This window comes from Pseudomonas sp. PI1, from assembly GCF_000812405.1.
Taxonomy (GTDB): Bacteria; Pseudomonadota; Gammaproteobacteria; order Pseudomonadales; family Pseudomonadaceae; genus Pseudomonas; species Pseudomonas citronellolis.
On sequence record NZ_JWMC01000068.1, the window covers coordinates 57,122 to 150,615 of the forward strand.

General features: G+C 68.4%; 69 protein-coding genes and 1 riboswitch (1 of these 70 cut by a window edge). Of the genes, 30 read left to right on the plus strand and 39 right to left on the minus strand.

Translation table 11 applies throughout. From position 1 onward, the window contains the following. The 4 genes from rhdA to RN02_RS22245 form a co-directional block, all read left to right on the plus strand. A protein-coding gene (rhdA, locus tag RN02_RS22230; RefSeq protein WP_043316885.1) for a thiosulfate sulfurtransferase crosses the window boundary here: on the plus strand, positions 1 to 812 show its 3' portion. It extends 4 nt beyond the left edge of the window; the window shows 812 of its 816 coding nt (coding positions 5–816); its start codon lies off the left edge, out of view; the stop codon is at positions 810 to 812. 3 nt (positions 813 to 815) lie between these two features. Continuing rightward, positions 816 to 1,685 carry an archaetidylserine decarboxylase gene (asd, locus tag RN02_RS22235; protein WP_043316887.1) on the plus strand — a complete coding sequence of 290 codons (870 nt, stop codon included), beginning with the start codon at positions 816 to 818 and terminating at the stop codon, positions 1,683 to 1,685. Positions 1,686 to 1,869: 184 nt separating this feature from the next. Next, the gene (locus tag RN02_RS22240; RefSeq protein WP_043316891.1) at positions 1,870 to 3,678 is read left to right on the plus strand and encodes a hypothetical protein; all 1,809 of its coding nucleotides are present in this window, start codon (positions 1,870 to 1,872) and stop codon (positions 3,676 to 3,678) included. Positions 3,679 to 3,740: 62 nt separating this feature from the next. Then, complete coding sequence (locus tag RN02_RS22245; RefSeq protein ID WP_043316892.1) at positions 3,741 to 5,813, plus strand: EAL domain-containing response regulator; 2,073 nt, start codon at positions 3,741 to 3,743, stop codon at positions 5,811 to 5,813. Positions 5,814 to 6,625: 812 nt separating this feature from the next. Here the strand turns inward: RN02_RS22245 and serB are convergent. Further along, a complete protein-coding gene (gene serB / locus RN02_RS22250; RefSeq protein WP_009613510.1) occupies positions 6,626 to 7,846 on the minus strand; it encodes a phosphoserine phosphatase SerB in 1,221 nt (406 codons plus the stop codon). A 188-nt stretch (positions 7,847 to 8,034) separates the two neighbouring features. Here serB and RN02_RS22255 point away from each other — a divergent pair, with 188 nt between their 5' ends. Then, positions 8,035 to 9,609 carry an AhpA/YtjB family protein gene (locus RN02_RS22255; RefSeq protein WP_043316896.1) on the plus strand — a complete coding sequence of 525 codons (1,575 nt, stop codon included), beginning with the start codon at positions 8,035 to 8,037 and terminating at the stop codon, positions 9,607 to 9,609. 61 nt (positions 9,610 to 9,670) lie between these two features. On the opposite strand, the gene RN02_RS22260 is transcribed toward RN02_RS22255, so the two are convergent. From RN02_RS22260 to RN02_RS22305, 10 genes are all read right to left on the minus strand, one after another. Continuing rightward, complete coding sequence (locus tag RN02_RS22260; RefSeq protein WP_082033860.1) at positions 9,671 to 11,305, minus strand: ArnT family glycosyltransferase; 1,635 nt, start codon at positions 11,303 to 11,305, stop codon at positions 9,671 to 9,673. A 141-nt stretch (positions 11,306 to 11,446) separates the two neighbouring features. Then, positions 11,447 to 12,160: a PqiC family protein gene (locus tag RN02_RS22265; protein ID WP_043316897.1), complete on the minus strand. Its 714-nt coding sequence runs from the start codon at positions 12,158 to 12,160 to the stop codon at positions 11,447 to 11,449. A 155-nt stretch (positions 12,161 to 12,315) separates the two neighbouring features. Next, a complete protein-coding gene (gene parC, locus RN02_RS22270) occupies positions 12,316 to 14,580 on the minus strand; it encodes a DNA topoisomerase IV subunit A (protein WP_009613518.1) in 2,265 nt (754 codons plus the stop codon). 7 nt (positions 14,581 to 14,587) lie between these two features. Then, the gene (locus RN02_RS22275) at positions 14,588 to 15,112 is read right to left on the minus strand and encodes a retropepsin-like aspartic protease family protein (protein ID WP_043316900.1); all 525 of its coding nucleotides are present in this window, start codon (positions 15,110 to 15,112) and stop codon (positions 14,588 to 14,590) included. After that, on the minus strand, positions 15,109 to 16,119 hold the full coding sequence (locus tag RN02_RS22280; protein ID WP_043316903.1) for an esterase-like activity of phytase family protein: 1,011 nt from the start codon (positions 16,117 to 16,119) through the stop codon (positions 15,109 to 15,111). The genes RN02_RS22275 and RN02_RS22280 overlap by 4 nt, the downstream gene beginning before the upstream one ends. Then, positions 16,119 to 18,017, minus strand: coding sequence for a DNA topoisomerase IV subunit B (gene parE / locus RN02_RS22285; protein ID WP_043316906.1), 1,899 nt, complete (start codon positions 18,015 to 18,017; stop codon positions 16,119 to 16,121). Before parE ends, RN02_RS22280 begins: the two co-directional genes overlap by 1 nt. Before the next feature lie 11 nt (positions 18,018 to 18,028). Next, on the minus strand, positions 18,029 to 18,634 hold the full coding sequence (locus RN02_RS22290; protein WP_009613526.1) for a YqiA/YcfP family alpha/beta fold hydrolase: 606 nt from the start codon (positions 18,632 to 18,634) through the stop codon (positions 18,029 to 18,031). A gap of 48 nt (positions 18,635 to 18,682) precedes the next feature. Next, the gene (gene cpdA / locus RN02_RS22295; protein ID WP_043316908.1) at positions 18,683 to 19,495 is read right to left on the minus strand and encodes a 3',5'-cyclic-AMP phosphodiesterase; all 813 of its coding nucleotides are present in this window, start codon (positions 19,493 to 19,495) and stop codon (positions 18,683 to 18,685) included. Between the two features lie 156 nt (positions 19,496 to 19,651). After that, positions 19,652 to 20,110 (minus strand): DUF1249 domain-containing protein, encoded by a 459-nt coding sequence (locus RN02_RS22300; protein ID WP_009613530.1) that lies wholly within the window; start codon positions 20,108 to 20,110, stop codon positions 19,652 to 19,654. Then, a complete protein-coding gene (locus RN02_RS22305) occupies positions 20,101 to 20,718 on the minus strand; it encodes an NUDIX domain-containing protein (RefSeq protein ID WP_009613531.1) in 618 nt (205 codons plus the stop codon). Before RN02_RS22305 ends, RN02_RS22300 begins: the two co-directional genes overlap by 10 nt. A gap of 193 nt (positions 20,719 to 20,911) precedes the next feature. Between RN02_RS22305 and RN02_RS22310 the strand changes: the two genes are divergently transcribed. After that, positions 20,912 to 21,667 carry an RsiV family protein gene (locus RN02_RS22310; protein ID WP_043316910.1) on the plus strand — a complete coding sequence of 252 codons (756 nt, stop codon included), beginning with the start codon at positions 20,912 to 20,914 and terminating at the stop codon, positions 21,665 to 21,667. Between the two features lie 775 nt (positions 21,668 to 22,442). Here the strand turns inward: RN02_RS22310 and cytX are convergent. Then, positions 22,443 to 23,720 carry a putative hydroxymethylpyrimidine transporter CytX gene (gene cytX, locus RN02_RS22315; protein WP_043316912.1) on the minus strand — a complete coding sequence of 426 codons (1,278 nt, stop codon included), beginning with the start codon at positions 23,718 to 23,720 and terminating at the stop codon, positions 22,443 to 22,445. 129 nt (positions 23,721 to 23,849) lie between these two features. Continuing rightward, positions 23,850 to 25,730, minus strand: coding sequence for a phosphomethylpyrimidine synthase ThiC (gene thiC / locus RN02_RS22320; protein WP_043316914.1), 1,881 nt, complete (start codon positions 25,728 to 25,730; stop codon positions 23,850 to 23,852). 112 nt (positions 25,731 to 25,842) lie between these two features. Beyond that, a riboswitch (TPP riboswitch) is annotated at positions 25,843 to 25,950 on the minus strand. A 182-nt stretch (positions 25,951 to 26,132) separates the two neighbouring features. On the opposite strand from thiC, the gene RN02_RS22325 reads away from it, so the two are divergent. Then, the gene (locus tag RN02_RS22325) at positions 26,133 to 27,593 is read left to right on the plus strand and encodes a TolC family outer membrane protein (RefSeq protein WP_043268550.1); all 1,461 of its coding nucleotides are present in this window, start codon (positions 26,133 to 26,135) and stop codon (positions 27,591 to 27,593) included. Positions 27,594 to 28,136: 543 nt separating this feature from the next. Here the strand turns inward: RN02_RS22325 and RN02_RS22330 are convergent. Next, positions 28,137 to 28,922 carry a class II aldolase/adducin family protein gene (locus RN02_RS22330; RefSeq protein WP_052267797.1) on the minus strand — a complete coding sequence of 262 codons (786 nt, stop codon included), beginning with the start codon at positions 28,920 to 28,922 and terminating at the stop codon, positions 28,137 to 28,139. Positions 28,923 to 29,011: 89 nt separating this feature from the next. Beyond that, a complete protein-coding gene (locus RN02_RS22335; protein ID WP_043316916.1) occupies positions 29,012 to 30,055 on the minus strand; it encodes an ABC transporter substrate-binding protein in 1,044 nt (347 codons plus the stop codon). A 337-nt stretch (positions 30,056 to 30,392) separates the two neighbouring features. Between RN02_RS22335 and RN02_RS22340 the strand changes: the two genes are divergently transcribed. From RN02_RS22340 to RN02_RS22350, 3 genes are all read left to right on the plus strand, one after another. Further along, positions 30,393 to 30,743 (plus strand): cupin domain-containing protein, encoded by a 351-nt coding sequence (locus tag RN02_RS22340; RefSeq protein WP_009613539.1) that lies wholly within the window; start codon positions 30,393 to 30,395, stop codon positions 30,741 to 30,743. A 34-nt stretch (positions 30,744 to 30,777) separates the two neighbouring features. Then, complete coding sequence (locus RN02_RS22345; RefSeq protein ID WP_043316918.1) at positions 30,778 to 32,730, plus strand: oxidoreductase; 1,953 nt, start codon at positions 30,778 to 30,780, stop codon at positions 32,728 to 32,730. 240 nt (positions 32,731 to 32,970) lie between these two features. Next, on the plus strand, positions 32,971 to 33,564 hold the full coding sequence (locus tag RN02_RS22350) for a helix-turn-helix domain-containing protein (protein WP_009613541.1): 594 nt from the start codon (positions 32,971 to 32,973) through the stop codon (positions 33,562 to 33,564). 322 nt (positions 33,565 to 33,886) lie between these two features. On the opposite strand, the gene waaA is transcribed toward RN02_RS22350, so the two are convergent. Together waaA and RN02_RS22360 are read right to left on the minus strand one after the other, a co-directional pair. Next, a complete protein-coding gene (gene waaA, locus RN02_RS22355; protein WP_043268544.1) occupies positions 33,887 to 35,155 on the minus strand; it encodes a lipid IV(A) 3-deoxy-D-manno-octulosonic acid transferase in 1,269 nt (422 codons plus the stop codon). A gap of 188 nt (positions 35,156 to 35,343) precedes the next feature. Then, on the minus strand, positions 35,344 to 36,222 hold the full coding sequence (locus RN02_RS22360) for a LysR family transcriptional regulator (protein ID WP_043316921.1): 879 nt from the start codon (positions 36,220 to 36,222) through the stop codon (positions 35,344 to 35,346). A 112-nt stretch (positions 36,223 to 36,334) separates the two neighbouring features. Here RN02_RS22360 and RN02_RS22365 point away from each other — a divergent pair, with 112 nt between their 5' ends. The 4 genes from RN02_RS22365 (at position 36,335) to RN02_RS22380 (ending at position 39,917) form a co-directional block, all read left to right on the plus strand. Beyond that, complete coding sequence (locus tag RN02_RS22365; RefSeq protein ID WP_009613544.1) at positions 36,335 to 36,667, plus strand: DMT family transporter; 333 nt, start codon at positions 36,335 to 36,337, stop codon at positions 36,665 to 36,667. Positions 36,668 to 36,722: 55 nt separating this feature from the next. Beyond that, entirely contained in the window at positions 36,723 to 37,898 is a 1,176-nt protein-coding gene (locus RN02_RS22370; RefSeq protein ID WP_043316924.1) for an NAD(P)/FAD-dependent oxidoreductase, read from the plus strand. Continuing rightward, complete coding sequence (locus RN02_RS22375; protein WP_043316926.1) at positions 37,895 to 38,698, plus strand: aldo/keto reductase; 804 nt, start codon at positions 37,895 to 37,897, stop codon at positions 38,696 to 38,698. The genes RN02_RS22370 and RN02_RS22375 overlap by 4 nt, the downstream gene beginning before the upstream one ends. Positions 38,699 to 39,005: 307 nt before the next feature. Then, a complete protein-coding gene (locus RN02_RS22380) occupies positions 39,006 to 39,917 on the plus strand; it encodes a hypothetical protein (RefSeq protein WP_043316929.1) in 912 nt (303 codons plus the stop codon). A 187-nt stretch (positions 39,918 to 40,104) separates the two neighbouring features. Here the strand turns inward: RN02_RS22380 and RN02_RS22385 are convergent, their stop codons facing one another. The 6 genes from RN02_RS22385 to msbA form a co-directional block, all read right to left on the minus strand. After that, entirely contained in the window at positions 40,105 to 41,313 is a 1,209-nt protein-coding gene (locus RN02_RS22385) for an acyl-CoA dehydrogenase family protein (protein ID WP_043316932.1), read from the minus strand. 11 nt (positions 41,314 to 41,324) lie between these two features. Then, positions 41,325 to 42,608 carry an acyl-CoA dehydrogenase family protein gene (locus RN02_RS22390; protein WP_043316935.1) on the minus strand — a complete coding sequence of 428 codons (1,284 nt, stop codon included), beginning with the start codon at positions 42,606 to 42,608 and terminating at the stop codon, positions 41,325 to 41,327. Positions 42,609 to 42,880: 272 nt separating this feature from the next. Then, entirely contained in the window at positions 42,881 to 44,305 is a 1,425-nt protein-coding gene (hldE, locus tag RN02_RS22395; protein WP_043316937.1) for a bifunctional D-glycero-beta-D-manno-heptose-7-phosphate kinase/D-glycero-beta-D-manno-heptose 1-phosphate adenylyltransferase HldE, read from the minus strand. Between the two features lie 75 nt (positions 44,306 to 44,380). After that, positions 44,381 to 45,796, minus strand: a complete 1,416-nt coding sequence (locus RN02_RS22400) for a PIG-L deacetylase family protein (RefSeq protein ID WP_043316939.1) — start codon at positions 45,794 to 45,796, stop codon at positions 44,381 to 44,383. Positions 45,797 to 45,918: 122 nt separating this feature from the next. Further along, positions 45,919 to 46,815 carry a GNAT family N-acetyltransferase gene (locus tag RN02_RS22405; protein WP_043317016.1) on the minus strand — a complete coding sequence of 299 codons (897 nt, stop codon included), beginning with the start codon at positions 46,813 to 46,815 and terminating at the stop codon, positions 45,919 to 45,921. 6 nt (positions 46,816 to 46,821) lie between these two features. Beyond that, positions 46,822 to 48,642, minus strand: coding sequence for a lipid A export permease/ATP-binding protein MsbA (gene msbA, locus RN02_RS22410; RefSeq protein WP_043316941.1), 1,821 nt, complete (start codon positions 48,640 to 48,642; stop codon positions 46,822 to 46,824). Between the two features lie 99 nt (positions 48,643 to 48,741). Here msbA and RN02_RS22415 point away from each other — a divergent pair, with 99 nt between their 5' ends. Continuing rightward, positions 48,742 to 49,386 (plus strand): lipopolysaccharide kinase InaA family protein, encoded by a 645-nt coding sequence (locus RN02_RS22415; RefSeq protein ID WP_043316943.1) that lies wholly within the window; start codon positions 48,742 to 48,744, stop codon positions 49,384 to 49,386. 26 nt (positions 49,387 to 49,412) lie between these two features. After that, entirely contained in the window at positions 49,413 to 50,615 is a 1,203-nt protein-coding gene (locus RN02_RS22420; RefSeq protein ID WP_043316945.1) for an O-antigen ligase family protein, read from the plus strand. Here RN02_RS22420 and RN02_RS22425 read toward each other — a convergent pair. The 13 genes from RN02_RS22425 to glnE all read right to left on the minus strand — a co-directional run bounded on the left by RN02_RS22425 (position 50,584) and on the right by glnE (position 66,712). Continuing rightward, positions 50,584 to 51,483 (minus strand): glycosyltransferase family 2 protein, encoded by a 900-nt coding sequence (locus tag RN02_RS22425; RefSeq protein WP_043316946.1) that lies wholly within the window; start codon positions 51,481 to 51,483, stop codon positions 50,584 to 50,586. The genes RN02_RS22420 and RN02_RS22425 overlap by 32 nt on opposite strands. Positions 51,484 to 51,567: 84 nt before the next feature. Beyond that, positions 51,568 to 52,521 carry a glycosyltransferase family protein gene (locus tag RN02_RS22430; RefSeq protein WP_043316948.1) on the minus strand — a complete coding sequence of 318 codons (954 nt, stop codon included), beginning with the start codon at positions 52,519 to 52,521 and terminating at the stop codon, positions 51,568 to 51,570. Between the two features lie 25 nt (positions 52,522 to 52,546). Further along, the gene (locus RN02_RS22435; protein ID WP_043316950.1) at positions 52,547 to 53,683 is read right to left on the minus strand and encodes a glycosyltransferase; all 1,137 of its coding nucleotides are present in this window, start codon (positions 53,681 to 53,683) and stop codon (positions 52,547 to 52,549) included. Continuing rightward, a complete protein-coding gene (locus RN02_RS22440; RefSeq protein ID WP_043316953.1) occupies positions 53,667 to 55,424 on the minus strand; it encodes a carbamoyltransferase family protein in 1,758 nt (585 codons plus the stop codon). The genes RN02_RS22435 and RN02_RS22440 overlap by 17 nt, the downstream gene beginning before the upstream one ends. Positions 55,425 to 55,638: 214 nt before the next feature. After that, positions 55,639 to 57,123 (minus strand): lipopolysaccharide kinase InaA family protein, encoded by a 1,485-nt coding sequence (locus RN02_RS22445; RefSeq protein ID WP_043316955.1) that lies wholly within the window; start codon positions 57,121 to 57,123, stop codon positions 55,639 to 55,641. Then, complete coding sequence (locus RN02_RS22450) at positions 57,120 to 57,875, minus strand: lipopolysaccharide kinase InaA family protein (protein ID WP_043316957.1); 756 nt, start codon at positions 57,873 to 57,875, stop codon at positions 57,120 to 57,122. Before RN02_RS22450 ends, RN02_RS22445 begins: the two co-directional genes overlap by 4 nt. Continuing rightward, the gene (locus RN02_RS22455) at positions 57,872 to 58,606 is read right to left on the minus strand and encodes a lipopolysaccharide kinase InaA family protein (RefSeq protein WP_043316960.1); all 735 of its coding nucleotides are present in this window, start codon (positions 58,604 to 58,606) and stop codon (positions 57,872 to 57,874) included. The genes RN02_RS22450 and RN02_RS22455 overlap by 4 nt, the downstream gene beginning before the upstream one ends. Further along, a complete protein-coding gene (rfaP, locus tag RN02_RS22460) occupies positions 58,606 to 59,412 on the minus strand; it encodes a lipopolysaccharide core heptose(I) kinase RfaP (RefSeq protein ID WP_043316963.1) in 807 nt (268 codons plus the stop codon). Before rfaP ends, RN02_RS22455 begins: the two co-directional genes overlap by 1 nt. Before the next feature lie 48 nt (positions 59,413 to 59,460). Continuing rightward, positions 59,461 to 60,582 carry a glycosyltransferase family 4 protein gene (locus tag RN02_RS22465; protein ID WP_043316965.1) on the minus strand — a complete coding sequence of 374 codons (1,122 nt, stop codon included), beginning with the start codon at positions 60,580 to 60,582 and terminating at the stop codon, positions 59,461 to 59,463. Further along, entirely contained in the window at positions 60,579 to 61,646 is a 1,068-nt protein-coding gene (waaC, locus tag RN02_RS22470; protein WP_043316968.1) for a lipopolysaccharide heptosyltransferase I, read from the minus strand. Before waaC ends, RN02_RS22465 begins: the two co-directional genes overlap by 4 nt. Continuing rightward, positions 61,643 to 62,677, minus strand: coding sequence for a lipopolysaccharide heptosyltransferase II (waaF, locus tag RN02_RS22475; protein ID WP_043316971.1), 1,035 nt, complete (start codon positions 62,675 to 62,677; stop codon positions 61,643 to 61,645). The genes waaC and waaF overlap by 4 nt, the downstream gene beginning before the upstream one ends. Positions 62,678 to 62,757: 80 nt before the next feature. Further along, positions 62,758 to 63,681 carry a branched-chain-amino-acid transaminase gene (gene ilvE, locus RN02_RS22480; RefSeq protein WP_043316973.1) on the minus strand — a complete coding sequence of 308 codons (924 nt, stop codon included), beginning with the start codon at positions 63,679 to 63,681 and terminating at the stop codon, positions 62,758 to 62,760. An 82-nt stretch (positions 63,682 to 63,763) separates the two neighbouring features. Further along, on the minus strand, positions 63,764 to 66,712 hold the full coding sequence (gene glnE / locus RN02_RS22485) for a bifunctional [glutamate--ammonia ligase]-adenylyl-L-tyrosine phosphorylase/[glutamate--ammonia-ligase] adenylyltransferase (protein ID WP_043316975.1): 2,949 nt from the start codon (positions 66,710 to 66,712) through the stop codon (positions 63,764 to 63,766). Between the two features lie 243 nt (positions 66,713 to 66,955). On the opposite strand from glnE, the gene aceE reads away from it, so the two are divergent. From aceE to msrA, 4 genes are all read left to right on the plus strand, one after another. After that, entirely contained in the window at positions 66,956 to 69,604 is a 2,649-nt protein-coding gene (gene aceE / locus RN02_RS22490) for a pyruvate dehydrogenase (acetyl-transferring), homodimeric type (RefSeq protein WP_043316977.1), read from the plus strand. 11 nt (positions 69,605 to 69,615) lie between these two features. Then, a complete protein-coding gene (aceF, locus tag RN02_RS22495; protein WP_043316980.1) occupies positions 69,616 to 71,256 on the plus strand; it encodes a dihydrolipoyllysine-residue acetyltransferase in 1,641 nt (546 codons plus the stop codon). 299 nt (positions 71,257 to 71,555) lie between these two features. Then, positions 71,556 to 74,243, plus strand: coding sequence for a putative bifunctional diguanylate cyclase/phosphodiesterase (locus RN02_RS22500; RefSeq protein ID WP_043316982.1), 2,688 nt, complete (start codon positions 71,556 to 71,558; stop codon positions 74,241 to 74,243). Between the two features lie 82 nt (positions 74,244 to 74,325). Next, positions 74,326 to 74,973, plus strand: a complete 648-nt coding sequence (gene msrA / locus RN02_RS22505; protein WP_009613596.1) for a peptide-methionine (S)-S-oxide reductase MsrA — start codon at positions 74,326 to 74,328, stop codon at positions 74,971 to 74,973. A 218-nt stretch (positions 74,974 to 75,191) separates the two neighbouring features. Here the strand turns inward: msrA and RN02_RS22510 are convergent, their stop codons facing one another. Then, positions 75,192 to 76,040, minus strand: coding sequence for a 23S rRNA (adenine(2030)-N(6))-methyltransferase RlmJ (locus RN02_RS22510; RefSeq protein ID WP_043316984.1), 849 nt, complete (start codon positions 76,038 to 76,040; stop codon positions 75,192 to 75,194). A 133-nt stretch (positions 76,041 to 76,173) separates the two neighbouring features. Here RN02_RS22510 and RN02_RS22515 point away from each other — a divergent pair, with 133 nt between their 5' ends. From RN02_RS22515 to RN02_RS22550, 8 genes are all read left to right on the plus strand, one after another. Further along, positions 76,174 to 77,991, plus strand: a complete 1,818-nt coding sequence (locus tag RN02_RS22515) for an acyl-CoA dehydrogenase (protein WP_043316986.1) — start codon at positions 76,174 to 76,176, stop codon at positions 77,989 to 77,991. 418 nt (positions 77,992 to 78,409) lie between these two features. Then, positions 78,410 to 80,152, plus strand: a complete 1,743-nt coding sequence (locus RN02_RS22520; RefSeq protein WP_009613606.1) for a potassium/proton antiporter — start codon at positions 78,410 to 78,412, stop codon at positions 80,150 to 80,152. A 132-nt stretch (positions 80,153 to 80,284) separates the two neighbouring features. After that, on the plus strand, positions 80,285 to 83,653 hold the full coding sequence (gene mscK, locus RN02_RS22525) for a mechanosensitive channel MscK (RefSeq protein WP_043316987.1): 3,369 nt from the start codon (positions 80,285 to 80,287) through the stop codon (positions 83,651 to 83,653). A 63-nt stretch (positions 83,654 to 83,716) separates the two neighbouring features. Beyond that, positions 83,717 to 85,177: a protein adenylyltransferase SelO gene (gene selO / locus RN02_RS22530; RefSeq protein ID WP_043317019.1), complete on the plus strand. Its 1,461-nt coding sequence runs from the start codon at positions 83,717 to 83,719 to the stop codon at positions 85,175 to 85,177. Between the two features lie 123 nt (positions 85,178 to 85,300). Then, positions 85,301 to 86,578, plus strand: a complete 1,278-nt coding sequence (locus RN02_RS22535; RefSeq protein ID WP_043316990.1) for a bifunctional O-acetylhomoserine aminocarboxypropyltransferase/cysteine synthase — start codon at positions 85,301 to 85,303, stop codon at positions 86,576 to 86,578. A 52-nt stretch (positions 86,579 to 86,630) separates the two neighbouring features. Next, entirely contained in the window at positions 86,631 to 87,065 is a 435-nt protein-coding gene (gene trxC / locus RN02_RS22540; protein WP_043316992.1) for a thioredoxin TrxC, read from the plus strand. Positions 87,066 to 87,169: 104 nt separating this feature from the next. Continuing rightward, positions 87,170 to 87,613, plus strand: a complete 444-nt coding sequence (locus RN02_RS22545) for a PaaI family thioesterase (RefSeq protein WP_009613620.1) — start codon at positions 87,170 to 87,172, stop codon at positions 87,611 to 87,613. Positions 87,614 to 87,689: 76 nt separating this feature from the next. Continuing rightward, positions 87,690 to 88,499 (plus strand): universal stress protein, encoded by an 810-nt coding sequence (locus tag RN02_RS22550; protein ID WP_043316994.1) that lies wholly within the window; start codon positions 87,690 to 87,692, stop codon positions 88,497 to 88,499. Positions 88,500 to 88,524: 25 nt separating this feature from the next. Here the strand turns inward: RN02_RS22550 and RN02_RS22555 are convergent, their stop codons facing one another. Together RN02_RS22555 and RN02_RS22560 are read right to left on the minus strand one after the other, a co-directional pair. Continuing rightward, positions 88,525 to 89,292, minus strand: a complete 768-nt coding sequence (locus tag RN02_RS22555; protein WP_009613622.1) for a ParA family protein — start codon at positions 89,290 to 89,292, stop codon at positions 88,525 to 88,527. An 89-nt stretch (positions 89,293 to 89,381) separates the two neighbouring features. Beyond that, positions 89,382 to 90,275, minus strand: a complete 894-nt coding sequence (locus tag RN02_RS22560; protein WP_043316996.1) for a LysR family transcriptional regulator — start codon at positions 90,273 to 90,275, stop codon at positions 89,382 to 89,384. Between the two features lie 183 nt (positions 90,276 to 90,458). Between RN02_RS22560 and RN02_RS22565 the strand changes: the two genes are divergently transcribed. Together RN02_RS22565 and gabP are read left to right on the plus strand one after the other, a co-directional pair. After that, positions 90,459 to 91,781: an MFS transporter gene (locus tag RN02_RS22565; RefSeq protein ID WP_009613624.1), complete on the plus strand. Its 1,323-nt coding sequence runs from the start codon at positions 90,459 to 90,461 to the stop codon at positions 91,779 to 91,781. Between the two features lie 262 nt (positions 91,782 to 92,043). Then, positions 92,044 to 93,441, plus strand: coding sequence for a GABA permease (gene gabP, locus RN02_RS22570; protein WP_043316999.1), 1,398 nt, complete (start codon positions 92,044 to 92,046; stop codon positions 93,439 to 93,441). The last annotated feature ends 53 nt before the right edge of the window (positions 93,442 to 93,494 follow it).

Below are 93,494 nucleotides of genomic sequence, written 5' to 3' on the forward strand. Positions count from 1 at the left end.
CCGCCTTTTCCGACCTGCCCCTGGTGATAGAACCGGCCGAGCTGGCCGCCCGCCTCGACGCTCCCGAACTGATCCTGGTCGACCTGACCAGCCCGGCGCGCTACGCCGAGGGCCACCTGCCCGGCGCCCGCTTCGTCGCCCCCGCGCGCACCCAGTGGGGCCAGCCGCCAGCGCCCGGCCTGCTGCCGGCCAAGGCCGACCTGGAAGCGCTGTTCGGCGAACTGGGGCACAACCCGGACGCCGTCTACGTGGTGTACGACGACGAAGGCGGCGGCTGGGCCGGGCGCTTCATCTGGCTGCTGGACGTCATCGGCCACCAGCGTTACCACTACCTGGACGGCGGCCTGCACGCCTGGCTGGCCGAGGGCCGCGAGCTGAGCCAGGCGGTTCCGGCGCCGGCCGGCGGCCCGTTGCCGCTGACGCTGCACGACGAACCCACCGCCACCCGCGAATACCTGCAGAGCCGCCTGGGCGCCGCCGACCTGGCCGTCTGGGACGCGCGCAACCCCAGCGAATACAGCGGCCAGAAGGTGCTGGCGGCCAAGGGCGGGCACATCCCCGGCGCGGTCAACTTCGAGTGGACCGCCGGCATGGACGCGGCCCGCGCCCTGCGCATCCGCACCGACATGGCGCAAATCCTTCGCGACCTGGGCATCACCCCGGACAAGGAAGTGATCACCCACTGCCAGACCCACCACCGTTCCGGCTTCACCTACCTGGTGGCCAAGGCCCTCGGCTACCCGCGGGTCAAGGGCTACGCCGGCTCCTGGTCGGAATGGGGCAACCACCCCGACACCCCCGTAGAGGTTTAAGGAATGTCGTTCAAAGATCGTCTGTTCATCCTCGGCCAGTACCTGCTGCCGCATCACCTGCTGTCGCGCCTGATCGGCTGCGCGGCCGAATGCCGCGCTGCCTGGTTCAAGAACCGCCTGATCGGCTGGTTCGCCCGCCGCTACCAGGTCGACATGCGCGAGGCGCTGGTGGAAGACCTGCAGGCCTACGAGCACTTCAACGCCTTCTTCACCCGCGCCCTGAAGGACGGCGCGCGGCCGCTGGACGAAACGCCCGGCGGCGTGCTCTGCCCGGCCGACGGCGCCATCAGCCAGCTCGGCCCGATCGAGCACGGCCGTATCTTCCAGGCCAAGGGCCACAGCTTCAGCCTGACCGCGCTGCTGGGCGGCGACGCCGAGCGCGCCGCGCCCTTCATGGGCGGCAGCTTCGCCACCGTCTACCTCTCGCCCAAGGACTACCACCGCGTGCACATGCCGCTGGCCGGCACCCTGCGCGAGATGGTCTACGTGCCCGGCCGGCTGTTCTCGGTGAACCAGCTCACCGCCGAGCAGGTGCCGGAGCTGTTCGCCCGCAACGAGCGGGTGGTCTGCCTGTTCGACACCGAACGCGGGCCCATGGCCGTGGTGCTGGTCGGCGCGATGATCGTCGCCTCGGTGGAAACCGTGTGGGCCGGCCTGGTCACGCCGCCGAAGCGCGAGCTGAAGGCCTTCGCCTACGACGAAGCGGCCCGCCAGCCCATCCACGTGGAAAAAGGCGCGGAACTGGGACGCTTCAAACTGGGCTCCACCGCCATCGTGCTGTTCGGCCCCGAGCAGGTCGCCTGGGCCGAACAACTGGCCGCCGGCAGCCCGGTGCGCATGGGCCAGTTGCTGGGCAACGCCCGCCAGGCGTGAGCCGGCGCAGGCCGGGCAGCCTGTATCCGGCCTGTTACCCGAAAGCCAACGGCAGGCCCGCTCCCCAACCAGGGAACGGGCTGCCTTCTCAGGTGGATACTGCTAGAGTTTGGAAAAAACCGGCGCCCAAGACCGGCACAACGGTCCAGCGAACGGCCCAGATCGTGGAGCACCTCATCCGACCATGGACAATACGAGTCCCCAGCAATTGCTGCGCGTTCCCACCCCGACGCAGGAAAGCCTGAGCTTCTGCAACGTCACTGCGCGCGACATCAAATACTGGCTGGACCACCTGCCCAAGGCCAACCTCGGCGAGACCGCGCGCCAGCTCTACCAGGGCCTGATCGAGCTGAACCAGCTGAAGCTCCCGGTGGAGGCCCGCCTGCAGTTGCTGGAGCTGTTCCGCCCGGAAGTCCAGTCGGTCTGCCACAACCTCGAACGCCACTTCCTCAACCACTCCATCGTTCTCGACGAGCGCCCGCGCAAGGTCGCCAACCTCTGCCAGGCCCTGCAGAACCACCTGGCCGTCGGCTACAAGCTGGTGGTGGTGCGCGAGGCGCCGCGCTTCACCCGCGAACGCGCGCAAATCCTCACCCTCGCCCTGCAACGGGCGATCCGCAGCCTGTGCGGCCCGCTGATCCGCGCCCAGCAGCTCTACTGCCCGGTGCCGGAAAGCCTGTGGCTGGAGCTGCACCAGCTCTACCAACTGGCGCGCAGCAAGGGCGTGCAGGCCCTGGCGGTCCGCGACGACCTGGCCAAGCAGGGCAACACCCTGACCGTGGAGCAGGCCTACCTGGTGGCCCTGCTGCTGGGCTGCGCCCGCTGCAACCAGATGCGCCAGGCCGGCATCGCCCAATTGGCCGATGCCCTGGAGGCCTGGGGTTCATTGGTGCGCCTGCAGGAAGCCGACCTGCCGTCCAGCCTGTTCGTGGTCGCCCCGCAGGTGGACGGCCCGCCGCGCTACCGCTCGCTATACAAGGCCGGCGACCTGCACAACGGCCTGGGCATGGACCCGCAGCGCCTGGTGGCGGCGATCAAGGAGTACATGAACGCCCCCGCCGAGCAACGCGACAAGCTGCCACTCAAGGGGGGCGAGCGCATCAGCGTCGACCTGCTGCAGCACCTGGCCAGCGCCTGGGGCGACATCGCCGAGCGCAGCTTCCAGCGCACCTCCGGCCAGGGCCAGCTGACCCTCTGCATCGGCATGAGCGCGCTGCACTACTACCTGTCCGGCCGGCGCCCGTTCGCCGACCTGCTCAAGCTGCCCGAACCGGTGCAGGCGACCTTCCAGGCGGAAGTGAACGACGCCTGGGCCAATGCCTTCGACGCGCAGAAGGTCACCGACTGGCAACCGGGCATGCCGCTGGAGGAAATCGAATACCAGCCGCTGCGGACGGCGGAGCAAGGCTCGGCCGACGCCGCCGAATCGGCGACCTGCGACGAGTACCCGGTCTTCGCCCTGCCCATCGTCAACCACAGCCCAGGCGGCTATTGCCTGACCTGGCCGAAGGAAATCCCCAGCCAGCTGCAGGCCGGCGAGCTGCTCGGCATCCAGGACGCGCCGGGCCAGGGCTGGAGCATCGCGGTGGTGCGCTGGATCCGCCAGGTCCGCGGCGGCGGCACGCAGATGGGCATCGAGCTGATCGCCCCCATCGCCCAGCCCTGCGGCCTGCAACTGCTGCGCAAGTCGGAGCAGAGCAGCCACTACCTGCGCGCCCTGCTGCTGCCGGAGATCGCCGCCATCTCGCGGCCGGCGACGCTGATCTCGCCGCGGCTGCCGTTCCAGGAAGGCAGCCGCGTGCAGATCAACCTGCACGGCGAGGAACGCCGCGCCACCCTGACGCGCAAGCTCACCGCCACCGGCAGTTTCAGCCAGTTCGAATACAGTACCCAGGAGCGTCCGAAGGGCGCCGACGATAAGCCCGTCACAGGAGCGAACGGCCACACGGGGCACGGGGAGGAAGACTTTGACTCACTCTGGAAGTCGCTGTAGATTCGGCCGCACTCCATTCGTCGCCTCCTGGCTGCCGTCCGGCGCGCCATAAGCAGCTCTTCATGGCCAATGAAAAGAAAACCGTCCGCCTGCTGATCCTGGAAGACTCGCAGAACGAGGCCGAACGTCTGGTCAGCCTGTTCCGCAACGCCGGGCGTGCGACCCGCGTCCACCGCGTGACCTCCAGCGAAGACCTCGGCGAAGCCTTGCAACAGACCTGGGACCTGCTGATCGCCGCCCCGCAAAGCAGTGCGCTGGCGCCGGAGGAGGCCCTGGCCAGCCTGCGCCGCCAGGCCAAGGACATCCCCTTCATCCAGTTGGTCGAAGGCAACGATTCCGACAGCATCACCGAGGCCCTGGCCCTCGGCGCCCAGGACGCCCTGCCCCAGGGCGAGGACGAGCGCCTGGTGCTGGTGGCCAACCGCGAACTTACCGCCCTGGAGGAACGCCGCGCCCGGCGCACCGCCGAGGTCGCCCTGCGCGAGGCGGAAAAACGCTGCCAGCTGCTGCTGGACAGCTCGGTGGACGCCATCACCTACGTCCACGACGGCATGCACATCTACGCCAACCGCGCCTACGTCGCGATGTTCGGCTACGAGGACGCCGAGGAACTGGAAGGCCTGCCGATGATCGACCTGATCGCCGCCGCCGACCAGGCCACCTTCAAGGACTTCCTCAAGGGCTACCAGCACGGCGAGGGCGACAACGAACTGCTGTGCGACGGCGTGCGCGTCGACGGCCAGAGGTTCCGCGCGCGCATGGGCTTCTCGCCGGCCACCTACGACGGCGAACCGTGCATCCAGGTGGTGATCCGCGCCGAGCAGGACAACAGCGAACTGCAGGAGAAGCTGCGCGAGGTCAGCAGCCAGGACCTGGTCACCGGCCTGTTCAACCGCGCCCACTTCCTCGACCTGATGGATGCCGCCGTGGAGCGCGCCGTCACCGCCGGCCAGCCGGCCACCCTCGCCTACCTGCTGCTCGACCGCGCGCAGCACCTGCAGCTGAGCCTGGGCATCGCCAGCATCGACCTGCTGCTGGCCGACCTCGCCCACCTGCTGCGCGAGCACTTCCCCGAGAGCGTGCAGCTGGCCCGCTTCAGCGACGACGCCTTCAGCGTGCTGCTCGACGGCCAGACGCCGGAACAGAGCAAGGCCCTGTTCGCCAGCCTGCTGAAGAAAGTCGAGGGCCACCTGTTCGACATCCACGGGCGCACCGCCCAGGTCACCCTGTCGATCGGCTGCGCCGGGCTCGACGAAAAGACCAGTCGCGCCCAGGACGTCATCGACCGCGCCCATCGCTGCGCCGACGAAATCGCCCAGGCCGAGGGCAACGGCATCAAGCTCTACGACCCGGCCGACGAACTGGCCGCCGCCGCCAGCCGCGGCGACCTACTGGCGATCATCCAGCAGGCGCTGGAGAAAAATGCCTTCCGCCTGCTGTTCCAGCCGATCATCAGCCTGCGCGGCGACAGCCACGAGCTGTACGAAGTACTGCTGCGCCTGCTCAACCCGCAGGGCGAGGAAGTGCCCGCCGCCGACTTCTTCGGCGCGGCCAAGGCCGGCGGCCTGGCCGAGCGCATCGACCGCTGGGTGCTGCTCAACTCCATCAAGCTGCTCGCCGAGCACCGCGCCAAGGGCCACAACACCAAGCTCTTCGTGCACCTGTCCGGCCCCAGCCTGCAGGACGCCGGGCTGCTGCCCTGGCTGGCGGTGGCGCTGAAGGCCGCGCGCCTGCCGGCCGACTCGCTGATCCTGCAGGTCAGCGAAACCGACGCCGTGGCCCACCTCAAGCAGGCCAAGGCGCTGAGCCAGGGCCTGGCCGAGCTGCACTGCCAGGTCGCCCTCGGCCAGTTCGGCTGCGCGCTGAACCCGTTCAACACGCTCAAGCACATGAACGTCGACTTCGTGAAGATCGACGGCTCCTACGTGCAGGACCTCAGCCGTCCGGAGAACCAGGAAAACCTGCGCACCCTGATGGCCAGCCTGCACGCCCAGGCCAAGCTGACCATAGTGCCCATGGTGGAGAGCGCCACGGCCCTGGCCACCCTCTGGCAGGCCGGCGCCAACTACATCCAGGGCCGCTACCTGCAGGGCCCGAGCCAGGCGATGGATTACGACTTCTCTTCGGAGGAGTGATCCGCTCCCGTGCCTTCCGGCAAACGTAGGATGGGTTGAGCGAAGCGATACCCATCACCACGGCCGCATGGGTTTCGTAAACTCAACCCATCCTACGAAAGGCACATCGGCGCACGGATTCATTTGTAGGAGCGGGCCCTGCCCGCAAATCGCGCGCAGGGCGCGCTCCTACAGGTCGACACCGAGCTCCGTGATGGGCCTCCGCAGGGCGTATAACCGTTCGCGGTTATCCGCCGATACTCCTGTGCCTTCCGACAAACGCAGGATGGGTTGAGCGAAGCGATACCCATCACCACGGCCGCATGGGTTTCGTAAACTCAACCCATCCTACGAAAGACACATCGGCGCACAGATTCATTGGTAGGAAGCGGGCCCTGCCCGCGAATCGCGCGCAGGGCGCGCTCCTACAGGTCGACACCGAGCTCCGTGGCGGGGCTCGGTGGGCGCATAACCGTTCGCGGTTATCCGCCGATACTCCTGTGCCTTCCGGCAAACGTAGGATGGGTTGAGCGAAGCGATACCCATCACCACGGCCGCATGGGTTTCGTAAACTCAACCCATCCTACGAAAGGCACATCGGCGCACAGATTCATTTGTAGGAGCGGGCCCTGCCCGCGAATCGCGCGCAGGGCGCGCTCCTACAAGTCGACACCAAGCTCCGTGGCGGGTGATCGGTAGGGCGCATAGCCGTTCGCGGTTATCCGCCGATACACCAACAGCCGGAAGCGGCGGACACCGCCATGGGCACGGCATTTCCCGTAGGAGCGGATTCATCCGCGATCCGGCCGACAGGCCGGTATTCCCACACCGCCTCAGCGCCCGTCCACGCCCTCGCGGTCGCGGAAGCCCAGCAGGTAGAGGATGCCGTCCAGGCCCAGGGTGGAGATAGCCTGCTTGGCCGACTGCTTGACCAGCGGCTTGGCGCGGAAGGCCACGCCCAGGCCGGCCAGGCCGAGCATCGGCAGGTCGTTGGCGCCGTCGCCCACGGCGATGGTCTGCTCCAGTTGCAGGCCTTCCTTCGCCGCCAGTTCGCGCAGCAGGTCGGCCTTGCGCTGGGCGTCGACGATCGGCTCGATGGCCACGCCGGTGACCTTGCCGTCGACGATCTCCAGTTCGTTGGCGAAGACGTAGTCGATGCCCAGCTTCGCCTGCAGCTGGCGGGCGAAATAGGTGAAGCCGCCGGAGAGGATGGCGGTCTTGTAGCCCAGGCGCTTGAGCTCGGCGAACAGCGTCTCGGCGCCCTCGGTCAGGCGCAGCGAGGCGCCGATTTCCTCGAGCACGTCCTCGGACAGGCCCTTGAGCAGCGCCAGGCGCTCCTTGAAGCTGGCGCGGAAGTCCAGCTCGCCGCGCATCGCCCGCTCGGTGATTTCCGACACCTGCTCGCCGACGCCGGCGGCCTTGGCCAGCTCGTCGATGACCTCGGCCTCGATCAGCGTCGAGTCCATGTCGAACACCGCCAGGCGGCGGTTGCGGCGGTACAGCGAGTCGCGCTGGAAGGCGATGTCGACGTTCAGCTCCTGGGCCACGCTGAGGAACTCGGCGCGCAGGGCCACCGGGTCGGCCGGCTCGCCGCGCACGGAGAACTCGATGCAGCCCTTGCCGCGCTCGGCCGGCATGTCCAACGGCATGCGCCCGGACAGGCGGTCGATGTGGTCGATGTTCAGCCCGTACTTGGCGGTGATCGAGCTGACCCGCTGCAACTGCTCGGCGGTCACCCGGCGCGTCAGCAGGGTGACGATCTGGCGTGGCTTGCCCTGGCCGCCGACCCATTGTTGGTAGTCGGCCTCGGAAACGGGGGTGAAGCGCACCTGCTGGTCGAGCTCGTAGGCGGTGAAGAGCACGTCCTTGAGGACCGCGGAGGCCCGCTCGGTGTCGGGAATCTCCACCAGGATGCCGAAGGACAGGGTGTCGTGGATCACCGCCTGGCCGATGTCGAGGATGTTCACCCCGCCCTGGGCCAGCACGCCGGTGATGGCGGCGGTGAGGCCGGGGCGGTCTTCCCCGGTGATGTTGATCAGGACGATTTCGCGCAAGGCGCAGTCTCCGCCATGGAAAAAGCGCACATTCTAGCGCCTTTCTCGGCCGCCGCCTCGCCCGCCGGCGGCACAACCGCCGATCGGATCGTCCGTGCCGGCCGGATCACGGACGGACCGGCGCTTTGCCCGCTTCCGGGGCGCCGTTATACTGCCGGGACTGTCCTTCATAGAAGACCGAGCCCGCTGTGACCCGGCCCACGTCCGTCAAGCCCGATAATTTCTTCCTGTTGCTGTACCACGCCCTGCGCCAGCGCCGGGTGCCCATCGCCCTGCGCATCGCCATCCACAGCCTGGTGCTGGTGGCGGCGGCGCTGCTGATCTACGCCTGGGTGATGGGCATGCAGTTCAAGCAGGCCATGCACCAGCAGGCCGACGCCGTGGGCCAGAGCCTGACCACCCAGACCGCGGCCTCGGCCACCGAGCTGCTGGTGTCCAACGACATCCTCAGCCTCAACGTGCTGCTGGGCAACCTGACCAAGAACCCGCTGGTGGCCCACGCCGCCATCTACAGCGCCGACGGCCGCACCCTGGCCGAGGCCGGCTCGCGGCCCAAGCAGGGCCTGCTGGGCGACAGCGAGGGCGTCTACTCGACGCAGATCACCTTCCAGGAGGTCATGGCCGGCCAGTTGCGCATCAGCCTGGACATGGAGCAGTTCCAGCAGCCGATGATGGTCAGCCTGCAGAGCATGGGCCTGATCAGCCTGATCCTGCTGCTGCTCACCCTGACCCTCAGCCTGCGCCTGGGCCGCCACATCTCCACCCCGCTGCTGCAGCTGCGCGTGTGGCTGCGCGACCCGGACGACCCCGCCCCCGGCGCCGGCCTGCAGAACGAGATCGGCGACCTGGCCCGCCAGCTCCAGGCACGCCTGGTGCCGGAGAAGCCGCCAGCCCCCGAGCCCGCTCCCGCGCCGCGCAAGCCCGCGCCCAAGGCGGCCGCGCCGACCCTGGCGAAAGCCGCGGAGAAGCCGGCCAGGCCCGTCGCCGACGACATCGCCAGCGAGCCGGAGGACGAACGCGAACCCCGCCTCGACCTGCCGCGCGACGAGCACGAGTTCGACGAGAACATCTTCGCCGAGGACGAACTGCACGACGAAACGCCCGTGGCCGCTGAGGCGTTCGCCGAGGACTTCTCCGAAGAAGCCGCCGAAATCGCCGAAGAGCCCGAGGAAGAACCCGAGCCACAGCTGCCCAACCCCTGCGCCGTGCTGGCCGTGCAACTGGGCAACCAGGAACAGCTGCGGCGCCTGCCGCGCAGCCGCCTGGTGGACCTGCTGGAGCGCTACCGCGACTGCCTGGAGCAGGCCGCACGGCTGTACAAGGGCCAGCTGTTCACCCTCAGCGACGGCGGCAGCCTGATCCTCTTCCACGCCCGCGACGACGACGACTACCTCACCCACGCCCTGTGCTGCGGCGAGCTGATGCGCGCCCTCGGCCACGCCCTGCAGATCGAGGTGGTGGACAGCGGCATTACCCTGCAACTGCAACTGGGCCTGACCCAGGGCGACGAGCTGGCGGAACTGGCCCAGGCCGAGCTGCTGCAGGAGGGCGCCGTGCAGAACGCCCTGAACCTCAGCCAGCACAGCCGCAACCTGCTGCTGATCGAGCGCGCCATTGCCGAGGACGAGCAGGTGCGCCAGCGCGCCCGCGTCCGCGCCATCGCCAACCCGGCCGAGGCCAGTTGCGTGGAATGGCTGAAGGAACCCTACCCGTCGATGCTGGAACGTCAGCTCACCCGCATGCGCGCCCTGCGCACGTCCTGACCGCGCTGCCGGCCGCACGACGGGCGGCCGGTCTCCTTCTGCAACCTGCTATCGAGCAACCTCAGGGCAGGTACAGCAGCACGTGGGGCTCATGGTCGAAGTCGGCGGTCACCAACGGCCTCAGGCCGGCCAGGACCGCCGGCTGCACAGCGCGCAGGCGCGCCACCGACATCACCAGGTAGAGCGGGCCCCGCAGGCCCTGCAACTGGCTGTCCTGATCGATGAAGCGCGGCAGCAGGTCGTGGTCGAGGTTGACCAGATACTTGATCGCCTTGGCGTCCTTGCCCAGCCCGACGAAAGCCACCGGCGCCGGCCTGGCGGCCATGGCCGCGTCGGCAGCCAGGCTGAAGGCGCGCGTGTCGTACAGCCCGCGCTCCAGGGGCTCGAAGGCGAGAATATAGGCCGCCCACAGCGCCAGCACGGCGCAACCGGCCAGCCCCGGAGCCCGCAGCCGCGGATGGCGCAGCGCCCACAGGGCCGAGCCCTGCAGGAGCAGCGACAGCGCCAGGGTGGCGCACAGGGCGAGCCGATAGCCCTGCAACGCTCCGGCCAGACGCCACCAGGCGAATGCCAGCGTCAGCGCCAGCAGCCCGGGTAGGAGCAACCAGACGCCCTGCATCACCCAGCGCAACGCCGAAGCCAGGCGGCTGCCGGTCACGTGAAAGGGATAGGCGGCGATTATCGCCATGTAGGGCCCCGCCGCCAGGATGTAGCGGGCCTTCTTCGCCTGCGGTACGGAAAGCCCGAGCATCACCAGCAACGCCGCCAGAACGCAGGCCCAGAGCAGTATCCGCGTGCCCTCCGCCTCTCCCCTTCCGCGCGCGCCGGGCAGCAGCAACAGCACCGGCAGCGCCAGGGGGAACGCCAGGGCGTAATTGCCGGGCGCACTGAGGAAGTAATAGAACGGCGAACTGGCCCCGGCGCTGCCGTCGATGCGACCGATGACCTGCATCTGCAGCACCTCCCGGACGAAACCGGGGCCGCCGCTCAGCTCGGCGGCGCCCAGCAGGGCCAGGCAGCAGAACACCAGCAGGGCCGCGGCGAACGGCCCGAAGACCAGCAGCCGGCGCCAGTCCCGCGCCGCCAGCCAGCAGGCGCAGACCGTTGCAGCGGGAATCACCAGGCCCAGCGGGCCACGGACCAGGAAACCGCCCAGCAGCAGCGCCCCCAGCTTTGCCAACAGGGCCGGTAGCGGACGTTCACGATCGCGATAGGCGAGGTAGAAGGCGCCCAGGGCCAGCGCCGCGACCATCTGGTCCAGCGAGACCGCGCGGGTCTCGCTGACGAAGGTCGCGGTGAGCAGCAACAGCGCCACGGCGAGCAGCGCCCAACGCGGCGAGATCGGCTCCAGCAGGCGGTACACCAGGGCCACCAGCGCCGCCGCGGCCAGCGCCGAGGGCAGCCAGGCGCCCAGGCTGTCGACGCGGCCGAACGGCAGCGACAGCAGGTAGATGAACAGCGTCGAGGTGCCCGGGTAGTCCGGGTAGGGCTCGCCGTAGGTGGCGGGGAACAGGCTCGGCCCGTGGCGCAGCATTTCCTGGGCGAACAGCACGAAACGCGAGTCGAAGCCGATGATCGCCCGCCCCTTGGCCTGGGCGCAGAACAGCAACAGGGCGAGCGCGCCCAGCAGCCAGGCGCGGGCGGCCGGGCTCAGGCTGGCCAGCCTGGAGGACGACGGGGAGAGGGAGGCTGGCAAGGGCTTACCCCCGCCGGGCGCCGATCGAAGGGATTCCGATCAACGGTGCCGGCAGAACCGCTGCCTTGTTAGCACCGTCGCGGTCAAGAAATCGTCAACGAAAACGGCCCGCGGAGGAGAATGCTCGCGGGCCACGGCCGATCAGAAGCGGAAGACTTCGACGTTGTTGTGGATGGGCACCACCAGCGGCATCTTCGGCCCTTCTTCCTTGGGCTTGGCGGCCTGCTCGGTGTTCGCCGCCGGCTTGCGCGGAGCGGCCGGCTGCTCGGTGGCCACCGCCACCGGGCGCACGTCCTGGGCCAGTTGCCCGGCGAGGCGGCGCAGCAGTTCGCTCTGCGCACGAACCTGGTCCTGCAGGCTGCCGTCGTGCTTTTCCTCTTCGTGGAACACGCGGCTGTCGCGCAGCGTGCCCTTCTGGTCGAGCAGGCGCCAGCGCGCATCCAGCACCGCCGGCTCCTTCGGGCCGGAATCCAGGCGGGTGATGGTCAGCATCACCTGCACCTGCGGGGTGAACCCCGGCTGTTCCGGGAACAGCGCCAGGCGGGTGGTGTCCAGGCTACTGGACAGCTGGCGCACCAGCAGCTGGCTGACGTTGGTTTCCAGGCTGCCGGCCCAGCGCGCCTCGGTGGACAGGTTGAGGATGCCATCGGCCTGGCGCTGGACCATGGACTCACGTTGCAGGTAGTCGGCCAGTTGCACCGGACCGAGCAGTACGGCGATACCGTTGTCGCGGGTCGGCAGCGGGGTCGCACCGGCATCCAGTTGGTACAGTTGCGTCGGCCGATTCACCGTACAGCCCGCCAGCCCGAGGAGGCCGACGAGGGAAAGACATGCGAGGACGCGCAGGGCGCTCATCGTGCAATCACCGTTAATTCGCCGAAGATCGGCGTCACTTGCTACAAAAAACCACAAACCAAAACGACAATGGAGCCATGGCGCCAGCGTCAAAGGGACCTATCATCCCTTAACCGGCGCCATAGCTCCAGAGGCAGAGTGTATCGCAGAGCGTTTCAGTCCTGAGACAGTGACTCGACCAGCAGCGCATCGACCCTCTGGAAGCCACGCGGCAGCTTGTTGCCGCGCCGTCCGCGCTCGCCCTTGTAGTGCTCCAGGTCGTCGCCGCGCAGCGACAGGGTGCGCTTGCCGGCCTGCAGCACCAGGGTCGCCCCCGGCGGCAGAACTGCCAGGTCGGTCAGGTATTCCTCGCGACTGGCCACGCGCTCGCCCGGCACGCTGATGATCTTGTTGCCCTTGCCCTTGGCCAGCTGCGGCAGATCGGAGACCTTGAACAGCAGCAGGCGGCCCTCGGTGGTCACCGCCGCCAGCCAGTCCTGCTCGACGTCGGCCACCGGCCGCGGGGCCATGACCTGGGCGCCGTTGGGCAGGCTGAGCAGGGCCTTGCCGGCCTTGTTCTTGGCCTGCATGTCCTCGCCCTTGACCACGAAGCCATAGCCGGCGTCCGAAGCCAGCACGTACAGGGCGTTGTCCTCGGGCAGCAGCACGCGCTCGAAGCTGGCGCCCGGCGGCGGCGTCAGGCGGCCGGTCAGCGGCTCGCCCTGGCCGCGCGCCGACGGCAGGCTGTGGGCCGCCAGCGAGTAGCTGCGCCCGGTGGAGTCGATGAACACCGCGTACTGGTTCGAGCGCCCCGGCGCCGCGGCCTTGAAGGTGTCGCCGGCCTTGTATGAAAGCCCTTCGGCGTCGATGTCGTGGCCCTTGGCGCAACGCACCCAGCCCTTGTCGGAAAGCACCACTGTGACCGGCTCGGTGGGCATCAGCTCGGTTTCCGAGAGGGCCTTGGCCTCGGCGCGCTCGACGATCGGCGAGCGGCGGTCGTCGCCATAGGTCTCGGCGTCGGCGATCAGCTCGTCGCGCACCAGCTTGCGCAGCTTGGCGTTGGAACCGAGGATCGCCAGCAGCTTGGCGCGCTCCTTGGCCAGCTCGTCCTGCTCGCCGCGGATCTTCATCTCTTCCAGGCGCGCCAGCTGGCGCAGGCGGGTGTCGAGAATGTAGTCGGCCTGCACGTCGGTGAGGGCGAAGCGCTCCATCAGCACCGGCTTGGGCTGGTCCTCGGTGCGGATGATGTGAATCACCTCGTCGAGGTTGAGGAAGGCGATCAGCAGGCCTTCCAACAGGTGCAGGCGCTTCTCCACCTTGTCCAGGCGGAACTGCAGGCGGCGGCGCACGGTGTCGGTGCGGTAGGTCAGCCATTCGCTGAGCAGCTGGCGCAGGTCCTTGACCTGCGGCTTGCCGTCCAGGCCGATGACATTGAGGTTCACCCGGTACGAGCTTTCCAGGTCGGTGGTGGCGAACAGGTGGGTCATCAGCTCGTCGGCGTCCACGCGGTTGGAGCGCGGGATGATGACGATGCGGGTGGGGTGCTCGTGGTCCGACTCGTCGCGCAGGTCGGCGACCATCGGCAGCTTCTTGGCCTGCATCTGCGCGGCGATCTGCTCCAGCACCTTGGCCCCGGAGACCTGGTGCGGCAGCGCTGTTACCACGATGTCGCCGTCCTCGACGCGGTATACGGCGCGCATGCGCACCGAGCCGCGGCCGGTCTCGTAGATCTTCTGCAGGTCGGCGCGCGGGGTGATGATTTCCGCCTCGGTGGGGAAGTCCGGGCCCTGCACATGCTCGAGCAGCTCGCCGACGCCGGCGTCCGGCTGGTCGAGCAGGCGCACGCAGGCCGCGGCCACTTCGCGCAGGTTGTGCGGCGGCACGTCGGTGGCCATGCCCACGGCGATGCCGGTGGTGCCGTTGAGCAGCAGGTTCGGCAGCCGCGCCGGCAGCACTGCCGGCTCCTGCATGGTGCCGTCGAAGTTCGGCACCCAGTCGGCAGTGCCCTGGCCCAGCTCGGAGAGCAGGGTTTCGGCGTAGCGCGACAGGCGCGCCTCGGTGTAGCGCATGGCGGCGAAGGACTTGGGATCGTCCGGCGCACCCCAGTTGCCCTGGCCGTCCACCAGCGGGTAGCGGTAGGAGAACGGCTGGGCCATCAGCACCATGGCTTCGTAGCAGGCCGAATCGCCGTGGGGGTGGTACTTGCCGAGCACGTCGCCGACGGTGCGCGCCGACTTCTTGTGCTTGGAGTCGGCGTCCAGGCCCAGTTCGCTCATGGCGTAGACGATGCGCCGCTGCACGGGCTTCAGGCCGTCGCCGATGTGCGGCAGGGCGCGGTCCATGATCACGTACATGGAGTAGTTCAGGTAGGCCTGTTCGGTGAACTCGGCGAGGGAGCGACGCTCCACGCCTTCCAGGCTCAGATCGAGGGTTTCGCTCATGCGTGCCTCACGGGGAAGTGTTCTGGCGCAGCACCAGGGTGCCGTCGCGCTGGGAGAATTCGAGTTGTCTGAGGGCGCTCATGCCGAGCAGCACCTCGTTGCCGCCCATGCCCGGGGCGATGATCGCCGGCACGTCCTTCAAGAGGATGTCGCCCAGCTCCAGGCGCTGCAGGCGCGTGCGCCAGCCCCGGGTGCGGCCGTTGGCGGTGTCCAGGTCGATGGGCGCGCCACGCTGCAGTTGCAGGCGCAGGGCCAGGGCTTCCGGCACGGCCACGGCGCTGGCGCCGGTGTCCAGCAGGAAGGTCGCCGGCGCACCGTCGATCAGGCCGTCGAACACGTAGTGGCCCTGGCGGTTGCCTAGCAGGCGCAGCTCCACGTAGCCATCGCCGTGCAGCGACTGCGGCTGGACGTTGGGGTTGTGCTGGCGCTTTTCCCACAGGCCGAAGAAGTGCGTGGCCAGGCCGATGCCGGCCAGCCAGGCGAGCAGCATCATGGCCTTGCCGAGGCGGCGTCCGGGTTGCACGTCGTTCATTTGCCACCCAGCCAGCCCTCCGCCGGGGCGGCGAAGCGCAGCACGTAGGGTCGCGCATCGCCGTCGGCGCGGGCCGCGTCGCCGTTGTCCAGGCCGATCCAGGCGCCCTTGTCGTCGATCACCAGGGCCTCGGCCACGCCGTAGGGCAAGGCGTAGCGGCGCTCCGGGGCCAGGGCGCCGTCGGCGAACGACCAGCAGCGCTCGGCGGCGCCGCTGTCGGCGTTGCGCCGGCAGACCTGGTGCACCAGGCGCTCCAGGGTGAACAGCTTGCCCTGGTACAGCGCCAGGTCGGAGAAGTCCAGGGCCAGCGGCTTGTCGCTTTCCAGTTGCGGCGGCGGCAGCGCCGTCCCGGTCTCGCTGAGCAGCACGCAGGCGCCGTCGCATTTCCAGCTGCCGTTGTCGTTGCGCAGGCGCAGCAGGCCGCGGCGCTGGCGCTCGGCAGCGAGCCACAGGCGCTTGCCGTCGGCGTCGATGGCCAGGCCTTCGTAGTAGGCGTTGTTGACCATCAGCAGGCCGCTGGCGCGCGCCTGGCGCAGCAGCGTCGGCGGCAGCTCCAGCCATTGCGCGGCGCCGGCCTCCGGCACCCGCAGCACGCCGGCATAGGCCTCGCTGACCAGGTAGCGGTTGCCCTTGCCGTCGCAGCTGAGGCCTTCGAAGTCCATGGCCCCGCCGCGCACCAGGCCGTACAGCCAGGTGCGCGCGCGGGCGCCCCAGGACAGGCCGCTGTCGGGCAGCCCGGGCGCGCTGAAGGTCTCGGCGCGGGCCTGCCAGACGCTGCCCGGGGTTTCGTCCGGGCGCAGGCCGTAGAGGCGGTCGTCGTCGCGGTCGGACACCGTCCACAGCTCGCCGCCGCACAGCGCCAGCCCCGACAGGTTGCCCGCGGGCATGCCTTCCACGGCGTGCTCGGAGAGGAACTGCAGGGCCGGCCCCTGCCCTACCGCGGGTGCGTCCGCCAGGGCCTGGGCGCAGCCGAGCACGGCCGCCAGGGCGGCCATCGCGCGGCGCATCAGGCCAGGACCTCGGCCAGGTTGCCCTTGGTCTCCAGCCAGGACTTGCGGTCGCCGGCGCGTTTCTTGGCCAGCAGCATGTCCATGATCTCGACGGTGCCCTCGGCGTCTTCCAGGGTCAGTTGCACCAGACGCCGGGTGTTCGGGTCCATGGTGGTTTCGCGCAGCTGCGGCGGGTTCATCTCGCCCAGGCCCTTGAAGCGGGTGACCTGCGGCTTGCCGCGGCGCTTCTCGGCCAGCAGGCGGTCGAGGATGCCGTCGCGCTCGGCGTCGTCCAGGGCGTAGAAGACTTCCTTGCCCAGGTCGATGCGGTACAGCGGCGGCATGGCCACGTAGACGTGCCCGGCTTCCACCAGCGGGCGGAAGTGGCGGACGAACAGCGCGCACAACAGGGTGGCGATGTGCAGGCCGTCGGAGTCGGCGTCGGCGAGGATGCAGATCTTGCCGTAGCGCAACTGGCTCAGGTCGGCGGCGCCCGGGTCGACGCCGATGGCCACGGCGATGTCGTGCACTTCCTGGCTGGCCAGCACTTCGCCGCCGTCCACTTCCCAGGTGTTCAGGATCTTCCCGCGCAGCGGCATGATCGCCTGGAATTCCTTGTCCCGCGCCTGCTTGGCCGAACCGCCGGCGGAGTCGCCCTCCACCAGGAACAGCTCGGCGCGCATCGGGTCCTGGCCGGCGCAGTCGGCCAGCTTGCCGGGCAGCGCCGGGCCCTGGGTGATCTTCTTGCGCTCGACTTTCTTGCCCGCCTTCAGGCGGCGGCCGGCGTTGCTGATGGCCAGCTCCGCCAGTTGCAGGCCCAGCTCGGGGTTGGCGTTGAGCCAGAGGCTGAAGGCGTCCTTCACGACGCCGGAGACGAAGGCCGCCGCCTCGCGAGACGACAGGCGCTCCTTGGTCTGCCCGGAGAACTGCGGCTCCTGCAGCTTCATCGAGAGGACGAAGGCGATGCGTTCCCAGACGTCTTCCGGGGCCAGCTTGACGCCGCGCGGCAGCAGGTTGCGGAACTCGCAGAACTCGCGCATGGCATCCAGCAGGCCCTGGCGCAGGCCGTTGACGTGGGTGCCGCCCTGGGCCGTGGGGATCAGGTTGACGTAGCTTTCCTGCAGCGACTCGCCACCCTCGGGCAGCCACAGCAGGGCCCAGTCCACCGCCTCCTTGCTGCCGGCCAGGGTGCCGCAGAAGGGCTCTTCCGGCAGGCGCGGCAGCTCGGACACCGAGTCGGCCAGGTAGGAACGCAGGCCGTCCTCGTAGTGCCATTCGACGCGCTCGCCGCTGCTCTTGTCCTCGAAAGTGACCAGCAACCCCGGGCAGAGCACAGCCTTGGCCTTGAGCACGTGCTTCAGGCGGCTGACGGAGAACTTCGGCGAGTCGAAATACTTCGGATCGGGCCAGAAGCGCACGGTGGTGCCGGTGTTGCGCCGGCCGACGCTGCCGATGACCTCCAGGTCGCTGGCCTTGAAGCCGTCGGCGAAGGTCATGCGGTATTCGTTGGCGTCGCGCTTGACGCGCACTTCCACCTGGGTGGAAAGCGCGTTCACCACCGAGATGCCCACGCCGTGCAGGCCGCCGGAGAACTGGTAGTTCTTGTTGGAGAACTTGCCGCCGGCATGCAGCTTGGTGAGGATCAGCTCGACCCCCGGCACGCCCTCTTCGGGGTGGATGTCCACCGGCATGCCGCGGCCGTCGTCGATCACTTCCAGCGAGTTGTCCTCGTGGAGGATCACCTGCACGCTCCTGGCGTGGCCGGCCAGGGCCTCGTCCACGGAGTTGTCGATGACTTCCTGGGCCAGGTGGTTGGGCCGCGTGGTGTCGGTGTACATGCCCGGGCGCTTGCGCACCGGATCGAGGCCGGAGAGGACTTCGATGGCTTCTGCGGTATAGGCGTTCTGCTGGGCCATGGGGTCCCTTTTCAAAGAGTTGTGAAATCGAGGTCGCGCCACAGGCCCGCCGGCACCCCGGCGAAGGCCAGCAGCGCCGGCAGCCAGCGGGCGAAGCCCTGGAAGCCGTGGTCGCCGCCGGCCTCGATGCGCAAGGCGCAGGCCCGGTAGAAGACCGCGGCGACCTTGTAGTCGAGGGTTTCATCGCCGGTCTGCAGCCACACCTGGTAGCGCGCCGCATCGACCGGCGGCGGCACTTCGAGTTCCGCCAGGGCGTCGACGTGGTCCTGGGTCAGCACCCATTCCTCGCCGCTGTAATGGTTCTTCTGCGGCCCCAGGTAGCCGTCGAAACGGCCGTGGGGCAGCACCGCCGGGTTGATCAGCAGGGCCTTGAGGCCGTGCCGCTCGGCGAGATGGGTCGCATAGTAGCCGCCCAGGGAACTGCCGACCAGCAAGGGCCGGTCGAGTTCGCCGATGGCCGCCTGCAGCTGGGCCATGGCCTGCCGCGGGTGGTGGTGCAGTTCGGGCACCCGCAGGTGCGCCTGCAAGCCCAGGCGCTCCATGACAGCCGCGAGCTGGCGCGCCTTCTGCGAGGCGGGGGAGCTGTTGAAGCCGTGGATATAGAGGATATCGGTCATGGTGCGGGAGGCTACAAGCAGCGAGCCGCTGCCTGCAAGCCGCACGCGTCAGTAGCCCTGGACGCTGTAGTCCACCTGGAAATCGATGCCGGTGACCCGCGACACGCCGGTCTGCACGCCGCCATCGGGCAGCAGGCGCAGCCAGCGGTAGCCCGGCGCCAGGGTGTCCACGCCGAAGTCCTCGCTGCCCGGGGCGAACTGCACGCAGGTGGAAGGGGACGCCAACAGGCGCACGTCGCCGCGCAGGCGGTCGATTTCCTGGTGCACGTGGCCCCAGAGCAGGCAGCGCACGTGCCGGTGGCGGTCGAGCACGGCGAACAGGTCATCCGGGTTGCGGATGCCGATGCGGTCCATCCACTGGCTGCCGATGCTCACCGGGTGGTGGTGGAAGGCCACCAGCACGTGGCGATCGCGCGCGTCGTGCAGGGCTTGGTCCAGCAGCGCCAGTTGCTCGGCGGACACCTGCCCGGGCACCGCGCCGGGGATGGTGGAATCGAGCAGGACGATGCGCCAGGCGCCCAGGTCGAGCACCGGGTCGAGGAGGTCGCTGCCGGCGCAGACTTCGCGCATGGGCGCCAGCTCGTCGTGGTTGCCGGGGAACCAGCGGGCCGGTGCCTGAATGCTGGAACAGATATCCAGGAAACGTCTGTACGACTCTGGGGAACCGTCCTGCGAGATATCACCCGTCGCCAGGACCAGGTCGATCCGCGGCTGCTCCTCGAGGACGCGCTTCACCACTTGTTGCAGGCTGTCCGCGGTATCCATGCCGAGAAGCCGGCCATCGTGCTCGGCGAACAGATGGCTGTCAGTGAGCTGTACCAGCAGCACCGGCTCATTTGAGGAAAATTCTTTCGCAGGCAATGCGCCTTCTCCTGTCAGGCGAGGCGTCGTCGTTGAAGGAAGTATGGTGACAGCCCCGGTGCCGGGCAAACCGGGAAAGAGTCACAGTTCACAGTATGCTCACCGTCGGCCGGACGAACGACACCCTATCATGGCGCAACGCCATCACCCGCACTATCAGCGTTGCAGGACCGGCTCCAGCTCATGGCCGCAGGCCAGGCAGTGGCTCAGCCATTCGCCGAGGAAGAGGTTGAGCTGGCTCTTCTCGTCCGGCTGGTGCATGGCCTGGTTCGGGTAAGGGTAGATGGCCAGCAGGCGGCGCGCCTGCTCGGCGCCGACCACTTCGGCCATGCGCGCGTCATGGTAGACGCGCACTTCCAGGCGCGGCGCGGGCAGCCAGGGCAGGCCCAGCTCCTGGCGCACCTGCAGGGTGGTGGTGTAGGGGCAGGCCTCGATCACTTCCAGGGCCAGCACGCCGAGCAGGCGTTCGCCCTCGCTCAGCGCCACGCGGCGCTGCGACTGCACTTCGCGCATGTCCGGCAGCAGCCGCATCAGGCGCAGGTAGTTGGCCTCGCAGGTGGCTTGCAGCCCGGCCAGGTCGACGCGGTAGCGTTCACGCAGCAGGTTCACACCCATAGGCCACGAACCTCGGCGCGGTTCAGCGCCAGCCATTGCAGGGCGAGCATGCTCGCGGCATTGTTGACGCGCCCGTCGCGCACGGCCTGCAGGGCATCCTCCAGGGCCAGCACGTGGACGCGGATGTCCTCGCCCTCCTCCTCCAGGCCATGGATGCCCGAGGCCAGGCTGCTGTCGCAACGGCCGACGAACAGGTGCACCAGCTCGTTGCTGCCGCCGGGCGACGGCAGGTACTGGCTGATCGGCCAGAGCGCGCCGAGGTTCAGGCCGGCTTCTTCCACGGCTTCGCGGCGGGCGACCTCTTCAGGTTCTTCGTCCTTGTCGATCAGCCCGGCGACCAGCTCCAGCAGCCAGGGGTTGACCCCGGCCTCCAGGGCGCCGACGCGGAACTGCTCGATCAGCACCACTTCGTCGCGCTGCGGGTCGTAGGGCAGCACGCAGACGGCATCGTGGCGGACGAACAGCTCGCGGCTGATCAGCGGCCCCATGTCGCCGGCGAACTGGCGATGACGCAGGTGCAGACGCTCGATGCGATAGAAGCCGCGGAAGCACTCCTCGCGTCGAGTGATCTCCACGTCGTCCGGACCCGCCTTGAAGATATCCGCCATCCCACACACTCATCGATCGGTTGAACTTCGCGCCATCCTATCGCGACGCCGTGCCCCGCGCAGCCTCTTTCCGCCACCGCCCGGCGGGGAGCCGCGCGACACTGCTACACTCGGCGGCGCGGCGAACCCGGCGCGGCTTCGCCGGTCCAAGCCGCGCGGCCGACCGCCGCCGGACACGCAAAGAAGGACACCCATGGATTTTCTGAAAACCCTTGCCGCCGCCGGCCTGCTGCTGGCGCTCGGCGGCTGCCAGAGCCTCTTCGGCCCCGGCCTGGGCGACCCGCTGAGCGCCCGCCATACCACCTTCGAACACCTGCAGCCGGGCTGCCAGGGCGAGCAGTGCCCGCTGTTCAACCTGGACACCCTGAGCTTCGACGCAGAGCCCGCGCTGAATGCGGCCATCGAGACGCAGTTGCTCGACCTCACCCGCAACACCCCGGACGACCCGCGCCCGGCCAGCCTCGCCGGCTACGAGCGGGATTTCCTGGCCAGCGCCAAGCCGGGCTGGAGCAGCTACCTGCAGGCGAAGATACGCGAGCAGCATGACGGCCTGGTGATCGTCGAGCTGTCCAGCTACGTCTTCACCGGCGGCGAGTACGGCCAGCCGGGGCGCGCCTTCATCAACTACGACCGCCGCCTGCACAGGGTGCTGACGCTGCAGGACGTGCTGCTGCCCGGCCAGGAAGAGGCCTTCTGGCAGAACGCGCGCCTGGCCCACCAGGCCTGGGTGGTGCAGAACAAGCTGGTGGAGCAGGACGCGAACTTCCTGCGGGACTGGCCGTTCCGCAAGACCCCGCACTTCGCCCTGACCTTCGGCGCGCTGACGCTGAAGTACGACATCGACAGCATCGCCCCGCACTCGGTCGGGCACCCGGAGCTGAAGATTCCGTATCCGCGGCTCAACGGCATCGTCAAGCCGTACTACTTCCCGGGGCGTGGGGCGCAGTAGGGCATCGCACGATTCCCATGTAGGAGCGCGCCCTGCGCGCGATTCGCGGGCAGGGCCCGCTCCTACGGATCACCGAGAGGCATGGCGCTGCCCGTAGGAGCAACTGTCTTGCCGGCCGCGCCGAGACGCGCCTCAACGGATGGGTTGAGCCTTGGCGAAACCCATGCGGTTGCGGTGATGGGTATCGCTTCGCTCAACACCATCCTACGAAAGCCATGCTCGCTCATACGGTAGGAGCGGACCTTGTCCGCGAACGGTGTTCACCGGCGGCAGCAGTGCTTCGGACTGACTCCGTTCCCTCTCCCCAACCCTCTCTCGCAAGCGGGAGAGGGGGCTGTCCGGCATGGACGGGAAGTTCGGCATCGACCTGTAGGAGCAACAGTCTTACAGGCTGCGCCGAAGCGCTTTTCGTAGGATGGGTTGAGCTTGCGAAACCCATGCGGTTGCGGTGATGGGTATCGCTTCGCTCAACACCATCCTACGAAAGCCATGCTCGCTCATACGGTAGGAGCGGACCTTGTCCGCGAACGGTGTTCACCGGCGGCAACGGTGCTCCGTTCCCTCTCCCCAACCCTCTCCCGCAAGCGGGAGAGGGGGCTGTCCGGCATGGACGGGAAGTTCGGCATCGACCTGTAGGAGCAACAGTTTTACAGGCTGCACCGAAGTGCTCTTCGTAGGATGGGTTGAGCTTGCGAAACCCATGCTGCCATGGTGATGGGTATCGCTTCGCTCAACCCATCCTACGCTTGAGTTTCTCCCGCACTCCGCCAGGCGCTCAGCCCTTCGCGCCGATACGCCCCAGCGCAAGCTGCAACACCCCGGCCACCAGCAACGCCGGCAGGGTGGCGCCCAGATCCGGGGCGTAGTTGGCCAGCAGGTGGTAGGTGACCACGCCGCCGGCCCAGGCCAGCAGCGAGCCCCAGCGCAGGCCGGGGCGGACTTCGGCGGCGGCGCGGCGGCGCAGCAGGAAGTGGTCGACCAGCACCACGCCGAACAGCGGGGCGAACACCGAGCCGATCAGCAGCAGGAAGTTCTGGTACTGCTCAAGCGGCGCGAACCAGGCGATCAGGGTGCAGAGCACGCCGATGATCAGCGCCAGGTGCTCGACCTTCAGCGGCACCAGGATGCCGCTGGAAACCGCCGCCGAGTGGATGTCGGCGAAGGCCTTTTCCGACTCGTCGAGCAGGATCAGCAGCAGCGGGATGCCCATGCCGGCGCCGGCCAGGGCCAGCAGCAGGGCGTTGGCGTCACTGCCCTGGGCGAATGCCAGGGTGTAGGCCACGCCCAGGCCCATCAGCCAGAAGCAGCCGATGAAGAAGCCCAGCGCGGCGCCGCCGAAGACCTGCCCGGCGTGCTTGCCGAAGCGCGAGTAGTCGGCGATCAGCGGCAGCCATGACAGCGGCATGGCGATGGCGATGTCGAAGCCCACCGCCAGCGGCAGCGAGCCGTCGCCGCCGCGGGCCCAGATGGCCGCCAGGTCCGCGCGGTGCAGCAGGTCCCAGGTCAGCCAGATGCAGGCCGCCAGCAGCAGCCAGATGCCCCATTTGCGCAGCACGCGGCGGACGAAGGCCAGCGGCCCGCTGACCGCCAGCAGGGTGGCCAGGGCGCCGAACACCAGGGTCCACAGCGCCGGGCTGGTCCAGGCGCTGCCCTCGCCGAAGGCGCGCGCGGCCAGCAGGCTGGCGGCATCGCGCATGACGATCACCTCGAAGGCGCCCCAACCCACCAGTTGCAGCAGGTTGAGCACGGCCGGCAGCGCCGCGCCGTGACCGCCCAGGCTGAGCTTGAGCGAGGCCATGGCGGCCAACCCGGTGTCGCTGCCGATCACCCCGGCGGCGGCCAGCAGCAGCACCCCGACCAGGGTGCCGAGGAAGATCGCCAGCAGCGAGCCGGCCAGGCCCAGGCCGGGCGCCAGCAGCGCGCCGGTCTGCAGCACCATCAGGCCGATGCCGAGGGAGAACCACAGGGAGAACAGGTCGCGCAGGCCGAGCACGCGCTGGGCGGCGCCAACGGCGATGGCCGGTGAGTAGTTGGTTGCAGTGGTGGTGGTCACGATGTGCGCAAGGCTCTGGGGTTATTGGGATGTGTCTTCTTTTCGTAGGAGCGAGCTTGCTCGCGAACCGGCCCCGAGCCCGGGCTGTTCGCGAGCAGGCTCGCTCCTACAGGTGCCGCGGTGTAGCGATCAGACCTGTTTGTAGATCACCGAGCCTTCGTCCTTGAAGCGCGCGGTCTGTTCCTGGAAGCCGGCCTCGATGGCCTTCTGCTCGTCGGTCAGGCCGTTCTCCTTGGCGTAGTCGCGGACTTCCTGGGTGATCTTCATGGAGCAGAACTTCGGCCCGCACATGGAACAGAAGTGCGCCACCTTGGCCGAGTCCTTCGGCAGCGTCTCGTCGTGGAAGGCGCGCGCGGTGTCCGGGTCCAGGCCGAGGTTGAACTGGTCTTCCCAGCGGAACTCGAAGCGCGCCTTGGACAGCGCGTTGTCGCGGATCTGCGCGCCCGGATGACCTTTTGCGAGATCGGCAGCATGCGCGGCGATCTTGTAGGTGATGATGCCGGTCTTCACGTCGTCCTTGTTCGGCAGGCCCAGGTGCTCCTTGGGCGTGACGTAGCAGAGCATGGCGCAGCCGAACCAGCCGATCATCGCCGCGCCGATGCCCGAGGTGATGTGGTCGTAGCCGGGGGCGATGTCGGTGGTCAGCGGGCCGAGGGTGTAGAACGGCGCCTCGTCGCAGCATTCCAGCTGCTTGTCCATGTTCTCCTTGATCAGCTGCATGGGCACGTGGCCGGGGCCTTCGATCATCACCTGCACATCGTGCTTCCAGGCGATCTTGGTCAGCTCGCCGAGGGTTTCCAGCTCGCCGAACTGGGCGGCGTCGTTGGCGTCGGCCACCGAGCCCGGGCGCAGGCCGTCGCCCAGCGAGAAGCTGACGTCGTAGGCCTTCATGATTTCGCAGATTTCCTCGAAGTGCGTATAGAGGAAGTTCTCCCGGTGGTGCGCCAGGCACCACTTGGCCATGATCGAGCCGCCGCGGGAGACGATGCCGGTGACGCGCTTGGCGGTCAGCGGCACGTAGCGCAGCAGCACGCCGGCATGGATGGTGAAGTAGTCCACGCCCTGCTCGGCCTGCTCGATCAGGGTGTCGCGGAAGATTTCCCAGTTCAGGTCCTCGGCGATGCCGCCGACCTTCTCCAGCGCCTGGTAGATGGGCACGGTGCCAATCGGCACCGGGCTGTTGCGCAGGATCCACTCGCGGGTCTCGTGGATGTGCTTGCCGGTGGACAGGTCCATCACCGTGTCGGCGCCCCAGCGGATGCCCCAGGTGAGCTTCTCCACCTCTTCCTCGATGGACGAGCCCAGGGCGCTGTTGCCGATGTTGCCGTTGATCTTCACCAGGAAGTTGCGGCCGATGATCATCGGCTCCAGTTCCGTGTGGTTGATGTTCGCCGGGATGATGGCGCGGCCGCGGGCGATCTCCTCGCGGACGAACTCGGCGGTGATCTCCTGCGGGATGCTGGCGCCGAAGCTCTGCCCCGGGTGCTGGTCCTTGAGCAGGCCGGCGGCGCGGGCTTCCTGCAGCTTCATGTTCTCGCGGATGGCGATGTATTCCATCTCCGGGGTGATGATGCCCTGGCGCGCGTAGTGCATCTGCGTGACGTTCTTCCCGGCCTTGGCCCGGCGCGGGGTGCGCACATGGGCGAAGCGCAAGGCGTCGAGGCTGGCGTCGGCCAGGCGGGCCTGGCCGAAGTCGGAGGTCAGGCCGGGGAGGATTTCCGTGTCGCCGCGCTCGTCGATCCAGCGCGAGCGCACATCGGGCAGGCCCTTGCGCAGGTCGATGCGCACGTCGGGGTCGGTGTAGGGGCCGGAGGTGTCGTAGACGAACACCGGGGCGTTCTTCTCGCCGCCGAAGGCGGTGGGGGTGTCGGCCAGGGAAATTTCCCGCACCGGCACGCGGATGTCCGGGCGCGAGCCGGTCAGGTAGACCTTGCGCGAATTGGGGAAAGGCTGCGCCGACTGGCGATCGAGCTGTTCAAGGCGGGTGACGTTGTTCTTCTGGGTGCTCATCCTGGCTCTCCTGGGTTGATTGTCGGGAGAACCTGGGTGACGCGGGAGCCGCAAGGCACTGCGGAGAAAGGACGCGTCCGGGGAGGGCTGGGGCCGGCCGGAAAGGCACTGGGGACGCGGACTTCTTGTTCCCTACGCGGGTGCTAACCCGATCAGGTTCAACGGGATCCGGAACTATCCGATCTCAGCCCCTCGCAATGGGGCACCCCGACAAGAACGTCCGCAGTCTAAACAAGAGTTCGGCGCTTGGCCAATGCCGCCGGGCCGAAAGTATCGGATGCGACTTCGCGGTCACGCCCCGGCAACTACAATGCTGCAACGAATTGCCCGAAGATGGCGCCTTGACCGCCAATCGGGGCGACCGTAGCCTTGCCCCACCCGCACACTTTCTAGGACGAACGAATGCTGCGCAGACTCTCCCTGGCTGTCGCCGTGGCCGCCTCCACAGGTTTCGTCTGGGCAGCACAGCCCACGTCGAGCGTCGCTCCGCTGCCGACCAAGACCGACCTGATCAGCGTCTACAAGGATGCCGTAGACAACAACGCCGACCTCGCCGCCGCCCAGGCCGACTACCTGGCGCGCAAGGAAGTCGTGCCCCAGGCGCGCTCCGGCCTGCTGCCGCAGATCAATGCCGGCGGCAGCCTGGGCACCAGCCGCACCTCGCTGGACACCCCGGACGTGACCCTCAACCGCAGCAGCCAACTGGTCCAGGCCAGCCTCAGCCAGCCGCTGTTCCGCGCCGACCGCTGGTTCCAGCTCAAGGCCGCGGAAAACATCAGCGAACAGGCCCAGCTGGAATTCTCCGCGACCCAGCAGCGGCTGATCCTGCAGACCGCCGAGACCTACTTCGGCGTGCTCCGCGCCCAGGACAACCTGGCCGCCAGCAAGGCCGAGGAAGCGGCCTTCAAGCGCCAGCTCGACCAGTCCAACGAACGCTTCGACGTCGGCCTGTCGGACAAGACCGACGTGCTCGAATCCCAGGCCGGCTACGACACCGCGCGGGCCAACCGGATCGTCGCCGAGCAGGCGGTGGAAGACGCCTTCCAGGCCCTGGTGACCCTGACCAACCGCGAGTACAGCGGCATCGAGGGCATCCTCCACTCGCTGCCGGTGGTGGTGCCGACGCCGAACGACGCCAAGGCCTGGGTGGATACCTCGGTGCAGCAGAACATCGCCCTGCAGGCCAGCAACTTCGCGGTTACTGCCGCCGAGGAAACCCTGCGCCAGCGCAAGGCCGGGCACCTGCCGACCGTGGATGCGGTGGTGCAGTACCAGAAGGGCGACAACGACGCGCTGGGCTTCACCAACACCGGCACCGCCCCGACCTACGGCAAGTGGGTGGACCAGACCAGCGTCGGCGTGCAGCTGAACATCCCGATCTACAGCGGCGGCCTGACCAGCTCCCAGGTGCGCGAGTCGTACCAGCGCCTGAGCCAGAGCGAGCAGCTGCGCGAAAGCCAGCGCCGCCAGGTGGTGCAGGACGCGCGCAACCAGCACCGCGCGGTGAACACCGACGTGGAAACGGTGAAGGCGCGGCGCCAGGCGATCATCTCCAACCAGAGCTCGCTGGAAGCCACCGAGATCGGCTACCAGGTCGGCACCCGCAACATCGTCGACGTGCTCGACGCCCAGCGCCAGCTGTACAGCGCGGTGCGCGACTACAACAACAGCCGCTACGACTACATTCTCGACAACCTGCGCCTGAAGCAGACCGCCGGCACCCTCAGCCCGGCCGACCTGCAGGCCCTGGGCACCTACCTCAAGGCCGACTACAACCCGGACAAGGACTTCCTCCCCCCGGACCTGGCCAAGGCCGCCGAGCAGCAGCTGGAAAGCAGCAGCAAGGCGCGGACCCAGCAGTGAACACCCCCACACCATTCCCATGTAGGAGCGCGCCCTGCGCGCGATTTCGCGGGCAGGGCCCGCTCCTACAGGTTGCCGGGGAGCACGGTATTCCTCCTCTCCCGTAGGAGCGGACCTTGTCCGCGATAGCCGGACGTCCCGGCGCGGATCGCGGATGAGATCCGCTTACACCGCTCCACCCACGCCATTTCCATGTAGGAGCGCGCCCTGCGCGCGAATCGCGGGCAGGGCCCGCTCCTACAGGTTGTGGGGAAGCACGGTATTCCTCCCCCCGTAGGAGCGGACCTTGTCCGCGATAGCCGGACGTCCCGGCGCGGATCGCGGATGAGATCCGCTACGCCGCCCCACCCACGCCATTCCAATGTAGGAGCGCGCCCTGCGCGCGAAATCGCGGGCAGGGCGCGCTTACAAGGAACAGGAGAAACGCTGTCGTAGGATGGGTTGAGCGAAGCGATACCCATCACCACGGCCGCATGGGTTTCGCAAGCTCAACCCATCCTACGAAAAGCACCTCGGCGCGGCCGGCAAGACAAGGCCGGTCGCTCAGTCGCGATACCCCGGCGCAATGCGCTCCAGCATGCGCAGCAGCGCCTCCCAGGCCAGGTCGATGCCGTCCGGGTCGCTCAGCTCGCCTTCGGCCTGCGGCTGATGCGGTTCGTTGAACTGGCGCTCGGTGCGCCGGCACACCGCGTCCGGCGGGATCACCAGTTCGCCGCCGGCCTGGGCGGCGATCTGGATGTCGCAGGCCTTCTCCAGGTAGTACATGCGCAGGAACGCCTGCTTCACGCTCGCGCCCACGGTCAGCAGGCCGTGGTTGCGCAGGATCATCCCCAGGTGGTCGCCGAGGTCGCGCACCAGGCGCTGCTGCTCGTCGAACGACAGCGCGATGCCCTCGTAGTCGTGGTAGCCCAGGCGCCCGTAGAACTCCATGGACATCTGGTTCAGCGGCAGCAGCCCCGCGGCCTGGGCGGCCACCGCGCAGCCGGCGCGGGTGTGGGTGTGCAGCACGCACTGGGCGTCCTCGCGGGCGGCGTGGATGGCGCTGTGGATGACGAAGCCGGCCGGGTTGACCTTGTAGCGCGTCGGCGCCACCGGGTGGCCGGCCAGGTCGATCTTCACCAGGCTGGAGGCGCTGATCTCGTCGAACATCAGCCCGTAGGGGTTGATCAGGAAATGATGCTCCGGCCCCGGAAGGCGCAGGGAAATGTGGGTGAATATCAGGTCGCTCATGCGGAAATGGGCGATCAGCCGGTAGCAGGCGGCCAACTCCTCGCGCAGCTTCCACTCTTCGGCGGAGCAGGTTTCACGGGAAGGCATCGGGATGGTCATGCCGGGGTTCCTCTTGTTGTTCGAACGACAGGCTACAGGCGAAGAGCATGTGCGGGCTCTTCGCTCTTGCTTGCAGCTTGCAGCTTGACCTATTGCGCCGCCCAGGCGTTGAAGCGCTCTTCCAGCTCCTCGCCATGGTCGGCCCAGAACTCGTCGTCCATGGCCAGGCCCACCTTGATGTTCGCCGGCGCGGTCGGCACCCAGCGCGCCAGGTCCTGCGGCAGGCGCTCGGCGGCCTGCTTGTTGGTCGGGCCGTAGGGGATGTTGTGCACGTAGTCGACCTGGGCGTCGGCCTGGTTGGCGAAGGCGATGAAGCGCTTGGCCAGGTCGACGTGCTGCGAGCCCTTGATGATCGCCCAGTAGTCCATGCCGTACAGCGCGCCCGGCCAGACCAGGTCGAGGTTGCGCCCGCTCTTGTGGGCATCGGCGATGCGTCCGGTGTAGCTGGTGGTCATCACCACGTCGCCGGCGGCGAGCCACTGCGGCGGCTGGGCGCCGGCCTCCCACCACTGGATCGACGGCTTGATCTGGTCGAGCTTGGCGAAGGCGCGGTCGACGCCGGCCTTGGTGGAGAGCACCTTGTAGACGTCCGCCGGGGCGACGCCGTCGGCCATCAGGGCGAACTCCAGGTTGTACACCGCGCGCTTGCGCAGACCGCGCTTGCCGGGGAATTTCTTCAGGTCCCAGAAGTCCTGCCAGCCGCCGGGCGCGGTCTTCAGCTTGTCGGCGTCGTAGGCGATGGCCACGCCCCACACCAGCGCGGCCGAGCCGCATTCCTTGGCCGCGTTGGGCACCAGTTGGTCGGCGCCGCCCAGCTGCTTCCAGTCCAGCGGCACGAACATGCCCAGGTCGCAGTTGCGCGCCAGGTCCGGGCCCTCGATCTGCACCACGTCCCAATCGGCATGGCCGGTATCGGTCATCACCTTGATGCGCGCCATCTCGCCGTTGTACTCGGCCTGGGTCAGGCGCGCCCCGCTGGCCTTGGCGAAGGGCTGGAAGAAAGCCAGGTCCTGGGCCTTCTGCCCGGCGCCGCCATAGCCGACCACGACCATGGAATCCTGCGCCTGGGCGCTGCCGAGACCGAGTCCCAGGAGCAGCAGCAGGGGTTGCAAAGCGTTCTTGCGCGAAATCATCGAGCGGACCCTCTGTGGATGCGAACCGTGGCCACCGCGGTGGCACGGCGGAGGTGGGTTGGGCGTACCGGAACAACTCGCGGGGAGCATCTGGCTGTCAGAGGCGGAGGGGCGCCGCGGCCTGGTGCGGCCGGCGCGGGTAGAGACCGTGGGGCACGGTTCATGCGCATCTCCTCTTGTAGTTGTTGTGGAGTACGTCGCTGGGCACGCCCCGTCGGCGACGGGGCGTGGAAATGAAACTACCCAGTCACTTTTAAAAAAACAAGTTGATTTTTTACTGAAGGTAAATTTCCATGGAAATACGTTAGATGACCATCCGCCCACCAGGAGCCCCGCCGTGTCCGACGTCATCCACTTCCAGAAGTCCGCCCTGCAGTTCCAGCCCTATGCCGGCCAGGCGCCGGAGAACGCCGCCATCTGCCGCCTGATCGGCCCGGCCGACAGCCAGACCATGGGCGCCGGCCTGGCCCGCTTCGACGGCTGCTCCATCGAGTGGACGGTGCTCTACGACGAACTCATCGTGGTGCTCGAAGGCCACTTCCGCCTGCGCCTGGGCGAGCGCGTCATCGAGGCCGCGCCGGGCGACGTGATCTGGGTGCCGGAGCGCACGCCGCTGGCCTACGAGGGCGAAAAGGCCTGCGTGTTCTACGCCCTCTACCCGGTCGACTGGCAGGCCCGCAACGCCTGAGCCCCCCGCAGAACAACAAGAAAGGACGACGTCCGTGAGCCATGCCTTCCCGCACCTGTTCAGCCCGCTGCAAATCCGTGGCAAGCGCCTGAAGAACCGCATCATGTCCACCGGGCACGACACCTCCATGCCCACCGACAACCTGGTCAACGACCAACTGGTGGCCTACCACCAGGCCCGCGCCAAGGGTGGCGTAGGGCTGATCGTGATGCAGGTGGCGGGGGTACACGACAGCGCCCGCTACACCTCCCACGTGCTGATGGCCACCGACGACGCCTGCATCCCCGGCTACCGCCGCGTCGCCGAGGCCTGCCATGCCGAGGGCACCCTGGTGCTGTCGCAGATCTTCCACCCCGGGCGCGAGATCATGGAGTCCAGCGACGGCCTGCTGGCGGTGGCCTACTCCGCCTCGGCCTCGCCGAATGAGCGCTTCCGCGTGATGCCGCGCGAGCTGGACCAGCGCATGATCGACGAGATAGTCGCCGGCTACGCTGCCGCCGCGCGGCGCCTGCACCAGGCCGGGCTGGACGGCGTGGAAGTGGTGGCCAGCCACGGCTACCTGCCGGCGCAGTTCCTCAACCCGCGGGTGAACCGCCGCACGGACGGCTACAACGGCGACCTCGACGCGCGCCTGCGCTTCACCCGCGAGGTGATCGCCGCGGTGCGCGCAGCCACCGCCGAGGACTTCATCGTCGGCCTGCGCATCTCCGCCGACGAGCGCGACCCCGAGGGCCTGACCGAGGACGAGTCGCTGCTGGCCGTGCGCGCGCTGCAGGGCGAGCTGGACTACGTGCACATAGTCGCCGGCACCTCCGCTTCCCTCGGCGGCGCCATCCACATCGTCCCGCCGATGGCCATCGAGGCCGCCTACCTGGCCAGCAACGCCGCGACCTTCAAGGCGCGCCTGGACATCCCGCTGTTCGTCACCGGGCGCATCAACCAGCCGCAGGAGGCCGAGCTGATCATCGCCCGCGGCCAGGCCGACGTGTGCGGTATGACCCGCGCGCTGATCTGCGACCCACAGATGCCGAACAAGACCGAGACCGGCCACGTCGAGGACGTGCGCGCCTGCATCGCCTGCAACCAGGCGTGCATCGGCCACTTCCACCGCGGCTACCCGATCTCCTGCATCCAGCACCCGGAAACCGGCCGCGAGCTGCAGTACGGGCGCATAGAACCGGCCGCGCAACGCAAGCGCGTGCTGGTGGCCGGCGGCGGCCCGGCGGGCATGAAGGCTGCGGCGGTGGCGGCCCAGCGCGGCCATGAGGTAATCCTCTGCGAGGCCGGCGCGCAGCTCGGCGGCCAGGTCAACCTGGCGCAACTGCTGCCGCGCCGCGCCGAATTCGGCGGCGCCTCCACCAACCTGCAGCGCGAAATGCAGCTGGCCGGCGTAGAAGTGCGGCGCAACACCCGCGTCGACCGCACCCTGGTGGAAGCCGAGAAGCCCGACCTGGTGATAGTCGCCACCGGCGCCAGGCCCTACTGGCCGCCCTTCGAGCGCGGCGGCGAACTGCAGGTGGTGGACGCCTGGCAGGTGCTGCGCGGCGAGGTGCAGGTCGGCCGCTCGGTGCTGGTCACCGACTGGCGCTGCGACTGGATCGCCCCCGGCATCGCCGAGCAACTGGTGCGCGCCGGCCACCAGGTGCGCCTGGCGGTCAACGGTACCCATGCCGGCGAGAACCTGCCGCTCTACGTGCGCGACCACCTGGCCGGCGAACTGCACCGCCTGGGCATCGAGATCACCCCCTACGCGCGGCTGTACGGCTGCGACGACAGCAGCGTCTACCTGCAGCACAGCGCCAGCGGCGAACCGATGATCTTCGAAGGCATCGACACCCTGGTGCTGTGCCAGGGCCACCAGCCGGTGGACGACCTGGCCGCCGAGCTGGAAGGCCTGGTGGAATTCCGCCGCATCGGCGACTGCCTGGCCCCGCGCACGGCCGAAGAAGCGATCTACGAAGGCCTCAAGGCAGCCTGGGCAATCTGAGTCGCTGGGGCGGGCGTAGGGCGGATAACCGTTCGCGGTTATCCGCCGTTTGACCTTGGCCACCGCGCGCTCGGAGCCGAACCCGAAGCCGCCCCGTCCCACGCCAAGTCCAACAACAGCGTCCGCGGCAAGCGAGGTGTAGCGGCGTACAACCGCGAACGGTTGTACGCCCTACGCGACCCACAGGCGCGGCGCATTGTTTAGAATGCCCCACGACCGACTCGCCAGGACCCTCGCCGCATGAGCCCGAAAGCCCCGCAGCAAGCCCCCGCCAGCGCCGAAGCGCAGTTCCTCGGCACGCGCATCCGCGGCCTGCGCAAGCGGCGCGGCATGACCCTGGCCGAGCTGGCCGAGCAGAGCAAGCTCACCGCCGGCTACATTAGCCAGCTGGAACGCAACCTGGCCTACCCGTCGATCCCGGCGCTGTTCAACATCGCCCGCAGCCTGGGCGTGACCATCCAGTGGTTCTTCGCCAGCGAGGTGCAGGCCGACCCGGCCGACGCCGGCTACGTGGTGCGGCGCAACGCGCGCACCAGCGTGCACTACGAGGACGGCATCGTCGACGAACTGCTCAGCCCGCAGCCCACCCGCCAGTTGGAAATCCTCCACTCGCGCTTTCCGCCCGGCACCTACAGCCAGCAGAGCTACAGCCACGAGGGCGAGGAAGCCGGCTACCTGCTCAGCGGCACCTTCGAGCTGTGGGTGGGCGAGCGGTATTTCCTGCTCAACGAAGGCGACAGCTTCAGCTACTCCAGCCAGGAGCCGCACCGCTACGGCAACCCCGGGGACGTGGATGCGGTGGTGCTCTGGGTGATTACGCCGCCGACGTTCTGACACCGCGTTCATTGTGTAGGAGCGAGCTTGCTCGCGAACGGAGTTCGCCGGGAGTCGTGGGTGCTGGGGTTGAGAGCGCCCTCTCCCTAACCCTCTCCCTGAAGGGAGAGGGGACCGTTGGGCAGGGTTTGATGCTCTGGAGTCAGCCGGCTAGCACCGTGATTTCCGATTGAAACCATTCCTTCTCTCGGCACGAACAAGCCCCCTCTCCCTTCAGGGCGGGGCGCGCAGCCGAGGGCTGGGGAGAGGGGACAGTGGTGATCTCATGCGCCGCCATGACCGGGAAACTCCGTTCGCGGGCAAGCTCGCTCCTACAAAGGCCCTAGCCCAACAACCGCGCCAGACCGTCGAGCAGCCGCCGCAACGCCCCCTGATTGGCCTTCAGCACCCCCAACCCAGCCTCCGCCATGCGCTGCGCCACCGCCGGCTCGTCCCACAGCTGCCCCACTGCCACCGCCAGCGTCGGCGCATCCAGCACCTCGCGCAGGGCGCCGACCTCGCGCAGTTGCGCGGCGATCTCGAGGAAGTTGAACAGCTGCGGCCCGGACAGCACCGGCTTGCCCAGCGCCGCCGGCTCCAGCAGGTTGTGCCCGCCGTTGGGCACCAGGCTGCCGCCGACGAAGGCGACGTCGGCCAGGGCGTAGAGGAACAGCAGTTCGCCCATGGTGTCGCCGAGCAGCACCTGGGTCGCGGCCTGCACCGGCTCGCCGCTGGAGCGGCGCAGCGTGGCGAAGCCCTCGCGGCGGCACAGTTCGAACATGCCGTCGAAGCGTTCCGGGTGGCGCGGCACCAGGATCAGCAAGGCGTCCGGGTGCGTTTCCAGCAGCTTGCGGTGGGCGGCGAGGACGATCTCGTCTTCCCCAGCATGGGTGCTGGCGGCGATCCATACCGGCCGGCCCTCGGCCTGCCAGTCGTGGCGCAGGGCCGTGGCGCGGGCGAGCAGTTCGGCGTCGATGCTCAGGTCGAACTTGATCGAGCCGGTCACGCTCACGCACTCCGGGCGCGCGCCCAGGCGGCGGAAGCGCTCGGCCTCGGCCTCGGTCTGCACCGCCAGCCAGCTCATCTCGCCGAGCATCGGCCGCGTCAGCCCTTCGAAGCGCGCATAGCCGCGGGCCGAGCGCTCGGACAGGCGCGCATTGGCCAGCGCCACCGGGATGCCGCGGCGGGCGCATTGGTGGATGTGGTTGGGCCACAACTCGGTTTCCATGATCACCGCCAGGCGCGGCTTCACCCGGTTCAGGAAGCGCGCCGCGGCCCAGGGCAGGTCGTAGGGCAGGTAGCAGTGCTGGACGCTGTCGCCGAACAGCGCGCGGATGCGCTCGGAGCCGGTCGGCGTCATGCAGGTGACGGTGATCGGCAGCTGTGGATAACGCTGCTGCAGGGCGCGGATCATGGGCGCTGCGGCGATGCTTTCGCCCACCGATACTGCGTGCACCCAGATACCGCCCGGCTGCATGGCCGGCAGGCCGAAGGAAAAGCGCTCGCCGATGCGCCGGGCATAGGCCGGCGCCTTGCGCGAACGCAGGAACAGGCGCAGCGCGACCAGCGGCAGGCCCAGGTGGAACAGCAGGGTATAGAGAGTCCGGTTCATGGCGGCGGAGAGTAGCAAATAACGCCGGGGGTTCGCGCGGCGCCCAGCTTGCCGACAGGCTCTTCGTAGGATGGTGTTGAGCGAAGCGATACCCATCACCAGGGTCCGATGGGTATCGCAAGCTCAACCCATCCTACGAAAAGCACCTCGCGCTACCGGCAAGACAGTTGCTCCTACAGTCGTGCCTCCTATTCCTTCAGGTGTTCGGCGAAGCATTCGCCCAGCCACTGCGCCGCCGGGCCCAGGGGCTCGTCGCGGCGCCAGACCAGTTCCACCACCAGCGGCGGCGGCGTCCAGTCGCTGGCCAGCTCCACCAGCAGCGGCTGGTAGGCCGGGTACTGCGCCACGTGGCGCGGCAGCCAGGCCCAGCCGAGGTCGCGCATCAGCAGTTCGGCCATGGCGTAGAAGCTGTCGGCGCGCCACACCAGCGGGCTGATCTGCTCGCCGCCGGGGTAGTGGCTGTCCTGCGGCGCCATCAGCAATTGGCGGTGCCGCGCCAGTTCGCGGCGGTCGGCATAGTCCAGGCCAGCCAGGGCGTGGCCGGCGCCGCACACGGTAACCATCTCGATGGTGCCCAGGTGCTGGCGCTCCAGTTCGTCCGGCATGCCCTCGTGGTGGAACAGCAGGCCGAGGTCGGCGCGGCGCTCCAGCAGCTTGCGCGCCACGTCGCCCTGGGCGCCGCTGGCCAGTTGCACCTCCAGGGTGGGGAAGGCCCGGGCCAGCGCCTGCAGGCCGGAAAGCACCGGCTGGTAGGGCATGGCCTCGTCCTGGGCCAGGCGCAGGCGCGCTTCCTCGCCGCGCACCAGGGCCATGGCCCGGCTTTCCAGGCGCTGGCACTGGCGCAGCACCTCGCGGGCCTCGTCGAGCAGCGCCCTGCCCTCCTGGGTCAGCACCGGCTGGCGGCCGCTGCTGCGGTCGAACAGGCTCACGCCCAGGTCGCTCTCCAGCAGCGCGATGGACGAGCTGACCGCCGACTGCACGCGCTTGAGCTGGCGCGCCGCCGCCGAGAAGGAAGATTGATCGGCGACGCTGACGAAGAGTCGCAACTGGTCCAGGTTCCACTGCATAGCCTATCTCCATTTCAGATAGGTAATGACTTTATCCCATCGCCGGGAACACTAGAATGTCGCTATTCGCAACATCGGCCGCCCGCCCGGCCGCTCCTGGGGAGGACTGAACATGCCCGGCTATCTCTATCTCGCCATCGCCATCGTCGCCGAAGTCATCGCCACCGCTTCGCTGAAGTCGGTGAAAGGCCTGTCCACGCCCCTGCCCCTGCTGCTGGTGATCGTCGGCTACGCCATCTCCTTTTGGATGCTCACCCTGGTGGTGCGCAGCATCCCGGTGGGCATCGCCTACGCCATCTGGGCCGGCCTGGGCATCGTGCTGGTCAGCGTCGCCGCGCTGGTGCTCTACCAGCAGAAACTCGACGCCCCGGCGCTGCTGGGCATGGGCCTGATCGTCAGCGGCGTGGTGGTGATCCAGCTGTTCTCCGGCAGCGTCGGCCACTGAGCCACAGCCCCTCGGTTATACTGCGCGCTTCGTTTCACGCGAGGCGCGCCCTTCCATGACCCAACCCCTGAGCACCGACATCCTCGTCGTCGGCGGCGGCATCGCCGGCCTCTGGCTGAATGCCCGCCTGCGCCGTGCCGGCTATTCCAGCGTGCTGGTGGAGAACAGCGCGCTCGGCGGCGTGCAGAGCATGCGCTCGCAGGGGATCATCCACGGCGGCACCAAGTATGCCCTGCACGGCGCGCTGACCGGCGCCTCGGAAGCCATCGCCGACATGCCCTCGCTGTGGCGCCAGTGCCTGGCCGGCGACGGCGAGCTGGACCTGCGTGGCGTGCGCGTGCTTTCCGACGCCCACTACCTGTGGTCGCCGGGCGGCCTGGCCGGCAACCTCACCAGCTTCTTCGCCAGCAAGGCGGTGCGCAGCCGCGTCGCCCAGGTGAAGGGCGACGAACTGCCGCCGGCGCTGCAGGACAAGGCCTTCAAGGGCAAGGCCTACCGCCTCTCCGAACTGGTGCTGGACGTGCCCAGCCTGGTCGCCCACCTGGCGGTGCTGGGCGGCGACGGCCTGCTGGCCGGCGAACGCATCGAGCCGCTGCGTGAAGGCGACGAGCTGGTCGGCCTGCGCGTCGACGGCCGCGACATCCGCGCCCAGCGCGTGGTGCTGGCCGCCGGCGCCGGCAACGAGGCGCTGCTGCGCGAACTCGGCCTGGAGCAGCCGGCCATGCAGCGTCGCCCGCTACATATGGTGCTGCTCAAGGCGCCGACGCTGAAGCCGCTGTACGCCCACTGCGTCGGCGGCGGGCCCAAGCCGCGGATCACTGTGACCACCCATCCGGCGGCCGACGGCCAGTGGGTGTGGTACCTGGGCGGCGACATCGCCGAGGCCGAAGGCGTGGCCCGCAGCGAAGCCGAACAGATCGCCGAGGCCCAGCGCGAGCTGCGCAAGCTGCTGCCCTGGGTCGACCTCTCCGCCGCGCGCTGGGCCACCCTGCGGGTGGACCGCGCCGAGCCGGCGCAATCCGGCCTGCTGCGCCCGGACAGCGCCTTCCTCGCCGACCAGGGCCGCCTGCTGGTGGGCTGGCCGACCAAGCTGGCGCTGGCGCCGAACTTCGCCGACCGCGTCTTCGAGGCTCTGGACCGCGACGGCATCCGCCCCGCCGCCGGGCAGGCGTTGCCGGAGCTGCCGCGCCTACCCCTGGCCCGCCCGGTATGGGAGGAACTGCTGCCATGAGCGGCTTGCACGCACTGCATCGCCCGCTGGGCCGCACCGGCCTGAACGTCTCGCCGCTGGGCCTGGGCACCGTCAAGCTGGGCCGCGACCAGGGCGTGAAGTACCCCAGCGGCTTCCGCATTCCCGACGACCGCGAGGCCGCCGACCTGCTGGCGCTGGCCCGCGAGCTGGGCATCAACCTGATCGACACCGCGCCGGCCTACGGCCGCAGCGAGGAACGCCTCGGCCCGCTGCTGCGCGGCCAGCGCCAGGACTGGGTGATCGTCAGCAAGACCGGCGAGGAATTCGAAAACGGCCAGTCGCGCTTCGACTTCAGCGCCGCCCACACCCGCCTGTCGGTGGAGCGCAGCCTGCGCCGCCTGGAGACCGACTACATCGACCTGGTGCTGGTGCATTCCGACGGCAACGACCTGCACGTCCTGCAGCACACCGAGGTCTACGAGAGCCTCGAACGGCTCAAGCAGGAAGGCCTGATCCGCGGCTTCGGCTTCTCCGGCAAGACCGTCGATGGCGGCCTGCTGGCGCTGCAGCGCGGCGACTGCGCCATGGTCACCTACAACCTCAACGAACAGGCCGAGAAAGCGGTGATCGACCATGCCCTGGTGCACCACCGCGGCATCCTGGTGAAGAAGGCCCTGGCCAGCGGCCATGCCTGCCTGGGCGAGGGCCAGGACCCCGTGCGCGCCAGCTTCGAGCTGGTGTTCGGCCACCCCGGGGTGGGCGCGGCCATCGTCGGCACCATCAACCCGCAGCACCTGCGGCACAACGTCGCGCTGGCGGCCGAAGTCCTCGGCGGCTGAGCCCTGGCGGCCGAATCCGGCGGCGCCACGACCGTTGATCGGCAGTCACCCAAGGTTGACACAAAGGGCGCATTCCTGTGCCATGCTCAGACTCCGCGGTGAAAAACCGCGGCACGTAAAATTGCCGCCAAAAGCTCGCTGACAGGAAAAACATCCGAAAACAAAGCGCCTTTCAGGGCTAACCTCGAAATAATCGAGGGTTTTCGAAGTTCGCCGTCAACGCCCTAGCCACTGGCAACCCGGAACGATCGGCCAGGCCGCCCACCCTGAAGGCGGCCCGATGCGCCCTGTACGACGAGGACCGCCCATGCCCCGTACGCTCGCCCGCAAGGACCCGACCGCCTTCAAGACCCTGCCGTTGCTGGTCGAAGCCAACCCCGACAGCCTGGTCTACCAGGGCCTCGGCCTGCCGCTGAATTTCTCCCAGGTCCTGGAGCGCCGCCGCCCGGTCGAGGTGGCCGACGCCCAGCGCTTCACCGCCGAGCTGGCCAACCTGGGCGTGTCGGTGCGCCTGACGCTCAACTGGCAGGGCCGCGACTACTGGGTGCTGGTGCGCCAGCAGCGCGCCGACCGCGGCGACACCGTGCTCAAGCTGATTTCCGGCTACGTGCCGTCCCACGAACTGAACCTGCCGCTGCTCACCGCCATCCAGGAAGTGGCCGAGGAATGCCTGGTGGAAACCGCCGACGGCTGGCTGGGCGGGCGCTTCGGCGACACCTGGCTGCCGACGCCCTACCAGGGCACTCTGCGCTACCGCGAGGCCAGCCATTTCTCGCTGACGCCGCTGTCCGGCGCCGCGCGCCCGGTGCAGGCCGGCGCCCTGCGTCTACTCGAGCGCCCGCAGGCCTACGTGCACCTGCCCACCGCCTCGCTGCAGCTGGTCTACGACCTGCGCATGGAGCTGCCCAAGGACGTGCGCGACGTCAGCCTGTTCCACGTCGACGAGCGCCTGGAAAGCGGCCCCCTGGTGGCCCGCCTGGACCGCCGCCGCCCGGACCTGTACCTGCTGCCGCTGGAACACGGCCAGCCCACCGACGCGCTCTTCACCCTGCGCAAGGGCGAGCTGGTGAAGGCCGCGACCCGCGGCATCTGGCTCTCGGAAAGCTTCGCCGAACAGGACGGCTGGCTGGTGCGCGACGAACGCATCCGCTTCCGCGACTGGCTCGACAGCCTGCCGCCGGCCAACGGCAATTCCGGCAAGGGCCGGCGCACGGCCTGAGCCCCGCTCCTACGCCCCCCCGGCAAACACAACCCCCGTAGGATGGGTTGAGCGAAGCGATACCCATCACCGATGACCGCATGGGTTTCGCAAGCTCAACCCATCCTACGAAAAGCACTACGCCTGCCCTGTAGGAGCAGGCCCTGCCTGCGAATCGCGCGCAGGGCGCGCTCCTACATGTGAATGATCACTTCAACTGGCTGGAGGTTTTACCCAGCAAGCGGCGCGCCACGATCAGCAGCTGGATCTGCTGGGTGCCTTCGAAGATGTCGAGGATCTTCGAGTCCCGCGCCCATTTCTCCAGCAGTTCGTCCTCGCCGTAGCCCAGGGCGCCGGCCAGTTCCACGCACTTCAGGGTGACTTCGTTGGCCACGCGCCCGGCCTTGGCCTTGGCGATGGAGGCCTCCTTGGAGTTGGGCTGGCGGTTGTCGGCCATCCACGCGGCCTTCAGCGTCAGCAGGCGCGCCGCTTCCCATTCGGCCTCCAGGCGGTACAGGGTCGCCTCGGCATGGCTGACGGAGAGCAGCGGCTTGGCGTAGTCGAAACGGCAGCCGGCCTTCTTCAGCAATTCGCGGGCGCGGTCCAGCGAGGCCTTGGCCACGCCCACGGCCATGGCGGCCACCAACGGGCGGGTGTTGTCGAAGGTCTCCATCACGCCGGCGAAGCCCTTCTGCACGTCGATCTCGGCATTGCCCAGCAGATTGGCCGCCGGCACCCGGCAGTCGCTGAAGCTGATGGAGGCGGTGTCCGAGGCCTTGATCCCGAGCTTCTTCTCCAGACGGGTGACGGTCATGCCCGGGGTGCCCTTCTCCACTACGAAGGACTTGATCGCCGCGCGGCCCAGGCCGCGGTCCAGGGTGGCCCAGACCACCACGGCGTCGGCGCGGGCGCCGGAGGTGACGAAGATCTTCTCGCCGTTGAGCACGTAGTGGTCGCCGTCCTTGCTCGCCGTGGCGCGGATCGCCGCCGAGTCCGAGCCACAGCCCGGTTCGGTGATGGCCATGGCCGCCCAGGTGCCGCCGAAGCGTTTCAGTTGTTCGTCGTTGGCCACCGCGGCGATGGCGGCGTTGCCCAGGCCCTGGCGCGGCATGGCCAGCAGCAGGCCGACGTCGCCCCAGCACATTTCCATCACGCCCAGGCAGGCGGAGAGGTTGCCGCCGTTCTTCACGCCCTCCTCCGCCGCCGCGCCCTTGCGCTTGCTGGCCGAGGTGGCGCCCACGGCGTCCGGCGAGCCGGCATTCATGCCGTCCAGCAGCGCGGCCAGCAGGTCCAGCTCCTTGGGGTAGGCGTGCTCGGCCTTGTCGTACTTGCGCGAGATCGGCCGCAGGTAGTTTTCCGCCACCTGGTGCGCCTGGTTGACCAGGCCGCGGAATTTCTTCGGGGTTTCCAGGTACATGCAGGCGCTCCTCAGAGGTGCAGGCCGCCGGCCATCACGGCCACGGCGCGCAGGTCGCGGTACCAGCGCTCGGCTGGGTGTTCCTTGGTGAAGCCGTGGCCGCCGAGCAGTTGCACGGCGTCGGTGCCGATCTTCATGGCCTTCTCGGCACACAGCAGGCGCGCCAGGTAGGCCTCGCGGTGGAACGGCTGGCCGCGCTCGGCCAGGGCGCAGGCGCGCCAGGTCATCAGGCGCATGGCGTCCAGTTCGATGGCGATGTCGGCGACCATGAAGGCCACGCCCTGGCGGTGGCTGATAGGTTCGCCGAAGGCTTCGCGCTCGTTGCAGTAGCCGGTCACGTAGTCCAGCGCCGCCTGCGCGGTGCCCAGGGCCAGGGCGCACCAGGCCAGGCCGCTGAGGTCGAGGAAGGCCTGGTAGTCGAATTTCTCCGCGGCCAGGCGCCGTTCGGCGGCCACCTTCACGCTCTTCAGGCGGATGCGCGCGGTGCCGGCGGCCTTCAGGCCCATGGCCGGTTCGGGGCGGCGTTCCACGCCCCTGGCGGCGGCATCGACCAGGAACAGCGCCGGGCCGTCGGCAGCCTGCGCGGCGACCAGCAACTGGCTGGCATCCAGGCCGCGCACCACCAGGCACTTCTCGCCGGACAGCAGGTAATGGCGGCCGCGCTTGCGCGCCTGGGTCTTCAGTTGCGCGGCGTCGGCCAGCAACTGCGGTTCGCCGACGGCGATGCCGATCAGCGGCGGGCCGTCCTCGCCGACGAACGCCGGCAGCCACTGCGCCTGTTGCTGCGGGCTGGCCCAGCGGCGGATGCAGTTGGCCGCCGACAGCGGTACCAGCAGCGCCGCGGCCAGGCTCAGGTCGCCGCGGGCCAGGGCTTCGGCGATCAGGGAGTTGGTCAGCACGGTGCGCTCGCCGGCCATGCCGCCGTGCACTTCGTTCACCCCGTAGTAGGCCAGGCCCAGTTCCAGGGCCTGGTTGAGTAGTTCGGCGGGCACCCCGGCGTTGGCGTCGGCATCGTGGGCGGCCGGGCGCAGTACCTCGGCGGCGAAGCCTTCGAGCATCGTCACCAGCATCTGCTGTTCGTCGGACAGCGACAGGTCGAAGAGCCCGTCCGGGTCGACCTTGCGCGGCGTCTTGAGCTGCTTGGCGGCGCGCTGGCTGGCCATGCGGAAGCCGGTGCGGCTGCCGGTGTAGAGCAGTTTCTCGAAGGGTTTGCGCAATTTCAGGCGGTCCGGCCAGTCGGCCTGGGCCACCCGGTTGAGCACGGCCAGGGCGCGGCCCTGCACGTCGGTGGTCATGGCATCTCGCTCCACGCGGGGATGGGATGCCGGGATCATGCGCCGGGAAGCGGCGGGGGGACCATGACCGCTTTGCCGGGACGCGCTGGCACGGCGGTCAGTGGGTGGGAAGCTGGAAGCTGGAAGCTAGAAGCTAGAAGCTAGAAGCTAGAAGCTAGAAGCTAGAAGCTAGAAGCTAGAAGCTAGAAGCTAGAAGCTAGAAGCTAGAAGCTAGAAGCTAGAAGCTAGAAGCTGGAAGTGTGCGGCTCTCGCTTTCAGCTTTCAGCTTCCAGCTAATTCTTACGACGTATCTTTTCGACGATGGCGGTGGTGGAGCTGTTCGGCACCAGGCCGAGCACGCGCACTTCGCCGCCGTAGCCGGCGACTATGTCGGCGCCGACCACCTGGTCGACGGAGTAGTCGCCGCCCTTGACCAGCACGTCCGGGCGCACCTGGGCGAGCAGGCGTTCGGGGGTGTCTTCGCTGAAGCTCACCACCCAGTCCACCGCGCCGAGGCCGGCGAGCACCGCCATGCGCCGGTCGACGCTGTTGATCGGCCGGCCCGGGCCTTTCAGGCGGCAGACCGAGGCGTCGTCGTTGACCGCCACGATCAGCCGGTCGCCCTGGGCGCGGGCCTGTTCCAGGTAGCTGACGTGGCCGGCGTGGAGGATGTCGAAGCAGCCGTTGGTGAAGACGATCTTCTCGCCGTGGGCGCGGGCGTCCTCGATGGCCAGCAGCAGTTGCTCCAGGCCCAGCACGCCGCGCTCGGAACCCTGCTCGCGCTGCACCGCGCGGCGCAGTTCGGGGGCGCTGATGGCCGCGGTGCCGAGCTTGCCGACCACGATGCCGGCGGCCAGGTTGGCCAGGGCCACGGCCTGCGGCAGGTCCTCGCCGGCGGCCAGGGCGCCGGCCAGGGTGGAGATCACGGTGTCGCCGGCGCCGGTGACGTCGAACACCTCGCGGGCGCGGGCCGGCAGGTGCAGCGCCGGGTGGCCGGGGCGCAGCAGGGTCATGCCGTGCTCGCCGCGGGTCACCAGCAGCGCGCCCAGTTCCAGGTCGCCGAGCAGCTTCAGGCCCTTGGCCACCAGCTCGTTCTCATCCTGGCAGCGGCCGACGATGGCCTCGAATTCGGAGAGGTTCGGGGTGATCAGGCTGGCGCCGCGGTAGATGGAGAAGTCCTTGCCCTTGGGGTCGGCCAGCACCGGGATGTTGCGCTTGCGCGCGGCCTGGATCAGCGCCTGGTGGTTCTTCAGCGCGCCCTTGCCGTAGTCCGACAGCACCAGCACGCGGACCTGGTCCAGCAGCGCTTCGGTCTCGCGGGCCAGGGCCTCGGCGTCGGTCCTGAAGGGTTCCTCGAAGTCCACCCGCAACAACTGTTGGTGCCGGCTCATGACGCGCAGCTTGACGATGGTCGGCTGCCCGGCGATGCGCTGGAAGCGGGTGGTCACACCCACCGCGCCGAGGCTGTCGGCCAGGCTGGCGGCGGCCTCGTCCTCGCCGGTGACGCCGACCAGGAAGGCCGGGGCGCCCAGGGCGGCCAGGTTCAGCGCGACGTTGGCCGCGCCGCCGGGGCGGTCCTCATGCTGCTCGACCCGCACCACCGGCACCGGAGCCTCGGGCGAGATGCGCGAGGTCGCGCCGTGCCAGTAGCGGTCGAGCATCACGTCGCCGACCACCAGCACAGGGGCCTGATCGAAACGGGGCATGGTCAGTTTCATGGGAACTCCGCAGGTCGAAATCGCCGCGGATAATACCATAGCCGCTCGCCCGGCCTCGCGCCGGGCGCCGGTCGTTCAGCGCAGCGGACGGACCCAGAACAGCTCGTGGCGACGCACCGCCTTGCGGAAGAATTCGTCCTCGCCGAAGGCCGGCCAGCGGCGCCCGGCCAGGGCCCGCTGGATCAGCCGGCGCAGGCGTTTCTTGGCCGGCAGCGGGACTGTCAGGTCGTGCTGCATGGCCAGGGCCTGGGCCTTGTCGAGGCGCGTGGCGGCGTCCAGCGTCGGGCTCCACAGGGCGTCGGCCGGCAGCGGCTCGATGCACGGCGGCAGCGCCACCCCGCCTTCGGCCGGGCCCATGGGCCAGCGGTCGTTGTCGTGCAGGTGGTTGGCGTAGAACAGCAGGGTCTGCGGCTTCCAGGCGCTGCGCTCGATCGCCTCGCACAGTGCCCGCGTGGCATGCACGTGGTCGGCATGGGGATCCAGTTGCGGGTGCGGGGTGACCAGCACCTCGGGGCGGAAGTGCTCCAGCAGCGCCGCCAGGTCGGCCACCAGGTTGTTCCAGCTGGGCACGCCGTCGGCGTCGGCCGGCAGTTGCAGCGGGTTGTGCCGGCGCAGGCCGCGGATGTCGCTCTCGCCGGACTCCCGCGAACCGAAGCCCTGGTCCGGTTCGCCGCACATCGCCGGCAGTTGCAGGCAGTAGTAGCCCAGCTGCACGCAGCGGCTGGCCGGCACCCCGCCCCACAGCGGCACGGCCAGGCTGTCCCAGGTGCGCAGGCGGCCCTTCAGGCGCGCCGCGGCGGCCTTGTCCAGGCCCAGGCGCCGGTAGTGCTCGGCCTCGATCTCGCCCTGGGTGAGGGTGACGATGCTGGCCTCGGCGGCGCGGCTGTACAGGCCGAAGGCGGCCAGTTCGGCGTCGTCGGCATGGGGCGCGATGACCATCAGCCGGCGCTCGGCGTAGTCCGGGTTGTGGAAGGCGTGCAGGGTGCCCTGGCTGTCCAGGCGGCAATGGCGGCCGCGGATGCGCAGGTGCCCGCCGCGCAGGGCCGCGCCCTGGCCGGACAGGTTGAGGTAGCGCACGCCGTTCACGCCGCGCTCGAAGTCCTGGCGGTCGATGCCATCGGCGCCTTCGATCAGCACCTGCGGGTCGAGCCAGCGTCCCAGCCAGTTGGCCTTGACGCGGATCTGCAGCAGCAGCGTCTCGTAGCCCTCGGGCAGCGCATCGGTGGCGACGTGCAGGCCGTGTGGACCGAGGGAGGCCGGCAGGCTCAGCTGGCCTTCCGGGAAGTCGTAGCGGTAGTCGTCGCGCGGCGAGTAGAACAGGTGGTCGGCGAACCAGGCCTCGTGGGCCACCCAGCCCAGCAGCACGGCCAGCGGCACGCTCCACCAGGGGGCGAACACGCCGAGGGCGACCAGCGCCAGCAGCGCGACCAACAGCACCAGGCGCTTCTTGCGGCGGTGGGCCTTGAGCAGTTGCTGCTTGCGGGCGCTCATGGGCGTTCTCCGGGGAAGGGACCTATTGCCTTGTGGATGTAGGAGCGAGCTTGCTCGCGAACAGATTCCGCGGCGGGCTCATTCGCGAGCAAGCTCGCTCCTACGAAGAGCATTTCGAGCATTTACACCTGGAACACCGGCACCCGGTGGCACCAGCGGTCCTTGTATTCGCGGTCGGCGCGGCCGAAGGAATAGCGTAGCGGCTTGCCCAGCGCCTCGGCCTCGGCCCAGGCCTGCTGGGTGTTGACGTGGGTGAGCACGCTGCCAGGGCTGAACTCGCGGTTCTCCGGGGCCACGCCGCCGTTGATGTATTCGACGCTGATCCACTTCGGCGACTCGACGCGGTAGAGAATCTGGATCGCCACCGGCTCGCCGTCCAGGCGCACCAGCGAGCCGCGCATGAATTCGCGCATCAGTTCCAGCACCTCGGCCAGGCGCGCCTTGCCCGGCACCTCGAAGCCCCAGCGGCGCTGGAACAGTTCGGCGTAGATACCCGCTTGCTCTGCCGGGCTCAGTTCGTCCATCGGCTGCAGCACGCCGCCCGCCTCTTCCAGCAGGCGCAGTTCGCGGCGCTGGTTGTAGCGGAATTTCTTCGAGAAGTCCGCCGGCGCGCGGTTCAGCGCCAGCTCTTCATCTTGCCGGCGGGCGTCGGTCACCTGCTGCTGGTTCAACTCGGACAGGTAGCGCACCCGGTGGCGCAGGGCGATCCGCGCATCCTCGGCGACCGGCAGGATGATCTCGGCATTGCCCAGGTCGAACAACGCCTTCTTGCCTTCGCGCTTGAGCACGTCCTTGGACAGCGCCAGGTGCCGGCCCCAGGTGGGGATGGCGGCGCGCAGCTGGCCGTCGGCGACCCAGCCCAGGTAGCGCACCGGGATGCCGGCCAGGCCGGCCAGGCGCTCCACCACCTGCGGGTGAGTCGCCACGCTGCCGCCGAAGCGTTGCCAGGCCTCGGCGTAGGCCGCGGCGTCGATGGGTGTCCAGCCGCGCTCGCGGAAACAGCGCAGGCGATCGAGCAGGGCCATTCAGACCGACTCGCCGACGCCGTCCTCGGCCGGCTCGTCGGCGAACTGCCTGGCGTGCAGGCGCGCGTAGTAGCCGTTGAGGGCGATCAATTCGTCGTGGGTGCCGCGCTCGACGATATGGCCCTGGTCCATCACCAGGATCAGGTCGGCGCGCTCGATGGTGCTCAGGCGGTGGGCGATCACCAGGGTGGTGCGGCCCTCCATGACCTTTTCCAGGGCGGCCTGGATGTGCCGCTCGGACTCGGTGTCCAGCGCCGAGGTGGCCTCGTCGAGGATCAGCACCGGGGCGTCCTTGAGCAGCGCGCGGGCGATGGCCAAGCGCTGGCGCTGGCCGCCGGAGAGCATCACGCCGTTCTCGCCGACCTCGGTGTCGAAGCCTTCGGCCAGGCGGTCGATGAACTCGCGGGCGAAGGCATCCTCGGCGGCTTTCTCCACCGCGCTGCGCGGCTTGCTGGCGAGGTCGCCGTAGGCGATGTTGTTGAGCACGCTGTCGTTGAACAGGTTGACCTGCTGAGTGACCAGCGAGATGTGCTTGCGCAGGTTGCGCAGGCGGTAGTCCTCCACGTCCACGCCATCGAGGAGGATCTTGCCCTGGCTGTGGTCGTAGAAGCGCGGGATGAGGTTGGCCAGGGTCGACTTGCCGCTGCCGGAGCGGCCGACCAGGGCGACCATCTGCCCCGGCTCGACGCTGAAGTTGAGGTCGTTGAGCACGCGCTTGTCGGTGCCCGGGTAGCTGAAGCTGAGGTTCTTCACTTCCAGGCGGCCCAGCACGCGCTCCTTCTCCACGCTGCCGCGGTCCACCTCGGGCTGCTCGTCGAGCTGCTCGAAGATGCTCTCGGCGCCGGCCACGCCCTTCTGGATGGTGGAGCTGACCTCGGATAGCTGGCGGATCGGCTTGGGCAGCAGGCCGGCCATGGAGATGTAGGCCACCAGGTCGCCGACGGTGGCATCGCCGCGCAGCAGCAGCACCAGGTACAGCAGCACCGCCATGGCGCTGTAGATCACCAGTTGCAGCATCGGCGTGTAGATAGCCGAGGTCTTGTTCATGCGCAGGTTCTTGCTGGTGTTCTCGCGGCTCACCTGCAGGAAGCGCTCGCGCTCGTAGGCCTCGCCGCCGAAGCTGCGCACCACGCGGTAGCCCTGGATGGTCTCGGAGGAAACGTGGGTCACGTCGCCCATGGCCACCTGGATCTTCTTGCTCTGCTTGCGGAACTTGCGGCTGGCGCTGGTCACCATCAGGGCGATGACCGGCAGGATGGCGACCATCACCAGGGTCAGCTTCCAGTTCATGTACAGCAGCGAGAGGAACAGGAAGACCACGGTCATGCCTTCGCGGATCACCACCTTGATGGCGTCGGTGGCGGCGCCGGTGACCATGGTCACGTTGAAGGTGATGCGCGAGATCAGGTGCCCGGAGTTGTGGCTGTCGAAGTAGCGGTTGGGCAGCGTCAGCAGATTGTTGAACAGCGCCACCCGCAGGTCGTGCACCAGGCCCAGGGAGACGCGGGCGATGTAGTAGTTGCCGAGGAAGGAGCCGATGCCCTGCCACACCGCGATCATCACCACCAGCAGCGGCACCGCGTAGAGCAGCGAGAGGTCGCGCAGCCAGGGCCAGGGCGCGTTGGGGAACAGCTTGGCGTCCGGGTGCGTCAGGCCGTCGACGAAGTACTTGAGGATGCCGGCCAGCATCGGCTGGGTGGCGGCGAAGATCAGGAAGCCGACGATGCTCAGGGCGAACATGCCCCAATAGGGCCGCACGTAGGTGAGCAGGCGGAAGTAGATCTTCAGGCTCGAGGGCTCTGCGGTGTCTTTGCCGGTCATGAAAGAATCGCACGCTGAAAAGGCCGGCGATTATAACACAGGCCTCTCGTTTGCCCGGCGCCTGGGCTACTATAGCCGGCCCCCGTCCAGGAAGCCGGTATGCAAGAGCTCGACCTACCCGCCTACGAATCGCTTCGCGCCGGCGCCACCGTGCTGGAAGCCGACAAGCACGGCGACAAGGTCCTGCGCCTGCCCGACGGCAACTTCGTCAAGCTGTTCCGGCGCAAGCGGCTGATCTCCTCGGCGGCGCTCTACCCCTATGCCCAGCGCTTTGCCGACAACGCCCGGGCGCTGCAGCGGCTGGGCATTCCCTGCCCCGAGGTGATCGGCGTCTACCGCGTGCCCGGCATCGCCCGCGACCTGGTGCACTACCGCCCGCTGCCGGGCCAGACGCTGCGCCAGCTGATCGCCGCCGGCCAGGCCGACGGCCCCCTGCGCGAGCGCCTGGGCGAGCTGATCGCCCGGCTGCACGAGCGCGGCGTGTACTTCCGTTCGCTGCACCTGGGCAACGTGGTGCAGACCCCGCAGGGCGAACTGGGGCTGATCGACATCGCCGACATGAAGACCCAGCGCCGCGCCCTCGGCCGCGCCCAGCGCAAGCGCAACTTCGCGCACATGCTGCGCTATGTGGAGGATCGGCAGTGGTTGCTGGCGGATGGCAACCAGGTTCTGCAAGCCTACCTGCACGAAAGCGACACTCACCTGACCGTCCAGGCGCTCCTGGGACAGACGTATCGACAATGACTGACGATGTAACCGGCTCCGCAACCATGGGCAGACGTCTGGCGGACTGCAAGCGTTTCCTGGCCTGCAACCTGCTGCCGCTCGGCTTGCTGATGCTGCTCACGGGGATGTTCTGGATAGGCGATCGCGGCGACTATCACCGCCTGTTCTATGTGTTCGTCGCCACCCCGACGCTGATCGCGCTGTTCCTCCGCCCCTCGCCATGGCGGGCCCTGCTGGGCAACCCGCTGTTCATCTGCTTCGCGCTCTTCAGCCTGTACATGATGCTGACGCTGAGCTGGGCGGTCAGCCTCGACGACTCGCCCTCATCCCTGTTGAAACGGCCACTATTCATATCTCTGCTGTTCTTCTGCGTTGCGCTGGTCGCAATACAGCCGTCGTCGCGCCTGCAGCAGGTCCTGCACGCGGCCGCCTGGGTGGCCCTGCTCAGCGCCGTGCTGTCCCTTGGCTATTTCCTCTACAGCACGCGCCTGCACATCGCCGGCGAACGCTTCACCGGCTACGGCGCCCTCTACAACCCGTTGCTGAGCGCCCATGTCTACGGCGCATTCGCGACCATCTGGCTGGGGCGCTGGTTCCTGGCCCGCTCGCCACTCTCGCCGGCGCCGGTCGTCGCGCTGCTGATCCTGGGCTTCCTGCTGTTCGTCACCGGCTCGCGCACGCCACTGACCGGCATAGTCGCCGCCCTGCTCTGGCTGCTCGTCGCCTGCAACCCTCGCCGAGGCGGCATGGCCCTTGCCGCGCTGGTGCTGCTCTGCGCCATCCAGTTCTGGCTTTACCCCGAGCTGATCGTCGAGCGCGGCGTCTCCTACCGGCCGACCATCTGGCTGGACGCCCTGCGCCAGATCAGCGAACGCCCCTGGTTCGGCCATGGCTTCGGTCACCCCATCCACATACAGATTCCCGGTCTGCTCCTGGCCGACCCGCACAACATGGAGCTAGGTGTGCTCTATGCCGGCGGCGTCGTGGGCCTGGTGCTGTGGGTCGCGCTCTATGTCAGCGCCTTCGTCTTCGCCTGGCGCGAACGCCGCGACGCCGTGGTGCTGATCGCCTCGGGCTGGCTGGTCTTCGGGCTGGGCGCCGGGCTGACCGAAGGCATGGCCTTCCTGTCCCGGCCCAAGGAGCACTGGTTCCTGATCTGGCTGCCGCTGGCCTTCCTCTATGCGCAATGGGTGCGGCTGCGGCTGCAGCGCTCGTTCAGCGCAGCAGAAGGCGCAGGAGCCCCCTGAGAGTCTTGAGATTCCAGTAGCGCAGCGGCATGTCTCGCAACAGCTGCCTGGCCAGCACCTTGTCGCGGTTGGCGCACTTGAGGAACATCGAATTGCGGTAGCGCATGCAGACCTGCTCGTAGGCCGGATGGTCGCGGAACCGGGCATAGGTGCGCAGCATGTTGTCGACCATGAACGGCAGGTTCTTGTAGGTGTTGGTGGGGTGCTTGCGGTACTGCGCCAGGACCTCGCCGAGGATGTCGATGAAGTAGCCGGCGCGGGTGATGGTCAGCTCGATGTAGACGTCTTCCAGGCGGATTTCCGGATTGAAGCCGCCGACCTTCTCCAGCGCCTCGCGGCGGAACATCAGGGTCGCCGCCATGGGCCCCGGCTTGAGGTCGAGGAACATGTCCTCGAAATCCAGCCGGCGGAACGGCAGGTCGCGCTGGCGCTGTTCGCGCTCGGGCATGACCTGCCCGTGGGAGTCGATGATCTCGATGTTGCCAGCGCAGATACCCACTTCCGGCTTGCCACGCATGTACTCGACCTGCCGCTGGATGCGCTGCGGGAACATGATGTCGTCCGAGCCGAAGGGCACGATCAGGTTGCCGCGGGCCCGGGCTATCGTTTCGTTCAGCGTGCGGGAAAGCCCCTGGTTGGCCTGGATGCGCAGGTCGAAGCCCAGTTCCGCCTGCAAGCGGCGCAGCAGCTCGGGGCTGCCGTCGGAGGAGCCGTCGTCCACCACCAGCAGCTCGATGTGCGGGTAGGTCTGGGCGATAACGCTGCGGATGCTTGCCTCAATGTAAGCGGCATGGTTGTAGGAGGCGATGATGACGCTGACCAGTTCCTGGTCATCGCCTCTGTTGGAATCCGCCGTACGAGACAGCATTCGGTCGTTCCCCTTGAAAATGAAAGAAGTATGGCGCTCGATGGGCGCCTTGGCGGGAGTGGATCTCCCTTTGGCTGCGCCAGCCTAGCCCAGGAGGCTGCGCAGTTTGTCCAGCCATCCGGCCGGCGGGTGTGGACGCAAGGGTGGCGTCATCGCCTCGACGATGCGCGCCCCGATCTGGCTGAAGCCGAAGCCTTCCTCGGCCAGTTGGCGGCCCTGGGCGGCGATGCGCGCCGCCAGCTCAGGGTCCTCGCGCAGCACCTGCAGCTTGCGGCGCAGCTCGGGAATGTCGCGGTAGAACACCACGTTGCGCATGTCCATCAGGCCCAGCGCGCGGTTTTCCTCCTCGCCCTGGTCGTAGGCGAAAAGCACGCAGCCGCAGGCCATGGCCTCGAAGTTCTTGATCATGTACTCGCCCATGCCGACGTCCGCGCTGACGAAGAAGCGGATGCGGTTGAGCGTGTTCAGGTAGTCCTCGCCGGAGTTGGTCTTGGTGACCAGCAGGTTCTCCACCTTGCCCAGTTCGTCCAGCAGCGCCTTGCGTCCGCTGTAGGCGACGCTGCCGGTGCTGCCGACGAAGGCCAGCTCGATGTCGCGCTCGCGACCCAGGTCGTGGAGCAGGTCCTGGTCGTAGCCCTTGGGCACGAAGACGGCGTCGAAGCCCTCCTCGCGCAGGCGCCGGGCGACCACCGCGCCGGAGCTGATCACCCGCGCCCAGGGCATGCGCCGGTAGTGGGCGCTGAACTTGCCGGTGTACTTGCAGGGGATGTAGTTCTGGTAGGCATCGTGTTCGAGGATCACCAGGTTCGGCACGCTGGCGATGAAGGAAGCCTGGCGCATTTCCTTCTTGAAGCGCAGGAAGAACAGGATGCGGTCGTAGCGCGAGACGTCCACCTGCTCGCGGAAGTAGCGGCGCAGGTTGGCCTGCTCGTCGCTGCTCAGCCAGCGCAGGTCGCAGTCGCAGTGCTCGGCGATGCCGTCGTAGAGGCGGTCGAGAATGGCGCGTTGTTCTTTCTGGACCAGGAACAGGACTTTCAAGATTCACCCTTGGCGGCCGCGGCCGTCATTCGGAAACGCCACGCGTCAGCGCACGGACCATCGGCAGGCTCCAGAACTCCCGGCGCACGGCCTCGTCGGAGAAGCGCTCATGCAGGCGCTCGTCCATCAGCCGGGCGCAGGCCTCGCGCTGCTGCCGGTCGAGCGCCGCCAGGTGCGCCAGGCCCTGGGCCAGGGCCGCGTCGTCGCGCAGCGGGAAGAGGATGCCCAGGCCCTCGACGATTTCGCCGGCGCCACCGCCGGCGGTGGAGATCAGCGGCACGCCGGCGGCCATGGCCTCCAGCAGGACCATGCCGAAGGGCTCGTGGTCGGAGCTCAGGGCGAACACGTCGAAGGCCTTGAAGTAGCGCTTGGCGTCCGGCACCTGGCCGAGGAACAGCACGCGCTCGGCGATGCCAAGCTCGCGGGCCAGCGCCTTGAGGTCTTCCTCCAGGCGGCCCTTGCCGAGGATCGCCAGCAGCGCGTTCGGCGGCAGTTGCGGCAGGGCCGCGGCGAAGCCGCGCAGCAGCGTGGCCTGGTCCTTGTCCGGGTGCAGGCGGCCGACGTTGCCGACCACCCAGGCGTTGTCCGCCAGGCGCAGGTGCTGGCGCGCCGGGTAGCGCTCCACCTGCTCGGCCTGCAGGGCGTCGACGTCGACGCGGTTGTACAGCGTCTCGATGCGCTCCGCCGGCCAGGCCGGCAGGCACTGGCGCAGTTCGTCGCGCACGGCGTTGGACACCGCCAGCAAGCTCAGGCGCTTGGCGAACAGCTTGGCGAACAGCTTGCGGCCAAGCCGGCGGTAGTCACCGAAGCCATGGTGCACGCCGATCACCGGCAGGCGCGTGCCGAGCATGGCGACCCAGGTGGGCTTGAAGCGATGGGCGATGCAGAAGCGGAAGTCCCGCGAGCGGGCGATCTCGCGCAGGTCGCGGATGGCGCGCAGCTTGAGGCCGCGCACGTCCTTCGAGCTGTAGTCGAGGAACAGCACCTCGTCGCTGGCGCAGCCGGCGGCCACCTCGGCGTCGGGCGCCCCGGTGAGGAACACCGTGGTCACCCGGTAGCCGGTGCCGGCGAACAGGCTGGCGTACTGACGGGCGCAATCCAGGAAGGGCCCGTCATAGCCGTGGCAGAACTGCAGGACCCGCGGTTCAGCCGAGCGAGTCATAGGCCGCCGCGCCTTCCTTGACCACCAGGATGTCCTGCATGATCAGGTATTGCAGGTCCGAACCGTAGAACATGTTCAGCGCGTCGGTCGGCGAGCAGATCATCGGCTCGCCGCGGCGGTTCAGCGAGGTGTTCAGCGCCACGCCGTTGCCGGTGAGCTTCTCCAGCTCCTTCATCAGGTCGTAGTAGCGCGGGTTGAACTCGCGCTTGAGCACCTGGGCGCGGGAGGTGCCGTCCTCGTGGACGACTTCCGGCACGCGGGTCTTCCACTCTTCGTTGACCTCGAAGGTGAAGGTCATGAACGGCGCCGGGTGGTCGATCTTGAACATCTGCGGGCCGACGGTATCCAGCATCGACGGGCAGAAGGGCCGCCAGCGCTCGCGGAACTTGATCTGCGCGTTGATGCGGTCGGCCACGCCCGGCACGCTCGGGCAGCCGAGGATGGAGCGGCCGCCGAGGGCGCGCGGACCGAATTCCATGCGGCCCTGGAACCAGGCCACCGGGTTGCCGTCGGCCAGCACCTTGGCGATGGTTTCGGGCACGTTGTCGATCTTGCGCCAGGCCGGCTTGGCCTCGTGGCGGGCGCAGGCGGCGATGACGTCTTCGTTGCTGTAGGCCGGGCCGAGGTAGACGTGCTCCATCTTCTCCACCGGCACGCCGCGCTCCCAGGACACGTAGGCGGCGGCGCCCACCGCGGTGCCGGCGTCGCTGGCCGCGGGCTGCACGTACAGCTCCTTGACCTCGGGGCGGGCGATGATCTTCTGGTTCAGCTTGACGTTCAGCGCGCAGCCGCCGGCGAAGGCGATCTTGCCGGTTTCGCGGAGGATGTCGCCCAGGTAGTAGTCCATCATCTCCAGCGCCAGCTTCTCGAACAGCGCCTGGATGCTGGCGGCGTAGTGGATGTACGGGTCGTCGGCGATGTCGCCTTCGCGCTTGGGCCCCAGCCACTCGATCAGCTTGGGCGAGAAGTAGTAGCCCTTGCCCTTTTCCTTGTAGCGGCGGAAGCCGATGACGTTGGCGTACTCGGTGTTGATGATCAGCTCGCCGTTCTCGAACTTGGCCAGGCGCGAGAAATCGTACTTGCTGGCGTCGCCGTAGGGCGCCATGCCCATGACCTTGAACTCGCCGTCGAGCATGTCGAAGCCCAGGTACTCGGTCAGCGCGCCGTACAGCCCGCCCAGGGAGTCCGGGTCGTAGAACTCCTTGATCTTGTGGATCTTGCCGTTCTCGCCGTAGCCGAAGAAGGTGGTGGCGTACTCGCCCTTGCCGTCGATCCCGAGGATCGCGGTCTTCTCCTTGAAGCCGGAGCAGTGGTAGGCGCTGGAGGCGTGGGCCAGGTGGTGCTCCACCGGCTGGATCTTGACCTTCTTCAGGTCGAAGCCCAGTTGCTGCAGGCACCACTGGATGCGCTTGTAGTAGCGCTTGTAGCGGCGGTTGCCGAGCAGGATGGCGTCCAGCGCGCGGTCCGGGGCGTAGGCGTAGCGCTTGGCGTAGTGCCAGCGGGCCTTGCCGAACAGGCTGATGGGGGCGAAGGGAATGGCCACCACGTCGACGTCGGACGGCTTGATGCCGGCCTGCTCCAGGCAGAACTTGGCCGACTCGTAGGGCATGCGGTTCTTCGCGTGCTTGTCGCGGACGAAGCGCTCTTCTTCGACCGCCGCGACCAGCTTGCCGTCGATGTACAGGGCGGCGGAAGGGTCGTGGCTTACGGCGCCGGACAGGCCGAGGATGGTCAATGACACGGGTAAGAGCCTCTTTGAAAGCAGCTGGAAGCTTGAAGCCGGAAGCTTGAAGCAACAGCGATGTTCGTCATAGCCCCTGGGGGCCTTCGTCTTCCAGCGTCAAGCCTCGGGCTCGACGCTGGGATAAATTGTCTTAGAAGCAGCTGGAAGCTTGAAGCCGGAAGCTTGAAGCTTGAAGCCCAAAACACCAGCGCCAACCTCCAGGCTCTTGCTTTCAGCTTCCAGCTTCCAGCTTCCAGCTGCTCTTAGGTATTCGCTCATCCAGCAACCGGTGCAGCGCGCTGCCCTGCGGCCAGTTGCGCAGGAAACGTGCGCGGTCGCGGGCATAGGCGCGCTCGAAACCGGCCTGGCCGTGGTGCTTGTGCATGGCGTCGAGGTCGATCAGCGCCCAGCGCCCCGCATCGCCTTCCCCCTGCCAGAACAGGTTGTGGCCCTTGAGGTCGCCGTGGCTGATGCGCTCGCGCCGCAGCGCCGCGAACAGACTGTCCAGGGCCTTGAGTTCGGCCTCCGGCGGCATGCCGGCCCCGTCCGGATCGTCCAGATGGGGTTTGAAACGGGCAATTATATCCTGCCCGGCCAGGTAATCGGTAATCAGGAAGGCCGGCCCGCGCAGCCACAGCCAGCGCCGTTCCAGCACCGCCAGGGGTTTCGCGGTGGCGATGCCGAGGGCTTCCAGACGGTTGCCCTCGCGCCAGGAGGCCCAGGCGCGGCTGGGGCGCCAGAAGCGCTTGAGCCAGTGCAGCAGGTTCTTGATGTTGTAACGCTTGACTACCAGCGGGCGGCCATCCAGCTCCACTTTCGCCACGGTAGCGGCACCGCCGGTCTTGTAGACATGCCCCCGGTCAATGAAAGCGTCCGGCTCGGCCAGCAGCGGCGCCAGGCCGGCTTCTTCCTCGCGGCGCACCGCGCGCAGGCCGAAGGCGCCGCGGCGCACGCTGAACAGGCTGCAGTCGCGGCCGATCTTCTTCAGCAGGTCGGCGACGCGCCAGCGGCGCACCCGGGCGATCTCCTTCTGCAGGGCCTCCAGCGGCAGGGCGTGCTCGCCGTTGACCAGCAGGTAATGCACCAGCAGTTCTTCGAGGAAGGGGTCGAGGCTGGCCGGCAACTGGGCGAAGAACACTCCGAGGTTTTCCAGCACGTGCTTGCGCGACAGCGGCTGGCCGGGCGTCTCGGCGCGGATGCCGGCGCCGTCGATCAGGTACAGGCGGCCGGCGTGGCGCAGCAGGTTGTCCAGGTGCAGGTCTTCCTGCCAGAGGCCCTTGGCGTGCAGTTCGGCGATGGCCGCCAGGGCCTCGCCGAGCACCGCCTGCTGGGCGTCGGACAGCGCCGGCTCGGCTTCCACCGCGCGCCAGGCGTCGCCCAGGCTATGGGCATCGTCGAGGAATTCGAAGAGCAGCCAGCCGCCCTCGCCTTCGCGCAGGCCGTCGGCCAGCAGCAGCGGCGTGGTCAGGCCCTGTTCGGCGAGCAGGCGCACGCCGGCCAGCTCGCGCTGGAAGTGCCGCGCGGCCTTGCCGCCGACCAGCAGCTTGGCCAGCACCTGGCGCCCGCGCCAGTTGCCTGCGCCGACGTAGCGCCGGCCCGGCAGCACGCGCAGCAGGCTGTCCAGGCGCAGTTCGGCGGGGCCGGCGCCATCGGCCAGTTCCAGTCGCAGCGGCAGCGTCGGCTGGCGCCCGGCGCTTCGCATCTCGCCCAGCCTCACCCGCGTTTCTCCTTCTTGCGCCGACGCGCGCCCAGGCGCTTGTACCAGTGGTCCACCTCGGCGCCGCTGGCCGCGCTGCCCAGATAGGAGGCGAGCAGTTGACGCACGTCCACCTCGCTCCAGTCCGGCGCGCGGCGCAGCAGCGGCTCCAGGTCCTTGACGCGGTCGCGCAGGCCGAACCACAGCGGGCGGGTCTTCTCCAGGTCGATCAGGCAGGCCTGGAAGCCGTCCTCGGCTTCCCGCAGGAAGATGTGCTTGGGATAGAAGCAGCCGTGCATCTGCCCGGCCTCGTGCAGGCGCCGGGCGAGCATGCCGCAGGCGTGCAGGATGGCCTGGCGGCGCTCCGCCGGCAGGCCGGACCAGTCCTTCAGCCAGGCGTCCAGGTCGCGCCAGCCGTCCAGCGCGCGGGTCACCAGGATGGCGCGGCGCTCGCCGCCCTCGCGGCGTTCGCCGAAGAAGGCCGCCTGCAACGCCGGGATGCCCAGTTGCTGGTAGCGCTGGATGTTGCGGAACTCGCGGGCGAAGGTCGGCTCGCCGCCCGGGCGCAGCAGGCTGCGCGTGAGGTGGTTGCTCTGCCGCTTGAGGTAGTAGGCGCCGCCGTCCAGCTCCAGGCGGAACACGCAGCTCATGCCGCCGCGCTCGGTGTTGGGCTCGTCCACCGCCTCCAGCGGCAGCGTCCAGAGCGTGTCGAAGTCGGCCAGGCCCTGGCTGTGCAGGCGCTCGCGGTCGTCGTCGGCGATGAAGTCGTTCACTCGCGTCCCTCGTAGAAATGGGCGATGCGCCGCACGCGGACCTTGTCCGAGGCGTTCAGCCGCTCGCGCCGGCGGTACTGCAGGTAGAAGCGCAGGCGCTGGGTGGCGGAAAGGTGGTACTTGGCCACCTTGTCCAGGGTCGCCAGGTCCTTGGTCACGCGGTGGCGCAGCATGAAACTGACCCAGTAGTTGCCGATCGGGCAGTCGATGAAATACACGGTGCCGGCGGCGTCGACCAGGATGTTGCGCCACTTCAGGTCATTGTGGGTGAAGTGGTGGTCATGCATCAGCCGCGTGTGCGCCGCCAGCTGCCGGCTGACGTGGTCGACCCAGGCGCGGTCGCGCAGGCGCGGGTCGTCGCGCCGGGCCAGCGCGGCCAGGTCCTCGGTGCCCGGCACTTCGCGGGTGACCATGGCGCCGCGGACGAAGGCGCCGTGCTTGCGCTCCAGGCCCCAGGCCACCACTTCGGCGGTGGGGATGCCCCACTTGGCGAACTGCTTGAGGTTCTGCCACTCGGCCTTGATCCGCGGCCGCGCCAGGTAGCGGTGGTAACCCTTGCCGGCGCTGTTGTAGCGCTTGACGTAGTAGCGCACGCCGTCGCGCTCGACGCGGATCACTTCGGACTTGGGGTCCTTGGTCAGGCGCTCGCCCTCAAGGGCGAACACCGCATCCAGGCTGCCGAAGTCGGCGGACAGGTGGCGGTAGGCGGGTTCCAGGGTCCAGCCCGACATCAGAGCAGGTCTCCGTAGCGCTGCTTGCGATCGTAGAGTTTGGCGGCCTTGCGCTCCATCCAGGCGAGCAGAGCGGCCTCCTCGCGGAGGATGTCGCGCAGGGGCTTGCGGAAGTAACCGCGCAGGAAGCGTAGCTTGTCGCGTTGCGTCAGGCCGATGTCCAGCGCCGAGAAGTACAGCGCGGCCAGGTCCTTGTCGCGCCAGCGCCGCGGCGTGGCGGCGCGGGTCTGGGCGCGGTGCAGGTCGATCACCGACAGGCGCAGGTCGTCGGGCGTCGGCGGGCGGTCGGTGTGCAGCAGGAAGTGGCAGATGTAGCAGTCGCGATGGTTCACCCCGGCGCGGTGCATGGTGCCGACCATCTTCGCCACTTCGTCGATCAGCGCGCGCTTGAAGCGCGGCGCAGGCGGCTCGCGCAGCCAGTTCAGCGACAGCTGTTCGAGGTCGATGGTGGGGGCCAGTTCCTCGGTGACGATGAAGGAATGCTGGCGCGCCGGGTCGCTGCCGCGCTCGCCGTAGGCCACCGCGGTCATGGTCGCCACGCCGGCCTGGTGCAGGCGCTCCAGGGCGCGTTGCTCCTGGCCGGCGCCAAGCACCGGAAGCTTGGCGCTGAGCAGGTTCTTGAAGATTTCGCCCCAGCCGATGCCGCGGTGGATCTTGACGAAGTAGCCGCGGCCGTCGACCTCGGTGCGCAGGGTGCGGCGGCCTTCCAGCTCGCGGTAGACCTTGCCCTGCAGGCGCTCGACCTCGACGAAGGGGTCCTTGCCGGCCCACAGGCTCCTGAACGGCTCGCGCAACTCAAGCTTCATGGGCGCCCGCCTTTCGTAGGAGCCCGGGGAAGCCGGGGAGTGGGGTGTTCATGGGCGCTCCTGCAGGATCACGTCCGCGGCGTGCTGCGGCATGGAGTACAGGTCCGCCGTGTCGGCGAAGGCCAGGCCGTTGCGCGACCAGGCGGCGCGCGCCGCGTCGTCCCGGAGCATCTCCGCGAGCATGCGGTTGAAGGCGTCCTGCTCGAAGGGCGATGGCACCACGCGGCCGGCATCGGCTTCGGCTATGTAGTGGGCGTAGCCGCAGACGTCAGTGACCAGCACCGGCAGCCCGGCGACCACCGCCTCCAGCAGCACGGTGCCGGTGTTCTCGTTGTACGCCGGGTGGATCAGCAGGTCGGCGCCGAGCAGGAAGCGCGGGATGTCGCTGCGGCCCTTGAGGATCTGCACGTGGTCCGACAGGCCCAGGGCCTTGACCTGCAGCAGGAAGGGCTTGGGGTCGTCCTGGCCGATGGCGATCAGCCGGGTGCGCTTGCGCAGATCCCGCGGCAGCGCCGCCAGGGCCTTGAGGCTGCGATCCAGGCCCTTGGTCTTGAAGCCCGAACCGATCTGCACCAGCAGCAGGTCGTCGTCGGCCAGTTTGAATTCGCGGCGGAAGTCGGCGCGGATTTCCGCGGCGTTGGCCGGCGCGCGGCGGTCCAGGGCGATGCCCGGAGGCAACAGATGGAAGCGCTCGATCGGGGTGTGGTAGTGCTTGATGAACAGCGGCTGCTGCACCTCGGAGATCATCAGCACCTCGGTCTTCGACTCGGGGGCGAACACCGCCCGCTCGTAGTCGGCGAAGTGCTTGTAGCGGCCCCAGCGGCGGTAGATGGGGTTGCGCAGGGTCTGCGCCTTGTCTTCGAAGCAGCCGTCGGCGGCGTAGTAGACGTCGAGGCCCGGCATCTTGTTGAAGCCGATCACCCGGTCCACCGGGTCGCGCGCCAGGTCGGCGGCCAGCCAGGCGCTGAACTTCTCGTTGCGGCGGTGGTTGAACAGCGCCTTGACCGGCGCCACGCGCACGTCGAAGCCGGGCGGCACCTCGCCCTCCCAGATCGGCGTGTAGACACGGATGGAATGGCCGCGCTTCTGGCATTCCAGGGCGATGCGCATGAAGTCGCGCTGCAACCCGCCGAACGGGAAGTACTTGTACAGGACGAAAGCCAGTTTCATCGAAGCGTCTCCGGGGCCAGCAGCAGCGCCTCCAGTTGCAGCGCCACGCGCTGCGGGTTCAGGCGCGTGAAGCACAGGGGCTGCTCTTGCCGCAGGTCGAACTGGCGCTTGTCTTCGGCCGTCGGCTGGTAGGTGCAGGTCTTCTGCAGGCAGGGTGCGCAGGGCCAGTCGCTGGCCAGGTGCACCTGGGAACGCCCGTAGGCGCCGGTCAGCCCGGGATTGGTCGGGCCGAACAGCGACAGCGTCGGCACGTCCAGGGCGGCGGCCAGGTGTCCGAGCCCGGTGTCCACCGCCACGCAGGCGGAAGCGCCGGCCAGGACCTTGGCCATGCCTGCGAGGGATAACCTGGGGAGCACCGAGGCGTTTTCCAAGCCCTGGGCGATGCGCTCGGCGCGCTGGCGCTCGTTGTCGTTGCCCCAGGGCAGGCGCACCGACCAGCCGCGCTCGCCCATGCGCTCGGCCAGCTCGCGCCAGTAGGCCTCGGGCCAGTGCTTGGTGACCCAGGTGGTGCCGTGCAGGAAGACCAGATAAGGCTCGCCGGCGCTCCCGTCGATCAGCAGGCCGCGGTCCAGGCCGTAGTCGCCGACGCCCGCCGGCAGCGGGTAGTCCAGCGCCTGGGCGAACAGCTGGCGCACGCGCTCCACCGCGTGCTGGCCCCAGGCGACCGGGTAGCCGCGGTCGTAGAAGCGGCTGGCCGCCGGCTCGCGCGCGGATTCCCTGTCCAGCCCGGCGACCGGCACCTTCTTCGCGTAGCGCGTCAGCCAGGCGCTCTTGAGCAGGCCCTGGGCGTCGATCACCAGGTCGTAGTCGACCTCGCGCAGGCGCTTCTTGAAACGCCGCCACTCGCCGTTCTTCAGGGTCTGCCAGAGGTTCTTGCGCCAGCGCCGGATGGCCACCGGGATGACCTGGGCCACCGCCGGGTGCCAGGCCGGGATCTCGGCGAAGCCTTCCTCCACCACCCAGTCGAACTGGATGCCGGGGATGGCCCGGGCGGCGTCGGTGAGCGCCGGCAGGGTATGGATGACGTCGCCCAGGGACGACGTCTTGATCAGCAGTACCCTCATTCGACGTCGACCGGGTCCGCGACCAGGCGGTCGAGCGCCTGCAGCACCATCGACGGCGGCAGCTCGCGCAGGCAGTTGTAGTGGCCGAAGCGGCACACGCGGTCGAAGCAGGGGCTGCATTCCAGGCCCAGGCGGACGATTTCCACGGCATCGGCCAGCGGCGGGGTGAACTGCGGCGAGGTGGAGCCGTAGACCGCCACCAGCGGGCGGTTCAGCGCGGCGGCCACGTGCATCAGGCCGGAGTCGTTGCTGACCACGGCGCAGGCGCAGGACATCAGGTCGATGGCCTCGGCCAGGGCGGTTCCGCCGGCGAGGTTGACCGACTCCTCGCGCAGGCCGGGGATCAGCCGCGAGCGGATGTCCTCGCCGCCGGGGTGGTCGTTCTTCGAGCCGAAGATCCACACCTGCCAGCCGGCGCGGATCTTCGCCTCGGCGACCTTGGCATAGAACTCCGCCGGCCAGCGCTTGGCTTCGCCGAACTCGGCGCCGGGGCACAGCGCCAGCACCGGGCGGTCCAGGCTCAGGCCGAACTTGGCCAGGGCCGCGTCGCGGCTGGCCGGGTCGATGGCCAGGCGCGGTTGCGGGTAGGGCTTGGGCAGCTCGGCGCCCGGCGGGTAGGCCAGGGCCATGAAGCGCTCGATCATCAGCGGGTAGCGCGCCTTGTCGAGCTTGCGCACGTCGTTGAGCAGGCCGTAGCGCATCTCGCCCTTCCAGCCGGTGCGCCTGGCGATGCCGGCGAAGAACGGCACCAGCGCGGACTTGAGCGAGTTGGGCAGGAGGATCGCCTGGTCGTACTGGCCGGCCAGGGATTTGCCGATGCGCCGGCGCGCGGCGATGTCGAGCACGCCGTGGCCGAGCGGGAAGCTCAGGGCCTGGCGCACTTCGGGCATGCGTTCGAGGATCGGCCGGCTCCAGTCGGGCGCCAGCACGTCGATCTGGCAGTCGGGGTGTTCGCGCTTCAGGCACTCGAAGAGCGTCTGCGCCATCACCATGTCGCCGACCCAGGAGGGACCTACGATCAGAATGTTCATAAGCTGGAGGCTGAAAGCTCGAAGCTGGAAGCCTGTCTGGAACCGCGTTGGCTTCCGACTTCAGGCTTCCAGCTTCCGGCTCATTTGACCAGAGTGCGCCACTCCGGATGGGCGCTGGTCTTGCCGGTGACCAGGTCGAAGTAGGCCTTCTGCAGTCGCTCGGTCACCGGGCCGCGGCGGCCGATGCCGATCTGCCGGCCGTCCACCTCGCGGATCGGGGTGACTTCGGCGGCGGTGCCGGTGAAGAAGGCTTCGTCGGCGATGTACACCTCGTCGCGGGTGATGCGCTTCTCCACCACCTTGATGCCCAGCTCGTCGGCCAGGGTCAGCACGGTGTTGCGGGTGATGCCGTTCAGGCAGGCGGTGACTTCCGGGGTGTAGATCACGCCGTCCTTGATGATGAAGATGTTCTCGCCCGAGCCCTCGGCCACGTAGCCTTCGGGGTCCAGCATCATGGCCTCGTCGGCGCCGCCGGAGATGGCTTCCTGCAGGGCCAGCATCGAGTTGATGTAGGCGCCGTTGGACTTGGCGCGGGTCATGGAGATGTTCACGTGGTGGCGGGTGAAGGAGCTGGTGCGCACCTTGATGCCCTGCTCCAGGGCGTCGTCGCCCATGTAGGCGCCCCAGTGCCAGGCGGCGACGATCACGTGGACCTTCAGGCCGGCGGCGCGCAGGCCCATGCCTTCGCTTCCGTAGAACACCATCGGACGGATGTAGGCGCTTTCCAGGTTGTTCTCGCGGACCGCGGCGCGGGTCGCTTCGTTGATCTCTTCCTTGGTGAACGGCATCTTCATGTTCATGATGTGCGCCGAGTCGAAGAGACGGTCGGTGTGGGCCTGCAGGCGGAAGATCGCGGTGCCCTGCGGGGTGTTGTAGGCGCGCACGCCCTCGAACACGCCCATGCCGTAGTGCAGGGTGTGGGTCAGAACGTGGGTGGTCGCGTCGCGCCACTGCACCAGTTCGCCGTCATACCAGATCACGCCATCACGATCGGCCATCGACATATTTGCCAGCTCCTCACAGAAATTCGTCGTCCGGTCGCCGCGGAACCCAGCCCCGCCGGCGACCTGTGCGTACTGCCCGGGATCAGGCGAGCTCGAGCTCGCGCCAGATCCGCATCACTCCGCGGCGTTCTTCATGGAAACGGTCGCCGCCCACTACCCCTGGCTGTTTCTGCAGCGCCAGACGGTGCGCGGCTGCGCGATAGGCCTTGTAGGCCTCCTGCAGGAAACGGACGTCCTCGCTGGCGATCAGGCCAGCCCGCTCCAACCCTTCCAGGATGCGGATGTTGTCGGTGAACTGCAGCAACCCAGGGTGCTGCCACGACCAGGCAAGGGCCGCATATTGCACCATAAATTCGATATCGACGATACCACCGGCATCCTGCTTGAGATCGAAGGGCGCCGCGGCTTCGAAGGCATTCGGCGCGGTGCCGGCGGCGGTCGCGGGGGTGCCCAGGTTGTCGCGCATCTTGGCGCGCATCTCGCTGACTTCCCGGCGCAGCTCGGCCAGGTCGCGATGGCGCCCCACCACCGCGGCGCGGATGCCCTCGAAGGCCTCGGCCACCCGCGCGCTGCCGGCCAGCACGCGGGCGCGCACCAGGGCCTGGTGCTCCCAGGTCCAGGCCTCGTTCTGCTGGTAGGCCTGGAAAGCCGCCAGCGAACTCACCAGCAGGCCGGCGGCGCCGCTGGGGCGCAGGCGCATGTCCACCTCGTAGAGCGCGCCGGAAGTGGTCTGGGTGGTGAGGAAGTGGATGATCTTCTGCCCCAGGCGAGTGAAGAACTGCGAGCCGTCGATGGGCTTGGCGCCGTCGGTCTCGCGCTGCGGGTCGCCGTCGTGGATGAACACCAGGTCCAGGTCCGAGCCGTGGCCCAGCTCCAGGCCGCCGACCTTGCCGTAGCCGACGATGATGAAGTCGGTGTCGCAGGGCGTACCGTCGGCGCGCAGCGGTCGGCCGTGGCGCTGCACCAGTTGGTGCCAGGCCAGGGCCAGGACCTGTTCGAGGATGGCCTCGGCGAGCCAGGTCAGGTAGTCGCTGACCTTCATCAGCGGCAGGGTGCCGGCAATCTCCGAGGCCACCACGCGCAGGCCGTGGGCCAGCTTGAAGTGACGGAGGGTCTCCATCTGCTGTTCGAGGTCGTCCTCGGGGATGCGCATCAGCCGCTCGCGCAGCTCGGCGATCAGCTCCGGCGCCTGCGGCGGACTGAGCAGGCGCCCTTCATTAAGCAGCTCGTCCAGCAGAATGGGGAACTTGGCGATCTGCTCGGCCACCATCGGGCTGGCCGCGCACAGCGTCAGCAGGCGCTCCAGGGCGCCGGGGTTCTCGGTGAGCAGCACCAGGTAGGCCGAGCGCCGCGCCACCGCCTCCACCAGGGGCAGCACGCGCTCCAGGGTCAGGTCCGGTTTCTCGTGCTCGGCGAGCATGTTCAGCAGCCGCGGGACGAAGGCGTCCAGGCGCTCGCGGCCCAGGCGCTGCATGGCGCGCACCTGGTTGCCGTGGCGCAGGTCGATGAGCCGCTTGAAGGCCGCCGCCGGCTCGGCGAACCCGGCCTCGGCCAGTTGCCGGCAGGCGGACTCCTCGTCCATCTGCTCTTCCCATAGCGGCAGCCACTCGGCGCCAGGGGTGGCGCCCTCGTTCTCGCCGCTCTCGTCCTCGTCGGGGTCGGCGATCACCTGGCGGAAGTGCCAGTCGACGCGCTCGCGCCAGTGGTTGATCGCCTCGTGGAACGCCGACCAGTTGGCGAAGCCCATGATGAAGGCGACGCGGATGCGCGACAGCTCGTCCTCCGGCAGCATCTGCGTCTGCCGGTCGTCGATGGCCTGCAGGGCGTGCTCGGCGTAGCGCAGGAACTGGTAGCCCTCGCGCAGCTCGGCAATCACCTGCGGCGGCAGGTAGCCCTGCCCTTCGAGTGTCGCCAGCACCCGCAGCAGCGGCCGCTGCTGCAGGCTCAGGTCGCGGCCGCCGTGGATCAGCTGGAAGGCCTGGGCGATGAACTCCACCTCGCGGATGCCGCCGGCGCCGAGCTTGATGTTTTCGCTCATGCCCTTGCGCCGCACTTCCTGCTGGATCAGTTGCTTCATGCTGCGCAGCGCCTCGATGGCCGAGAAGTCCAGGTAGCGCCGGTAGACGAACGGCCGCAGCAGCTCCAGCAGGCGCTGGCCGGCGTCCTGGTCGCCGCCGACCACCCGCGCCTTGATCATGGCGTAGCGCTCCCAGTCGCGGCCCTGGTCCTGGTAGTACTGCTCCAGCGCGGCGAAGCTGTGCACCAGCGGACCGCTGGAGCCGTAGGGGCGCAGGCGCATGTCGACGCGGAAGACGAAACCTTCGACGGTGATGGCGTCCAGCGCCTTGATCAGCTTCTGCCCCAGGCGGGTGAAGAACTCCTGGTTATCCAGGGCACGGCGGGCGCCCTGGGTCTCGCCGCCCTCGGGGTAGCCGAAGATCAGGTCGATGTCCGAGGACAGGTTCAGCTCGCCGGCGCCCAGCTTGCCCATGCCCAGCACCACCAGTTGCTGCGGCAGGCCGGAGCGGTGGCCGATGGGGGTGCCGAACTGCTGGCAGTGCCTTTCGTAGAGCCAGCGGTAGGCCAGGTCGATGCAGTTATCGGCGAGGTCCGACAGGTCGCGGCAGGTGCCGGCCAGGTCGCTGCCGCGGGTCAGGTCGCGCCAGACGATGCGTATCTGCTGGCGCCGGCGGAAGCGGCGCAGGCGGCGGCCCAGTTCGTCCTCGTCGGCGCAGTCGGCCAGCAGCGCCTCCAGTTGCGCGCGCATCTCGCCGCGCTCCAGCGGCCGGCCCAGCTGGCCGCTGGCCACCAGTTCGAGGAAGCCCGCGGCATCGCGCGCCGCCTGCTCGGCGACGAAGTCGCTGGCGGCGCAGACCTGGGCGAAGTCGGCGTGGCGCTCGGCGGACCACTGCTCATAAAGGGCGGCGTTTTCGGCGGGAAGATCGGCTACGGCGGTGCTGAAGGTCTGCCCCGCGCGCTCGGCGAGGGGCTTCAAGGTGGCCGGCAAGGCGGCCCGGGACGGCAGAGTCATGCATCGATCCTGATGAACGGCAACCCCGCGGAAGCCCCGCCATTCGGGCGCCTGTAGTTTTACTACTAACTTTTTTCGCCCAAGGGCTGTATCCAGTCGCGTTTTGTAGTAAAACTACAACCCGCCGGAACCACCCCCGGTGCACTTCCAAGAATTCGCGGCGTCGCCCACGAGGCCGGCGCTGCTATCGGCAACGATCTACTGGCTTTCGATTCTGGAAGCCTTTCCGCCCTGGAGCAAGCCATGCAAGACCTTGATCCCGTCGAAACCCAGGAATGGCTGGACGCCCTGGAATCGGTCCTGGACCGTGAAGGTGAAGACCGCGCCCACTACCTGATGACCCGCATGGGCGAGCTGGCCAGCCGGTCCGGCACCCAACTGCCCTACGCCATCACCACGCCCTACCGCAACACCATCCCGGTGACCCACGAAGCACGCATGCCCGGCGACCTGTTCATGGAACGCCGCATTCGCTCGCTGGTGCGCTGGAACGCGCTGGCCATGGTGATGAAGGCAAACAAGCACGACCCGGATCTGGGCGGCCACATCTCCTCCTTCGCTTCCTCGGCGACGCTCTACGACATCGGCTTCAACTACTTCTTCCAGGCCCCGACCGAAGAACACGGCGGCGACCTGGTGTTCTTCCAGGGCCACGCCTCCCCCGGCGTGTACGCCCGCGCCTTCCTCGAAGGCCGCATCAGCGAAGACCAACTGAACAACTTCCGCCAGGAAGTGGACGGCCACGGCCTGTCCTCCTACCCGCACCCCTGGCTGATGCCGGACTTCTGGCAGTTCCCCACCGTGTCCATGGGCCTGGGCCCGATCCAGGCGATCTACCAGGCGCGCTTCATGAAGTACCTGGAGAGCCGCGGCTTCATCCCCGCCGGCAAGCAGAAGGTCTGGTGCTTCATGGGCGACGGCGAGTGCGACGAGCCCGAATCCCTGGGCGCCATCTCCCTGGCCGGCCGCGAGAAGCTGGACAACCTGATCTTCGTCATCAACTGCAACCTGCAGCGCCTCGACGGCCCGGTGCGCGGCAACGGCAAGATCATCCAGGAACTCGAAGGCGTGTTCCGCGGCGCCGAGTGGAACGTCAACAAGGTCATCTGGGGCCGCTTCTGGGACCCGCTGTTCGCCAAGGACACCGCCGGCCTGCTGCAGGCGCGCATGGATGAAGTCATCGACGGCGAATACCAGAACTACAAGGCGAAAGACGGCGCCTACGTGCGCGAGCACTTCTTCGGTGCGCGTCCGGAGCTGCTGGAGATGGTCAAGGACCTCTCCGACGAGGAAATCTGGAAGCTCAACCGTGGCGGCCACGACCCCTACAAGGTCTATGCGGCCTACCACCAGGCGGTCAACCACAAGGGCCAGCCGACCGTCATCCTGGCCAAGACCATCAAGGGCTATGGCACCGGCTCGGGCGAAGCGAAGAACATCGCGCACAACGTCAAGAAGGTCGACGTCGAGAGCCTGAAGTCGTTCCGCGACAAGTTCGACATCCCGATCAAGGATGCCGACCTGGAAAACCTGCCGTTCTACCGCCCCGAAGAAGGCAGCGCCGAGGCCAAGTACCTGGCCGAGCGCCGCGCCGCCCTGGGTGGCTACATGCCGGTGCGCCGGCAGAAGAGCTTCCAGGTCCCGGTTCCCCCGCTGGACACCCTCAAGGCCATCCTCGACGGCTCGGGCGACCGCGAAATCTCCACCACCATGGCCTTCGTGCGGATCATCTCGCAGCTGGTCAAGGACAAGGAGCTCGGCCCGCGCATCGTGCCGATCGTGCCCGACGAAGCCCGTACCTTCGGCATGGAAGGCATGTTCCGCCAGCTCGGCATCTATTCCTCCGTCGGCCAGCTGTACGAGCCGGTGGACAAGGACCAGGTGATGTTCTATCGCGAGGACAAGAAGGGCCAGATCCTCGAGGAAGGCATCAACGAGGCCGGCGCCATGTCCAGCTGGATCGCCGCCGGCACCTCGTACTCCACCCACAACCAGCCGATGCTGCCGTTCTACATCTTCTATTCGATGTTCGGCTTCCAGCGCATCGGCGACCTGGCCTGGGCCGCCGGCGACAGCCGCGCCCACGGCTTCCTGGTCGGCGGCACCGCCGGGCGCACCACCCTGAACGGCGAAGGCCTGCAGCACGAGGACGGCCACAGCCACATCCTGGCCTCGACCATCCCCAACTGCCGCACCTACGATCCGACCTATGCCTACGAGCTGGCGGTGATCATCCGCGAAGGCGCGCGGCAGATGATCGAAGAGCAGCAGGACATCTTCTACTACATCACCGTGATGAACGAGAACTACGTCCAGCCGGCCATGCCCAAGGGCGTGGAGGAAGGCATCATCAAGGGCATGTACCTGCTCGACGAGGACAAGAAGGACGCCGCTCACCACGTGCAGCTGCTGGGCTCGGGCACCATCCTGCGCGAAGTGGAAGCCGCGGCGAAGATCCTCCGCGAGGACTTCGGCATCGGCGCCGACGTCTGGTCGGTCCCCAGCTTCAACGAGCTGCGCCGCGACGGCCTGGCCGTGGAGCGCTGGAACCGCCTGCACCCGGGCCAGAAGCCCAAGCTGAGCTACGTCGAGGAATGCCTGGGCGGCCGCAAGGGCCCGGTCATCGCCTCCACCGACTACATGAAGCTGTACGCCGAGCAGATCCGCCAGTGGGTCCCGAGCAAGGAGTACAAGGTCCTGGGCACCGACGGCTTCGGCCGCAGCGACAGCCGTCGCAAGCTGCGTGACTTCTTCGAAGTGGACCGCCGCTGGGTCGTCCTGGCCGCGCTGGAAGCCCTGGCCGACCGTGGCGACATCGACGCCAAGGTGGTGGCCGAGGCCATCGCCAAGCTCGATATCGACCCGGAAAAACGCAACCCGCTGGACTGCTGAGGAGACGCATTGTGAGTGAGCTGATCCGCGTACCCGACATCGGCAACGGTCAGGGTGAAGTCATCGAACTGCTGGTCAAGGTCGGCGACAAGGTCGAGGCCGACCAGAGCCTGCTGACCCTGGAATCCGACAAGGCCAGCATGGAAATCCCCTCGCCCAAGGCCGGCGTGGTGAAGAGCCTGAAGGTCAAGGTGGGCGACACCCTGAAGGAAGGCGACGAGATTCTCGAGCTGGAAGTCGAGGGTGGCGCAGCCGAGGCCCCGGCCGCGGCGCCCGCCCCGGCTGCCGAAGCGCCCAAGGCCGAGGCTCCGGCCCCGGCCGCCGCACCCGCCCCTGCCGCCGCCCCGGCGGCAGCGGCCAGCGTCCAGGACATCGCCGTCCCGGACATCGGCTCGGCGGGCAAGGCCAACGTCATCGAGGTCATGGTGCAAGCCGGCGACACGGTCGAGGCCGACCAGTCGCTGATCACCCTGGAGTCGGACAAGGCCAGCATGGAAATCCCCTCGCCCAAGGCCGGCGTGGTGGAAAGCGTGTCGATCAAGGTCGGTGACGAAGTCGGCACCGGCGACCTGATCCTCAAGCTCAAGGTCGCGGGCGCCGCTGCCCCGGCCGCCGCCGAACAACCGGCCGCCGCGCCGGCTCCGGCTGCTGCTCCGGCCGCTCCGGCTGCCGCTGCCCCGGCTCCGGCCGCCAAGGCCGAAACCCCGGCCCCGGTCGGCGCGCCCAGCCGCGACGGCGCCAAGGTCCATGCCGGCCCTGCCGTGCGCATGCTGGCCCGGGAGTTCGGCGTCGAGCTGGCCGAGGTGAAGGCCACCGGCCCGAAAGGCCGCATCCTCAAGGAAGACGTGCAACTGTTCGTCAAGGAACAGCTGCAGCGCGCCAAGTCGGCCCCGGCCGGCGGCGCCAGCGGTGGTGCGGTCATCCCGCCGATCCCGGAAGTGGACTTCAGCAAGTTCGGCGAAGTGGAAGAAGTGGCCATGACCCGCCTGATGCAGGTCGGCGCCGCCAACCTGCACCGCAGCTGGCTGAACGTGCCCCACGTGACCCAGTTCGACCAGTCGGACATCACCGACATGGAAGCCTTCCGCGTCGCGCAGAAGGCCGCCGCCGAGAAGGCCGGCGTCAAGCTGACCGTGCTGCCGATCCTGCTCAAGGCCTGCGCCCACCTGCTCAGGGAACTGCCGGACTTCAACAGCTCCCTGGCCCCCAGCGGCAAGGCGCTGATCCGCAAGAAGTACGTGCACATCGGCTTCGCCGTGGACACCCCGGACGGCCTGCTGGTGCCGGTGATCCGCGACGTCGACCGCAAGAGCCTGCTGCAGCTGGCCGCCGAAGCCGCCGAACTGGCGGAAAAGGCGCGCACCAAGAAGCTCTCGGCCGACGCCATGCAGGGCGCCTGCTTCACCATCTCCAGCCTCGGCCACATCGGCGGCACCGGCTTCACGCCGATCGTCAATGCGCCGGAAGTGGCGATCCTGGGCGTGAGCAAGGCGACCATGCAGCCGGTGTGGGACGGCAAGGCCTTCCAGCCGCGTCTGATGCTGCCGCTGTCGCTGTCCTACGATCACCGGGTGATCAACGGCGCCGCCGCCGCGCGCTTCACCAAGCGCCTGGGCGAGCTGCTCGGCGATATCCGCACCCTGCTGCTGTAACCGCATCGGCCCCCATTCGGGGGCCGATCGCTTTCTACCAACGAGCACGCCACGCTCGTTCTCTCCAGCCCTGTCGGATGACGGGGCTTTTTTTATTCGCGCCGGCCGCGATAATGGCAAACAGCCACTACCCATGGCATTCTCCGATCAACGGCACCGCGCATGCCGCTCAAAATCCTCCCGGTCCCGCCGATACAGGCATTGCTTGTCAGACAAAACCGCATCATGCACCCTTGCCTTCGCCCAACAGAAGTCGGCCGAGGCAAAGTACCTCGCCCAGTAGTGGAAAACCGCCGAGCATGAAGAGTCATCCCGATACCGCCAATCGCCCGGCGGTCGAGGCTGTCACCCAGCTCCCCGTCCCGTCGCGGCTGGGGCTGCTGCGCTTCGAGCGGTTGAATGAACCGAGCTGGACCCTGCTGTTCCTCGACCCGGCCTGCGAGCGCGCCTTCGGCGTGCCTGCCGCCGAGCTCTGCGGCCTGCTCGACGCCCCCTACGCCAGCCTGATGGAACCCGAGGCGCGGCACCGCCTGCACGAACAGATCCAGCAGCAACTGGTGGAACATGCCCACTACCAGGTGCGCTACGCCCTGCACACGCCCCGCGGCGTGCTGAACCTGCTGGAAGTCGGCGAGGCCTTCCAGCAGCGCGGCCGCCAGCTGCTCCACGGCTACCTGCTGCAGGACGAGGAAGGCGCCCGCCAGGAAACCCAGGGCGAGCTGGCGGAACAGAACCTGCGCCTGCAGATGTCCCTGGAGATGTACCAGCGCTCCCAGGACGAGCACCTGCAGCACCTGGTGCGCTCGCGCGCCCAGCAGAACCTGATCGTGCGCCTGGCGCGGCACCGCTATCAGTCCAGCGACCCGCTGCTGGAAGCCGCGCAGCTGATCGCCCAGGCCGCCAGCGAGGCCTACGACGTGGCCCGCGCCGGCATCTGGCGTCTGACCGCCGACGACCATATGGAGCCGATCGCCGTCTACCGCCGCGACATCGACCAGTTCGAGCTGCCGCGCGGCTTCGACGCCAGCCGCTACCCCAACTACCTGGAGGCCATCAACAGCGGCCGCGCCATCGACGCCCACAACGTCCTGCAGGACCCGCGCACCCGCGAGCTGGCCGAGGCCTACCTGCGCCCGCAAGGCATCAGCGCCATGCTCGACGCCACCATCCGCGTCGGCGGCGAGGTGGTCGGCGTGCTCTGCCTGGAGCACATCGGCGAAGTGCGCCTGTGGCAGAGCGACGAGATCGCCTTCGCCGGCGAGCTGGCCGACCAGTACGCCCAGGTGCTGATGAACCACGAGCGGCGCAGCGCCTCCAGCGCCCTGCACCTGTTCCAGCGCGCCGTCGAGCAGAGCGCCAGCGCCTTCCTGCTGATCGACCGCGACGGCGTCATCGAATACGTCAACCCCAGCTTCACCGCCATCACCCAGTACGGCGCCGACGAAGTGCGTGGCCGCCGCCTGGCCGAGGTGCCGGCCCTGGCCAACCTCAGCGAGCTGCTGTTCGACGCGCGCTCCACCCTGGTCAACCAGAACAGCTGGCAAGGCGAGTTCCGCAGCCGGCGCAAGAACCTCGAGCCCTACTGGGGGCAGTTGTCGCTGTCCAAGGTCTACGCCGACGACGGCGAGCTGACCCACTACATCGGCATCTACGAAGACATCACCCAGAGCAAGCTGGCCCAGCAGCACATCGAGAAGCTCGCCTACCGCGACAACCTCACGGGCCTGGCCAACCGGCACTACTTCATCAACGTGCTGGAAGAGCGCCTGCGCGCCGGCTCCGGCCCGCCCCTGGGCCTGCTGCTGGTGGACATCGACAACTTCAAGCGGATCAACGACAGCCTCGGCCACCAGACCGGCGACAAGCTCCTCGCCAGCCTCGCCCGGCGCCTGCGCAGCAGCCTGGTGGACGGCACCACCCTGGCGCGCTTCGCCAGCAACGAATTCGCCGTGCTGCTGGAGGAATCCAGCCCCGGCCGCGGCGAGCGGGTGGCGGCGCAGATCCTCGACGTGCTCGACAAGCCGCTGTTCGTCGACAACCAGTTGATCAACATCACCGGCTCCATCGGCCTGGCCTACGCGCCGCAGCACGGCCATGACCCGCAGACGCTGATGAAGAACGCCGGCCTGGCCCTGCACAAGGCCAAGGCCAACGGCAAGCACCAGCTGCAGACCTTCACCGAGGAAATGACCGCCGAGGCCAGCCACAAGCTGTTCGTCGAGAACAACCTGCGCCGCGCCCTGGTGCAGAACGAACTGGCGGTGCACTACCAGCCCAAGCTGTGCCTGCGCAGCGGCCAGTTGCTGGGCCTGGAGGCGCTGCTGCGCTGGCAGCACCCGGAGAAGGGCATGATCCGCCCGGACCAGTTCATCAGCGTGGCCGAGGAAACCGGGCTGATCATCCCCATCGGCAAGTGGGTGATCCGCGAGGCCTGCCGCATGGGCCGCGAGCTGGCGGAAAACGGCCTGGGCGACCTGAACATCGCCATCAACCTGTCGCCCAAGCAGTTCAGCGACCCCGACCTGGTCGGCTCCATCGCCGCCATCCTCCACGAGGAACAGGTGCCGGCCGGGCGCCTCGAACTGGAACTGACCGAAAGCCTGCTGCTGGACGCCACCGCCGACACCAAGCAGCAGCTCGAACGCCTCAAGCAACTGGGCCTGACCCTGGCCATGGACGACTTCGGCACCGGCTACTCGTCGCTGAGCTACCTGAAGAAATTCCCCATCGACGTCATCAAGATCGACCGCAGCTTCATCAAGGACATCCCGGACAACCAGGACGACATGGAAATCACCTCGGCGGTGATCGCCATGGCCCACAACCTCAAGCTGCAGGTGGTCGCCGAAGGCGTCGAGACCGCCGCCCAGCTGGCCTTCCTGCGGCGCAACCGCTGCGACATCGGCCAGGGCTACCTGTTCGACAAGCCGATCCCCGGCGCCCAGCTCGCCAGCAGCCTGCAGCGCTATCCCTGCCGCGGCGAGTGAAAAGCTCCACAGCCTGCACAAAGGCTGTAATCTCCAGGGTCTTCGCGCGTCTATCGCCATCCGGACAAAGGAGACCCAGGCCATGACCCTTCGCTCGCAGATACTCGTCAACAAGCAGGAACTGCCCACCCAGGCCCAGGCCCTGCCCGGCCGTGAGGCACCAATGCCGGTGCCGGAAACCCACTACGTCAACGGCCATCCGCTGTGCCCGCCGTTCCCCGGCGGCCTGCAGCAGATCGTCCTGGGTCTTGGCTGCTTCTGGGGCGCCGAGCGGCGCTTCTGGCAGCAGCCGGGGGTGTGGGTCACCGCCGTGGGCTACGCCGGCGGCCTGACGCCCAACCCCACCTACGACGAGGTCTGCTCCGGCCTGACCGGGCACAGCGAAGTGGTGCTGGTGGTGTTCGATCCGCAGCAGACCAGCCTGGAACAGCTGCTCAAGGTGTTCTGGGAATCCCACGACCCGACCCAGGGCATGCGCCAGGGCAACGACACCGGCACCCAGTACCGTTCGGCCATCTACTGGTACGACCAGGCGCAAAAAGCCGCGGTGGAAGCAAGCCGCGCCGCCTTCCAGAAGGAGCTCAGCGCCGGCGGCTACGGCGAGATCACCACCGAAATCCGCGAAGTGCCGCCGTTCTACTACGCCGAGGCCTACCACCAGCAGTACCTGGCGAAGAACCCCAACGGCTACTGCGGCCTGCGCGGCACCGGCGTGTGCCTGCCGGCATAACGCGCCCCGTAGGAGCGGATTCATCCGCGATGGCGCCGGCCTGGCGGCCGGATCGCGGACGGATGGATAGGCGCCCCACGGAAACCTGTAGGAGCAGGCCCTGCCTGCGATTCGCGCGCAGAGCGCGCTCCTACATGGGAGCGGTGTGGGTCGGCGTAGGAGCGGATCTTATCCGCGAAACGCGCCGGAACCCCGGCTATCGCGGACAAGGTCCGCTCCTACGAAGAGCGTCCTTCCTCGACCAGCCAATCCAGCCGCCAGCCACCTTCGCTCTGCGCCAGCACCTCGGCCAGCCAGGGCAGCAGCTCGCGCAGTTCTTCCTCCAGCGGCCACGGCGGGTTGGCGATGGCCAGGCCGGAGCCGTTGAGGCGGTCGGCGCTGTCCGCCGGGTGCACCAGCAGTTCGACGCGCAGCAGCTTGGGCGCCTTGCTGCGTTCCAGGCCCTGGTAGAAGCGCCTGAGCTGGCGCTCGTCCTTGATCGGGTACCAGATCGCCACCACCGTCTGGCGCATGCGCCCGATGGCCTCTTCCAGGGCGATGACGCAGCGCTCCAGCTCATCGGCCTCCTCGAAGGGCGGGTCGATCAGCAGCACCCCGCGCTTTTCCGGCACCGGCAGCAGCGCCCGCGGCAGCAGCCAGCCGTCGTTCTGGTGCACGGCGATGCGCCGCTCGCCGCCCATGTTGGCCTTGAGCAGGCGGCCGTCCTCCGGGTGCAGCTCGTTCAGGTGCACGCGGTCCTGGGAGCGCGTCAGGCGCCGCGCCAGCTCGGGCGAGCCGGGGTAGTACTGCAGCTCGCCGTCGGGGTTCAGCGCGCGCACCACTTCCATATAGTCCGCCGCCAGCTCCGGCACCTCGTCGCGCTGCCACAGGCGGCCGATGCCCGCTTCCCACTCGCCGGTGCGGCTGGCCTCGTCGCCCTGCAGGTCGTACAGGCCGATGCCCGAATGGCTGTCGAGGAAGGCGAAGGGCGTGTCCTTGCGCACCATCAGGGCGAAGATCCGCGACAGGACCAGGTGCTTGAGGACGTCGGCGTGGTTGCCGGCGTGGTAGGCGTGGCGGTAGTTCATGGACGGCAGACTCCTTGGGGGCGTGCAGTTTAGCTGCACCGGCATTGTTTTAGGCCTTTATCACGCTCATGGATGTTGCTGTGCCCGCTTCATTCACCAGACTAGACTGCGGCCATTCCCCTGGAGGCCGACCATGTCCGAGACCCTGCTCAGCTCCCGCAACCTCGCCTTCGAGCTCTACGAAGTGCTCGACGCCGAGGCCCTGACCCAGCGCGAACGCTTCGCCGACCACAACCGCGAGACCTTCGACGCCGCCCTGGCCACCGCCCGCGGCATCGCCGAGGAGCTGTTCGCCCCGCACAACCGCAAGAACGACGAGCACGAGCCGCAGTACGTGGACGGCGCCGCGGTGCTGATCCCCGAGGTAAAGCCAGCGGTGGACGCCTTCAACGAAGCCGGCTTCCAGAATGCCTCGCGCAGCTTCGAACAGGGAGGCATGCAGTTGCCGCACCTGCTGTCGCGCGCCTGCTTCGCGCACTTCCAGTCGGCCAACATCGCCACTTCGTCCTACCCGATGCTGAGCATGGGCTCCAGCCACCTGATCGAATCCTTCGGCGACGAGGAGCAGAAGCGCCTGTTCCTGCAGCCGATGATCGAAGGCCGCTTCTTCGGCACCATGGCCCTGACCGAGCCCCACGCCGGCTCGTCCCTGGCCGACATCCGCACCCGCGCCGAGCCCCACGCCGACGGCAGCTACCGCATCCGCGGCAACAAGATCTTCATCTCCGGCGGCGACCATCCCCTTTCGGAAAACATAGTCCACATGGTGCTGGCCAAGCTGCCGGATGCGCCGCCGGGGGTGAAGGGCATCTCGCTGTTCATCGTGCCCAAGTTCCTGGTGAACCCGGACGGCAGCCTCGGCAAGCGCAACGACGTGGCCCTGGCGGGGCTGTTCCACAAGATGGGCTGGCGCGGCACCACCTCCACCGCGCTGAACTTCGGCGACAACGGCGACTGCGTCGGCTACCTGGTGGGCAAGCCGCACCACGGCCTGGCCTACATGTTCCAGATGATGAACGAGGCGCGCATCGGCGTCGGCATGGGCGCCATCATGCTCGGCTACGCCGGCTACCTGTATTCCCTGGAATACGCCCGCGAGCGCCCCCAGGGCCGCCCGGTGGACGCCAAGGACCCGACCTCGGCGCAGGTGTCGATCATCGAGCACGCCGACGTCAAGCGCATGCTGCTGACGCAGAAGGCCTACGTCGAGGGCGCCTTCGACCTCGGCCTGTACGCCGCGCGCCTGGTGGACGACTGCGAGACGCTGCCCACCGAGGATGAGCGCAAGCAGGCCCACGAGCTGCTCGACCTGCTCACCCCGATCGTCAAGTCCTGGCCCTCGGAGTTCTGCCTGAAGGCCAACGAGCTGGCCATCCAGATCCTCGGCGGCCACGGCTACACCCGCGAATACCCGGTGGAGCAGTTCTACCGCGACAACCGCCTGAACCCCATCCACGAAGGCACCCACGGCATCCAGTCGCTGGACCTGCTGGGCCGCAAGCTCAGCCAGAACGGCGGCGCCGGCCTCAAGCAGCTGACGCGCCTGATCCACCAGGCCTGCGAACGCGCCCGGGCCTACCCGTCGCTGGACGCCCTGCGCCAGCCGCTGGAACAACTGCTGGCGCGCCTGTCGGAAGTGACCCTGGCGCTGCTCGGCGACCTGATGCAGGGCAAGGTGGCCCAGGGCCTGGCCAACTCGGCGCTGTACCTGAAGGCGTTCGGCCACACCGTCATCGGCTGGCGCTGGCTGGAACAGGCGATCCGCGCCGAGGAAGGCCTGGCCCTGCTCCACAACGGCGGGGGCAACCCCGCCGACGAGGACTTCTACCGCGGCAAGCTGCAGGCGGCGCGCTACTTCCTGACCTGGGAAGTGCCGTCCTGCCACCACGAGCTGGCCCTGCTGGAAAGCCGCGACGACACCTGTTCCAGCATGCGGGACGCCTGGTTCTAGTCCCGCCTGCCCCTTCCAGCCCCGGTCACGTCCGGGGCTTTTTTATGGGCCAGCCCCTGGCGACAGGCTGCCTTTCGTAGGAGCGAGCTTGCTCGCGAACGGAGTATCCCGGTTGCAACGGTGTGCCGGGTTGGGCTCCGCCCCTCTCCCCAACCCTCTCCCTGAAGGGAGAGGGGGCCGATCGGCATGCGCGGGAAGCCAGGTGTCATCCCGGAACCTTCGGCGGTTCGCGAGCAAGCTCGCTCCTACAGGGGGATCCGGCATCGGGGAAAAGCCCTCTGAAAGCTCGCTGAAAGGCACTGCAATTAGCCTTTGACAGCCTTGCAAATCCGCAGGTTAGAATCCCTTGGCATGCGGCCTGCATCCTTCCCGTCAACGCCGCCGCTTCCCCCCTCGCCCCGCCAGGAGATCCGCCGCCTTGGATGCCGTCTCGATCAACACCTATTTCCTGGTGGGCGCGGTGCTGGTGGGCATGAGCATCCTGGTCAGCTCGCTGTCCTCGCGCCTGGGCATCCCGATCCTGGTCATCTTCCTCGCCGTGGGCATGGTCGCCGGCACCGACGGCCCCGGCGGCATCGGCTTCTCCAACTACCCCATGGCCTACCTGGTGGGCAACCTGGCGCTGGCGGTGATCCTCCTCGACGGCGGCCTGCGCACCCGCGTGGCGAGCTTCCGCGTGGCGCTCTGGCCGGCGCTGTCGCTGGCCACGGTGGGCGTGCTGATCACCGCCGGGCTCACCGGCCTGGCCGCCGCCTGGCTGTTCAAGCTGAGCTGGATGGAGGGCCTGCTGATCGGCGCCATCGTCGGCTCCACCGACGCCGCGGCGGTGTTCTCCCTGCTCGGCGGCAAGGGCCTGAACGAGCGGGTCACCGCCAGCCTGGAAATCGAATCGGGCAGCAACGACCCCATGGCGGTGTTCCTCACCGTCACCCTGATCGACATGCTCGCCCACGGCCAGAGCGAGATGAGCTGGAGCTTCCTGGCCCACTTCCTGCGCGAGTTCGGCATCGGCGCCGTGCTCGGCCTGGGCGGCGGCTGGCTGCTGCTGCAGATGATCAACCGCATGCAGCTGGCCAGCGGCCTCTACCCGCTGCTGGCGATCAGCGGCGGCCTGCTGATCTTCGCCCTGTCCAACGCCGTGCACGGCAGCGGCATCCTGGCCATCTACCTGTGCGGCCTGGTGCTGGGCAACCAGCCGATCCGCTCGCGCCACGGCATCCTGCACATGCTCGACGGCATGGCCTGGCTGGCGCAGATCGGCATGTTCCTGGTCCTCGGCCTGCTGGTCACGCCCCACGACCTCTGGCCCATCGCCCTGCCGGCCCTGGGCCTGGCGCTGTGGATGATCCTCTTCGCCCGGCCGCTGTCGGTGCTGGTGGGCCTGGCGCCGTTCCGCGCCTTCCATGGCCGCGAGAAGGTGTTCATCGCCTGGGTCGGCCTGCGCGGCGCGGTGCCGATCATCCTCGCGGTGTTCCCGCTGATGGCCGGGCTTCCCAACGCCCAGCTGTTCTTCAACGTGGCCTTCTTCATCGTGCTGATCTCGCTGCTGGTGCAGGGCACCAGCCTGCCCTGGGCCGCCAAGCTGCTGCGCGTGGTGGTGCCGCCGGACCCGGCGCCGATCTCCCGCGCCGGCCTGGAAGTGCACCCGACCAGCGAGTGGGAACTGTTCGTCTACCACCTGAGCAAGGAAAAGTGGTGCATAGGCGCGGCCCTGCGCGAGCTGAAGATGCCCGAGGGCACCCGCATCGCCGCGCTGTTCCGCGGCACCCAGCTGCTGCACCCCTCCGGCAGCACCATCCTGGAGGCCGACGACATCCTCTGCGTGATCGGCCACGAGCACGACCTGTCGGCCCTCGGCAAGCTGTTCAGTCAGGCCCCGGACCGCGGCCTGGGCGCGCGCTTCTTCGGCGACTTCGTGCTGGAGGGCGACGCCCAGCTCTCGGCGGTGGCCTCGCTCTACGGCCTCAAGCTCGACGGCGTCGACGGCGAGCAGAACCTGGGCCGCTTCATCGCCCAGCAGATCGGCGGCCAGGCGATCATCGGCGACCAGGTGGAGTGGAACGGCCTGACCTGGACCGTGGCCGCCCTGGACGGGAACAAGATCCGCAAGGTGGGGGTCAAATTCCCCGAAGGTCGCCCGGGCCCCGGGCTGTTCCTCTGACAGACCACCTCCACGGACGCTAGCCAAGCCAGCCCACGCCCCCTCCGCGGCGGCGCGTCGGCCGTGCCTTGCCGGCGCCGCACCGGGCGCACTACCCTCACTGCAACCTATCGAGAGCCGCTGACCGCGACCATGCAATCCCTGCGCACCCTGCTCGCCGCCGCCCTGCTCGGCGGCTGCCTCGCCGTCCTGCCCGCGCACGCCGAGGACAGCAACCAGCCACCGTCCGCCGAAGCCGTCCAGCAAAGCCTCGACGGCCTGGCCGAGCGCAAGCTCGCCGACGCCGATGCCAAGGCCACCAAGGCCAGCCTCGAGCGCACCCTGAAGCTGCTCGGCGCCCGCGACGACAGCGAGAAGCAGCTGGCCGAGCTGAAGGCCAGCCTGAGCGACGCCCCCCGGCAGATACTGGAGAACCAGCGCGCCCTGGCGCGCCTGAAGGGCAGCGGCGAGAAGCCGGCGGCCCAGCGCTACGCCGGGGAGAACGTCAGCCGCCTGGAAATGCTGCTCAACGACCGCTCCACCCAACTGGCCGACTGGCAGAAGCAGTTGACCGAGGCGAAGAGCCAGTACATCACCGCGCAGACCCGCCCGGAACGCGCCCAGTCCGACATCAGCAACGCCCAGGCGCGCCTGCTAGAGATCGGCAACATCCTCAAGGCCGGCAAGGAGACCGGCAAGGCGCTGGCCCCCGAGCGGCGCAACGAGCTGCTCGCCGAACAGGCCGCGCTCAACGCGCAGATCCAGCTGCTGCGCCAGCAACTGGCCGGCAACAACCTGCTGCAGGACCTGGCCAGCAGCCAGCAGGACCTGCTGGGCGAACAGGTCACCCGCGCCGAGCGCGAGACCCTCGAACTGCAGACCATGATCAGCGGCATGCGCCGCGAGCAGTCGGAGAAGACCGTCGCCGAGCTGGCCCGCGACGGCAGCCAGGGCGCCGGCAGCGACAGCCTGCTGAGCCAGGAGAACGCCGAGAACCTGCGCCTGTCCGACTACCTGCTGCGCACCACCGACCGCCTCAACGTGCTGACGCGGCGCAACCTCGAAGCCAAGCAGCACCTGGACAGCCTGACCCAGCTGGACCAGACCCTCGACCAGCAGATCAACGTGCTGCGCGGCAGCCTGCTGCTGTCCAAGGTGCTCTACCAGCAGAAGCAGTCGCTGCCGAAGATCAAGACCGACCAGGAACTGGCCGACGAGATCGCCGACCTGCGCCTATACCAGTTCGAGCTGAACCAGAAGCGCGACGAACTGGCCAACCCGCAGCAGTACATCGACGACCTGCTCGCCCAGCAGCCCCAGGAAGCCGTGACCCCACAGCTGCGCAAGGACCTGTCCACCCTGGTGGACACCCGCAGCGAGCTGATGGAGCGCCTCAACCACGAGCTCAACGCCGTGCTCAACGAGGCCATCACCCTGCAGCTGAACCAGAAGCAGCTCAAGGACACCAGCGACAACCTGCGCGCCACCCTCGACGAGCAGATGTTCTGGATTCCCAGCAACCGCCCGCTGGACCTGTCCTGGTTCAAGATGACCCCGACGCTGCTGCAGCACCAGCTCTCCGAGGTGCCCTGGGGCTCGGCGGTAGTCGAGGTGGGCGAGGGCCTGATCGACCGCCCGCTGCTGTTCCTGCCGCTGTTGCTGCTGATCGCCGGGCTGCTGTGGAAACGCCGCTACCTCTACGACAAGCTCGCCTCGATCAACGACGACATCGGCCACTTCAAGCGCGACAGCCAGGCGCACACGCCGCTGGCCCTGCTGCTGGCGCTGCTGCTGGCGCTGCCCGGCACCCTGACCCTGGCCATCGCCGGCCTGGCCCTGATGCTCGACGCCCGCGGGCAGAACGCCACCCTGGGCGCCGCGCTGCTGCAGATGGCCGAGGTCTGGCTGGTGTTCTACGCCGCGCACCGCATCCTCAGCCCCGGCGGCATCGCCGAGCGGCACTTCCACTGGAGCCAGGCCCAGGTGCGCTTCAGCAGCAAGCTGATCCGCCGCCTCGGCGTGGTGGTCATGGCCCTGGCCGCGGTGGTCACGGTGGCCGAGCGCCAGCCCGGCAGCCTGGCCGACGACGTCATCGGCATCGCCGTGGTGCTCAGCGGCTTCGCGGTGATGACCTGGCTGATGGCGCGCATGCTCTTCGCCAGCCCCAGCACCAGCCGGCCATCGGCGGTGAAGATGGTGGTCGGCGTGCTCTTCACCGCGCTGCCGGTGCTGCTCTTCGTCGCCGTGTGCTTCGGCTACTACTACACCGCCCTGCGCCTGAGCGACCGGCTGATCGACACCCTGTTCCTGCTCATGGTCTGGGTGGTGATCGAGGCCACCTTCGTCCGCGGCCTCAGCGTTGCGGCGCGACGCCTGGCCTACCAGCGCGCCCAGGCCAAGCGGCAGAACCCGCCGAAGGAAGGCGTCGACGGCAACGAGACCGCGGAGGAGCCGACCCTGGGCATCGAGCAGATCAACGAGCAGTCCCTGCGCCTGATCCGCCTGGGCCTGCTGATCGGCTTCGTGGTGGCGCTGTACTGGGTCTGGGCCGACCTGATCAGCGTCGCCGCCTACCTGGACAACGTCACCCTCTACCAGTACACCGGCGGCAGCGGCGACAGCGCCACCAGCCTGCCGATCAGCCTCGGCGACATGCTCATGGCGCTGGTCATCGCCGCGGTGACCGTGGCCCTGGCGCGCAACCTGCCGGGCCTGCTGGAAGTGCTGGTGCTGCAGCGCCTGACCCTGGCCCAGGGCAGCGCCTACGCCATCACCACCCTGCTGTCCTACGCCATCAGCGGCGTCGGCATCGTCAGCGCGCTGTCCACCCTGGGCGTCAGCTGGGACAAGCTGCAGTGGCTGGTAGCGGCGCTCTCGGTGGGCCTGGGCTTCGGCCTGCAGGCGATCTTCTCCAACTTCGTCTCCGGCCTGATCATCCTCTTCGAGCGCCCGGTGCGCATCGGCGACACCGTGACCATCGGCAACCTGTCCGGCACCGTCAGCCGCATCCGCATCCGCGCCACCACCATCACCGACTTCGACCGCAAGGAAATCATCGTCCCCAACCAGACCTTCATCACCGGGCAATTGATCAACTGGTCGCTGAGCGACACCGTGACCCGCGTGACCATCAAGATCGGCCTGGCCTACGAGAGCGACCTGGCCCTGGCGCGCAAGCTCATGCTCGAAGCCGCCCGCGGCAACCCGCGGGTGCTGCGCGACCCCGAGCCGTCGCTGTACTTCCTGGCTATCAGCGCCAGCACCTTCGACTACGAGCTGCGCTTCCACGTACGCGAACTGGGCGACCGCAACCCGGCGGTGGACGAACTGCTCACCGCCATCGCCCTGAGCTTCCGCGAGCACGGCGTGGACATGGCCTTCAACCAGCTGGACGTGTTCGTCAAGAACGGCGAGGGCAAGGAAATCCACCTGGCGCAGAACGTCACCCAGCTGCCCCTGGCGCTTCCCGGCGCGCCGCTGAAGGACCAGGACCCGCCGCTGCCGCCCGGCAGCAAGCCCTGAGTCTGGACGGCTCCGGACAAGTCCGAGCACAATGCTCGGACTTACCGGAGCCCGCCCGTGACCGTGAAACAGCTCGACGAACTGACCTTCGACAACCGCTTCGCCCGCCTGGGCGACGCCTTCTCCACCGAAGTCCTGCCCGACCCCATCGCCGAGCCGCGCCTGGTGGTGGCCAGCCCCGCCGCAATGGCGCTGCTCGATCTCGACCCGGCGGTGGCCGGGGAACCGGTGTTCGCCGAAATCTTCTCCGGGCACAAACTCTGGTCCGAGGCCGAGCCGCGGGCGATGGTCTACTCCGGCCACCAGTTCGGCGCCTACAACCCGCGTCTGGGCGACGGCCGCGGCCTGCTGCTGGGCGAGGTGGTCAACGACGCCGGCCAGCACTGGGACCTGCACCTCAAAGGCGCCGGGCAGACGCCCTACTCGCGCATGGGCGACGGCCGCGCGGTGCTGCGCAGCTCGATCCGCGAATTCCTCGCCAGCGAATACCTGCACGCCCTGGGCATCCCCAGCAGCCGCGCGCTCTGCGTCACCGGCTCGGACACCCCGGTTTGGCGCGAGACCAGGGAAAGCGCCGCCATGCTGCTGCGCCTGGCGCCCAGCCACGTGCGCTTCGGCCACTTCGAGTATTTCTACTACACCCAGCAGCACGACAAGCTGAAGGAACTGGGCGACTTCGTCCTGGCCAACCACTTCCCCGAGTGCCTGGAGCAGCCGCAACCCTACGCCGCGTTCTTCCGCGCCGTGGTGGAAAGCAACGCCGAACTCATCGCCCACTGGCAGGCCTACGGCTTCTGCCACGGGGTGATGAACACCGACAACATGTCGATCCTCGGCATCACCTTCGACTACGGCCCCTACGCCTTCCTCGACGACTTCGACGCCAAGCACATCTGCAACCACTCCGACGACGCCGGGCGCTACAGCTTCAACAACCAGGTGCCCATCGCCCACTGGAACCTGGCGGCCCTGGCCCAGGCGCTGACGCCCTTCGTCGAGGTGGACGAACTGCGCGAGGCCCTTGGCCTGTTCCTGCCGCTGTACCAGGCCCACTACCTGGACCTGATGCGCCGCCGCCTGGGCTTCACCACCGCGGAGGACGGCGACCTGGACCTGGTGCAGCGCCTGCTGCAGGCCATGCAGAGCGGCGCGGTGGACTACAGCCTGTTCTTCCGCCGCCTCGGCGAGCAGGCGCCGGAACAGGCGCTGGCGGTGGTCCGCGAAGACTTCGTCGACCTCGCCGGCTTCGACGCCTGGGCCGCCGACTACCGCGCCCGCGCCGAACGCGAAGGCGGCAGCCAGGACGACCGCCGCGCTCGCATGCACGCGGTGAACCCGCTGTATGTGCTGCGCAACTACCTGGCCCAGGAAGCCATCAGCGCCGCCGAGCAGGGCGACTACAGCGTGGTGCGCGAGTTGCACGAAACCCTCAGCCGCCCCTTCGAGGAACAGCCCGGCCGCGAAGCCTTCACCCGCCGCCCGCCGGACTGGGGCCGGCGCCTGGAGATCAGTTGTTCCTCCTGAGGCGGTTATAAGCTCAGGCAAAATCGTTCTGCCGCCGCCGGGCGGGCATTGCTCCGGGTCATTGACCGGCGCTGGCGCCGCTCGCATCCTCAGGGCTTTCTGCCCACCAAGGATGCCCGCACGATGAAACTGGAAACCCTGGCGATCCACGCCGGCTACAGCCCCGACCCGACCACCAAGGCGGTGGCCGTGCCGATCTACCAGACCACCTCCTACGCCTTCGACGACACCCAGCACGGCGCCGACCTGTTCGACCTGAAGGTGGCCGGCAACATCTACACGCGCATCATGAACCCCACCAACGACGTGCTGGAGCAGCGCGTCGCCGCCCTGGAAGGCGGCGTGGGCGCGCTGGCCGTGGCCTCGGGCATGGCCGCCATCACCTATGCCATCCAGACCGTGGCCGAGGCCGGCGACAACATCGTCTCGGTGGCCAAGCTCTATGGCGGCACCTACAACCTGCTGGCCCACACCCTGCCGCGCTTCGGCATCCAGACGCGCTTCGCGCCCCACGACGACGTGGCCGCGCTGGAAGCGCTGATCGACGAGCGCACCAAGGCGGTGTTCTGCGAGTCCATCGGCAACCCGGCAGGCAACATCGTCGACCTCCAGGCCCTGGCCGACGCCGCGCACCGCCACGGCGTGCCGCTGATCGTCGACAACACCGTAGCCACGCCCATCCTCTGCCGGCCCTTCGAGCACGGCGCGGACATAGTCGTGCACTCGCTGACCAAGTACATCGGCGGCCACGGCACCAGCATCGGCGGCATGGTGGTCGACTCCGGCAAGTTCCCCTGGGCGCAGCACAAGGCGCGCTTCCCGCTGCTCAACACCCCGGACCCGTCCTACCACGGCGTGACCTACACCGAAGCCTTCGGCCCGGCCGCGTTCATCGGCCGCTGCCGCGTGGTGCCGCTGCGCAACACCGGCGCGGCGTTGTCGCCGTTCAACGCCTTCCTCATCCTCCAGGGCCTGGAGACCCTGGCCCTGCGCATGGAGCGCCACTGCGAGAACGCGCTGAAGGTCGCCCATTACCTGGAACAGCACCCGCAGGTGGCCTGGGTGAAATACGCCGGCCTGCCGGAGCACCCCGAGCACGCCCTGGCCAAGCGCTACATGGACGGCAAGCCGGCCTCGATCCTGTCCTTCGGCATCCAGGGCGGCGCCGAGGCTGGCGCGCGCTTCATCGACGCGCTGAAGCTGGTGGTGCGCCTGGTCAACATCGGCGACGCCAAGTCGCTGGCCTGCCACCCGGCCAGCACCACCCATCGCCAGCTCAACGCCGAGGAACTGGCCCGCGCCGGGGTGAGCCAGGACATGGTGCGGCTGTCCATCGGCATCGAGCACAGCGACGACATCATCGCCGACCTCGAACAGGCCCTGGCCGCCGCCGCGGCTTGATATCCGCCGGACGCGGCTCCAGATTGGGGGAATCCTCTTCCGGAGCCGCGCCATGACCGACCCCCTGCTGATTCCCTGCCCGCACTGCGGCGGGCTCAACCGCCTGCCGGCCGAGCGCCTGGGCGACCATCCGCGCTGCGGGCGCTGCAAGCACGAGGTGCTGCCGGGCAGGCCCTTCGCCGTCGACGAAGCCGGCTTCGCCGCCCAGCTCAAGGGCGACCTGCCGCTGCTGCTGGACGTCTGGGCCGACTGGTGTGGCCCGTGCAAGGCCTTCGCGCCGACCTTCGAGCAGGCCGCCGCGCGGCTTTCCGGGCGCTGCCGCCTGGCCAAGCTGGACAGCGAAGCCAACCAGCGCCTGGCCGGGCAACTGGGCATCCGCTCCATCCCCAGCCTGATCCTCTTCAAGGACGGCCGCGAAGCGGCGCGCCAGAGCGGCGCCCTGCCGCTGCCGCAACTGCTCGACTGGCTGGCCCGCCAGGGCCTGTGAGGCGCCGCGACCGCTTCGGTCAGCGCGCCTGAGCGAAGCGGTCATTGCCCGCCGCGGCAGGGCGGCTAGGCTTGCCTGGACAGAACAAGAAGCGGAGCCGCCCGATGTCCTTTCCCGTCGAATTCGTCCGCCAGATGACCGAAGAGCACATCGCCTTCGTCAAGCGCTGCGGGCTCAAGGCCGAAATCCTCGAACGCGGCCACGTGCGCCTGCGCATGCCGCTGCACGGCAACGAGAACCACCTGGGCAACATGTACGCCGGCGCCCTCTTCACCCTCGCCGAGCTGCCCGGCGGCGTCATCACCCTGACCAGCTTCGACAGCCACCGCTTCTACCCCATCGTCAAGGAAGCCGGCCTGCGCTTCCGCCGCCCGGCGGCCAGCGACGTGCGGGTGGAGGCCCGCCTGGACGAGGCCGAGCTCAAGCGCATCGCCGAGGAGGCCACGCTCAACGGCAAGGCCGAGTACGTGCTGGAGCTGCAGCTCAAGGACGCCCACGGCGAGGTGGTAGCGGAAAGCCGCGCCGTCTATCAGCTGCGCAGCCGTTGATCCGCAGCCCTTGCGCTGCGTCAACATGGGTGCGCGCGGCTGGGCCAGAGTGGTGGGACCGCCGGAGGATCCCACCATGCCCAAGCACATCCTGGTCGCCCACGACCTCAGCGTCGAAGCCGACGTCGCCGTGCGCCGTGCCGCGCAACTGGCCGCCGAACACGATGCCCGCGTCAGCCTGCTGCACGTCATCGAACAGCCCCTGGGCGCGCCGCTGCTGGCCAAGGCCCGGCAGAGCGCCGTCGCCGCGCTGCAGGACAGCGCCCGCAGCGCCGGCCTGACGGATTACCAGCCGCTGGTCGCCGAGGGCCGCCCGGCCAGCGTGATAGCCGCCACGGCGCAGGAGCTGCAGGCGGACCTGCTGGTCACCGGCACTCACCGCCAGGCGCTGGTGGAGCGTTTCGAAGGCACCACCCTGGAACAGATCCTGCGCTGCAGCCGGGTGCCCGCCCTGCTGGTGACCGACTCGCAGCTGCGCCCCTACCGGCGGGCGCTCAGCGCCCTGGACTTCTCCGTCGGCGCCTGCCACGCCTGGCGCAGCGCCTGCGCCTGGCTGGCGCCGGGCGGCGAACTGCTGGCCCTGCATGCCTACGACGCCGGCAACGACCCCGCCCGGCTGCGCGAACGCCTGGACGAGCAACGCCAGCTGCTGGAACAGCTGATTCACGACGAGAGCCAGCAGGTGGGCGGCCCGCTGCCGCAACTCGAGTGCCTGGTGAGTTCGATGGGGGTTCGCGAAGCGCTGGACCACAGCCTGGCCGACTGGCAGCCGCAGCTACTGGTGCTCGGCAGCCGCGGGCGCGGCGCGCTGCAACAGGCCCTGCTGGGCAGCACGGCGCGCTACTACCTGCGCCGGCCGCCTTGCGACCTGCTGGTCAGCGCCTGAATAGAGCAGCTGTAAGCTTCAAGCTTCAAGCTTCAAGCAGACCGTGCAGTTCGACGAACTGCTGGGTCAGCTTGTGGCGGGGGTCGAGGTAGATCAGCGGGGTGCAGGCCTGGTGCGACTCGCGCATCTTCACCGAGCTCATCAGGTACACCGGCAGCACCGGCATTTCCTCTTCCACCAGTTCGTCGAGCAGTTGCTGCGGCAGGCTGGCGCGCGGCTGGAACTGGTTGACCACGATGCCCTCCACTTCCAGGTCCTCGTTGTGGTCCTCCTTCAGCTCCTCGATCTCGCGCAGCAGGCCGTACAGCGCCTGGCGGGAGAAGCTGTCGCAGTCGAAGGGGATCAGGCAGCGGTCGGCGGCGATCAGCGCGGATACCGTGTAGAAGTTCAGCGCCGGCGGGGTGTCCAGATAGATGCGGTCGTAGTCCTCGGCCAGCTCGTCGAGCAGTTTGCGCAGCTTGTTGATCTTGTGCTTGGCCTCGAGCTTGGGCTGCAGGTCGGCCAGCTCGGCGGTGGCGGTCACCACGTGGAGGTTGTCGAACGGCGTCTCGTAGATGTCCACCTTGCCCTTGCGGGCGAAGGGGCCGCCGGAGAGGCTCTGCTTGAAGAAGTCGGCGATGCCCATGGGCACGTCGTCGCCGGTCAGGCCGGTGAGGTAATGGGTGGAATTGCCCTGGGCGTCCAGATCCACCAGCAGCGTGCGGTAGCCCTCGGCGGCGCTCACGGCGGCCAGGTTGCAGGCAATGCTCGACTTGCCGACCCCGCCCTTCTGATTGAAAACCACGCGACGCATGAGCACCCCTCCAAGCCGTTCAAGTGACAGCGGATTCTATGCAATGCCCATGACAAGGGCGAGCACTTGCGCATGCCGTCGGGCGGCGCCTAGGCCGCCGCGCCGCGGGTGACCAGCTCGATGAAGGCCAGCGCCGCCGGGGACCTCTCGCTGCGCCGCCGCACCAGCCATACCGAGCTGGTCGCGCCGGGGTCCAGCAGGGTGCGGTAGACCACCCCGTCCACCCGCGTGCGGCGGAACGAGCCTGGCAGCATGGAAACCCCCAGGCCCGCCGCCACCAGGCCGATGATGGTCATGGCCTCGCCGGCCTCCTGGCTGATACGCGGGGTGAACCCGGCTTGCCGGGCCAGCGCCTGCAACTGGTCGTACAGCCCGGTGCCATAGCTGCGCGGGAAGAACACGAAGGGCTCCTCGGCCAGCGCCGCCAGTTCCAGGCCCTCCAGCGACTCGCGGGCCAGCGGGTGGTCGGCGCGCAGCACCGCCACCAGCGGTTCGCTGAACAGCTCCACCGCCTCCAGCGAGGCCGGCAGCTGGAAGGAGCGGATCACCCCGACCTGCAGGCGCTCTTCCTGCAGCGCTTCGACGATCTGCCGGCTGCTCATCTCCTGCAGGTCCAGGTGCACTTCCGGGTAGGCCTGGCGGAAGGCGTGGATGCTGCGCGGGATGGCCGAGGTGAAGGGCGCCGAGGCGGTGAAGCCGATGCGCAACTCGCCCAGTTCGCCCTGGTGCGCGCGGCGCGCCAGCAGCACCGCGCGGTCGACCTGGGCCAACACCTGGCGGGCCTCGTCGAGGAACAGCCGGCCGGCTTCGGTCAGCGCCACCCGACGGTTGGTGCGCTCCAGCAGGCGCGCGCCTATCTCCTCCTCCAGCGCCTGGATCTGCTGGCTCAGCGGCGGCTGGGAGATGCCCAGGGCCTCGGCGGCGCGGCCGAAATGCAGTTCCTCGGCGACGGCGATGAAGTAACGCAGGTGACGCAGCTCCATGGGAACTCCGAATGAGTCGAATTACATATCAAACGTGTCGATCAATATATTGGAAATAATAAAAGCCCTTCCTTATCCTTGTCACACAAGCCCAATAACGACTTTCCACTTTCTGCCAGCCTGGCTGCGCGGGCCGATTTCGCTCGCCGCGAGGCACACCCCTTTCCAGAATCGAGGTGAGTTGTGAGTCACTCTGCCGTGCGGGCTTCGTCGGATTCCGAACCCGCCTTGCTGCAGGCCGCCGAGGCGGCCAACCAGGCGCTGGCCGGCGCCGTGAACGACATCGAGAGCTACATCGAGAAAGGCACCCCGGCCTTCATGCGCACCTCGCTTGCGCTGTTCTCCGGCGGCTTCGCCACCTTCGCCCTGCTCTACTGCGTGCAGCCGATGATGCCGGTGCTGTCGCAGACCTTCGCCCTCAGCGCCGCGCAGAGCAGCCTGGTGCTGTCCATCGCGACCATCATGATGGCCCTCGGCCTGCTGGTCACCGGGCCGATTTCCGACGCCATCGGGCGCAAGCCGATCATGGTCGCCTCGCTGGCCTTCGCCGCCCTCTTCACCCTGGCCAGCGCGGTGATGCCGACATGGCACGGGGTGCTGGCCATGCGCGCGCTGGTCGGGCTGTCGCTCAGCGGCCTGGCGGCGGTGGGCATGACCTACCTGAGCGAGGAAATCCACCCGCAGCACATCGGCCTGTCCATGGGGCTGTACATCGGCGGCAACGCCATCGGCGGCATGAGCGGGCGGCTGATCACCGGCGTGCTGGTGGACTTCATGTCCTGGCACGCGGCCATCGCCATCCTCGGCGGCCTGGCCCTGGTGGCGGCCGTGGTGTTCTGGCGCATTCTCCCGGAGTCGCGCAACTTCCGCCCCACCCCGCTGAACCTCCGGCAACTGGCCGACGGCTTCGCCTCGCACCTGCGCGACGCCGGCCTGCCCTGGCTGTTCCTCGAGGGCTTCCTGCTGATGGGCGCCTTCGTCACCCTGTTCAACTACATCGGCTACCGCCTGCTGGCCGATCCGTACCACCTCAGCCAGGCCGTGGTCGGCGTGCTCTCGCTGGTGTACCTGGTGGGCATTTACAGCTCCGCCTGGGTCGGCTCGCTGGCCGACCGCCTGGGCCGGCGCAAGGTGCTCTGGGCGGTGATAGTGCTGATGCTCAGCGGCCTGCTGCTGACCCTGCTGCCGGCGCTGCCGCTGATAGTCGCGGGCATGCTGCTGTTCACCTTCGGCTTCTTCGCCGCGCACTCGGTGGCCAGCAGCTGGATCGGCCGCCGCGCGCTCAAGGCCAAGGGCCAGGCCTCGTCGCTGTACCTGTTCAGCTATTACCTGGGCTCCAGCGTGGCCGGCACCACCGGCGGGGTGTTCTGGCACCACTTCGGCTGGACCGGCGTCGGCCTGTTCATCGCCGCGCTGCTGAGCATCGCCGTGCTGGTGGCGTTGCACCTGGCGCGTCTGGCAGTGTTACCGCGCACCCTTCCCGCGCTGAGCACCCCGCACAACTGAGTATTTTCTACACACTCAGTTCCGATTCTGTCGGCGACAGATATGCCAGTGTCGCCTATGGATATGACATTCCCATGATCGCGACGCCCCTATCCCGGGGCGTCGTGGCACTTCTACCCAACTTTTTTCGCGCCTACGACCAAGGTCGTAACAAAATATGGCGCGCATCTTGCGTTCAGGAAAAGGAACACCTCGTTGGATTATCAAAACGGCTTCGGCTGCGCAGGACGCATTTCCTTCCTTTTCTCGCTGTAGGTAACGCATGAGCAGTACCCCATCCGCCGGTCTGGCCCAGGGCCTGAAGAACCGCCACGTCACCATGTTGTCCATCGCCGGGGCCATCGGCGCCGGCCTCTTCGTCGGCTCCGGCCACGCCATCGCCGAAGCAGGCCCGGGTGTCATGGTTTCCTACCTGGTCGCCGGCCTGCTGGTGGTCCTGGTCATGCGCATGCTGGCCGAAATGGCCGTCGCCCAGCCGGACAGCGGCTCCTTCTCCACCTACGCCGACCGCGCCATCGGCCACTGGGCCGGCTTCACCATCGGCTGGCTGTACTGGTGGTTCTGGGTGCTGGTGATCCCGCTGGAGGCCAACGCCGCCGCCGCCATCATCCACGCCTGGATCCCCGGCGCGCCGATCTGGGTCCTGGCCTTCGTGATCACCGCGGCGCTGACCGTGACCAACCTGTTCAGCGTGAAGAACTACGGTGAGTTCGAGTTCTGGCTGGCACTGATCAAGGTCGGCTCGATCATCGCCTTCCTGGTCATGGGTTGCGCGGCCATCTTCGGCGTCTCGCCGAACCCCGAGGTCAGCGGCATCAGCCACCTGTACGCCGAGGGCGGCTTCCTGCCCAAGGGCTGGGGCGCCGTGCTGGCGGCCCTGCTGACCACCATGTTCTCCTTCATGGGCTCGGAGATCGTCACCATCGCCGCCACCGAGTCCAAGGACCCGGCGCAGCAGATCACCCGCGCCACCAACTCGGTGATCTGGCGGATCGCCCTGTTCTACCTGCTGTCGATCCTGATCGTGGTCTGCCTGGTGCCGTGGAACGACCCGCGCCTGGTGAGCATGGGCTCCTACCAGACCGTGCTGGAGCACCTGCACGTGCCCTACGCCAAGCTGATCGTCGACATCATCGTCCTGGTCTCGGTGACCAGTTGCCTGAACTCGGCGCTCTACACCGCCTCGCGGATGATGTACTCGCTGAGCAAGCGCGGCGACGCCCCGCGCATCGCCCAGGTGACCAGCGCCAGCCGCACCCCGGTGTACGCCGTGCTGCTGTCCACCGCCATGGCCTTCCTGTGCACCTTCGCCAACTACCTGGCCCCGGCCGAAGTGTTCAACTTCCTGCTGGCCAGCTCCGGCGCCATCGCCCTGCTGGTGTACCTGGTGATCGCCATCTCGCAACTGAACATGCGCAAGAAGCTGCTCGCCCAAGGCCACCAGCTGACGCTGAAGATGTGGCTGTTCCCCTGGCTGACCTGGGCGGTGATCCTGTTCATCGCCGGCGCGCTGGTAACCATGATGATCCGCCCGGACCACCGCATGGAGGTGGTCGCCACCGCCCTGCTGACCATCGTGGTCGTGTGTTCCGGGCTGCTGGTGGCGAACCGTCGCAAGGCCCAGCAGCGCGCCGCCGGCTACGCGGCCGACGCCGCCTGACCGATAGCGCCCATGAAAAAGCCCCGCCAATGGCGGGGGTTTTTTGTTGGGGG

Excerpts from the sequence above, each read along its gene's own strand:
- asd (WP_043316887.1), top strand. The coding sequence starts at position 816 with ATGTCGTTCAAAGATCGTCTGTTCATCCTCGGCCAGTACCTGCTGCCG.
- RN02_RS22240 (WP_043316891.1), top strand. The coding sequence starts at position 1,870 with ATGGACAATACGAGTCCCCAGCAATTGCTGCGCGTTCCCACCCCGACG.
- RN02_RS22245 (WP_043316892.1), top strand. The coding sequence starts at position 3,741 with ATGGCCAATGAAAAGAAAACCGTCCGCCTGCTGATCCTGGAAGACTCG.
- RN02_RS22265 (WP_043316897.1), bottom strand. The coding sequence starts at position 12,160 with ATGAGCGCCCTGCGCGTCCTCGCATGTCTTTCCCTCGTCGGCCTCCTC.
- parC (WP_009613518.1), bottom strand. The coding sequence starts at position 14,580 with ATGAGCGAAACCCTCGATCTGAGCCTGGAAGGCGTGGAGCGTCGCTCC.
- RN02_RS22275 (WP_043316900.1), bottom strand. The coding sequence starts at position 15,112 with ATGAACGACGTGCAACCCGGACGCCGCCTCGGCAAGGCCATGATGCTG.
- RN02_RS22280 (WP_043316903.1), bottom strand. The coding sequence starts at position 16,119 with ATGCGCCGCGCGATGGCCGCCCTGGCGGCCGTGCTCGGCTGCGCCCAG.
- parE (WP_043316906.1), bottom strand. The coding sequence starts at position 18,017 with ATGGCCCAGCAGAACGCCTATACCGCAGAAGCCATCGAAGTCCTCTCC.
- RN02_RS22290 (WP_009613526.1), bottom strand. The coding sequence starts at position 18,634 with ATGACCGATATCCTCTATATCCACGGCTTCAACAGCTCCCCCGCCTCG.
- RN02_RS22300 (WP_009613530.1), bottom strand. The coding sequence starts at position 20,110 with ATGGGTGTGAACCTGCTGCGTGAACGCTACCGCGTCGACCTGGCCGGG.
- RN02_RS22305 (WP_009613531.1), bottom strand. The coding sequence starts at position 20,718 with ATGGCGGATATCTTCAAGGCGGGTCCGGACGACGTGGAGATCACTCGA.
- RN02_RS22310 (WP_043316910.1), top strand. The coding sequence starts at position 20,912 with ATGGATTTTCTGAAAACCCTTGCCGCCGCCGGCCTGCTGCTGGCGCTC.
- thiC (WP_043316914.1), bottom strand. The coding sequence starts at position 25,730 with ATGAGCACCCAGAAGAACAACGTCACCCGCCTTGAACAGCTCGATCGC.
- RN02_RS22325 (WP_043268550.1), top strand. The coding sequence starts at position 26,133 with ATGCTGCGCAGACTCTCCCTGGCTGTCGCCGTGGCCGCCTCCACAGGT.
- RN02_RS22330 (WP_052267797.1), bottom strand. The coding sequence starts at position 28,922 with ATGACCATCCCGATGCCTTCCCGTGAAACCTGCTCCGCCGAAGAGTGG.
- RN02_RS22335 (WP_043316916.1), bottom strand. The coding sequence starts at position 30,055 with ATGATTTCGCGCAAGAACGCTTTGCAACCCCTGCTGCTGCTCCTGGGA.
- RN02_RS22350 (WP_009613541.1), top strand. The coding sequence starts at position 32,971 with ATGAGCCCGAAAGCCCCGCAGCAAGCCCCCGCCAGCGCCGAAGCGCAG.
- waaA (WP_043268544.1), bottom strand. The coding sequence starts at position 35,155 with ATGAACCGGACTCTCTATACCCTGCTGTTCCACCTGGGCCTGCCGCTG.
- RN02_RS22360 (WP_043316921.1), bottom strand. The coding sequence starts at position 36,222 with ATGCAGTGGAACCTGGACCAGTTGCGACTCTTCGTCAGCGTCGCCGAT.
- RN02_RS22365 (WP_009613544.1), top strand. The coding sequence starts at position 36,335 with ATGCCCGGCTATCTCTATCTCGCCATCGCCATCGTCGCCGAAGTCATC.
- RN02_RS22370 (WP_043316924.1), top strand. The coding sequence starts at position 36,723 with ATGACCCAACCCCTGAGCACCGACATCCTCGTCGTCGGCGGCGGCATC.
- RN02_RS22375 (WP_043316926.1), top strand. The coding sequence starts at position 37,895 with ATGAGCGGCTTGCACGCACTGCATCGCCCGCTGGGCCGCACCGGCCTG.
- RN02_RS22380 (WP_043316929.1), top strand. The coding sequence starts at position 39,006 with ATGCCCCGTACGCTCGCCCGCAAGGACCCGACCGCCTTCAAGACCCTG.
- RN02_RS22385 (WP_043316932.1), bottom strand. The coding sequence starts at position 41,313 with ATGTACCTGGAAACCCCGAAGAAATTCCGCGGCCTGGTCAACCAGGCG.
- RN02_RS22390 (WP_043316935.1), bottom strand. The coding sequence starts at position 42,608 with ATGACCACCGACGTGCAGGGCCGCGCCCTGGCCGTGCTCAACCGGGTG.
- hldE (WP_043316937.1), bottom strand. The coding sequence starts at position 44,305 with ATGAAACTGACCATGCCCCGTTTCGATCAGGCCCCTGTGCTGGTGGTC.
- RN02_RS22400 (WP_043316939.1), bottom strand. The coding sequence starts at position 45,796 with ATGAGCGCCCGCAAGCAGCAACTGCTCAAGGCCCACCGCCGCAAGAAG.
- msbA (WP_043316941.1), bottom strand. The coding sequence starts at position 48,642 with ATGACCGGCAAAGACACCGCAGAGCCCTCGAGCCTGAAGATCTACTTC.
- RN02_RS22415 (WP_043316943.1), top strand. The coding sequence starts at position 48,742 with ATGCAAGAGCTCGACCTACCCGCCTACGAATCGCTTCGCGCCGGCGCC.
- RN02_RS22420 (WP_043316945.1), top strand. The coding sequence starts at position 49,413 with ATGGGCAGACGTCTGGCGGACTGCAAGCGTTTCCTGGCCTGCAACCTG.
- RN02_RS22425 (WP_043316946.1), bottom strand. The coding sequence starts at position 51,483 with ATGCTGTCTCGTACGGCGGATTCCAACAGAGGCGATGACCAGGAACTG.
- RN02_RS22435 (WP_043316950.1), bottom strand. The coding sequence starts at position 53,683 with ATGACTCGCTCGGCTGAACCGCGGGTCCTGCAGTTCTGCCACGGCTAT.
- RN02_RS22455 (WP_043316960.1), bottom strand. The coding sequence starts at position 58,606 with ATGTCGGGCTGGACCCTGGAACCCGCCTACCGCCACCTGTCCGCCGAC.
- rfaP (WP_043316963.1), bottom strand. The coding sequence starts at position 59,412 with ATGAAGCTTGAGTTGCGCGAGCCGTTCAGGAGCCTGTGGGCCGGCAAG.
- RN02_RS22465 (WP_043316965.1), bottom strand. The coding sequence starts at position 60,582 with ATGAAACTGGCTTTCGTCCTGTACAAGTACTTCCCGTTCGGCGGGTTG.
- waaC (WP_043316968.1), bottom strand. The coding sequence starts at position 61,646 with ATGAGGGTACTGCTGATCAAGACGTCGTCCCTGGGCGACGTCATCCAT.
- waaF (WP_043316971.1), bottom strand. The coding sequence starts at position 62,677 with ATGAACATTCTGATCGTAGGTCCCTCCTGGGTCGGCGACATGGTGATG.
- ilvE (WP_043316973.1), bottom strand. The coding sequence starts at position 63,681 with ATGTCGATGGCCGATCGTGATGGCGTGATCTGGTATGACGGCGAACTG.
- glnE (WP_043316975.1), bottom strand. The coding sequence starts at position 66,712 with ATGACTCTGCCGTCCCGGGCCGCCTTGCCGGCCACCTTGAAGCCCCTC.
- aceE (WP_043316977.1), top strand. The coding sequence starts at position 66,956 with ATGCAAGACCTTGATCCCGTCGAAACCCAGGAATGGCTGGACGCCCTG.
- RN02_RS22500 (WP_043316982.1), top strand. The coding sequence starts at position 71,556 with ATGAAGAGTCATCCCGATACCGCCAATCGCCCGGCGGTCGAGGCTGTC.
- msrA (WP_009613596.1), top strand. The coding sequence starts at position 74,326 with ATGACCCTTCGCTCGCAGATACTCGTCAACAAGCAGGAACTGCCCACC.
- RN02_RS22510 (WP_043316984.1), bottom strand. The coding sequence starts at position 76,040 with ATGAACTACCGCCACGCCTACCACGCCGGCAACCACGCCGACGTCCTC.
- RN02_RS22515 (WP_043316986.1), top strand. The coding sequence starts at position 76,174 with ATGTCCGAGACCCTGCTCAGCTCCCGCAACCTCGCCTTCGAGCTCTAC.
- mscK (WP_043316987.1), top strand. The coding sequence starts at position 80,285 with ATGCAATCCCTGCGCACCCTGCTCGCCGCCGCCCTGCTCGGCGGCTGC.
- RN02_RS22535 (WP_043316990.1), top strand. The coding sequence starts at position 85,301 with ATGAAACTGGAAACCCTGGCGATCCACGCCGGCTACAGCCCCGACCCG.
- trxC (WP_043316992.1), top strand. The coding sequence starts at position 86,631 with ATGACCGACCCCCTGCTGATTCCCTGCCCGCACTGCGGCGGGCTCAAC.
- RN02_RS22545 (WP_009613620.1), top strand. The coding sequence starts at position 87,170 with ATGTCCTTTCCCGTCGAATTCGTCCGCCAGATGACCGAAGAGCACATC.
- RN02_RS22550 (WP_043316994.1), top strand. The coding sequence starts at position 87,690 with ATGCCCAAGCACATCCTGGTCGCCCACGACCTCAGCGTCGAAGCCGAC.
- RN02_RS22555 (WP_009613622.1), bottom strand. The coding sequence starts at position 89,292 with ATGCGTCGCGTGGTTTTCAATCAGAAGGGCGGGGTCGGCAAGTCGAGC.
- RN02_RS22560 (WP_043316996.1), bottom strand. The coding sequence starts at position 90,275 with ATGGAGCTGCGTCACCTGCGTTACTTCATCGCCGTCGCCGAGGAACTG.
- gabP (WP_043316999.1), top strand. The coding sequence starts at position 92,044 with ATGAGCAGTACCCCATCCGCCGGTCTGGCCCAGGGCCTGAAGAACCGC.